Below are 115,343 nucleotides of genomic sequence, written 5' to 3' on the forward strand. Positions count from 1 at the left end.
GCGACAGCTCAACTACATATACAGCCAAAGAGAGAAACATTCTCCGGAGGAGAACCGGTTTCTGGTGCTTGGGTCGAGATTAAAGTCCCATCTTTCGGTCTGGCTAGCAGAGATGTACAAAAAGGCTTTTTTGCTGAAGCAACCGAAATAATCCATAGACATTCTGATGGGAAGCTTCCAAAAAAGAATATATGGACCAATGCCATTCATACCGTGGATGGTACGTGGAACATGGACGGTGTAGCAATGACCAATGAAGAATTGGGAACTGAAATAGCAAAAGGATAATTAATTTAACTTTTATTAAACGCAATGTTGATTGGTATGTCAATATTGCGTTTAAAATTTAGAACAGATGAAACACGTATTATTTATAATAACAAGTACAAATATTACCGGTAAAGGGAAACATGCTGCGGGTTATGAGTTTTCAGAAATTGCAGACCCATACTATGAATTTATCAATAAAGGATTTACTGTAGACTTTGCAAGTATCCTTGGAGGAAAACCACCATATGTTGGTTATGATTCAACACAAACAACAAGTAAAAGTTTCATAGAGAGCAACGGATTTAAGAGGCTTAACTTCAGTCATAAATTAAGTGACATTGATATTGCTGCATATGATGCTATTTTCTTTCCAGGTGGTTTAGGTTTAATGACGGATATGGTAGATGAACCACTGGTAAAAGAAATCATTAAAAACACATACGAAAATAATAAGATTATCGGGGCAGTATGTCATGGACCAGCTGCCTTACTTAATGTTACGCTCTCTGATGGTAGCAACTTATTGGAAGGAAAGAAAATCAATTCATTTACAGAAGCTGAAGAAAAATTGGATGGTCATGTATTGGGTTATGTCATTCCATTCATGCTTGATGAAGAATTGATTAAACAAGGAGCTATGTTTTATCATAACAAACCCTTTGAGCCTTATGTAATAAACGATGGCAATTTGGTAACAGGTCAAAATCCAGCCTCTGCCTCTGGTGTAGCAATAAAGATGATAGAATTGTTAAATTAAAAACTATAAAGATTTTAATAATTTAATCCGCTACTACTCTTATACTTGACCGATGAGAGCACATTCGTCAAAGGCGAACTTTAATCTGCGCTGCTTCACAGAACATGCCTCTTAAAGTAAATGTGTTCTCATCTAAGAGTTAAAACAAATTACTTCAAATTCCTTATCCAATCTATGTCTCCTTTGACGGGCTTCGAGCCTAAACGCATGCCACCGACGGTTAATCGTAATTTGGATCTGGTTCTCGAATTCCCAATCTAATAAATTCTTTAGTTAACGGTTTCTGTCGCATCCTAATTGACAACCAATAATTTGAGATTCTTAACTCAATTCTTGTCTATATTCCCAAATTATTGTTTACGAATTTATTATCTTTTCATTCTCTAACCAGAACTACGTTTAACCCTAAGTTGGCAACTGAAGCACCTGAACCAAATTGACAAAATATTGAACAAATCATAAAAGAAATAATGTATTATAAATTATATTTTTTGAAAAAAAAATGCAATGATAATTGACTATAAGACATTAGAGTTATTTGGCAAAATGCTTTTTGAAACTGTGATTCTCAAACCACCCTTTAAAAAGCCAAATCCAATGTGGAATGAAGCTTGTTTTCTTTACATAATAGAAGGTGAATACGATTCTATTTCCGAAAATGAACAATTAAGAATCCAAACTGAAGAAGCTGTATTAATGAAGTGTGGAAATTATCTATCCTCAATGCTCAAATCAAAAACTTCTGAAAAATATAAAGCAGTTGCAGTCCATTTTTATCCAGAGGTTTTATTGAAAATTTATGAAAATAAGCTGCCTTCTTTTCTTAAAGAAAAACACAATTTAGAAATTGGAATGTCCAAACTCAATAGTGACATTTTAATAAAGAAGTATATTGAGAGCATTTTATTCTATTTTGAAAACCCCAACTTGGTAAATGAAGAAATTTTGATTTTGAAATTGAAAGAAATCATACTCCTATTAAATCAGACCAAGAATGCACCAGCTATTCGTGTCATACTTTCCAACTTATTCAATCCAACATCTTATTCTTTTAGAGAAATCATAGAAGCACATTATTTCTCTAATATTACATTAGACCAATTGGCTCAATTGACTAACCAAAGCCTTTCTACTTTTAAAAGAGAATTCAAAAAAATATACCAGACTTCTCCAGCAACTTATTTAAGAGATAAAAAATTAGAAAAATCCATCGAGTTATTGGGTTCGACAGATTTAAGAACCACTGACATTGCCTATGACTGTGGCTTTGCAGATGTTTCTCACTATTCAAAAACCTTCAAACTTCGGTATGGAGTTTCCCCCACCACCTATAAAATGACCCATTTCGGCAAATTATTGGACTAACCATAAAACTCATTCCTTTCTCTTCTTTTCACTTTTGTATTATCATTTAATATAAAATTTTAAAAAGATGAAAAAAGCAATTATTACAGGTTCAAGTAGTGGGTTTGGTTATTTAACGGTACTTACTTTAGCCCGAAACGGATACAAAGTTTGGGCAACAATGAGAGACTCAAATGGAAAAAATAGCTCTAAAAAAGATGAGTTAGAAGCATTCGCAGCAAAGGAAAATCTTTCCATTACGGTTGCAGAACTAGACATCACAAGTGATGCTTCTGTAAAGATATTGACCGAACAGATAATCAAGGAAGATGGAAGTTTGGATATCCTTGTCAATAATGCAGGTGTAATGTATGTTGGAATTACGGAAGCGTACAGTTTAGAGCAAGTACAAGAACAATTCGATACCAATTTCTTTGGTGCGATTAGAACTTCTAAAGCATTTCTACCATTACTTAAAAAATCAGGCGATGGTGTTATTATTAATATCTCTTCATTGGCAGGAAGATTGATTTTTCCTTATTTCGGTATTTACTGTTCCAGTAAATTTGCCTTAGAAGCCTATTCAGAAGCACTTAAATACGAATTAAAACCTTTAGGAGTAGATGTGAGTGTGATTGAACCAGGACCTTTTCCAACAGGTTTATTATACAGTGGATCGAAAGAAGAGGATATTAAAGTATTAGAAACTTATGGCGAGATGAGTAAAATTCCTTCTACAATGCTTCAAAATTTTGGAGAATTTTTCAAAAGCGATAATGCTCCCAATCCGCAGGAAATAGCGGATTCTGTTTTGAGCATTATTAAAATGGATAAAGGGTCAAGACCAATTAGAAAAGTGACAGGTATAGACTATGGAACAAATGAGTTGAATGAGAAGACAAGCCCAATTCAAGAAAATCATATCAAAAACAATCTCCAAATGGGACATTTAATATAAAAAACAAAGAAATGAAATATCTAAAAACAGTAACAAGTATCGCCTTAACATTTTTCTTATTAAGTTCTAGCAATTCAAAGGCGCAAGAAAAAAATCAATTAAATAATAATTCAAAAAAAACAGAAAAAATGGAAACAAAAAATAAAGAAATAGTAAATGTAGCTTTGATGTATATAAAAAAAGGTGAAGAAGAACGCTTTGAAGAATACAAAAGAAAAGGTGGCGCCATACTTGAGCAATATGGTGGTAAAATAGAGAGAATTATTAAACCAAAAATGTTAGCAGAAGGCGAAATGGATTTGCCAAGTGAAATTCATTTTGCAACTTACCCAAGTTTAGAAGTTTTTAATAAATTCAATGAGGATGAAGAATTTATTAAGATTAGAAACGAATACGCAATTCCTGCATTAAAAGACATTTCTGTATTCACAAGTAAGAATACCAACTTTGAATTTAAAATTGAAAAAGGCGATAAATCAAAAACTTTTGGTGTTGCATTGGTTTATTTTAAAGATGGAGAACAATACGAAAAACAGTTTGCAGATTACCACGATGATGTATGCGAAATTATGCCAGAATTCGGGACTCATTTTGAACGTTTTATAGCTCCTTTTCAATCTAAAGGAAGTGTTGAGATGCCAAGTGAGATACACCGTTTTTATTTTGATTCTATGGATGGGCTACAACAAATGGGAGCAGATGAAAGAATGAAAGCATTATTTCCGAAAAGAGACGCTTCACTCAAAAAATTATACTTTTTTATAGGAGAAGCCACATTATAAATAAAGCTTAAATCAAAAGTGCCAGCTCTACGAGTTGGCACGTATTTTATTTTATTTTAGAACTATGAAATATTTCTATCAAGACACAATAAAATTCCTAAAGGAACTTTCTAAGAACAACAATAAAGATTGGTTTGCTGAAAATAAAAATCGATTTAAAAATGACGTAAAAAGCCCTTTTAAAAACTTTATTGCAGATTTAATAATCAAACTTCAACCTTATATTCCGAACTTAAATATTGAAGCTAAAGACTGTATTTTTAGAATCAATAAAGATGTAAGATTTAGCAAAGACAAAACGCCTTACAAAAACCACGTTTCTGCAATGATAAGTACTGGTGGACGGTATGATAAAACAACCCCAGGTCTCTACTTTGAATTATCGGGAGAAGAATTTAGAATTTACAGCGGTTGCTTTAATTTAACTACTAATCAAATTGAAAAAATAAGGTCACACATCCACAACAATTTAAGCAAGTTTGATGCTCTAATAAATGACACTGATTTCAAAAATACCTTTGGTGAAATCAAAGGAGAAAAATATAAACGTATTCCAGTCAAATATCAAGATTCAATAGAAATACAACCATTACTATTAAATAAAACGTTTTCTTTTTATAAAAAATATGAAACTGATTTAGCATTAAAGTCTGAACTTTTGGAAACCATATTAAACGATTATAATAAATGCTTAGACATAAATAAGTTTTTGTTGGAAGCATTGGAGAACTAATGCCAGTGTACAACTAAGATATTGTATTAGTTTAAAGCCGTAAATGATATGGTTCAAATTATCCGCTTTTAATGGTTCTCTTCATCCGTCCTATCCACACACAGGGTTCTGTCGCGATCTAAAACCGTGCCTGTTAGAAAACAAAACGATCCTTAAAACCGACCATTTTTGCTAATATATCATAGTAATAAAAAATGCTTCATCTGGTAGCAACAAGCTTGAAATTCCTGTAAACGAGGTCTTTCACTAATCCCCAGTACTTATATTTATCGTTTTCGTAATAGCCTGGTGCAGATCCCAACCAAATTCTGGGTTCCATAGGCAAATAGTCGTAAGGGCCTGAAACCTGCCATATTAATTCTCCGTCAAAATATACCGAGTACACTTTATCTTTCCATTCAACCCTAATCTTATACCACCTGTTGCTGTCCCACTCCCAGCCTTCTTCCATAGAATAGCCCATAGGTTCTAAGCTCCAATCCCGGTCCTTGTCTTTTCCGAAAGAAGCTTTTAAAGCATTTCTTCTCATTTCTGAAGAATCAGCACAAGTGATAACCGCTTTAAACGCATATTTTTTCTGTCTCCAATGAATGTTCCAACGGTAATAATTCTGTTTAAAATCGTCGGAATATTGAATGGGTTCCTCAATACCTCTACCATCATAAATACCGATAAATCCTTGATCAGAATTATAGGGTAATTCGCTATGTGACATACCTTTAAATTCAAATTCAATATAGCCTTTTTTAATTGGCTTTTCGAGTGTATACAGAATATGGTTTTGGCCAATTCCCGGTTTAAACCCTTCTTTAGTGAACTTGCCACCTACCTTTATTCCAACCGTAGCACCCGCTTCAAGTTTATCTTCAATAATTACTGTTTCCTGAGCACGGCTCACAGCAATTACTAATGTTAGAGCAATCACAATTATGAGCTGCTTAATTATTTGATGGCACAAAATTGTCCCGTTTTTTTTATTCATTTTTTTGGGTTTGATTGAATTAATAAATTTAAAGTATTCAAATATAATATAAAATGTATACATTTGTAATCATATATGTATACAAAATACATTTTTTTACGAAATGAAAAGTAAAATAATAATAGTAGATGATGATCCAACTGGATGCCAATGTGTTAAAAACATATCCATTTTAACTCAATGGGATGAAACATTGTTATCAGAAACTTTGTGCCATGAAGATGTGTTTTTTATCCTTTCCAACTCAAGAGCATTGTCTCCTTCAAACGCATATAAAACCACCAAGGAGATTGCAAGGGCGTTAAAATCCTTACAAAAAGAAACATATGATTTTAAGATTATAAGTAGAAGTGACTCTACGCTTCGTGGACATATAAAAGAAGAACTTACAGCTTTTAATGAAGTCTTTGGACCTTTTGACGGCACCATCGTTGCTCCATTTTTTGAGGAGGGACATAGAGTTACATTAGAAGACACCCATTACATAAAAAAAGGCAAACATTTCATACCTGTTTCCGAAACAGAATTCTCAAAAGATCCTGTTTTGGGTTATGAAACATCTCACTTACCCTCTTATCTAGAAGAGAAAACTAGTTGGTGGCGCAAAGAGCATTGCGTCTCAATAACTATTGATGACATTAGAAATCTAGGAAAGGAAGCCATTGCTGACAAACTTTTAGATGTTAAAAATAACAAGGCCATCATCGTCAATTCTGAAAATAAAAACGATTTCAAAATAGCTATTGAGGGTATTAAAATAGCTGAATCCAAAGGGAAAAAGTTCATGTACCGAACTGCTTCTTCCTTCGTTCAACTATATGCAGATATTACAAATGAATTGAGTGCAAACATCAAAGATACAATCTCAAGTTGTTTAATTGTTGCTGGTTCTTTCGTAGATCTTACAACGCAACAATTGAATCATCTGAAAGAACATGAACAATTTTCGGAAATCATGATAGAAAGTTTACAAGTGTTTTCAAACTATGATGCTTATTTAAATACTATCGTAGAGAAAATAGACGCTTTTCTTAAAAACCAGACAAAAGTATTGGTTTATACCGAAAGGGATTATAAGGGAAATGGAAGCAAACAAGATAAAATAGAATTAGCTGAGAAATTGTCAATGTTCGTTCATCAAATGGTATCCAAGATAACTTTTCAACCCGATTTAATCATCGCCAAAGGTGGTATTACTTCACACGAAGTTCTAAAACACGGGCTTCAAGTAAAAAAAGCCAATGTCATGGGACAAATTCATCCAGGCATTCCAATTCTAAGATTAGATGCTTCAAGTAAATTTCCAGGTTCACTTTATGTTATTTTTCCAGGAAATGTAGGCACCGATTCGACACTTACAGAAATTGTTCAAAAACTTTTTAAAAACTAATTCAAATGAAAATGAAAACTATAAGTTCATCACTGACTGCATATCAAATTATACTTGATAAAATTATTAATAATGAACTAAAACCAGGAGAAGTGATTACCGAGGTTTCGCTTTCTGAAAAGTTGGGACTTAGTAGGACACCTGTGCGAGATGCCGTTCAACGTTTAGAAATGGAGGGGCTCGTCGTTACAGAAAATCGAACAAAAAAAATCTATTACCTAACACCTCTTGACATTGAGAATATTTTCGATTTAAAGATTTCCATAGAATCAACGATTGCGAGATTAGCTGCGGAAAAAGGCACAGATAAACAAATGAACGAATTGGGCGACATCGTATTAACTATTCATGATTTGCTTATAGAACGGAAAAATAATCCAGAAAGAATGGATCATTTTTTCGAAAGATGGATTGAAGCCGATAAAAAATTTCATGCCAAACTATTTGAAATATCTGATAATCAAAGAGCTGAACAAATCATAACTACTTTAAATACACAATGGCACCGAATTAAAATGGGCTTATCGGCCATTGAAGGACGTATAGAAAAATCTGCCTTCGAACACAAAGCTATAGGCAACGCCATTATATCCCGAAAACCCGAAGAAGCAGAACAGGCTGTTATAAAACACCTTACGAATCTTAAAGACGTACTGCTAAAAATCATGCAGGCTTTTAATATTTAAACCAATCCGTTATACATGAATAGCACAAAAAAACAAAACTTTTATCACCAAAACTGGCGCTGGTTTGTCTTGGGCACTTTGTTTTTAGCTACTTTTCTAAATTATTTCGATAGACAAACCTTGGGCACAGCTATCGATCCTATTGCCAAAGAATTTGGTTTAGATAATATGCAAATTGGCAATTTATTATCGGCATTCTTAGTCACTTATGCTTGGATGCATCTGTTTATTGGAATGATGACAGATAGAATAAAAAATCTTAGATGGTTCTTTCCTTTTATGGTTATTGGTTGGTCTATAAGCACCATGTTAGTGGGACTTGTAGATAATTATGAGCACCTTATTTGGTTACGATACCTTCTTGGTATTTGGGAAGCGGTAAACTTCCCTATCTGTATCATGATTATTTCTAGAATATTCCCGCTTGAGGAACGTAATTTAGCTCTTGGCATTTTTGCAAGTGGTGCATTTCTTGCAACTTTGGCAGCACCTCCTGTGGTTATTTACTTTTCAAATGAATATAATTGGCGGTTAGCCTTTATCGTGGCCGGTTCTATTGGATTTTTATGGCTAATTCCTTGGCTATTGATTTTTAGAAAACCCGAAGACAAAGTAGCTAATTGGCATGATTATAATAAAGTTGTACAAGGCAAAAGTTTTAAGTTTCAGGTAAACAATATCCTAAACGGATATTTGAGTATCCTAAAAGCACCTGCTTTTTGGGGTGTTGCACTCATTGGTGTTGGTATTGTACCTTCACTCTACTTCGCAACACAATGGTTTCCTAGATTTTTTACTCATGTATTAAAAGTACCTTACGACCAAACGTTATCCTTAAGACTATCGGCCATTTATTTTATGCAAGACGTAGGTCTTTGGCTTGCCGGTGTTGTTGTGCTGTTTCTTGCTTATAAAAAGGTAGCTATTCTTAAATCTAGAAAAACCGTCATTGTTTTTGCATGGCTATTAATGATAAGCGTCATTATTGTTCCTCAACTAAAAACGGTTGAATGGAGTGTGTTTTTTCTGTGCCTATATGTTTTTGGTATCGGGGCTTTTCTCGGAAATCAACATGCGTTTAAACAGGATATCATTAAAGACAAAGTGGCAACCGTGGCTGCACTTGTTGGTTTTATTGAAATGAATTTCACTTCACAAGTTATAAAACAAATAGGTGTTATGACAAACGATTCTGGAGACTTTTCACAAGTATTTTTCATGATGGCTGGCTTGGCAACTTTTGCATTGGTAGTGGTTTTTGTTTTTATGCGAAAAAAATGGTTAATAATTGAATAGTAATAAGAATATATATGAAGAAAATAAGTGAAGATAAAATAGAGGAATTAGAAGATTGGGCCTACAATATTAGGCGATTAGCTATAGAAATGATTATTCATAGCAGTTGGGGTCATATTGGTGGTGCATTTAGTATGGCAGATATTTTGGCTGCCCTCTATTTTTATGAAATGAAGTTGGATCCCCAAAACCCATTGATGGAAAATCGCGACCGTTTTATACTATCTAAAGCTCATGCATCACCTGCTATGTATGCCGCTTTAGCGCTTCGAGGATTTTATCCCGAAAAACGAATTTACGATTATTGCGAACCTGGAGGATTAGAAGGTCATACTCATATTTTAAGTGCTCCTGGTATTGAAGCTTCAGGAGGACCTTTGGGTATGGGGCTTTCTGTAGCTGTTGGTATGGCTTTGGGATTACGTCAGAAAGAAAATCCACGCTCTCGAATTTACTGCATGTTGGGTGATGGAGAATGTAATGAAGGGAATATTTGGGAAGCCGCCATGTCGGCTGCACATTACCATCTTGATAACTTAATAGCCATTGTAGACTACAATAAAATTATGGCGAAAGGCATGCTTTGGGAAATGATGAGTATAGAACCTTTTAGAGATAAATGGGAAGCCTTTGGATGGAATGTACATGAAGTAGACGGACATGATATGGAAGCTGTATTAAATGTTCTTCATAAAGCCCGTTGGATAACAGTAAATGGCAAACCAAATGTTATTATAGCACATACAGTAAAAGGAAAAGGTATTGAATGTGCAGAATTTAATTACCAATGGCACACCCATGCACCTTCACCAGAATTAGGTGATGAAATGATGCGGGAAATGGCACGAAATTATGGAAAACCAGAAAAGGGATATTCGTTATTAAAACAAGGATTGGATAAAGAATCATTTTACGGAGGAGAATAATATGGAAAGTAAAACAAATAAAAGAACAGAAATGCGTGATGCATTTGCAGAAACCTTAGTGGAGTTAGGTTTAAAATACGAGAACATGCTTTTTCTCGATGCCGATTTACATACCTCTACCAAGGCATCCGAATTTAAAAAGAAATTCCCAACAAGGTTTATCCAAATGGGTATTGCAGAGCAGAATATGTTTGGAGTTTCTGCAGGATTGGCCTTTGAAGGATTCATTCCTATTCCATCAACGTTTGCGGTGTTCGCTTCACGTCGTGCACTCGACCAAATAGCCATATCCATTTGCTATCCAAAATTGAATGTAAAAATTCCCGGATCTTATGTTGGTATACCTACCAGTCGTGCTGGTGCATCCCATAATTCAATAGAAGACATTGCCATCATGAGAGCTATGCCTAATATGTTGGTGGCAGATCCATGTAGTAATAACGATCTAAAAGCTATAATGCGAACAGCAATGGAAACAAATGGTCCCGTTTATTGGCGAATTTCCAGATATGAATTGCCCGAAATTTTTCCAGACAACCACACATTTGAATGGGGTAAAGGAGTTGTTATTTCAGAAGGAACCAATGTTTCTTTATTTGGCACTGGCATTATGACCGATTTTAACATTCGCGCTGCTAAATTATTAGAAAAGGAAGGCATTAGTGCAGAAGTTATACATCTTGCCTCTATAAAACCAATAGATAGCGCATTGATTTTGCAATCGGCAAAGAAAACAGGTTGTGTAGTTACGGCTGAAAATGCCTCTATTAAAGGTGGTTTTGGTGATGAAGTTTTAAGTGTTCTGGCTGAAGAATTTCCAGTACCTACTTATAAAATTGGGGTACGGGATGAATTTGTGGAAAGCGGTGGTATTGAAGCACTTTTCTCTATTCATAAAATGCAACCTGAAGACATTGCGCTTGCAGCTAAAAGAATGATTGAAAAGAAAAGGTGAATTTTCAATTGATTACAAACATAATTAACGTTAAAACTAGATGAAAATGACAGATAAAAACGATGATGCTATACGTCTTTTTGGTGATTACATGCGTATTACCGGAACACCTACTTTACAAAATGAACCTGGAGATATTTTGGAGTTAAAAGGAAAAAAATTGGGTGTTGTAAATGGATCTAATTGGGTGAGTTTGTGGAGTACATGGTTTGGCAAAAAAATATTGCCCGGTGTTAAAATTATCAATACAGGTAATGAAGCTGTTCAACTAAATTTTATGACTGCTTATCATAATGGAGAACCTTGTCCGCCACAAATCAACATCGATTTGTTCTGCAACTATGCCAAAGATCTATACGATTTATACAAGGTCGATGCTATTTTAATTTCATGTTCAACAATGAATAGAGCCTACTCACAGGTCCAGGATTTTATGAGACCTTATGGAATTCCTGTGATTCAGATAGATGAGGAAATGATGGAAGAAGCTGTGGAAACTGAGGGAAAAATATTAGTAGTGGCAACACATGGCCCAACAGTAAATAGTACACAAGAGCTGCTTCAGGAAACTGCAGAAAAACTTGGAAAAAAAGTGGATTTTGCAGGAGTTACTGTAGAAGAAGCTTTTGACTTATTGGGTGAAGGAAACATTGAAAAACATAACGAGGTAATTGCAGAAGCCATTAGAAATGCCCAGAAAAAAGAAAAGATAGATATCGTGGTACTGGCACAACTTTCAATGTCTGTTTTCAGCTTTTCATATCCTAATCCAGAAAAAGAATTTGGAGTAAAAGTATTGAACAGTGGTGAAACCGGTTTCAGAAAGGCAGGTAAGATTCTAAGTGGAGAATCTGTATAAAGAATTAGTTTAAATTAAGAGTATAAAAATAAATTATGAACCTTTTCAACCTATTAAATAAATATACTGTAGCAATTTTATTTATGCTGACTATTTTTGCCTGTAATCAGGATTCACACAAAAACTTTCAACAAAAACCCGAATTAATATCATTTGCATCACCTTGGACTTCAGCATTTATTGTCGATTCTTTATATCCACATCACTTTGTAAATAATGAAGGTGAGCATTTACTGATACTTAATAAAACAGCATGGGCTTATTTTAAAAGTGAAGATCCTGAAGGAGTCTTAAAAAGAGCGAAGGATCAAGGTGTAAACGTTATTAGGGTTTGTTTGGAAGGCGCTCTTTATTTTGAAACACTTGGCATGGATTCTTGGCCATGGGGAGGAACACGAGAAAATCCTGACTTTTCAAAGTTTAATGAGCCATATTGGGATGAAGTGGAAAGACGTATACAGTTAGCTGGGAAATATGGCATTGGTATTGATTTAAATTTATACAATAGCCTTAGCAGGAAAGCACATGAGCTACCCTATCAAAAAGAATATTGGGATGAAACTATTAATAGACTGGGTAAATACTCTAATATTTTCACTTGGGAAATAATGAATGAATATTTAGGGGATGAACGTTTTCAAGATTCTGTAGGCAACTATTTCTACAAAAACGATCCCTTTAAAAGACCTGTCATTACCTCCGCAGGGACTACAGATGATGCATGTTGGCCTCAAAAAGAGTGGATGGGCATTTCAATTGTTCATACCTGTACAGGTTCTACAGCTGAATACGATTTAAAAGACTGGTATTTTTCTGTAGCACAAAACAGTAGATCACATGGAAAACCAGCGTTTAACAATGAATCAGGAAGAGAGATTAGACATAAAAATGATGATCCAATACATCGCCGTAAACAAGCCTGGATCTGGTATACGGCAGGTTGTCATTGGACCTGGCATTCCTGGGAAGGTTGCGAAGGTATCGACGATGCTTCCTATCGTGGTCCTGGTCAAGAATTTATGAAACCTGTTACCGATTTTTTCAGATCCCTTCCGTTCTGGGAAATGGATCCAAATTTCACTATATATAACGCTACATCTTCTGAATATTTTTCAGTGACTCTTGCTGAACCTTCCCGAAAGATCAATATCGTTTATCTCTGTTCTTTAGAAACAGGAAAACACATTACAGATGAGGTAGCAAATGTTCGTTTACCCAATGGTGGGTTCAAAATTTCTTTTATAAACCCATCTACATTAGACACACTAAAGGTTGCAGAACTTCAATCTAAAGGATTAGGGAAGCCGAGTCCTTTACAAATTCCTGATTTTATGGATGATTTGGCAATAGTAATCGAACGCACTCAAGCTAAAAAGCAAACTGTTATAGAGGGTACGGAATAAGAAAAAATAGAATTTTTATTTTGTAAGTTGTATTTTATTAAATTAAGTTTTTAGGTAATATCTCACTAAGTGTGTAAGTTATAAATCGAGGGTTTGACTCTTTATTAGAGTTGGACCATTTTTCAAGTATAGTCAAAAACTGGTTTAAAATAATGCCCCAGTTTCTAATAGGCATCGAGTTTTTAATAGCAAGAAAGAGAGACAATGTAAATGCAAGATTGTCTCTCTTTTGCATTTAGGATATACGTTCATTGATACAATTTGTGAAGCTAGTTTCTAGATAATTCATTATCTTTTCATTCTCTAATCAGAAAAGTGTCTGCTTTGATTTGTTTATAATACTGATTAATAATAGCATGAATGAAAACTGTTCTATTTGATGCCATAAAGGAAGTAATAATTATTTCTGATAAAGAAGTTGAAGTTTTAACTTCTGCTTTTAAAATCATTACTAAAAAGAAAAATGAATACTTGGTTGAAGAAGGTGCTTTGTCCCCAAACCTATATTTTATAATCAACGGATATGTAAGATGTTTTTACTTAGATAATGGCAATGAAATAACAACTCAAATTTTATCTACTAAAGATTTTGTGACTTCCTTTGAAAGTTTTTTAAATAATGATTTCTCAAAAGAAAGTATTCAGTGCATCTCTGATTGTACATTATTGTGTATATCAAAGACTGACTATGAAAATTTGTACAAAGAGGTTTCAAATTGGTCATTTTTTTGTAAAAGCGTATATGAAAAATATATTACAAAAATTTCAGATAGAGCAAACTCACTTCAGAATCTATCGGCATCAGATAGATATTTAAGGCTATTAAATACTCAGCCCAATATTGCTTTAAATACAGCTGTAAAACATTTGGCTTCTTACCTTGGCATAAAACCTCAGTCACTTAGTCGCATTCGAAAAGAGGTAATTAAGTAACATATGTGATTTTTTTAGAAGTAGGTTGCCCGTAATTTTGAAAAAAATAAAATTATGAATAGAGTAATCCCTATTTCAATTTGGTCAAGAGGCATGATAAATTGTTTCTTGATTAAGGGAGATAAAAAACACATACTGGTTGATACAGGCGTTCCAAATAGTGAAAAGAAAATTATAAAACAACTGAATAAATATGGTATCGATAAAAATGATATCGGATTAATAATAATCACTCATTCTCACATAGACCATTTTGGAAGTGCCTTCAAACTCAAACAAATTTTAAAAATGCCTATTTTGGCTCATGAACTGGACGTTGAATCATATATAACAGGCAAAGCTGATATTTCAACTATGAAACTTAACAAACCTCAATGGTGGCTTTTCAAACAAATAATTAAAAATCAAAAAACAGAACCTTTCGAACCTGAAATATTAATTGAAGGAGATACTGAATATGATTTAAAGGATTGGGGAGTTAATGGTAAAATCATCCACACCCCTGGGCATACTCCTGGTTCTCTCTCAATAGTTTTAGAAAATGAAGAAGTTATTATTATGGATATGATGGCTTCTGGAATCCTACTAGGCGGAATAATGTTTCATAAGCGAGTAAAGCATCCTCCTTTTCATGATAATTTAACTGTACTTAAAAAGAGTTTTGGCAAAATTTTACTGGAAAAGGGAAAACGATATTATCTAGGACACGGTGGCCCATTAGATAGAACCCAAGTGATAGAATATTATGACAAATACTTAAAAAGTAGGTCAGCTGTATAAAAGTAATAGCTGGTTCCATAGTAAATTCAAAGGTTGCAACTCGCTTCAACTTTTGTAACCAGACAGGAATGAAGCCCGTAATCGGCTACCATTATACTAACCGTTAAGCATCATCTCGAAAAAATTAATATTTCAAGAAAATAATTGCAGAATTAAAAAACTTATGTATATTTGTATACTGAATATAAGGAATATCAAGTATGGGTTACTCTTTATCCTTTACAAAATCAATATTAGTAGTCATCTTTATATCTGATAAGATACGACAAAAACAATTTGAATTTTTGTCAACAGCTGATATTTCTAAATATTTAAGCATTCCCAAACCAACTTTGGTTAAAATACTTCAAAACTTAAATGCCGCTAACATAATTGAGACTAAAGAAGGAAAACTTGGTGGAATAAGATTGATAAAAAAACCTTCCGACATTACTGTTTTGGAAATTTTGGAAGCAACAGAAAAAGGAAAGCCTTTATTTCAAACTTCATTTAATATACTAGCTGAGGGAAAAAGACCCAACAACGCACAAAAATCAATTAAAAATATTTTGAGTAATGCTGAAAACCAATTAAAAAGTGAATTATCAAAAAAAACAATTGAAGAAATATTAATTGAAATGAATAATTAATATTTTTTTATTTTAACTATATATACATAATATACTGTAACTACATATGAAATTTTCAAAATTCTTTTCTAATGTTCAAGAAACACCTTGGTATCGTGATTTTTTAAATCCTGTAGTCAATGAAATTACTGATAATGGTAAATTATTAGATATTGGAACGGGTACAGGGAAACTCATTCAAATATTATCTAGTGAAAAAGATATTGATTGTGTTGGAGTAGATACCAGCTCTAGAATGCTTTTAGAAGCCCAAAAAAAACTAAAAAAAACTAATACAAAGCTAATTGAAATCAAAGCAGATAAAAATCTACCATTTGAAGGCAACACTTTTAATTATATAACCATTTGTAGCGTTCTTTTCCATTTAGAGAAGGACAGTATTGATATTATACTCAAAGAGTCTCGAAGACTTTTAAAAAATCAGGGGAAAATAATAGTTCTTACACCAACAGGAAGCGGTAATATTCTTAACCTATTAAAAAACTACTTCCCTCTTAAAAACTTGAGTATTTACATTTGGTTTTATGTTACTAGAAATCGTGCAGGGCCTTGGACAAAGAACCTATATCTTGAGCAATACGCACTAACACACCATTTAAAATATAAAAGAGAAATTGTGATGAAGGGCTATGCCCAAGTTGAAGTACTAGAAAAATAATTTTTTTACACTTTCTAAATATAATGAATATAAAGTATAACAATTTAAAAAAAATACAATGAAAAATATAAAATTAGGAATCATAACATTGACGTTGATAATTGGCGTCAATCCTAAATCATTTGCTCAACAAGAAATAACACCTTCAAATGACAAAACAACGATAAGTCTTGAAATTGACCCAGCCACTTTTGCCTTTAATGGTTATTCAGCACATTTGCGAATTCAACCAAAAAATTGCTATCATTTACTATTTGGGGTTGGTATCTATGCTATGGATATGCCAAGTGTTCTAGTTGATTTTAATAAGAAAAATAAAGATAAAGGATGGGACGTTCGACTAAATAATGGCGTCGGACTTTTTGGCGAGCACCATTTTACAGAAGTAAATCGCAAATGGTTTGTAGGAGCTCAAATGAGTATACAAGAATACAAAATTGAAAATGAAACCTTTGCAGGAAGTGAAAAGTTTACAAATATTCTTGCTATGGGCTATTTTGGTTATACCATAAAACCATTTAAAAATAATTTATACATCAAACCTTGGGCAGGAATTGGATACACATCAAAAATATCCGGGAATAACACTTTAGGTAGTTTGGAATACGATATTGCCCCAATTACAATGTTTGCTACACTTCATATTGGATATACTTTTAATTAATAACAATGAATAATCAAAAAACAAAAAACATCATTGGTAACGGTATAAACTATTTTATATCTACAGCACTAATCATTAGCGGATTATTAAAATTAATTGGATTTAAGCCATATACAGAAATGATTATGGAATTAAACCCTAATTATTTTGAATTTATCTATTTTCTTGGAGTGATTGCAATTGTTTCAGGAGTATTATTTATAATCCCAAAAACATTTACGTTTGGGTTAATAGCAACATTGGTTTTCCTAGGCGGAACTATATCTGCTCATATGCAACACGGAGATGGTTTCATCCCTCAAATAGTATTTGTTTTATTAACTGTTTTATCCGCTTATCTAAAAAGAAGTGAATGGTTTAGAATAAAAAAATGAACGAATGCATAGCAATGGAAAAAAATACAGTCGGTTCAGTAGTAAATTCAAGGGTGGCAACCCACTTCAACTTTTGTATAACTTGACAAGAATGAAGCCCGCAATCGGCTACTATTCTCATACTAACCGTTACGTGTAATGCTGATTAAACCTTAAACTATTTTTGAAGTCTAAAATTAAACCACTAATTAACTAAATATGAGTAAATACAACTTAACTTTTCTTATCATACTATTTTTATTCTCTTGCAATTCAGATGATAATAATTCTATTCTTGAAAATTCAAATAATACTACAGACATCACAAAGCCTAAAGGACTTTACACCAGTTCTTTTGGAAATGAAACTGCTTTAGATAATAATCAAGTTAATGGTTCGTTAATTCGAGTAAAATGGAGCGAAATAGAACCAAACAAAGGAATTTATAACTTTTCAAGCATAGAGCAATTTCGTAAAATTATTAAAGCAAGAAATTTAAAGTGGAGTCTTAGTATTCTAGCTGGTGGAGATAGTCCTTTATGGTTGACAGAATCTATTGGCGCTGATTATTTTGAAATAACAGGAGTTGATAATACTGTAAAGAGAATCCCTAAAATTTGGGATACTAGGGTTAATGAAAGACTCGCTTTACTTGCGGAAGCACTTTCGAACGAATATAATGAAGATGAAGATTTGGTTTTAGTATATGTTCCACAAATGACTGCAAATGGTATAGAAGGTCATTTTAATGGTGTAACAACAGATGAGCTTTTAGATGCTGGACTAACTTCAGACAATTGGGTTAATAGTGTAAAAGAAACAGCTAGGATATTTGCAAATGCTTTTACAAAAAAGGCAATAGCAGTTGAAGTCCACGATATAATGGAAGATACCTCAATTCCTAATAGAATAATGACAGACTTATGGAATGACAGCACTTTAAATCATCGTGTTGGAGCTGCAATGTGGTGGATTTCAGGGAAGACAACTTATCAACCTAACCTTATAGATGCCCTTACTGTATTTCAAGGAGATATATATGCGCAAGCTATTGGAAGGTCAGATCAAACAGAAAGATTTAAAGATAATGATTATACTACTATATTCAGTCAAGCACAAACAATAGGAATTAGATATATTGAACTTTGGGAATACGAATTTGTTAATAACACTTTCCCTATAGAATTTGAAAATTTTAATAATTATACAAATGTCACTTTTGAATAATTTTTTACCGCTAGAAGAAAGTGCTAAACACAATATTTTAGTCTAAATTTCGTGCCTCTAGGTTTAGATCAAATTTTCCAGATATTCCTTTCATGGCTTTTTGTAAAATATTTTGAAAAATGACCATCTTTTCATTCTTTAGATTCAGCATGTTTAACCTTTATTTTAATACCATGCAAACAACACTAAAACTATTTTCTAACTTTGTATAATGCACGAAAAATTAATAAAATTGATTTCTCAAAGCGTAACACTCGCTGACACGGATATACATTTATGCCAACAGTATTTTCAACCTGTGCTTTTTCCTAAAAATCGTATCATAGAAGAAGAAGGAAGAATCCCAAAACATCTATATTTTGTGGTGTCAGGTTTTGTGAGACTATTTCATTACAACGACAAAGGTGATGAAGTCACTACACACATTAATTGTCCTCCAGGCTTTATCACATCATATTTTACCTTTATTAATCAGGAAGAGTCTAATGAAAATCTCGAGTGCATAACAGAATGCGAATTGCTTAAAATTACTAAAAATAATTTGGATTTATTGACACAGCAAAGCATGGCGTTCAAGGACTTCAGTATATTGGTTTTTCAGGAATCACTAGCCTATAATGAAAATCGTTCAAAAGAACTGGCAACACTCACTGCAGAACAACGTTATCAAAAACTCATTGACAATTATCCCCAAATATTATATAATGTTCCTCTGCAATACATCGCTTCGTTTTTGGGAATGAACCCGAAAAGTTTGAGCCGTATACGAAAACAGGCTATTAAGTAAAGATTTCATATTTCTAATTCCAAACGAACCCTTTTTGGTAATTTAGCGACTACTAAATTATACGATTCATCAATCCATTTGTAAAGTAGTGAGTCAGGAATGGAATTATCCATAACAATACGATTCCAGTGGTTTTTGTTCATATATCCAGGTAAGGTTACGGCAGGGTATTTTGCCCGAAGATCATCTATTGTGTTTGGGTTGCATTTTAGGCTAATACTAGCATAAGTTGAAACATCGGTTGCTGTAAACATTTTGCCCCCAACCTTAAAAACCAAAACATTGGGTAAGTTTTTTGGAAAAGGAAAAGATTCCGTAACACCACTTTTTTTAATGCAATAATTTCTGTATTCCTCTATATTCATACTCATTTAATATTAAGAGCGTCGGTAAGTAGGTTAATTTCGTAATGATAATTGGTAGTTCTTTTGTTTACCCATAATAAATTACAGTTCGTTTTTTTGCTGTTGATGAACATCGGCTTAATAACTCCATTTTTTACAGCATTTATTCCGATATAATCAGGCAAGACTGCTAATCCGTGACCAATATCCATCATAGTAACTATATCTCTAAAAGAAGGGAAAACATATTTTGCCTTCACTTGTGGCCTACTGTTGAAATTAGCTTTCCAAAAAGCTGTTATGTTGGGTAAGTCATTGTCATATGCATACCACAATTGTTCGGATAGCCATTGCTGGATTTCTTTTGAGTTTTTTTTGTCTATTTTTTCAAAAGGAGCATCCTTATACAACTTTTTAGAAGCGTAGAGTGATAGTTTGCTTTCTTTTATTAATGAAAAATTATGGTCGTATCCACTATATTCCCTGTCTGAAACCATTAAATGAATTTTATCTTTCTCTAAATACGTAATCAATTCTTCCATGTCACCAAACTTAAACGTGAGAAACATATTAATTTCCGGGATTTTTTTCAGAATAAATTGATGGAAAAAATCATAGGAGCAACCCACTACAATAGAAGGGCAATTTTTGCTACTTCCTCTCCTGAATTTCTGTTCTGCTTTTTCTAATCCTTCAATAAATACTGCAATTTGTGAATACAAAAATTTCCCATATTCCGTTGGTAGCATTTTTCGGGTTGTGCGTTCAAAAAGCTGCTTCCCTACTTCGCTTTCCAATGCTGCTATTTGTTTGCCTACTCCTGGTTGCGACATATACAATTTCTGTGATGCTGTTGTCAAACTTCCGTACTCGTAAACATAGGTAAAAGTACGATACCATTCTAAATTAACCATATTACTTAAGTTATAGAAAACGCTAATATAAGTAATTTTTATTATACATATAGCTCCTCTACATTTGTCAGACATTATTTAACTTTAAAAATCATAATTATGCCTAAAAAAACACTCCTAGTAAGTTATACTCCGCGTATAGGTTCCAATACAAAAAAGCTTGTCGATAGTTTTAAAACATTATCGAACGGTAATACTGAAGTGACAATTTTGGATTTGGCAATTACACCACCAGATCTGTTATTGTTTGAAACTCTAAACGTTTTTTTAAAAGCCAATTATTCCGATGAAACATTAACAAATGAAGAAGAAATGTTGCTAAAAAAAAATAACACAATGACCGAACAACTCATACTATCAGATTTTATAGTACTAGCTTTCCCGATGTATAATTTTTCGGTTCCAGCCACAGTAAAGGCTTGGTTGGATGCAGTGATACAAATAGGTAAAACTTTTACAATCAACAGTGAAGGGTTTCAGGGATTATGTTCAGATAAAAAAGCAATGATTCTTATAACAACCGGGTATGAAGTTGGTGAAGCGGATTTTGCTACACCACTTATCAAAACCGCTTTTGGTTTTATGGGTATTGAGTCTGAAGACGTAGTAATACAGGGTCTCAACCAGTTTCCTGAAAAAGCAGATAGACTTATTGAAGACGCTATCTTTAGAATAGAAGGCATCTGTAATAGATGGTACCAAAATAGTAATTAAGTAACATTTGCGAAGTGTGTTTGCATAAGCTATGTTGAATTCAAATCAATTTAAATGATGGTCTAAAAACCAAGAAACCGTACAAATCATAGGTTTTGCACGGTTTTGAAACTTTTTACAAGTTTTCTTAGTGACCTCGACTGGATTCAAAAGCAGTCTCACAATTCTCAATGTTTATAAGGGTTTTGAGATATCAATTAATTTGACTAAATCATGAAAATAAACTTTAAATAAATATTAACCTAATTGTGATTTAATCACTAAATCGGAACACAAAATCCTTTTTAAAGCTTTTATTTTCTCAATACCTTCTCCAGTTGCAAAAAATGGTTAAAGGGAACCATTGAAAACGGAATTTTTGAGCCACTTAAAAACTCATTTCAGCCTAAGATATAAAAGGATTTCCAATAATTATTACTATGCTTATTTATATCCGCTGTAGGTGGCACATCTTGACCGCCTTATCCACCAAGGGACTTCCCTCAAAGGAGTGTGATTATTCCCAAACAAAATGAAAGTTCATTTCATCTTTCAACATTAAAGATATTTTTAATTTCCCATTGAGTATTTATTTTTCATCCATATTAATTACATAGTTATTTTTCGAAACGTTATATGTGAATCTTAATCTCTCGAAAGTGGGCATACCCGAAAAGAGGGATAATTTCCAATTATTGGTGTAACCAAGTGGTTCACTGGGTATACCAAAGCTGTGATCAATACGGTTATTAGCGTTCTGATCGTGGATAAATATGCAAGCATAATCACCTAAAGGAAGATCATCAATTTTGACAAAAGCTTTTTTATTATCAATTTTGATTTCCAGTATTTTGAACGGATCTGAAGGTATTTTGTCTTCTTTCCTGTATAAATATACAAGTAACTGACCCGAATTATCGGCAAATCCGGTTACGTTAAAGGTTAGCGGGATATGTGTTTCTTTCGTTTGTGCATAAATGCCTAATGACAATAACTGAAATGTAATAACAGTTATAATAATTGAAATTCTGTTCATGATTTTATAATTTTTATTCGTACGATAATGCTTTATGTGCAGGTATTTTAATGGCTGATTTTGCTGGAATTCTGCTTGCCAGCCAACCAAAAACAATTGTAACTATCAAGGTTATCCAAAAGCCAGAATAGCTGAAAGCATATTGTAAAACGGCTTCTTTTCCTAGCATTAATTCCCCAAAAAAAATGGCCGCGAGCTTACTAAGCGGATAAGCGAGAATTAATCCCAGGACCATGCTAAAAACACTAACAATGAACCCTTCATATACAAATAACCTGTAAATTTTTCTGGGTATTGCACCAATGGCTCTCATTACTCCAATTTCACGGGTGCGTTCCCATATATTTATACCTGTCGCTGATGCCATTCCTACAGCACTGACCAGTAAAACCATAAAAGAAAGGATAAGAATCGTGGATAATATAATATTTAAATGATCGTAAATAATCTTTACTCTTTCTGCCTGCGACATCACGTAGAGTATATTTAAATTTGATGTTTTAATGGCTTTTTCAATATTCTTTTTTAAAGCAATTACCTGGTCATAGTCGCCATACTTTGCCACGAACATCAAACTATTTGCATAGTGATTGGGATTAAATTGGGAATCATATTGGTTGATATCCATATAAATTTTAGCCTTTTCAAACTGCCGGGCAACACCTACCAGTTTAGCATTTAATATTTCACCATCGATGGTTATTGTTACAATACTGCCAACTTCCGGATTTTCATAGAGAGACATGGCTTGTTGGTTCATTACAATTTGTAATTCATTAGGGGAATTAATCCAATGACCTGTTTCTATAGCTAACCTGAGCATTTTACTTTGGTAAGGAAGCGCTACAATTCCAGCTCCTTTCTCGGTTGAAGCCACTTTCGATTCAATTTCTCCTCGGCCACCTACCCACATTTCAACTGTGTCAACATTTTTCAGGGATAGAAAAGGACGTATGGCATCTTCTCTAGGAATGGGCTTGTTTATAACAACTTGAATATCATATCTTAATTCACTTTTTAACCCTTGTAATAGGTTCCATAGGGATTGTCTCACATTAAAACCAGTACTGAAGATGGCTACTCCAAGCGACATAGCTAAAATAGTCACAATCAATCTCCTGCTGTTTCTTCCAGTGTTTCGGACTGCCAAAAGGAATATGCCAGACAGACGTTTATTTTGCAAAGAATTCCATTTGCTACTTCGTATATTTTGTTTGATGCCATAATCTGAAAGAGCTTCTTTCACTGTTATTCCAGTTCCTTTTAACAGGATAAAGAACGATAACAAAACTGGTAACAAAACACTGGCTAGCATTAGTAAAATAACAACATATAAAGGCACTGAAGTAGTGAGGATATCAAAATTCAGTTTTCCAGCAACAAAATAGGAAAATGCTTTGCCGGTTGTGATTGCCAAGGGAACTCCTATAATGCCAGCAATTAATCCCATAAGTACAAGCATGATCAAATAAATCTGAAATATTTTGTACTGTGAGGATCCTATAGATTTTAAAATACCTATTTGCTTGATTTGACTTGCCATAATGGCCCGAATTAACTGTGAAACTAACACTGCTTCCCATGATAAATGCCAGTAACCCGATAGTTCCTATTAGAAACAATAGCGTATTTAATTGCCATTGATGTGGATGTTCATTAAATTTTGGAATATCCATTGAATTTACTGTTATCCCTTCTTTCTTCAGTTTTTTAATCAATATTTCGGCTACCTTTTTTACATCACTGGCAGAATTTACATTGTTTAGACGGGCAATTAATCGGTGATTGTTGGGTAACCCGGTAAGTTGCGAATATGTTTTTTTATCCGTATAACCATAAATAAAGGCATCCTGCGTTGCTGGAGCCTGTGCTGGGTCGTAGCAAATTCCACTAATGGGGATATGCAAATTTCTGTTTTCTATACGGACATTTGGTTTTGAGTTTATACGTATATCCGAAACAAGCTTTCCATCCCGTTCAATGAGTATGGTTCCAGGTAAAGGGACTTTCTCTCCTTCATATGGGAATACTTTAGCTAATTCAAATTTGTTGAAATCTTCTATGCCGTAAAGCCAAAGGGGAACCCATACATCAGGATAAATTTCAATTCTTTGCATGGAATAATCACGTAGTTCTGCAGTTTCGACTTCTGGTAGAGATATAAACCCAGTTAGGCTTAAACGATCGAAATCTTTGGAATGAAATATAACTTGCGCTGGATGCGTACTCTGATAATTGGTATTTAAGTCTTTGGTTAGTATGGAGTATGAAACCAATACCGTTCCAACTCCCCAAATACCAAGAAAAAGAGCAAAAACAACCAATAATGTACGTTTCGGATTGATGGTCAGTTCCCGAAATGCTTTTTTAAACTTCATGTTCATACGTATTTATTTTTATGGTTTTCAGCTATTATTGAACCATCGGAAATTGTAATGGTGCGATGGTATTTCTGTACACTTTCTTTTTCGTGTGTAACCACAATTACCGTTTTACCCGATGAGGCCAATGAACTAAAAAGTGTATTGATAGAGTTTGTTGTTTTGCTGTCTAGGTTACCTGTAGGTTCGTCAGCAACTATTATGGAAGGATTATTGGCCAGGGCTCTTGCAATAGCTGCCCGTTGCTGTTCGCCTCCTGATAATGTTGCTGGCATTTTGTCTATTTGTTCAAGAATTCCAACTTGTTCAAGTAATTGAGCAGTTCTATTTAACCTTTCTTTTTTGGGAATGGTATTGACAAACTCCATGGCCAACATCAGGTTTTCACCTATTGTAAGTGTTGGAATCAACTGAAAAAATTGAAATACAATGCCAATGTTAATGCCACGCCATTGAGCTAGTTTGCTTTCATTTAAGTGGTTGATATTTATACCGTTTACCTGAATCGTCCCCTGAGTCGGTCGGTCAATTCCTGTGAGCATGTTGAGCAACGTGGATTTTCCGCTACCCGATTTGCCAGTAATCGCCAGAAATTCACCTTCAACAATGTTTAGATCAATGTGTTTTAATGCAGTAAAATATCTTTCTTTTAAGTTGAACTCTTTCGATACATTTTGTAAAGTAATAATAGGTTTTCCCATCTGTGTGATTTTTTTGTCTAGCTTCAAGATAAGTAAATTTCAAATTGAAATGGTTTCTTAAAATTTCAGCCAAAGTCTATTGTAGTAAAAATTAGTACAAAGAAAATGGGTATGCTTTTCCTATATTATACTTTTATTGCGAATCACTTAACAATTCTTGCTATTTTGAAATGTCTGATAAAAGCGGAGCTTCTCACAGACATTATGCAGGAACGATTGGCATCAGGATTTCATAGGTGTTTTTGTTGAAAGGAATTTTAGAGGGATTATTGATAGGGATCATCATTGCCATTTCATTTATAACCTTGTACCCTGCTTCAGGAAGCCATTGGTGGGCAACGTAAATCATGACTCTTATAATATTATCGATATCACCGTTGCAAATAAATTTAGAATATTTTCGGGGAGGTATTTCAAGATAGTGCATAGGTTTTGTTACCAAATCTTTATACTTAACAGGAATACAAACAAGAAAGCGGCACTTATCTAGGGGAGTGAAAAGAGGAAAATCATTTAACATGCCAAAAGGGTACTGCCCCTCTTCTATTTGGTCATGTGCTGTTGCCCAGCGTGTCATATTTTTAAAACCATCGGTAAGCTTTTCCAAAGAAACCATATAGGTTTGAAATGTTATGAGTTTTTGTTCCGGAAGCTTTAAAATTTCAACATCGGGATAATCATTTTCATTGGAATGATTTGGTGTTTGACCATTATCACTTGCCTGAATAATTTTATGGATAAAAGAATTCAAATTTCTTTTTTGTATGATGGTTAATTTCTCAGATTGCTCACTGGTTTTGAATTTCTGTGGACTTATGGAATAAAACGCTTTAAATGCCCTGGAAAAAGATTCCAACGATTGATAGCCCACTTCCATGGCAATATTTAAAATGGGTCTTTCAGGATTTAAAATAATGGTATGTGCAGCAGATTCCATCCGCAAACGAGTAATATATTTGTTGGGAGTTTCACCAGTAACCGATTTAAATACTCGGAGAAAATGATAAGGTGAATAGTGTCCAGTGGCTGCCAGTTTTTCCAACTTAAGCTCCTGATCCAAATGTTGCCAAATGTACATGACTACCTTATCGATTCTTTCCAATTCCACTTTTCGGTTGTTCACTTTTTCTTTACAATTAATGGTTAAAAAATAAAACTATGAAGTTGTGTTAAAATTTTAATTTCATTAAATACTAAAATTTTCTTCATCTATAAAGTTTTTCAATTATTGCTTATTTGTTACAAATATTTGTTTGGTTTATTTAGTAAAGCTTTTTTATACTTGCAGGTAACAATTCCTTTTAGCTATTAATGTGACTACATTTTCATTATGGCAACTAAAGTAATAAATCTTTCTCCTTCACAAATGTTTTTGTAGCTACATGTGCATATATCAATAGTCTTAGTTGAATTATGTTCCAATAGCATTCAAATTTACCGCATGAGAATGGCTTAGTCTGTGGTATGCAATCATCAACAAAACATCTACATCTTGGATTTGATATAAAGAATTTAGATTATAAAATTAATGGTGCTACTATTAAAGACGAAGGAAAAAAAAATGAAGGAAATTTATTTGATGAATTAGACAATATCTGATGAAAGCTATGGATAATATAAGAAAAACTGAGTTAAAAAAATAAGCCTTTTAAACTAATCTTGAATTTGAGCTACTAGCCTTTTATTCTCTTCGAATAAAAAACAGGACTGCTAACAATTTTATTACCATACATAGCATCTAGTCCCATCTGCACACAAATAGCAGTATTGGCTCCCGTTGTAACATTGGAAATTGGTTTTTTATTAAAATTAATGTTATCCCTAAAATCAATTAAGGCTTGTTCACTAGGTTCTTTATGTACTATTTCAATAGGAATCCCCAAACCTTGTTTCCATTTTATGGTCGCTCCAGAAACGCCATCCAAAGTGCCCATTTCTTTTTTATTACCCCTTTCTGGGTAAAACCATGCCTTAGCATAATCTAATATGATAGTACCCTTATCACCAATTACTTTTATTTTATAGCCATCTTTAGCATTGCTTGTCAGACAAGTAAATGTTGCTTTTACGCCACTTGGATAATTGTAAATCAAGTGAATGTTGTCATAGGTTTCTCGGCCATCTTTCCAATAATCAATGCCACCGGTTCCCATAACTTGATTTGGCATTTCTCCTAATACCCAGTTTACAAAATCTATTTGGTGCGAACAAAGTTCGGCTACCAAACCACCTGAAAATTCACGATACATTCGCCAATTAATAGCTCTTTCCAGCTCTGGTTTCGGAACCGGACGTCTCCAATTTCCATTGCGGTTCCATTGGCATTCAAAAGCGGTTATTTTTCCTATTTTTCCATTTTTAATAAGTTCAACCACATGGGAATATAATCTGGAACTATGGTATTGATGACCTGTTTGAAATATTGTGTTGGATTGGTTGGCTTTTTCTACCAGATTTTGAATACCATCATAGCCCTTTGCCATTGCTTTTTCACAATAAACATGTTTACCGGCATCTAGCGCGTCTATGGCTATTTGTAAATGTGTGCTAAATGGTGTAGATACCAATATGGCATCAACATCTTTATCATCTAATAATTTACGATAATCATTGTATCCTTTTGCTTTACCGTTTATTGCTTTTAAACCATTTTCCAATCTAAAAGGTAAAACATCGGAACAAGCAATTACATTAAAGTTTTTAATTTTATTGATATTCAATATCATTCCTGTACCCCTGTCTCCAGAACCTATAACACCTAAGTTTAAAGTTTCGTTGGCATTTTTGAAATCAAGCATATTGCCCATTGCCAATGCAGATGTTCCTATAGCTGCCGATGCTATGGAGCCTTTTATTATAAATTCTCTTCTTTTCATGTATTTTTTTTATGATTGAAGCTTTTCAAAATTCGATGGATAATTATTGATTTTAAACAGGTTTAATCTCCCAACCTGGTTCATAAGTTCTTGACCATAATTTCATGGCTTCCCTGTCAAAAATACGTCCTGTTTTTTCATCGACTTCAAAGGAATTATCAATTCTTGATGCGATGTTGGCATAGTGGGTCAACATTTGGCTAATGGCCCCTTCTTCTATAGGGGATTTTAGTTCAGTCTTCCCTCGGATAGCATCAAAAAAGTTGACTGCATGACGTGTTGACAAATCACCGCCGCCACCTAAAGCAACGCCTCCTTCGGCTACTTCTGAAATGTTCTCTTTTATCAGTTTCCCTTTTAAATCATATAATTTATATCCTAAACGGTCTATATAAACAGAGCCTTTAGACCCATAAATAATGGTTCCTCTACCTAATCCAAACTTATCATAACCGTTTCGGCTTTGTCCGTCCCATTGTATGGTTTTATTATTAGAAAACCTAAACGTTGCTTCCATGGTATCGTACATGTCCCATCCATCATCCTTATATTGGAATTTGCCTGAATAAACATCAACATGTAATGGATATTTCACATCCAAAGCCCAACGGGCAATATCCAATTCATGGGTAGCATTATTACCCATTTCAGCTGTTCCATAATCCCATCCATACCAATGCCAGTTATAATCCCAAGTATTATCGGTATATTCTCTTCTAGGGGCTGGACCTTGAAACAATTCCCAATCCAAGCCTTCAGGTGGAGCTGCCTTTTTCTGAAGAGGAACATCGCCCCTGGAATTTTGGTAAAAAGCTACCGCCCTATAAGCATCACCTATGATACCATTATGAATCTCATTTATGATTTCAATGGATTCTAAAGAGGATCGTTGTTGGTTTCCCATTTGGACTATTTTATTATATTTCTTTTGATAGGCAACCAACAATTCGCCTTCTTCTGGATTATGGCTGCATGATTTTTCTAGATACACATGTTTATCTGCCTGCATAGCCATACAAGCACCTGGTGCATGCCAATGATCTGGTGTTGCCATAAAAATGGCATCCACCTTTTTATCATTCATTATGTTCCTGATATCATTTTCCAGTATAGGTTTATTTTGAATAACTTTTGAAAATGCCATAGCAGCTTTTTCACGTTGGCTTTTCATGACATCACACAAATATATGAGCTCAACGTTGTTTTTCTTGTCTGCTATAGCCTCTATATAAGCCCCATAGCGTCTTCCCAATCCTTGAATGGCTATGTGTATTCTGTCGTTTGACCCTATGATTTTTGAATAACTTTTGGCTGACATGGCATTTATACTATTGCTTAAGGCCATTCCTACAGTCCCCACTGCTGCTTTTTTTATAAAATCTCTTCGGTTTGAACTCATTATACCTAGTTTTTAAGGTTATTGGTTTGGATCTAATTTGCGAATTTTAATACTCTTGAAGTGGACCTCATTGCCATGGTCCTGCAAAAGGATGTGTCCGGATTGCCAACTGCCGAATCCGTCCCAATGGGCATATTTGCTTCGGGCTACCAGGGCATAGAAAGCTTGTGTTCCACGTTCGTACTGCAATACTTTTCGGTGGTTCAGCCAATGCTCCACATGAGCGCCCACAAAATCGATTGTCTCTAGGTTGTTGCCTTTCAGCCATTCTTCATGGCGGGTGCCACTGACAACGATACGGGCATGGTTCCATTCACCGGGCTTATTGACGATCTTATTTTTATTGGCCGGGATCAGGTCATACAGCGAAGAAACTGTCCGATTACCGTCTGTCCCCAGCTTGGCATCGGGGTGCCGCTCATCATCCAGTACCTGATATTCCAGTCCGATGGCTGATTCTTTGGATCCATATTTTTCGGTAATAAAGTATTTAATCCCGCTATTGGCACCTTCTGTGATTTTGAAATCCAATTGAACTTCAAAGGTGGAATATTCGTCCTCAGTCACGATATCTCCACCATTCTGGGATTGACCACCGTTCCCTTCTTCCACAATCAGTTCACCGTTTTCCACTTTCCAACCTCTTGTAGGAAAACCGGCTTTACCGGAACCACGCCAACCATTGGTTGTTTTTCCATCAAATAACAATTGCCAACCTTGGGCGCGTTCTTCCGGAGAAAGATTATTCGGTATCAGATTTACCACGGGAACCATTGTCCATGGGCTTTGTATCAGATCACCAGTTTGTATACGAATATTTTTCCATCGAATTTGCTTGCCAATATGTGATGGATCGTTCACGGCATGTACTTGCAGTGCTATAAACCCTTCGTGGGTCATGTCATCAACCAAATCGGCACAGGGGATTCCATTGACCCAGGTGCGAATCGAATTACCGATGGCCTCAATACGGTAATGATTCCATTGTCCGTTACGGAAGGCAGCCCTTCCTTTAGGATTCATATCCAATGGATACAGCCAGCCCCGGCGTGCCTCGTCATAAATACCACCGCTCCAAGCACGAGCAGAAGGATCAACTTCGCATTGATACCCATGAACACGGCCATTCATATAATCAGGTGTGCTTTCACTTCGGATTTGGATTCCTGAGTTCATATCGCTGTCGACCAACAGATCCAGCTCCAAGATGAAATCACCGTAGCTTTTATCAGTCACTAAAAATGAATTGGGGGTGTCAGCCACCGTCGTCCCCACGATCTCGCCATTTTCTACTGTATACTTTGCTTTGCCGTTGAGCTGTTTCCAGCCGCTCAGGTCTTTGCCATTGAAAAGGTCTGTCCAGTTTTTTTCCTGGGCTCGCACAGTAAAAAGGCAAAGCCCAAACATTACTACCATTGTTAGTTTTTTCATATTCATGAATAACAAAAATTTTGATTTAGCCATTTTTTTCAATTTTTATAAATTTGTTTTACCCTCATTAATCTCTTTTTCTAATTTCCCACCTGACCATTTTACAATTAACTTAAGCGGCACATTTGTAATTATCATAATTAAAGGTTTTTCCTTTACGCTTTTTCTTTTCCTGCAAAGTATATCTACACTGCCATTTATGCCATAAGGATAGTGTTTAATCCCATATTCATCAGTCAGATTAACATCAATTAATAGTTCATTATTTTGAATATTAGGACGAATACCAAATACGTATTCAAATAAAACATTGATTGGGGCTAAACCAGTCCAACCAACAAAATTTGAATGGTCATTCCCTTGTACTTTATCTGGTGAATAGTTTTCCCAAAGAGTATTTGTTTTGTTAAATACTTCCACTACATTATTCACATGATTAAATGCTATTTGGTAAGCTAAAGAATCAAACTCATATTTTGTTAGTCCTCTCAATACCATATAGTTTGTTGGTGCCCAAACAGCTCCATTCCAGTAACCTCCATTTGAATTAAAATTTGGATCATCGGCAGCTAAAGTTGGCACTCTGTGTTTTCGTTCAAACATTGATGTGTCTTGTAAATGTTTCACTAAAACATCTATTCTGTTTTTTGGAACTGAACCAGCCAATAGCCCCCAGTATGAAGCGATACTTTTTGTATTGCTCAATTCTCCATTTCTGAAACGATCAAAATAATACTTTTTCGAATCGTCCCACATAAAATTATTTATTTGGTCTGAGAGCTTGTCTCTTTGATTTTTCACAAAATCAACATCAAGCTCACGGCCCAATACTTTGGCCATCTCAATAAGAATATTTGCTGCAAATACTTCTTGAAACGAAATATCAATCCAAGACATAAAGCCATGGCTAAATTCGGCATTATAGTTCTCTGGAACGCGTTGTTGATTGTCCATCCCACAGCCCCAGCCACTTGAATAATAAGTACCATCAGGCCATGTGCGATACGTTGAATACCAATCGAAATACGCTAAAAGAACTGGAAAAACATTTTTTAGCCGTTCTATATCATTAAAATTTTTAAAATATTCCCACTCGGCCCATGGCATAATATCTGGCCCTGTACTTGATGGGTCAAAACGTTCAAAAACATCTGTTCCATCTGATTCTCTAATCTCCCTACAAATAAATCCATCTGGATGTTGTTTTGCATAGAAATTATTCAATGTATTCTGAAAATTGAAAGCTGCTTTGGCGTATTTTCCAAACATAGTCATATAGGAACAATCCCACATAAAAATATCGCCGTTAAATGCCGGGTCAATATATGGTGATATAAAGCCATTTTCATTATTAACCTGCTTAAGATTTGAAAAGGCTATTTCCCATGTTTTCCAATAGCATTTTATCACATCTGGTCGTTTACTCCATATAGGTTCTGGTAGTTTCTCCCTGCTACTTTGAAATGATGGGGGCAATGTAGTATCCGGCGCAATAGTTTTAAAAATATTCTGTTTGACCAGTTCATTTTTTACATAAGTTGGATAATAAGGTTGGGAATAACTTTTAAAAGAATAAAAGAAAGTCAGAACTCCAATTAAAGAAATTCTCCATAATGAATAAATCAATTTGTTTGTCATATTTTTCATTTTACATTGACCATAACGTTTATGTATGATTAGTTGTGATGCGAGAGAAGCTAGCAAACGAGCAACTAACTTTGGGGAACAAGGCTAGTGCTTTTCATAGGATACATTGTGGTGTGCATGATGGTTAATAGTTTACTCAATTACCCGAAGTTGGTTATCTTCCTTTGGAATCATTTTGAACTCGGCAAAATCTTTTAAAATTATTTGTTGGGTATTCAGATTATTAGGTAATTTGAGTTTATATAGGTCAATACTTTTAACATCATAAAATACTAAAGCTGGCCTAAAGTCACTCTCTTCTAATTTTAAGAGTACATTTTTCATTTTAATACCTGTTGCATGGCGTACATAAATCCCCCATGCTGGAAGCTCACCAAACATTGAAAATTCAGGATAATCTTTAATTTTCTCAGGAAATTGATTTAGTCTGCTCAAAGGGAAATATGCCTGCCCCTTAGATGCTCGCCCAGGATAGGTGATTTCAATATTCTCAAGAAGAACATTCTGCACATAATGTTCTGGAATTCCAGTAATGGAAGATGGTATGGTATTGTGATGTCCATATTCCATAGCACGAATATCGTAGTCCATGTCCGGACGACCAAATGGAACCTTAACCTTCATATTGGTTATGTGAATGTTTCTAATAATTCCAGGTTTTTCCCCTCCGCGATATCCTAGGCGAATAAAAATAGCATTTCCTGTGTTTTCTGCAATGACATTTGAAACCTTGATATCTTCAATGATTCCACCATCAACAGATTCAAGTGCTACCGCTGAACGGAATGTATCAAATACCTTAATATTGTTTATGGTAATGTTTTTAAAACCTCCGTACGAAGCGGTTCCAAATTTTATAGCACTGGCTCCTGAGCGGATTGTGCAATTCGCTATATAAATAGAATCATTATAAAAGCCTGGATAATATGATTTTAAACAGATGCCATCATCTGCTGAATTAACATCACAATTAGTGACCCTAACATTTCTGGAGTCTGTAATGTCCATTCCGTCATTATTCCAATACGCTCGGTTATAAATAGTTAAACTATCCAATGTTAGGTTGTTACATAACTCAAATGACAAACCCCAGCAAGCTGAATTCTTGCAGCTTATTTTTGAAATATTAACAGTATTACAAGTTGAAAAACGAATGAGTTTTGGCCTCATTTTCTCATTGGGTCTGTTTAACAAGGTAGAGTAATCAGGGTCAATGACAATACCTGCATGATGAAGACTGTCAATGTTTATAGCAAGTGCTCTGCCCTGTCCATCTATGGTTCCTTTTCCTGAAATTGAGATATTATCAGCTTTATATGCGACTATAAGAGCCAATTGAGAGTTATCATCTTTTTTTGGACTTTCTGGCCGCCCCTTCATTTCCAAACTGGCATAATGTCTGGGGTTTGTACTTCCTAATAAGATTGCATTTTCATTTAAATGTAGTTCCACATTGCTTTTCATTTCAAAAGTTCCCGTAAGGTATTTGCCTTTAGGTACAATTACCTTCCCCCCATTATTTTCGGAAGCAAAATCTATTGCTTTTTGAATGGCTTCTGTATTGAGTGTTTTTCCGTCACCTATTGCACCAAAATTTACGATTAGGTATTCCTTTTTTTCTTGTCCAAAGGAATAAATGCAGTTCAATCCAATAAATGAAACTGACAAAAAGAGTGCTTGTAGTTGTTTTTTGTACATGTCAATAATTTAAAATGTTTGAGTTTTAATGGGCATGCAGGCTTCACTTTTTTAGAACAATGTTAAATTCAACAATTTTTGATCAATTTCATCGGTTTGGGGGAAGAATTCTTTTCCCAAACTGCTTTTATACACTTTAGGAGGTAGGTTTCCCAAAGATGAATAAGGCTATTTATAATTATAATCTTCCATCCATTTACTAGTCAATTTTCTTACTTGATGCAGCTCGTTGAACCAATAGGCGTCAAGGACATCTTCTCTGTAAAATCTGTTTAAACCATCCAAAAATGCATTTTGTACCAATTTGCCCGGCTTGTATATATTGTATTTTCTATTTTATTATTTGTCATTTGAAGATATTATTTCTTTCCAATTATTTCTTTCCAATTATTTGGAATTTTTAGAATCTGTTTATTATAAATAAGCATTTCTCCTAAAGTACTATACGGCACATCTTGAAGAGAAATATTGTCATCTATAGCAATAGCCGCAGCAACTCCTGTACTTTGCCCCAACATCATAAAAGTTGGAACAATTCTGATGCTACCATATCCTACATAACTGGATGAAAGACAGGTAGGAGTAATTATATTGGTGCATTCTCGTTTCTTTGGTATCGTAGCCCTATAGGAAATTTTAAAAGGTTTCCAGTTTTTATTGTCTCCTACTTGGGTGAATCCCTCATTGTAGGCATAACCATTTTTTACAATTCTTCGCGCATGATGCATATCAGGAGGCCACCAAGCAATTGCGACAGGGTCAGAAACTGTATCAAGCGTATTAATATTTGTATTGTGTTCAGTAATAATATAATCAGATACCATGCGTCTTGCACTTCTAATATATAAGCGTCGGGGCCAATGTCCATTATCCGTGAATTCATCTTTGGGTAATCCCCACCCTTCCCAATTGGCTCTTGTAAGGCTATCTATACTAGCATCATTTTGCAAAAACCAAAGTAGTCCCATAGTAAAATCACGGTGATACTGAACGATGCTATCTTGTGTTTTATAGTTACCTGTTGGATACTGCCAATTTTCACCATAAAGATTGGCTGAAAGATCATGCCAACTGCCAACATCTGTTTTTCCATTGTGACGATAGGGGTCTGGCTTAAATAGTACGCCTCCTTTTTTTAAATACCTCCTATAAATTTCATACCAGTCAGAATTATAGGTTTTTGGTTTTGTAATTGGAATACAATTGTTCTTTTCTTTTGTTAAGCACATCCTATAACAGAAACCTTGTATGAACTTACTAGGGTCGCCATGCTTTCCTAACTTTCCATTTTGAATTGTTTTAATAAGCCCACTTGTTGAATCACCCTCAATGATATACGGATCTACTTTCACTAAAAATTGCTTAAACTTATTTTCTCCTTGCACCCCATTTATAGTTTCTCCATATTTTGTATTTCCTTCACGAATTGTTTCAGTTGTAATTCCTGAAAAATGAAGCAAATACCCTTCAATGGAAGCATCAATAAAAACTTTTGCTTCTATTTCTACCCCATTTTCTAGAATCACCTTTGTTATCTTATTCCCTACTTTTACAACTCCATTTTGTTCTTTTATCCGACTTTTTCTTATGATTGTAATGTTCCTTTCCTTATCGAGCATTTGTTCAATTATTCTTTCAGCGACAGAAGGTTCATATTTTGAGTACCAATCAGGGTTGTCAAATTCAGGTTCTAGTCCATAATATTTTTCAACAGCAATATAAAACTCACGCGCTATTCCCCCAATAACACAAGCACTACCAAAACCAATATCCCTTGCGATGCCTTCGACCAACATTCCACCTACATGACCGGTTGGTTCAATAAGGACCACTTTTTTTCCTAATCTAGATGCTTGAATTGCTGCGGTAAATCCTGCTTCACTTCCTCCAAGAATGCATATATCAGTATCAAATTTACTACCTGTTGTCTGAAAGCTGTGCCCAACCTCCACGAGGCATGCAAGCATTATAAAATAAATTATTAAAATTTTAGTATTTATCATTTGTCAATAATTGTTTAAATATGTTAGCAGCCCATTCCTTAATCTACTAGTAGCTTCATACTCTCAGCATTGTATTCAAATGCAAGTCACTTGCTTCAAAAGCTACAAAACTTATATAAAAACTACCTTTTAAAATGAATTGCCATATAAAGTAATTGAAACTTTATCGAATTAGACCAGTATGCCCAATCATGTCCACCAGGACGTACGATAAAATCGTGTGGTATATTTCTATATAGAAGTTGTTGATGTAGATTTTTATTTACCTCGAAAAAGAAATCCTCAGTTCCACAATCTAAAATAATTTCAAGTGCATTTGGCTTTAGTAAATATAACATATTAATTACAGTGTTCCTCTCCCAGTTTTCAGTAAATTTGGAATAGGATCCAAGTCGTTTTTCAATATCCCAACTATTGGGAAATGGCCTAATATCTACACCTCCACTCATACTCCCTACTGCACTATAGATGTCTTGATGCCTAAACGCTAAATATAAAGCTCCATGACCTCCCATACTCAATCCAACTATTGCCCTGCCATTTCTGTCCCTGATAGTATTGTATTTCGAATCGATAGCATTAACCAATTCTGCTGAAATAAAAGTTTCATATTTTGAAGAAGTATCTATTGGACTATCAAAATACCAACTGGTACTACCTCCATCTGGACATACTATAATAATATTGAAGCTATCTGCATATTCCTTAATTCCTTCAACTTTCTTAATCCAATCACTATAGTTTCCATTTGCTCCATGTAACAGATAAACCACTGGTAACATACCAGTTGAAGAATCTTTTTCAGGTGTTATGACTACGGTTTTTATATTTTTTTGCATTGATATGCTATAAACCTGTAGAGTATCAACATTAGCTCCTTGACAAACAGAAAAAACAACTACGACAAAAAAAACACTTATATAGTTTTTCACTTTTTCATTTATATTAATTTAACAAAATTTTTTATTGACATAATATCTTTTTAAGTTTCTAAAATTTTGATAAACGCCATTTTTTGAAACTAAATGAAATTCCTAAAAAACTAACAACATAGTTAATAACCCTTTACTTTTACCAAATTTTAGATTGGTCAGAAAGTCACTTATTTACTAGTTTTCCTTTATTTCGACTGTTACTTCAGTAGAAAGCTGACTCGCAAGTTTCGTCACATAATTAGTGAAATAGGTCGAATCCTTAAAATTTGGATCTTGACTCAGTTCCCAACCAGCTACACCATAATAACTGATGGGTTCACCATTTTCTACCTTTAATTTTGCAAGATAGGAATCTGTGAGTTGTCCCTCTTTAGGAGCTGCCATGTACCCATTATACCCCTTCTTGGGAACAATGATTGCTGTCCCTAAAATCCATTGGCGATTATAGGTTAGAGAATCATGTTGAATAAGACAAATGAAATTCCCAACCTTTATTTCCTTCAATGGTTTTCTGTTGTTAATATTAGACAGCCCTACTAGTAATAAATCTTCTTTTTTCAAACCTTCCATCTTAACCGTGTTTTTATACCCATAAATACCTGGCCAAATGGAAGTTACTTCTTGTGCCCTATAAACTTTCCCAGAAGAAGATCTCCAATTCTGATAATCATAACTTAAAACGGAATTAATAGGTCCATTCTCAACAATTTTAAAAATTGTTTTTTCAATATTACTAAGAGTGTCTTTTGATAAGATGCCTAATCTTTCAATTTTATTTCCTGAAAGTAGTGCGAATCCTCCAAGGCCTATAGAATTACCTACCGGAAAAATGTCTCTCCCCCAATAGTGCATAACGTGGTAATTATCTTTTAATACCCCAACACTGTCCACTCCAACATTACTTGGCGTAATTTCAGCGTTTTTCTTTCCAAAAATATCGATGGCATTCCTGCCATCTAGGTAATGCCTAAATGCTACTTTATCATTTTCCCACATAGGGCCATCGGTTTGGTATTTTTGAAATCCCAATGCCGCAGGAACTTGGTTTGCAAGTAATATCTCTTCATTGGCCGGCTTTGCAAGTTTGTCCCTGCTTTCTCTTTTTCTAAACCTAACATTCGTTTTTACAGGAAATTCTGGAATAGTACTAACCCAAAAAAGTTGAACCATTTTGTTTTCTTTAGCCGCTAAGTTTATAACAAAGAAAAGTTGGTCCCAAACCTCGTCGCCGTTAAGATCATTAACTTGTGATGGAATGGTATCCTTTCCACTGATCAAAAGTGGAAAATGATTTAAACTGTAGTCTTTCTTAAACTCGTCTCTATCAATACATATGGCCTTATCTGTCAAATCTATTATGGAACTGTTTGTTAAATATAGGGTTTGAACCACATCACTTTCTCCATTACACCCAAAAAAGAGGAGGAATACTCCTAAAAACACTAATGATAGTAAATCTTTGTATTGGTATCTGCTTATAAAATATAAACCAGCCATATCTTTAGTTATTAAACCTTTTATTACAAATATTGTTTCTTTGACAGCACTTAAAATTATCTTCGTTCTAAACATTATCAAATTTGTTATTGTTTATATATGTATTGTGTTACTTTTTGCCATTAGTTAATAACAATAGCGTCCTAATTTCCACTTCGTGTAGCATCAATCCATTTATCAGTTCTGAAAGATGAAGCGGGTAAAAGATTAGTGTCATAAAGGGTTCCAATTGTCCAGTTACACCATGCATATCTAACCGCTACAGGATTAGGTACCATACTGCTTTTAACAAATACATTCTTTCGATCCACTATTTTGGCATTGGCAGGGTAAAACACTTTATCATCTCCTGCAATTTCAAATCCTGATAGCTCATCATAACAATACAAACCTGTCTCAGCATTTTTAAATTTAAGAATTATACCCTCATCCTTTAATTCTAGTGAATCATATACAGGAGAGGCATAATCTATTGATTTATACCCATAAGTTTGGTTAAGGGCATTAAACAATAATCTGTCCGCAATTTCCTTTTTCTTAGGCGGGTGAATGCAATTTTCTTCTCCGATGTCCATGGCAATAGCAATGCCTGAATTTGGAATTTTATCTAGACATTGCAACTGTGTTTCTCTGATAAATGCACTATTGTCATTTTCTTGAAATACCTCATTATTTCCATATAAATATGGGGCGATTTGTACATAATAAAATGGAAAATCACCTATATCCCAACGTAATCGCCAATCTTTTACCATGGCTGGAAAAAGTTTTTCATAATTCTCAGGTTCATTACGGTTAGACTCACCTTGGTACCACAATACACCTTTTATAGTATATGGTATCAATGGATTAATCATTGAGTTAAATAATGCCGTAGGAATATGATTTGTTCCTTTTGTAATATCTACATGGTCTAAATTAATATTTTGATAAGAACTCATTGCCTCTTTACTTATCCACGCTTGGACCGAACTACCTCCCCAAGAAGTATGTATCAGACCCACAGGACAATCCAAAATTTCCTGAAGTTGCTGACCAAAGAAATAAGCCACAGCACTAAAGCTCGAAACACTACTTGGAGATGCCTGTTCCCAGCCAGTAAATTTTTCGACGTCTCGCAATGGCACCAATGAACCTATTCTGTCAACAGTAAAAAGCCGTAAATTGGCATTATTGGATTTCGCTATAGCCATTGTAGAACCGAATGTTGGTTGCCCTTCATAGCCCATTATAGGCTGTTGCATATTAGATTGACCAGAACATAGCCAAACTTCTCCAAATAATATATTTTCTAATCTAATTTCTGAAGTTTCACTTTTAATAGTAATAGTTTGAGGGTCTTTGCTACTAGTTGTTTTTACATCAATACGCCAACTACCATCTTTATTCGCTTGAATGTTAAGTGGCTCATCTAACCAAGTAGTATTTATCTTGAATTTCTCATTAGGCTCAGCCCAGCCCCAAAGCGCAATTGTAGTATTGCGCTGTAAAACCATATTCGATGACACAATAGCAGGAAGTTTAACCTCTGCTTTAATTGATTCTACAAATAGTAAAAAAAATACTGCTAATAAGTAAATTAGTTTAACTCTTCTCATAATTATTATTGTTATGTTTTTAATTACGGTATCATGCCTAATATTATAAGCTTCTTCTTTGTTATTTTTTGAAACACAATAAGACAACTATCTATTTCAATATGGGTTCTTCATGATCTTTGCCAAATTATTTAGTTGTTTAACAACCTATACTCCTGAAATAAACCATTTTTGTTCCAATAAGCTATACCTATTTTAATCTTCCTCTTTTTCTAAAATTCTTATTGCTTCAAAAAAAACAGTGCTTAATCCTGAATTGTCGTTGGTCAATATTTTTAATTTTAAATCATTTGCTTCTTTTTCCAATCCCTTATACTTAGCCAATACCCATTGCACTTCAGAAGCAGAAGATCCTTTACCTAGATTCCACTTTCGAATGGAGTCCTGTTCGGTTAACCAATCAGCAATTAAGGTGTCAGCCTCCATTTTTCGCCCACTTTTCTTTAACATGGTCAAACTGATATAATTGTTTAACTGGTTGCCTTGATTCCAATTCTCTGGAATAAGTGAGTATTCGATAATATCTTGAACCAATTGCTCCACATGGCTCTTGTTACCAAGCTTAGATTCTGCATAGACTGAAATATAATCCTGAAGTCTATAATCAGGGTCATAAGGCTCCCCCGTACCTAAGTTTTCGGGCCATAACCGGGCCGAAACGAGATCATTCAATGCTGCGGAATACTTTTTTTTCTTTACTTTCTTTATGGCATTTAACAAATGGGCCAATACAAAAATATCATGCCCCTCACTAGCTCCTTCCTGAGGAAGAAAATGGATTTTGTCCAGTACTTTTAAACTTTGATCATACGATTCTATTTGCAACAATGATTTTGCATAATCCATAGCTATAATTGGATTTTCAGGAAATATATGATAGGCCTTTTTGGCGTCTTCAACAGCCTTTTCAAAGAGATCGTTCCCTCTATAATATGCATTAAGCATATGCCAAGTTCTCCATTCGTTGGGGCTTATACTATTAGCTTTTTTAAGATCTGACAGTGCTCTATCAGGAGTAGAATTCTTTTGCATCAATAAACTTCGTGCAATATAAAATGGGGCATAATCCGGTTTCTCCCCACAAGCATTAAAGAGTTGCTTTGCCTTCTCAATGTCAAGAATTCCCCAATATAGAAGACCTAGATAATAGTCATTTTTCCATGAGGCCTGTTGCAACTGTGCCCACTGTAATACTGGAATGGTCTCTATTCTAAACGGAAACACTAAAAAAGGAGATAATTTGATGGCCTCATTAAGATATTCTTTACTTTTCGTCGCTGATACATCTCTGTTAAGGTATGCCAACCAATAATAAACCGTAGGGTATTTTGGTGCTTGTTCCAAAACCTTAATAGCGTCCTGTTCAAGACCTGATCTAACATATTGCAATGCCAGTTCCAAATAGGTTTCAGCGGGAAATTCATTTCTAATAGCCGCGTTGAATTTTTGAAGATTGTCAACTGTAGGGTCTAAAGAATAATTTTCAAAATTTGCATAATGGCTCAACGGATCTATCTGCACAAGTTCATCAAGTATTTTTTTAGCAGCTTCATTATTCTTCAACTTACGATAACAGCTTGCCAAGAGCTCGTATGCCATTAAATTGTAATGGTTATACTCAATTGATTTTTTTGCACAACTTGCTGCGCCTTGGTAATCCCCTAGTTGCATCTTAATAGAAGCCATTTGGGCATAGGCTCCTGATCGGTATTCCATGGTTCTAGTAGATACGCTGAACGCTTCTAAAGCCCTTTCCTTGTTACCAAGGCTATTTTCCAATACACCATACATATAATTTGCCCCACCGTCATACGTGTTATTTTCCAAAACTCTTTTAACATATTTCACCCCCTCAGCGTAATCTCCTTTGCGGTAGTACAGTTCTGCAATTCTTGACAAAGCGTCACTATGGGTGGACTCCTTCGAGATACATTCCATATAAAAATGCATGGCACTTTCAAAATCGCGCATGGCATTTTCTTCCTCTCCTAATCGAAACAAACGTTCTGCAGAGCCAAGCGCTTTTTCATCGGTTGATTTTAAGGGCCTATCTATTATCGACTTATTAGTATTCGAATAGCTCAATCGGTTATTGCCAATAGTTACGGACAAATCGTCTGAATACTTTAACTTAAGAGGCAAGGAAATGGTCTTACTATAATTCTGCATTGGGAGCAATGTAAGCAACTCCCTATATATTTCTTTTTTGTTAACAAACACTTTTAGACTGTCACTAATTTCGGAAATAGGACTAACGGAAATTGTAAGGTCATTATTTTTATGTATAACGTTGAGAGTCCCATATGGTGTAGCATCGACCATTCCACCTGTTGCCTTGACCGGGAACCAGTAATCAGTTTTAGTTTCTGTATAAAAAGGAGCTAGGGAGAGTTGGTTAAAAGGACTATGATAACCTCCTAATTCCCCAGCCTGATTAAATTTTACTCCAGACTGTGCTTCTATGTACTGACCATCATTATCGGTTAGGAGATCTTCCCAAATACCTCCAGATCTGGACAGGGGCCATATCCATAATTTCTTTCCCGGGGCATCTTCATACGGAGCCCAATGACCAAATCCAAACGATTTGTCATGCCAATAACCACCATACCAGTTCGTGAAAGTACCCATTACATGGTAGGATTTGGCAGTACCAAAATTATTGTTTTTATAGAAAGATAAATCACGGCCCTCATTATCTATGGGCCATGGAGCTACCCCACCGTTATGATTTATATGATGTGTCCCTGGAAAAAAGAACTGTAAATCATTAGTAGCCTTATATGCTGCATTTTCCCATGATAAATAAGCATGATGTAAAGGCGTAGGATTATACCATAGGCTTCGTGTTTCAAAATAGGCCTTATCTTTAGGCAAGCGTATTTCTACACGCCATTGACTACGTGATGCGAGATCAATTCCACCAACGAAACAGCTTACGCTTCCATCCTCATTATTCTTCATTAGATAATCTACTGGAGCTGCGGTCCATGGCGCATGCCCCAAATCTAAACCAAAATTATGTTCAATACCTCCGCTAGTCCATGGGCCTCTTACTCCTATGGCCCTAAATTTCATAACATGGTTTAAATACACAAACTCTTCACCAGTTGATTTTTCTATAGCTCCCATAACTTTACCTCCAACTTCTGGAAGTACTTTCACCTTTATATAAGGGTTTTCCAGTTCTACAATTTTCCAATCCCTATATTCTCCATGTGAAGCATACCCATCGAAAATATAATAAGGATAATATCGAGCTGCGTTATGGTTAATCCCCATTGCAGCAATCATATTAGGATCACTATATGGGTATGTCTTTATGGATTCTTTTGTTTCTAAAATTGTTGATTGGGCAATTAAATAATCTATTGAGAATAGAAATATAATAAGCACAAACCACAATGATTTTTCTTTTTTCAATACCATTTGAGTCACTTTATTAAGGGTATTTATTCTGATCTTCAAGTCAATAACGTTATTTTATAGAGAGTTCTTCCTCTGTCTTAGTTTCATCAACATGTGTCTCCTCAACCCCCATTAAAAAGGCAGCAACAATAGACAGTACCATACCACCAATAATAATGTTATGGGGAATTACAGAATATATAGCCAATGAGAGCGCTACAGTCAATACAGGGGAAAGTGCTGTAGTCATGGGCGCAACAATTATAGCTTTTCCATATCGGAAAGCATAGACCAGAAAAAGAGCTCCAAAGGCGTTTAATATTTGTATGGATCCAGCCAACCAAGGACCATCTATACCATAATTAATGGGTTCATCAAAATTAGTCATCCATAAAGCAACCGGAATAAGCAATAGAGATGAGATCATCATATAAAAAAACAAACTTTCTGCAGACATTTTTTTATTCGCAAAACGCATTACATAACCTTGACTTCCCCATGCCAGTAAGGGTACAGCAGTCAATACCATCCATAAATAACCATCAACAGTAGCATCACTTTCAGGCTGATAAGAAAGCATTACTATTGCAAGTAATGCAACGACAATACCTATCCAACCAATAGGGCCTGTTTTTTCCTTTAATAAAACGACGGCCATAAGAATGGTCACAACTGGGGTTAATGAGAGTAAAGGAAAGACCAAATATGCTGGCGCAATTTTTAGAGTGATAAATAATACCAATTGACCCAGTGCTCCTAGAAAACCTGTTAAACACCCCCAAAATATTGAGCTTGAATTTGTTTGCAGTTTCCAGTTATTGATTTTTAGAGCAATGATAGCAGCGGGAACCATAGTTAATGCCCATACCACATAACCCAAAGTTGCAGGAAAGCCATTTTTTTCAGGAATTTCAATCAATGCTCCCCAAACCCCCATAAACAGAACATGGAAAATTATAAATAGTAACCAATTGTTTTTAAGCCTCATACCAATAGTTTCAAATTAATAATATAGATTCATTTTCATTCATTTGTTAAGTAATAGCCCTTGGGTTCTCTATTTTATACTTCAGATCAAAAAGTAAAAATCTGATTTCCATTAGCTTAAAGCACAATAAATCGATCGAACCAATCTATTATTCTTCGATTTAAATCCCGTTGGTTCTCACAAGTTAATTCTGGTCTCCAACCGTGTCCTTCCCCTAAATATTGGACATACTCTGTCTCAACCTTACACTTTTTAAGTGCCACAAACATTTCATCTCCTTGAGATAAGGGCACTTCATTATCTATTTCCCCATGAAGAATTAAAGTAGGAGTACTTGCATTGGTTATGTTTCTTATTGGCGAACAATGCCAAAGCAATTCATAGTTATCATAGGCCTTACCTCGAAATTCTGATTCAATTAAGGAATGATAAAGAGAAGTTCCGGCAAAACTTATTAGATTGCAAATACCACCGTCGGTTACAGCAGCTTTAAAACGGTTGGTCTGAGTAATAATCCAATTGACCATATACCCTCCATAGCTTTGTCCCGTTACACCTAACAAATCTGCATTAATCCATTTATTTACCCGCAAGGTCTCATCAAGCCCCAACATTAAATCTTGGTAATCGCCCCCTCCCCAATCTCTTATATTTCCATAACTAAACTTTTGACCATAACCATGACTACCTCGTGGATTGATATACAGTACCCCATAACCAGCATTTGTTAACAATTGCATTCTAATATCAAATTCGTGACCGAACATATTGTGAGGCCCACCATGAATGACCAAAATCAAGGGGTAGGTTTTTTCAGGATTGAAATCAATCGGCTTTAGGAGCCACCCTTGAACCCGAGTGCCATCAAAACTGTTGAACCATAAAGTCTCGGCCTCGACCATTGTGGTTTGTTCCAGCCATTCGTTATTTTCTTGGCTTATGGTTATACGTGTTTTTCTAAAGTCCTTACTTAGATATAGCTTAGCTGGGTGAGTAACATTTGAACAAGTGTAAGCAAAATCCACACCATTAGGATGTAGACTATAGTTATGAATGCAGCCATTATCATCTATTATTACATTGATTTCCAGGGATATTATGGAAACGGCGTATATAGATGTAATGCCTTGGTTGCCGGCCGTAAAATAAATATCTTTACTATTTGGATGCCAGCAAATGTTTTCAATCCTTCTATCCAGAGATTTAGTCAAATATTCTGATTTTCCTCCATCGGCAGGGACCAATTGAATATGTGTATCGGCCCCCAAACTATCATTGGTACTTATCAAGTCAGAAACAGCAAGATAAGCAATATAAGCCCCATCTGGAGACCAAATAGGCTGAAAGGCAGTGCCGAACTCCTTAGTTAGTCTTGTAGTTTTCTTTCCAGCGATATCTACTTTCCATAGATCATTAAATTGATTGTCGTCTTCATCAGCAGAACGATTACTAATAAACGCAATATGGGTACTGTCTGGAGACCAAGCAATTGAATGGTTGTTAAAATCTCCTTGAGTTAACTTTTGCGGAATTCCTCCATCTGACCGTATAATATAAACATGTGTTAAGAGATTATCATTGTAGAATGAACGACTTCTTCCCCCCTTGGTTTTATATAAAAGTCTATTGATTACCCGAACCCCTTGATTATTTGATGAAATATCGGTAGACTCTGCATGTGTGTAGGCAATGTATCTTCCATCTGGTGACCAGACAACATTCTTTTTTTCTAAATGGTCAATAAAATGTGCTGAATGGTTACGTTTGGTTAAAAACCGCGTAACCTTGGTTTTCATGTTGTAAATCTGCAAATCACCATCCTCTGATTCATAAAGAAATTCCAGACCATCAGGAGACCAACAATGTGGAGTTCCATCATCTATAGAGTGAGCTTTACCATCTTTTAGCGAAACTAGTTTAACAATGTTCTTTTTGGGAGTATTGGCACTTTGTGCCTTGCTTACCCCATAAACAATATGTTCGCCATTGCTAGGTGAAATCAGGGGGGATCCAATATCTTCAATTTTATATAGATCCTCTACCGTAAATCTTAATTCTGTTTTTAAAACGCTCAAAACTACTATAACATTTTCTTTTGTATAATGTATACTTTGTCTAGACTACTTCATTCAATGCGTGATTGGGCAAACCCAAAACATCCCTACTTCTTATTTTTGACTAACTGATGAATCATATCACCAAGATGCAATCTCTGTTCGTCCCACAACTGTGGATCAAAGCTCCAAACCTTTAAATTACCAATAGCATGATCGCCAAAAGGTTCATTAACAAGTTTGTTTACAAGGGCATCTGCCCTATCCGAATTGCCATCCAATTTTGTAAGCAATCGTAAATATTCATACTCTTGAACTCCATTTCGCATCGTTTTAAGCCTTATTGATGGACAAGCCTCACTAATATTAGGAACTATGCCCGGCTTATAGATTAATGATCCGTTACCATTAAACTTTCGATATGAAAATTCTGCATCAGCTTCTGAAGCTTCTTTATAAAAGTCTTTCCAAGATTCCGGATCGTACCACCCATTTTCCCAACCGGCACCAATCCCCCAACTAAGCCAAGAATAAGTGTTATACTTCCAACAGCTCCAACTTATGGCTCTATCGTTCACCAATGGCAAATCAATAAAAGTAGTACTACCAACCCAACTATTCACCTTACTCTCATAGAGCAATGGACCATAGAGCCAATCTTTAATGCCTAAATCTCGATATTTTTTAACCTCACCATGATTGTAATTAATGGTATGGACTGCCCAAGCGCTAATAGAATTTCTGATTACTGCCATGGCTTCTTCATTATAAGCACCATCAACTCTAAACTGTGCCTCAGGATACATGTCCTTAAATATCTTTCCAAAGTACACCATTCTATCCCATGCTTCTGGAAAATAGGATTCGTCAAGACCGTTAAGATATACAATTAAATCTGTTTTATTTAGATCAACAATGGGTACAAGATGATCGTGTACTTCTTTTATAACTTTCTTATACAAGGCAATATTCTTTGGATTTCTTTCAACATCCGGTTTTCCAATGTTAGGCCATCCTTTAGTACCATGTTTTCCATAAACATCAAAGGGAAGTACAAACGTTTCTGTTGGCTCGCCATATCCTGGGCCAAACTTGTAACCCATGGCTTCCGTGAAGGCTTCTCCTGTTAAGTATTTTTTAAGTCTAGCATCAAAATCATCCCAAACAACATGTGTCGTTCCATTTTTGTCAACTTTAAGAGCAGGAGAATAAGTAGGATCCATCAATGAAATACGATTTCGTTTAAAAAGCTGATATATTGCCAATTCCTGTTCTTCATCCAATCCACTCAAAAATCCTTCTTGCTGCAAACTTGCCTTGAAATGGTTCGCTTTGGGTATGGCAAAATCCCAAACATCAATTTTGACGGGTATTTGTTGGCCTACCCCATCTATTGTTACAGTAACCTCTGTAGTATATGTGCCTGGCTCTGCCTTCTCTTTCTCAAAAGGAATATACTGATCAACCCACACTATCTGGGATTTTTGACCTTCAATACGATTGTTAAAATCAGGTAAAGTAAATGGATATACCCATCGTCCTCTAACTTCAGTAGAATCTTGTTGAATATATTTTAAAGGAATCAAGGCATCTGGATACCACCCCGTCCCGAGAGTAGCTTTTGGATATCCCGTACTAGTTGTCTTGATAGCTAGCGACCACTCAAGGAATAGTTCGGGCGGAACATTCAAGGGTATATTATTTCTTATAAATGGACTCATTTCAACCTTGAGTCCAGTCAGTTCTGTATCCTGACGATTAGAAATAACCAACTGAAAGGAAATATATTCACCCCTTGCACCTTTCAGTCTCACAGTATCGCCATCAAATATCCAATTTCTTTCCAAAAGGTTTTTCCTTGGCTCTTGATTACTTTTATCTGCTTGATATTGATACTCTATAATTTCGTTGGTTACCGGGTTTAATCTTACCGAATTGGGCAACGCACTTATTTGCCATGGGGTTTGTTCACCTTCAATTATGGGTTTACGACAAGCAATGACCAATGCGAGAAGAGCCACTATTTTTAAAATCCTATACATTTAAAGCATTTTTAAAATCCAATTCTACCAGGTTCTACTTCCCCAACTGCGAATATCAGCAATTGACTGAGGTCTTCATCTTCTCCCATGATAATGTACTTTCCATCCTCTGAAGCAGTAATTGTTTCCAACCTAAACCCGCGCCAAAGAATTCCTTGTTCAATACCAGGGGCAACCATTTCAAATTCTGGATTACCCATGTCATGAAAACCTTCATTAAGTTCATCATAAGAGAACAAATGGGAATACCCTGGAGGTCCTCCGGCAATACCATATAATTTTCCGTCTTTGGCAAAAGTGAGCCCTTTAAGTCGGTTCATCATAATTGGCTTACCTAAGTTTTTTATTTTTAACGTTTGGGGATTTAATATGAAGAGCTGACCATCACCAGTATTTCCTCCATATAGGGTACCATCCTTAGCTTTTGCCCAAGATTCTATTTGACCTAGAGCGCGTCTTCCCCAAACTTCAGGAATTTCAGAATCCAAAATTTCAAAGGACTCCTTTTGTGGATCAAACCTAAAAATTTTGTTAATGGGTAAACTCCCGTAAATAAAGCCCTTGTCGTCCTCTATCAATGCCTTTCCTAAGTAATTTTCAGGGAGGATAGCATGCGATTTCAAGGTTTCCAAATCTTTATCACTCGGTATCAAATCCTTATATTCCTTTATCTCATTGGTTTTAACATTGTACTTATAGAATATTCCCGATGGATAGGTTATACCATATAGCAAGGTTCCGTCTGCATTGCATAACATTGAAAATATACTTTCTCCCGGGATGGGGCTACCCAAATCTTGGACGTTCAGAGTTCCATCTTCATTTACCTCAACTTGAATTAAATGACCGCTACCAGGACTACCATCATTTTCCTTAAGCGCCATAGTACCCGCATAAAAAATATTGGTACCACCTTTATTAAAACCAGTAATAATTCCTCGTTGTCCTTTTACCTTTTCATTTAAGTCATACAAATGAACCATACTTTTCATTTGTAATGATGCAGTAAAAATAAAAGGTGTAAGGCCATCATGTGCATTAGTACCACCCAAAATATAATCCCCTTTGACCGCTAATGAAGTAATTGCATTACGGTACATGGGCATTCTAATTAATTTTGTATTTGGCAATGAGGTTTCAATAGCAAAACTTTCCTTTGGATTAAAAAACTTAAATTGTGCAAATAGGGTTCCGTAACACATACAAACACCTGCTACTATGAAATAATTAAGAGCTGTTTTTTTCATTATTGAACTTCTTTTTCAGGATTAAACTTGATCATAAAGGGGCGGGAAGCCTCTAGTCCTTCGCTCTTTTTCCTTCCTGCAAAATAAAGATTCCCTTCCTTGTCTTTTATATTTGATCCAGTGACTTCCGACACTATTTCCACGGGGAATTCATATATGATTTTTCTTGTATTCGACAAGGGATCCAATTCTACCAAAACACAAGAATCTTTTTTAATATAATTTCCATGACCACCTATAAAATAATACAACTTTCCATTGTTTCCAATATTTAAGTTGGGCACATAAGGATCCCATTTATTTGTTACTCCTTTCTCAAAGACTCCACCTAGGTCCTGAACCTCTCCAATACCTTCTTGCTGGGGTTTGAAAGAAATTACTTTTGCACCATAAGTAATCAAATAGATAACTTCTTTGTTTTGATCTTTTGCAAAAGCCGTAATCCCCGTAATAATCTTGTAGCCCGGTGTACCTTCAAAAGCGGGCAAACTATGTTCTGCAAATACTAGTTCCTTCGTTTTCTTTTCATATTTGACAAGGCGCTGCCTCCAGTCCACATAATAGCAATTTCCCCATTGGTCGGTAAAGAGGACTCTTGGCACATGTGAACTTGCCAAACGCCCCATATCTTTCATGATGTTGTTCTTTATATCAAAAACCAAAAAGTGTGCCTGTGGATATGAAACCCCATAGAGTATGTTCTCGTAAGGATTTATAGCTACATCCTTTATACTTTCATAAGGCAACCCATAACCTAAGTTGGTTAGCGCATTTGTTTTAGGATCCCATTTCATGAAATAGCCGCCATTATAACCATGCGGGTGGTTCATCAAATATTCCTCCCTTGCTTCACCTCCGTCTGTTGAAAAATAGACAGATCCATCAATACCAGAAACAATTTTAGAATGAATCTTACCCTGCCATTGAAAAGGTCTTAAATGAGCTAAATCCTTAACAAACCCTTTCAAGTTCATTAAGTTTTTAGAAACATCATATTCATAAAGCCCAATATTGTCTTTATGATTAGTAACCCCTATATACACTGTATTGAAGACGTCATTATAACCAATAGATCCCCAAGTAGAATGTGCCTCGGGAAAATCGGGGTAGTCTATAAATGTAATGTTCTTGTCACTAATTTTTTTATTCTGCGCAATCAACGTCGTAAATGCAGTTACTAGGCAAACAAATAATAACATTGAATATTCAACCTGCTTGATACCACATAAAAATAGACTACGGTTACTTTTGGATTTAGTAATCATTCTTTAGCATTGTTTTCTTAACAAATTTTGATTTAAATTAACTCACTCTTAAATTACAATAATGTAACTCTTAAAGGTTGCACCTTTGAAGTTTTTATCCTGCAAAACAATCTCCCCTACTCCTTTTGTTTACAATAAATATAAAATTAAAATAAATAACCAGTTATTAAAAAACAACCGGTTATCTATTTTATTGATTTTAATTTTTATCCCACCACAACGGTGTCGTAATTTTATCCGGTCCATTCAAAAACTGTATGGCTTGATCCATTTCCCCTGCATTTGTTTCATATTCAGAGATCAAGAATGGAACCCTTCTGATATATTGCGTACCGGGATCCGTAATATCTGGGTTATCTGAATTGGCAACTGGATAGAGTTTCAAATACCTATTTTTTCTGTTGCTAGACCATGCTTCCCATCCGTCGGGGAAGAGGGCAATCCATTTTTGGATGTCTATCTGTTCTTTTTGAACAGCTTCATCCACTTCGTCAAATTTTACAGGGACCATGGACAAGGCGGGCGAATCAAGATAATCCTCCGGAGCAATGGGCGTATTTGCACTGTTAATGTATGCATCCACAACCCCACTATCAGTAACACCCCATTGATTCATGGACTGTGTAATTCCTTCATTGTAAAGGTCTTTGGCCGTACCTCCCATATTCCATCCCAAGAGGGCACCTTCGGCCCTGAGAAAATAACTTTCGGCAGCACTCATTACAATGTCCGGTGTGGACAAATACTCCGGAATCCCCCCAAAAGCTGGGGCAGCCCATCTTGGTCCTGTGCGTGAATTGGCGTTAATTTTATTTTCAGGCTCGGTTACCTGGGCTGTAGACAATCCGTTACGGAGTCCTTCATAAGTGCCCGTTTCCAAGGCAGGGGTAAAATATTCCGAAATCCGAGGGTCATCAAATCCTTTTAAGGCAGATTCCATACTGGCCGACATACGGAACTCATTCCATCCAGACATTCGAGAGAGGGCATTAAAATCGAGGTTATTTCGTTCTGTACGGGCATCATCATCAGGACTTGTTTCCATCACACCAGCATTATAAGCTGCTTCGGCCTCCGATTTGGCCCGGGCAGGATCTACATTGGAGATCCTTACCGCAAGTCGCAATCTAAGGGAGTTGGCAAATTTGATCCATTTGTTTGCATCTCCGTGGAACATAACATCAAAACTTCCGAAAGGCACTTCGCCTGTCTTGCTTGAAAGAGAATTGACCGCTGCATCCAATCGCTTAAAGAAATCATCATAGACCACTTCCTGCGAATCGTATGGTACGGAATTCCCTGGAATGCCCGCGGAGGAATATGGGATAGGCCCCCAATAGTCCGTTACCCGGTGAAACGTATAGACCCACCAGATGTTGGCCAGGGCATATTCTGCCGAATCCGGATCTGTTGCCTCAAAAATTGTTTGCAACTGGGGTACTATTGTGGTATATTGAAGATTCCATAGTCCCTGAAGCCAACTAAAATCTATCACATACCTGTCCGTAGGGAAATATGTCGTGGTGTTTGCAAAATACTGCGCATATTGATCCGAATAGAGGTTTTGGGTTACTTGGTTATTTTGGACAATAGCTGCTAAGGCCCTCGTAAAAAGGAAAGGTAATTCAGCTGGTCCAATTGTGGCTACCGAGTTTTTGTCAGTATTGATTTCTTCAAAATCCGATGTGCAAGAATAACTCAGCATGATGAGTCCGATGGCCCATAGTATGGCCGGAAACGAGATGGTAACTTTATAATAGTTTCTCATGATTTTGCAATTTTTATATTAAAAGGTGATATTTAAGTTGAGGCCAAGGCTTCTTGTGGATGGGAAAGCACCGTATTCAATTCCCTGGAAGCCATTTCCGTTAAAGAGGCTGACATCTGGGTCGAACCAAAGCTTGCGATCGGGAACACCTGGGATGTCCAACAAAGCTTTTCCTCTGTATATCCAGAAAAGGTTTCTTCCCACCAATGATACTTTCATTGACTTTATTAGCTTGGACTCCAAGGGAAACTGATATCCCAAGGTAACTTCGCGCATTCTGATGTTTGTGGCATCATAGGCAAAGAATTCGCCAACCCCAAACCGCTTAAAGGAAGCTGTTCTCCAAAATTGTTGGGCAGTTATGGTCTCATTGACCGGTTGGCCATTAATATCGACCCCTCCGAGGTTCCAACCGCCATCCCGGAAATAAGATGTGGCTTCCGTTATACCGCTAAAGGAAAGGTTCTGTTCTGTTCCTGAAATGATCTCACCCCCGATACGGCCATTAATCAATGCCCTTAATGAGAAGTTTTTGTACTTGAACGTATTGGTAAGCCCCAGCATGGCATCTGGATTGAAATTACCGATTACCTTAGGTTGCTCGCCATTCACAAGAGTGGTCAAAGGAGTTCCATCGGCTCTTACCACCAAATTTCCAGAATCATCCCTTTTCCAGCCCCAAGCTACAAGATCACCATAACTCCCTCCTGTTTTGATCTGTGGTCGTCCGCCAAAATCTATAAATCCAGCTTGGTACACAACATCAAGATCATCGCTGATCTCCACTACCTTATTTTTATTGAACGATATGTTGAAATCCATATCCCATTTAAAATTATCCGTAAGTATCGGTGTGCCGTTGAGTACAAATTCAACACCGCTGTTTTGAATATTTCCAGCATTAATGTATTGGTTTTGATAACCTGTTCCACTTGGAAGGTTTATCAGAAGCAACTGATTGAAGGAGTTGCTGCGGTAATATGTCAGATTGAAGCCGAGGCGGTTATTGAAAAATCGGCTTTCCAGTCCAATTTCCCTACTTCGTACAATTTCCGGTTTTAAATTGGGAAGTGGTAAGGTTATACTTCTGCTTAAATATCCATTTCCGACTCCGGGTCGATAAGAATAGGAGCTTTTGAGCAATCCAAATTGCCCCCCGTTACCCACTTCGGCGTAACTAATGTACAGCTTAAGAAAGTCTATTTCCTCTGGCAAGGATAAAATGTCTGAAAGGACCGCTGACCCTCCCAATGAATAATATTGGAAGGAGTGTGGGGCGGATAATCGTGAATCCCAATCGTTTCTCAGACTTCCTTCAAGGAAAAGTTCGTTCTTGTACGCTAAATTGAACTGTCCGAACAAAGAGTTTGTCCGTATCCTGTTCCCTTGTGAACTGCTCTGCGCATCAGTGGCAAAATTTATGGAAAATTTATTTGCGATGTTCAGACCATTGGCAACACTTGAAATCTCGGAGAATTCGCGATCTTGATAAATAGCTCCCGCTTGGTAGTTGATGACAAGGTCATCCACGATCTTGTTCTCTCCTTCCAAAAGCAAGTCCAACCAAGTCTGGGTATTAGTTGACTTTGATTGGGAGTAATACCCCCCCGGTTGACGTGCCCAAGAAAATGTTCCTTGGTTCACCCTTGTCTCAACAGTTTGGAAAGATTTATCGAGATTGGCCCTTCCGGTTATGCTCAACCAATCGACTGGCTTGTATTTTAAGGCAAGATACCCAACAATCTGATCATGTTTCTGATCTCTTACATCATATTTAATTGCCCAATAGGGATTTCCATAGACATTGGAAACCGTTGACGGCCATGCTGCAGGGGTTACAATGCCCAACGCATCAAAAGCTTCATATTGTTTGGCAACCTCGCTGCTCAAACTCCTTGGAATCTGGTATATGTCCAACACCGGAGTGTTTCCTTCCCCTGTCCTGGGCATATTGTCTATCTTTCTGGTGAAATAGGTTACCTTGGCATCTACCGATAGTTTGTCACTAATTGTGTTTGATATTCTCAGATTTGTGGTATGGCTCAATAAGTCATTTTCAGGGATGATTCCCTCAACCCGACTGTTTGTGTAGGACAAATAGGTCTGCACTTTTTCAGACCCACCTGAAACACTGATCGAATTGTTCAGACTGACGCCTGTCGCGAAAAAGTCACGAATATTATTGGTTTGCGGGCTATAGATGGCACTTTCCCCAAGATGGTTTGTATATGCTTGGCCTTGCATCAATGCTCCCCAACTATCACCTACATTGGTATCTATTATTCCATTGTTTCCCTGACCATATTTATTTTGCACGTCCGGTAGTGCAAAAGGGGTTTCTAAAACGAGACCGGAATTTACTTCAACCCTAAATCCTCCTTTAGTCCCTTTCTTCGTAGTGATTATAATGGCGCCATTACCTGCTTGGCTTCCATAAAGGGCGGCGGCTGAAGCACCACGAAGTACGTTAATGGACTCAATATCATCTGGATTGATGTTGGTCGCCATAGTATTGGGCACTCCATCCACAACGATCAGTGCACTGTTGTCCCCATCTATGGAGCTATTCCCTCTCAAAATAACCCGGGCCCCACTGCCCACGCCACCAGAGCTTTGTGTAATTACAACGTTGGCCACTTTACCTTGAAAACTATTGACAATATTGTTAGGGTCTCGGACTTCCGTAAGCTCTTTAGCCTCAACCTTTTGAGTTGCATAGGTTAAAGACTTTGATTTCCTACTGATACCTAATGCAGTAACTACAACCTCATCAAGTAAGGCTGAATCAGGCAATAACTTTATTTCCAAAAATTCCGAATCAACACTGAAGTTTTGGGTTTTGTAACCTAAATAACTTACGACTAATATCGCAGTGGTATTCTTTACAGTAATTTCAAAATTACCTTCAAAGTCAGTAGATACACCGTTAGTTGTACCTGCTTCAATTACGGTTGCTCCAGCCAAAGGGACCCCTTTCTCATCTGAGATATTCCCTTTTACTAAAAAACCTTGAACTGTATCAATGGCCAGACATTCCCGCATGGAAATATCACTCATACCCAATAAATCTGAGTTGACAACGAAACAAATCAATGCTGCTAAATAAATTTTTTTCATGTATTGGTTGTTTATAGTTAATAAAATTCATTTAAATATTTCGCTAATATAATAAAAAAAACATATAAACATATTATACGTAACTTTTTTTCTTTCGTTTTCTAACTTTTTTATATTTTTAAAATATGATTTGTTCTATTTTTCATCGTATACTTTGCGATTACAATAGAGCAAGTACTCACAAATTTACACAAATAAATGATTTCTTTTTTTCAATACAACAATACCTATAATATACATAACTCTTTAATACAGTGCTTTACATATAATTAGATCGCATTTTAATTAAACCATCAAATTAGACTATCTAAGAATCCAATCTTAGATATAGATTTACATTGTTAAAATATTTAACACAAAAATATGTTTTCGTAAATTTTTTTATTTCGTTTAATTGTTTTTAATTTGTGAAATGTAATTTTTTACAACTATTAGTTTATGAAAACTTGATTTAAACCTTTAAAATAATCAAACCTCTAATTTATTTAACAATCAAAGCACCATCAATTTGGACAATACAAAAGAATCTTATACGGTTAACGAAATTTTTGGACAACCAATACTTTGGAAAAAGGTATTCGACATGCTCATACTTCAAAAGGACGAGATTCATCAATTTCTTGACCCTATACTTAAAATAAATGATTTAAGAATTATTTTAACAGGCGCAGGGTCATCAGCCTTTATTGGTGAAGCCGCCCAAAGCATAATTGAGCTCAAAACAGGCAAAATCACCCAAGCTATTGCTACTACCGACCTAACAACAGAATACAAAGTCTTTGCAATAACAAAAAAGCCCATACTCCTAGTTTCCATTGCAAGATCAGGCAATAGCCCCGAAAGCTCAGAAGTCTTTTCTTTAGCGGAACGATTTTGCACTGAAGTTTACCATTTAATAATAACTTGTGATAAATCCGGCCATTTAGCGAACTGCTCAACATCCAATCCTAATTCGTTTTATAAAATCATCCTTCCTGTAGAGGCCAATGACAAAAGCTTGGCCATGACCGGAAGCTTCACCTCTATGCTAATTTGCCTATTACTTTTATGGGAAACAAATGGCATAGAAAACAAAGAGAAAGAGATTGATGACATGATATGGCTAGGTAAAGAAATCTTAAAAAAAGCACCGTTAATTAAAGAAATCTGCTCGGAGAAATTCCACAGGGCAGTTTTTCTAGGATCAGGCCCCTTACTGGGAATTGCTAGAGAATGCCACTTAAAGCTTCAAGAATTAACCAACGGTCAAATTATTTGCAAATTCGATTCCTTTTTAGGATTTAGACATGGCCCAATGGCAGTCATGAATGAAAACACCTTAATGGTTTATCTGTTTTCAAACGATAATCACACATACAAATATGAAAGAGACTTGGTCAAAAAAATATCTAAAGACCACAGAAACATCAAATCCATTAGCGTCAACAACAGGGAAGGATTCGACGCAATAAATTCTTTCGCCATTTGCGAAAGAACAAAGAACTATTCAGAACTCGCAATAGTACCATTTGCAATAGTCGGCCAACTATTAGGCCTATACTCATCCTTACGCTTAGACCTGAATCCAGACAACCCCTCCACAAACGGAACCATCAACAGAATAGTACAGGGGGTAACAATATACAACACATAAGCAAAAACACTAGTCATGACACACATACTATTTTCATTTGTTAAAATAAATATTAAGACCTATATTTCAATAACCGACCTTATGTAAAAGAGATATATTAAGGCATCTGTGACAGTCCAAACCAGCATAAATCAATTTAAGATGTTTAAAAAGAAAATAATCGTAGTAGGAGAGTTAAATGTGGATTTAATTTTAAATACCATACACGGATTTCCATCTGTAGGAAAGGAAATTGTAGCAGAGAATTTTGATTTTGTTCTCGGAAGCTCTTCTGCCATCATGGCTTCTAATTTAGCAGCATTAGGTGTACAAACGGATTTTTGCGGAATTATAGGTGATGACCTCTACGGAAATTTTATACTGCAACAGCTCAACAAAAAAAATGTCAATACCAGATTTATTAAAATAAACAAAAATCAAAAAACCGGGGTTACCGTAATATTAAACTACGGAGAGGATAGAGCCAACATCACCTTTTGCGGCACCATGGAACTACTAACCATGCACGATATACCTTGGTCTGCCTTGAACCACCACAAACACATGCATATTTCAAGTGTTTTTCTTCAGGCAAAATTAAAAGAAAATATTTTAGATATATTCCAAAAAGCCAAGAAAATTGGGCTGACAACCTCACTAGACATCCAATGGGACCCAAGTGAACAATGGGATTTTAATTACAAAACCTGCCTGCCATATGTCGATGTATTTATGCCCAACAAACAGGAGTTATTGTCCCTAACCAAGTCCACTTGCCTAGAAGACAGCATTAACGAAATCAAACCCTACTCTAACTGCATCGTAATTAAACTCGGCAAAGAAGGCTGCATTGGCATCCATGGCAAGAAAAAAATAACAATGCCAGCCTTTAAAAACCCTGAACACGTAGACTCTATCGGAGCAGGCGACTCCTTTAATTCGGGATTTATAAAAAAGTATCTTGAAGATGCCCCTTTAGAAGAATGCTTGCGATTTGGCAATTTAATCGGTGCTGTAAGTACAACCTCCGCTGGAGGCACGGCCGCATTTGAAAACAAAACCTCTTTAAACAACAAAATCAAAAACTTCCAAAAATCAAACTTAAATTCTCAAGAATGAACCTTAAAGACAAATTGAAGCTGTTTACTCAAAAAAAAAGAGGTCTATTGGCCACCAATTGCTATAATATGGAAACTTTGCATGGGGTTTTAAAGGCAGCTTCAGACCTAAACGAACCTTTAATTTTGCAGCTCACCCAAAGCTCTATTGAGTATATGGGACTAGAAACCGCAGTCAGCCTATGCAGATCAGGCTTGAAACAGTACGGCGTAGAAGGATGGCTCCATTTAGACCATGGAGGATCAATTCAATTAATCCAGTCCTGCCTGGATGCCGGATTTGATTCCGTCATGATTGATGCCAGCGAACTCCCTTTTAAGGAAAACATAAGAATAACTTCAGAAGCGGTCAAAATAGCTGAACATTATGGCGCTCATGTTGAAGCTGAACTTGGATTTGTGGCCAAGTTAGGACAAACCCACATAAACAAAGGTTTTACCCAACCCGAAGAAGCGAAAATATTTACCGAAGCCACAGGAATAGACTCATTAGCTATCGCCATTGGCACCGCTCATGGTTTTTACAAGGAAGAACCGCATTTAGACCTAGAACTCCTATCAAACATTGCGGCTTTAACTCCAGCCACATTAGTCCTACATGGAGGGTCTGGCGTACCTTCCCGACAATTGCAAGCTGCCATTTCCAGAGGGATCTGCAAAGTTAACCTGGCAACAGAAATTAAAAATATATTCATGAGCTCCTTAAAGAAAACATTGTCCTTAAATGAAGAAATTGACCTCCGAAAAGAATTTCCCGTAGCTACAGAACAAGTAACAAGTTTGGTTAAAGAAAAATTAATAGCAGTAAAAAATCAGCCTGACTAACTGCCATTTACAGACAACAGTACAACCAATACACAAGCGAATTGAAAAAAAACACAATGTCACACCCTATTAAATACCAATTAAAACCACAATTTATATTACATTTGAAAAAACTAATGATCGAACATTAAAAATTTCAAAAGAATTTTAAGCAACGATTATCAATACACCAGGGACATTATTTTACATTGAAGACACCTAGTCATTGAAAAAAAAAACAATCCTACATTAATAAACCTAAACAACAATGAACAAAACAGCCAAGCGAAGAGCTTTAATACTAGAAGAGCTTGACAAAATAGGTCAGGTTAACGTTGCCGAACTAAGCGAAATATTAAGTGTTAGCGAAGTGACCATAAGAAATGACTTGGCCAATCTGGAAAAAAACAACCTACTAATAAGAGCTCATGGAGGCGCTTTTAAAACAAACAATTTGGTCCTTACCGTTAATGAAAAGAAAAAAATAAACCTTGACGCAAAAAGACTAATAGGAAAAACCGCTGCCTCACTCATTCATGAAGACGAGAGTATTATACTAGATTCAGGTTCAACTACCATTGAGATTTCCAATAACATTAGCCATTTCAAACGACTAAGCGTAATAACTAACGCCCTGGATATAGTGAACAACCTGGCTAATAATAAAAATATAGAGCTACTTATGCTAGGAGGCTACCTAAAGGATTTTTCAATGTCTTTGGTAGGGCCAATTGCAGAACAAAATTTAAGACAAATGCACTGCAATAAATTTTTTCTAGGAATAGACGGTATCAACCAAAAAACAGGAGTATTCACCCATTATATGGAGGAAGCCCATTTGAACCAAATAATGATCGAAATTTCCGAAGAAGTAATTGTTGTTGCCGATTCAACAAAACTAAAAAAACGTGGTCATGCATTAATTTGCGGATTTGACAAAATTCACAAATTCATTACTGACGATAAGATTGAAAAATCAGACCGAGAAATGCTCGAAAATTACAACATTGAAGTCATTATAGCAAAGTAATCATAAATTCAATTCACAAACGCCCTACTACCAACAAATAACATAAGAATTTAACAAATACTGCAATTCCACACCAATGCTCCTAGCTATATAGAGCAGTATTTTTTACACTTGTTTTTTTATATTCACCTGACGCGTCTATTGCAATCTAACCAAGCACCACCTCATTTAAAAACAATGATTAACAGACCAAGGAACATCTGCCATTCACCGCACTAAATTGCCTCCCTTATTTATTCACGACACTCAATACCAATCATTTACCCTTATTTTTAAATCAAAAACATAATTATCCATTACAAAACAAAAAAAATCCTTACTAAATGGATACATGAAGTCAACAGAACATCTCATCACAGTTCGAATTATACCCTCTAAGACCTGTGCACCAATCTTTCCACCACCACAAAATCTTTTTATTCCCAGACCCTACAGAAAACCCTAACAAACAATTAAAAAATAAGTAAACGTAATAAATACACTTTTATTTAATATTTTTTCAAATGAATACTTTAACTTCAGGCATTAAACACAAATCATTATAAAAATAAATATTATCACAAAACATAAATAACTAATACTCTCAGACACTTATAAATAGTCATTTATTTAATATTTTCAAACATGGCTTGTTTGAAATAATATAGCTATACGTAATTTATTTTCAAAATATAGATCACATTATTCATTTTAATAACTTTTCGAAAGTATTTTATTTTCATTTATTTTGTTTTTAATTGTTTATTTTATATATTAGCATCAAATCTTAATGTAATTGCGTCCACTAGATTTTCAAAATGTATTTGAGAGAATCTTTTGCCCTTAGAAAATCTACCTGCATTTCAACAACTGTTTGTTGAAAGATTGAAGTTTAAGTTGTTAAAAAATATGAAGATGATTACTCAGTCAATCGAATTAATATAAAACATTTCATCTTAATAAAACTTTATAACAAAACAAGGTGGAACTGCACCGTATATAATATGAAAAAGATCGCCATATTTATAGTGTTATTTCCTGTTTTAGCCCTTTCCTATAACGACGAAAGCCATTACAGCGAATGCTTTGGAATGACAAGATATTTTAGGGTGTTTACTCCATTGAATTATGACCCTAAAAATGTAGATAAAAAATATTCTGTTATTTACTTTTTTCATGGCTGCGGAGGCAGTTACAGGAAAAATGGCCCTTACACTTATCAAGATTTTGGCTTAACCCCTCCTAAAGCGGAGAATAGACCTCAAGATCCTGATTATGATTTCCCAAATAATGCAGATTTTGAAAATGAGGCAACAAGCAAAGATGTTATTATTATTGCAGTAGATGGAAAAATTCCAGGAATGACAGATTGCGGCGTATATTTTCCACACATGATGGATAACTGGAAAGGCAATAGTTTTAACTTTTCAATATATATACGGGAATTAATTGATGTTGTTGATACTAGATATAACACTCTGGTTGGTCCACAACATAGGGCAATATCTGGACACTCAATGGGTGGACAAATGGCTACTTGGGTAGCAGCTACAAATCCTCACTTGTTTAGCAGTGCATCAGAATTTGGTTATTCACCTGATTATTATAAAGTAGGCGAGCCCGATTACCTTACGACAATTGATATTCGTCAACTTTGGAGAAATTTAAGAGGAATACCATTTCGCCATTCTACCAACACTAAAGATTGGCTCAAATACTACACAACTCAATTGTATCAAACTTATTTAGGCGGTGGTTTTAAAAATGAGTTCTATATGGCCGACTTTTGCATGCACCATGCCGCAAGAGCAGATCTACAATTCGATTTCCACAAGAAACATTTCTCACAACCGAAACAGACAGTTGAATGCTTCTCTTTCATAAATCTTTATCCCAATTTCGAAATATGGGGCTATAAGGTGTCAAGTGATAAGAAAGAGAAAGGATGGATATATCTACATGATGTAACCAAAAATGGACTGGGAATCTATACTCGCGAGAGACTTCCTTGGGCTAAAAGCCTCACCAATTTTGACATTTCCGTGACCTCCCCACCTATTTACAAGCCTAACCAGGCGTATATGTTATCCCGATATTCATATAAAGACGGCTCTATTACAACTGCACCTATTGAAACAAATAACGAAGGAAGAATAACGATCCAATCAACAGGTGGATTAGGCGAAGAGTTAGGTATTTCAGGAGAAGGCCTTCAGCCTCCTGTTATTGTACTTACCGATACCATTAACGAAAACCTTTATCTATATAAAAATTCAACCAAGGAATTTTCCTTTGAAGTGGCCAATCTATCAGCAACACCGCAGACCGTAGACTTTATTGTCTCTACAGAAAACAAAAATTTACTAAAGATAATCAAACAGCCCAAGAAAGTAACCATTCCTGCCTTAAGCAAAATAACGATCGATTCCTTTTTTGCTTGCAAGGGTACTTTTCTACCGAATTATCAAAATACAGGCTTTATAAAAATCAATCTAGCTATAAATGGCGTTATACAAAACCGAGAACATTACAGAAAATTTGTAGTCAAGGACTTTTCCAAAGTGGTTGATTCTTTTAAAATCAAAATTTTTGATGGAAAAACGGAAGAACTAAAACTATACCAATATAAATGGAACGAGTGGAACAATCCTTTTTCAAGTGATTTCATCTCAGAAGGGAGTGGAAATGGAAACGGAAAGGCCGAATTGGGAGAAGTATTCTCTATTTGGATACAAACCCCTTCAACAATAGAAGATAAAGACATCGCAAGTTGGCACCCAGTGATTCCTCTCAACGACAGAAACAATCCTGATGTCCTTATTGATAAAATACATGAGAGGCAGATGAATACGGGAAGAAATTGTTTATCTGCCCAAATCAGACTTAACAGAGCACCAACAAAGTCACGTCCCGTAAGAATCCCAATACAGGTGGAATTTTTACAAGCAGAGCCTATGGATAAGGATTGCCATAGAAATACAGCAGATAAATTCGAATATGCTTATTACGACATAATCTTACTTCCAAATGGCACTTGTAAGTTGATCAAACCCTAAGCAAAACCCAAATAGAAATAACAACAAATGAAACATTAACAAATCTTTAAACTAATTTATTATGAAAAAAAATTCACTTTCAATGTCAATGCTCCCAAATTATAAAAACGTACAGTGGCTCTTGCCGCTTATTGCCCTCCTATTTTGTATACAAGCTGGGGCGCTTTCCCTTAATCATGATGATGAATTACCCCCACCCTCTGGTACAATTATCAATGTCTCAGATATGCAAGGCCTCTTAGATGCAATCATTTATGCAAATTCAATCGGAAACGTGGATATAATTCTAGATTCAGGAACCTATGAATATGATACTTCATATGTAAGTTGGATTACGTTCGGTTTAGGTTTATTTAAAGATAACATTACGATAAGGAGTAAGACCGGCAATAGAGATGATGTAATAATTAAAGGAAAAGGAATGAATGGCAATATTAGTTCAGTTTTCCAAATCTTTGCAGACAACATAACAATCGCCAATGTTACTTTGGGATGGGTAACAACGCATGCCATTCAGGTAAAAGGTGATGCGGATGCAGATAACTTTTTGGCTCATAACGTTCGTTTTGTAGACACTTATCAACAAATGGTAAAAGTATCGTACAGCAGTTCGAACCCTAATATTACAGGAGATAATGGAATCATTCGCTATTGTTCTTTTGAATATTCTGCAGGTATTGGCCCACAATGGTATATTGGAGGAATAGATTGTCACGCAGGAAAAAATTGGATAGTCAAGGATAATGTATTTAGAGATATAGTAAGTCCTGAAAACAATTTAGCTGAACATGCTATTCATTTTTGGAGTAATGCCGAAAATACATTGGTAGAAGGGAATCTAATCACTAATTGTGACAGAGGAATAGGTTTTGGCCTAGGCGATCGAGGTCATGGCATTGGGGTTATCAAGAATAATATGGTGCATACCACCAGAGATGTAGGTATTGGCTTGGAGAATGCCAATGGGGTCAAAGTATATAATAATACTGTAGTAAGCGAAAACTACCCTTTTTCAATAGAATATCGTTTTGTGGGCACAAATGCAATCATAAAAAACAACCTCTGTAATGCAGCCATTGAGTTAAGAAATGATGCTTCGGGAGAATTGTCTTCTAATATTCAAGATTTTCCAACAAATGGTTTTGTAGACTATGAAGCAGGAGACTTGCATTTGAAAAACAATGAAGAGAATATGAAGCTGCTTGTAGATAAAGGCGAGGACTTAGCTGAGGTTTTAGTTGATATTGACCAACAAAAAAGGCCATTTGGCAAGGGTTATGATATAGGTGCCGATGAGTTAGTTAAAAACGTTAAAAGGATACAAGTAACACCAACAGTTCTAAATCTAAGACCCAACGAGAGCCGACAATTGAGAGTTAAAATATTGCCCTTTGATGTTTATTACAAAAGTGCAACCTGGAAGTCAAGTGATACGCTGGTGGCAATTGTTGACGAAAATGGAAAGGTCAAAGCTATCTCTCCTGGAAGCGCTATTATTACCGTAACTACCAGTGATGGGGCCTTTACAGATCAGAGTTATGTAAATGTTCAAGACCAAAATAAATTGGAAAATGAGAATATCAAGGTTTACCCTGTTCCTTTTAAGAATGGAGACCTTTCCATTGACCTGGATTCCTCAAGTCCTTCAAAAATAATTATCCGTTCTTTATTTAGACAAGAATTAATATACAACGTCGACGTCAATACAGAAAGTATTAAAATCCCTAGAAATCTATTTAAGGAAGGCCTATATATAATTAACATATATCAAGGAGACAAAGTAACCAGAAAGACAATAACAGTAGAATAGACCTAGGGTTATTTAAGTTTATTTATAAAATAATGTTAAGGCATTAACTAATTCCAATTTATGAAAGTAGCAAAAATAACATATGTGATTGTATTTTTCGTATCATCTTTACTACCTGTTTCAGGTCAATCTATACATCCTGACCCTGTGTATAACATAGAGAAAGTACTGAGAAACATAGCCAGTAAAGTAGTGGACAATACCTCTTTTGAAATTATTAACAAGGAAACCCATGAATCCTTCCAAAGTTCCGACCAACTTCCCATAAGCGGTGATTATATTGTAAGAAGCCCTTATAATGAATGGAAATATTATAATGGTGTCTTGAATATTGCATTCCTAAAAATGGCAGAAACTTTCAAAGATCAGCAGTATACCGAGTATGTGAAAAAAAATGTGAGCTTCGGTTTTGATCATGATAACTATTTCAGGAAACAATATAATGCAGGGGTTTGTGGAAAAGGCATGAGCCAAAAGTTTAGATTAAATATGTTGGATGACTGCGGTGCTATGGGTGCCGGAATTATTTCCAACTATCGTAATGCTCCACAGAAACGATATCGTGAATATATAGATATTGCTGCAGATTACATTATGAACAAGGAATACCGCCTAGAGGACGGCACACTAAGCCGCACACCTGAGGAAATGAAAGTTTGGGCAGACGACATGTATATGAGCATCCCCTTTTTAGCAAGAATGGGAGTTTTGACCAGCGAGAATAAGTATTTTGATGAAGCTGCCAATCAAGTTATTTTATTCAATAAAAATCTTTGGGATGAACATACTAAACTTTTTTATCATATCTGGTATGATGACACAAAACAACATGGTGCAGCCCATTGGGGACGTGCTAATGGTTGGACTTTGGTGGCACAGGTAGATTTGCTTGAAAGATTACCAAAAGACCATCCCAAAAGGGATACATTGATCTCACTACTTACAAGACAAATTGTTGGACTAAGCAGATATCAAGACGCTTCTGGACTTTGGCATCAATTGTTGGATAAGGAAAATAGTTTTTTAGAAACATCTTGCACAGCTATGTTTACATATGCTATAGCAAAGGCTGTCAATGAAGGATGGATTCACAAAAGATATGCTTATATTGCTGCCCAAGGATGGAGAGGTTTGGAAACAAAAATTACTCCAGATGGACAAATTGAAGATGTAAGTCAGGGTACTGCCGAAAACACTGCCACATATTATTACTACCAAAGAAAGAGACCGCTAAACGATATTCATGGAATTGGAGCTGTTTTATTGGCAGGTTGTGAAATAATAAAACTTCATAAAAACGGTATCCCATACCAATGGTAATACAATCTTTTTTAATGGTATTAAGAAAGTACTCCACATAAGTTAATTTTTGTTAGTTTGGGTTAATACCCTTAAGGGTTCGACTTTATGAAAGTCGAACCTTTTTTCAATTTTTCTTAAAATTGATTTAAAGTTTTTCCTTTTTCTAAGAAGGATAGACCATTTTAGGACGTCTGCCAAACATGCTTAGAAACAAAATTAGCAACGTATACTTAGAATGAATTTTTAATTTAATTTTAAAGAATAATAGTATAAATAATTTTCCTGGTTTTCAAAGCGGTCACATAAAAAGATGCAGAAGTGAACCAAAATAAATTCTCATAATTTTATTCCCTTTTTGGGAAACCTAAATTTGGGAGAAGGCCAGCAGTTTTAAGTTTTATAGTTATTAAAACATTAAATAAGATAAAAAACAATTTACTCAAGTTTTAAGATACCAAATGAGGATGCTATATGAAAATTTGGTGTTTCTGTACTTGGATTAACCCATGTTAACCAAATTGGCTCATAAACCGATTTTTCCGATTTATGGTATTTGGCCCTATAAATGCCTGTTTCTATCATATTATCATGTAATAAATTTAATTTCTTTAAAGAAGCCATGCTTATTTTCCCTTCAATACAAAACCCTTTGGAATTAAAACTGGATCTCACAATCAAATTTTCCTTAGGCCAATTCCAATTAAAATCAAAATTCTTATTTGGGTAAGCCTTGAAATCCATTATTCTAGGTGTTGGATCAATTTCTAGACAATAATACGGATCAAGAGATGCATTTGATCGAAAAAACAACTCAACCCTATCAGACCTATTTATACTATTAAAACTGTTATCTGCTTTATCTACATATATGTTATCATCCAAAACCTCAAAGCAAAAAAATAAAAAATTACAATCCCATAAGGCTTTAAATTTGGTTTCTGTATTCTTAATCTCTTCCCAAGGAGAATGAAAATCATTTAAAACATAAGCTTTTTTCCATAAATGACTATCGGCTTTTCCTGTAATAATTAATTGATTTAAAGGAATCTTAATTACATTATATGCTTTCACTTCTATTCTAGAATTAGAATTATACTTAAGAACAATTTTAGGTTATTGAAATATTTTATCAGATGCAACAGAACTCCGTTTTAATTGTTTCTACTTTGATTCTTGAATAGTTTTAACACGTTCATAAATATATAATAATATGTTTATCAATATTTTACAGGTTGATTTGATTTTCCTTTAATTTTAATTTCAAAATTGACACCTCTGTCTTACGTTTTAAAACCGCTAATAGTAAACCATCCGTTAGGGAAATACACTTTCAATATTTCGGATTCATTCATAAGGTACAAATTAAATTCATCTACCACCCAGTTAATAAACATATAGTACGCTTCTACGTTTTTAACTTCCACTTCTTTTACCAGTTTAAAACTATTTGATTTAGCCATGGAAATTTCTTTGCCATTTATATTACCTAATACTTCCACCTTACAAAAGCTTCCATGGCTGCATAACGGGACAAACCCAATTGATCGTACAAATCTGCCGTTTCTTTATTCCTGTCCTCAGCACGTTGCCAGAACTCCCGACTGTCCGCTCCTTGAAATACCACACCATCTTTTTGAGATTGGTGCTTGAATATCCCCTTGCGCTTTTCCAGTACCTGGTCAGGACCCATAGGCACTGCCATCTCGATCTCGTCAATGCCCCATTCCTGCCATGCGCCCCTATAAAGCCAAAGCCAGCAGTCGTTCATGAACTTTTTGGGTTTTAACCGCTTTACCGCTTCAAAGATAGCGTCCAAACAAACCTTGTGGGTACCATGTGGGTCTTGTAAATCACCTGCTGCATATATCTGATGGGGCTTGATTTTCTCAATAAGGTCCATGGTTATCCGGATATCTTCTTCTCCCAATGGTCTCTTTTCTATGGTGCCAGTTTCATAAAACGGCAACTCCATAAAATGAATTTGATCGTCTGGAACACCTATATAATGACAGGTTGATTCTGCCTCTCCCTTTCTGATCAATCCTTTGATGTACCTAACTTCCGGAATATCGATTTCGCTGGACTTTTTATTCCTTAGGAATTCCATGGCCTTTTTATAGATGCCCATTGCCTCCTTGTTCTCTATATCGAACTTTTCATTGTAATCGCACACAAAGCTTGCGAACCGCAGTGCCTCATCATCTGCCACTGCTATGTTCCCCGAGGTCTGGTAGCCAACATGCACCTCATGACCTTGCTCTTGAAGTCTTTTAAAAGTGCCCCCCATACTGATGATATCATCATCTGGATGCGGACTGAAAATAAGCACGCGCTTACTGGCCGGCTCTGCCCGTTCTGGCCGTTTGCTGTCATCGGCATTGGGCTTGCCTCCCGGCCATCCTGTTATGGTGTTTTGTAGCTTGTTGAATATCTTTATGTTGATATCATAGGCAGGCCCTGAATCCGCCAACAGATCGCTCATCCCGTTTTCTATATAGTCGGCATCGGTCAGCATCAAGATAGGCTTGTTTAAGTGCAAAGCTAGACCCAACACGGCTTTTCTGATAAGCTTGTCGGTCCACTCTATCTTTTCGACCAACCAAGGACTATTGACCCTGGTCAATTTTGCTGCCGCTGCTTGATCCAGAACGAATGTGGCATTATTGTGCTCTTGCAGATAAGAGGCCGGGACCTGACTGGTTACCGTTCCTTCAACAGAAGCTTTTATAATGTTTGATTTGCCTTCTCCCCAGGCCAACAGTATGACCCGCTTGGCCTCCATGATTTTTTTGATCCCTAGCGTAATGGCCGTCCTGGGCGTGTTGTGCAATCCTGAAAAGTCATGGCTCGCTGCCACTCTTGTGATATGGTCCAAGGCCACCAACCTGGTCTTTGAGTTTTGCAAAGATCCCGATTCGTTAAAACCAATATGGCCATTTCCCCCAATCCCAAGTATTTGCAAATCAATCCCCCCTAATGCCTCTATTTTTGCTTCATACATATTACAATAATCTGCAATAGCTTCTTTGGTTAAAGTACCATCTGGGATATGATAGTTCTCTGGCAAGATATCTACATGATTAAACAGTTGCTCCTTCATAAACCGTACATAGCTGTTTATGGAATCTGGCTCCATTGGATAATACTCATCCAAATTGAACGACACCACATTTTTAAAGCTCAGGCCTTCTTCTTTATGCAGCCTTACTAATTCAGCATATAATCCTTTTGGAGATGACCCCGTTGCCAATCCCAATATACAGGGTTGTTTTTGGGCTTGTTTTACCCATATTAAATCTGCTATTTCCTTGGCTACTGATTTTGATGCTAAAGCTGAGTTCTCAAAAACGACTGTTCCAATGTTTTCAAACCGTTTTTCAAATCCTGTGGCCTTATCTATAGTGCTCTTTAACATTGTTCTTGATTTATTTTTTACCGATTAAATTTTAATTCTCTTTATTTAGTTTTGGTCCAACTTTTGTACTTATGTCCCTTTAATGCAAAAAACAGGATGATTACATAACAGGGAATCAAAATCCAATAACTGTGTGTTGCAGCACTTGATAAAGCTTCTGCCTTATCAATACCGTTTGCTATAAGCTCATGTTTGCCCGCATCTACCATTCTTCCATACAGTGGTGGAATGATGGCCCCTCCCGATATGGCCATTATCAATAATGCAGAGGCCGTTTTTGTAAACTTGCCCAAGCCTTTCAATGTCAATGGCCAAACTGCTGGCCAGACCAAGGCATTTGCTATTCCTAAGGTTGCTACAAACAACACAGAAGCAATTCCTGTAGTTGATAGAACGCAAATACTGAAAATAATGCCTAACGTTGCGCTGATCTTTAATGCCGTTCCTTGTTTCAGGTACTTAGGGATCAAGATAACCCCAGAGGCATATGTTATGACCATGGCCAAAAGCGTTAAGGTGGTAAAGAACTTGGCATCCGCCGCTGAAAACCCAAGGGAAATCCCATAAGCTATAATAGTATCACCAGCTATCACTTCTGCCCCTACATAAACAAACAACGTCAATACTCCCAACCATAAATGTGGGAACTGGAAAATGCTGGTTTTATTTGTTCCTCCTCCTATTGTTTCTTTTGTTTCTGTAGCTTCCACATGTGGTAATGGTGCTTTTCTGATCAGCATTCCAAGTATGAACAGCACCAATGCCATGATCAAATAGGGCATAAAAACACTGTCCGCCATCTTGTCCAACAGGATACCTTTTTCTTCAACAGAGGCACTTCCGAGTTTCTCTTTTACTTCATCGATTCCCGATAACAACAAGACTCCAAAGATCAACGACCCAAGGGCGCCAGCTGTTTTATTGGCGATTCCCATAATGGCAATACGCTTTGCACCACTTTCTATGGGGCCTAATATGGTTATATAGGGGTTTGCGGCTGTTTGCAACAAGGTCATCCCTATACCTTGGATAAAAATACCGGTTAAAAACACCCAGTATGTTCTTGCTTCTGCTGCCGGTATAAAAACAAGTGCGCCCAATCCCATGATGATCAACCCTAAGGACATCCCTTTCCTGTAACCTATTTTATTTAAAATATAAGAGGCCGGTAACGCCATGACCACAAAGGAAATGTAAGATGCCGAAGCTACAAAATAAGACTGTGCATCGGTCAGTTCATTGATTGTCTTCATAAAGGGTATGAGCGCTCCATTGATCCATGTCACAAATCCAAATATGAAAAACAAACCGGCAATGATAATTATGGGGACTAAATTATTTTTTGTTTTGGCCATGGTCTCTGATTTTAAACTGTATCTAACTGATTAATAACTGTTATATATTCTGTAATTCTTGATACTTTTTGGAAAAACATTCAATCAACTTGAACTGATTCTTAGCTCGGTCCAAATTATGCTCAGGGTATTTAGTTTTGTAATAGACATCATTATTTAAATAGTCCGTTAAAAAACGTAAGGCCATTATGAATATCATGGTTTTAGCACCCAGTGACAAATACTTTAATTCTAAGGGAGACAATGATGATTCCATTTTTTCAAGAAATCCTTTTGTATATGCCTTATAGTATTCAACATTGAACTCTACTAAGTCCAAATTTGTTTCATCTTCTGCAGCTGTGCTGCAAATGGTTCTAATTGCGTCACCAAAATCATAGTGTACAATTCCTGGCATAACCGTATCTGTATCAATGACACACAGACCTTTATTCTCTTTAGTAAATAATGCATTCGATATTTTTGTGTCGTTATGGGTTACACGCAACTTAATGTCTCCAGCCTCTTTTAGATTTTGAATAATATGCATCTCTTCCTTCAAATCCATCACTCGGTCTATACAGGATTTCGCTTTATAAAGGCGCTCTTTGGAAACTGATTGTATGGCAGATTGAAATTGTGAATACCTAAAAGACATGTCATGAAATCTTGGTATGACTTCTATTAATTTTGATGTATCAAAATCACTTGTCATGTTTAGGAAATCTCCAAATAACTTTCCAGCTTCGTAAGCGATCTCTATATCATTAACTGTTTCAAAAGTTAAACTATCATCAATGAAATACATTAAGTTCCAATAATTCCCTGAATTATCTTGGTAATATGGCGCGCGCTCTTTTGTTTTTACAAAAACCAATACGCGACGATATAGTTTCTTTTTTGGAAGATCTTTTAATTTTTCCTGAATATGATCGCTTACTGCTACTTTATTTTCGATTAGACCCGTAACATCTTTAAAAACACCCTGGTTTATACGCTGCAAAACAAAATAGGGTTTCTTCTTGGTCTTTATTAAATAGGTATCGTTAATATGTCCTGAGACCAATTCTTGATAAGATTCAAACTCACCTTTATGGGTAAATTGATTGAAAATTAAATTTATCTGTTCCGCTTTCATACTACCAAAGTTTTTTTGGATACACTCCTTTATCTTTCAATTGTTCTATCGCTTTCTGAACAATGTCTTTATCTTCTTTATAAGTGACCCCAAACCATTTCGCATCAGATCTTAAGACTTTTACACTGGCCTTTCCGGATTTTAATATTTCGTTGACTATTGATGGCAAATAAAATTCCGCTTTCAAGTTTTCCTTATTTGATTCTAAAAATTCTTCGAATAATTTGCCTCCAAACTCAAAGCTCTTCGGGGTAAATCCCCAAAAATTCATTGAAACTATGGTGTTTCCATCTATAGGGATAAACTCACCTTCATCATCTTTTCGCATCAATATACCATTGATTCTTTCAATATGTGTTCTCTCTGTAACGTCTATTAAATAGCCATTTTTATCAACGCTACATTCCCCTCTCGAAACAAAACCATGATCTGAAACTGTGTTTTTTAATGAGTAAGCCATTGTGCTAAAATTATACGACCCTTTATCGGTTCTCATTAAATTCTTAGCCATGGTTACAAAAGCTTCCTGCCCATAAAAATCATCTGCATTTATAATGGCGAAATTCTCTTTTACAACATCTTTTGCCATTAAGAGCGCATGCCCTGTGCCCCAAGGTTTTGTTCGTTCAGGGTTTATATACTTATCAGGAACATTTTCCAACTCTTGAAACACATATGCAACCTCTGCCTTGCCTTTCAGTTTTTTGTTAAAAATGGCTTTAAACTCTTTTTCAAAACTTTTCCTTATGATAAACACAAACTTCCCAAACCCTGAACGAAGCGCATCATACAATGAAAAATCTATTATTGTATCGCCTTCTGGAGTAAAAGAATCGATCTGTTTTAATCCGCCATATCGGCTACCCATTCCTGCTGCTAAAATTACTAATGTGGGTTTATTCATTTTAAATGTTATAATAGTTAAAAATCAATTTAAAAAAAAGCTATCGCAAAAAAGCTTTTTTAAAATCAAAAATCACCATAATTTACTGTAGTACAATTATTTAAAATAAATTAAATTTTTTATTTATGTGGCGAATGTATGTAATATTTATTAAAAAAAAAAGAAAATACATAAATAATGTGTTCGAACACACTATTAATTTGTGTTCGAACACATTTTATTTCAGATGAGTCGCGCTTTTTTATATATTTGTTTATGCTAAAAAAATATACTATTCGAGACATAGCGGAATTGGCTGGGGTCTCCAAAGGCACTGTGGATCGTGTTCTGCATAACAGAGGCAAAGTTTCAGAAATTGCCTTAATGAAAGTGAATGCAGTTCTTGATGAGATTGACTTTAAGCCAAACCCTATTGCCAAAAACTTAAAAAGCAATAAAGTTTACCATATTTGTGTTTTGTTACCTGACCAAGAGCAAGATCCATATTGGAATCCTTGTATTACAGGCATTAATGATGTTGAAAATGAATTGGATGCCTTTGGAGTAAGTATTGAAACCTTCTTTTTCAACCCTGTAAATACGAAGTCTTTTTTAGATGCAAATGCTTTAATACAGAGCAAATCTCCAGATGCAGTTCTTTTAGTTCCATTGTTTTTGAAAGAAGCTTTGATTGTACTGGAAGGTTACAACAAATTAGGCATTACAGTTTCAACATTTAACAACAAAATCGATTCTCAGTTCATCAAAAGTTTTATTGGACAAGACTTATTCCAAAGTGGGCGGGTTGCAGCCAAGCTAATGCATAGCATTATGCAAAAAGGCAATATAGCGGTGGTACACATTGATGAGAAATACAAAAACGCTATACACATGCAACAGAAGGAAAATGGGTTTAGACGTTTTTTTAAAGAAACACAAGGCTTCACAGGTGACATAATCTCATGTAAAATAAAGCATCCAAATTTTGAAAGCTCGCTAATTAAATTTTTAGAAGAGAACAAGAACATAGCCGGAATTTTTGTTACAACTTCTAAGATTCATCAGGTTGCCAAAGTAATCCAAGAGTTAAATCTTCCCCATTTAACCCTTATTGGGTATGATCTATTAAATGAAAATGTAGATTATTTAAAAAGTGGGGTTATAGATTTTTTAATTCATCAAAATCCTAAGCAACAGGCTTATATTGGTCTAAAACATTTAGTGGAACATTTTCTTTTTGAAAAAAACATACCAGATCAAATACTTTTACCAATAGATATTATAAATTCAGAAAACGTGAAACTATTCATGAGGAATTAACGGTTCTTTAATTTTAATATCCCAAATGAAGATGCTATATGGAAATTTGGGTCTTAAGTATTTTGGTTTACCCAGGTTATCCAGAATAACTAGTAACTTCCATTGTACTGTTTATTATATTTAGCACGGTAAATTCCTTTTGTGTTTTTTGAAGTATTCTAATAAGTTTGTACTATCTCCTCTTTTATGGACGTATTGTGTTATTTTACCATTCTTAATATTTAATTGCAAAAAACGGCAAGATAATACCACCCTCGGCGGAAAAAAGTGAGCATGGTTAAATTATCAATAACTCATTGTATTGTATTAGTTTAAAGCCGTAAATGATATGGTTCAAATTATCCGCTTTTAATGGTCCCCATGCAAATAAAATATTTGGCATTAGGTGTTTTATTGGTTGGCAATCAGTATTTGAATCTTCATCTGGAGTTTGAAGATAATTTTTTTCTGGAAAGTCTCCATTCAAATAATCAATGTATTCGTCATAACTGCTAATTTTGTTAACGAAAGGAATGTAATAAGAACTTGGTTTATTTCTGTCTTTTAATTCTTTTGATGAAAGTTTAGCCCCCTTAGGATGTCCAGCAAAATAATGACCTGCGTCAGCATGACAATCAAAACATAAAGCAATTGCATTTTCAAAAGTGTCTTTTCCTCCCTGCATTTTAGGAGTAATATGATGAACTTCAATGTTTAGACCTTTTGGTTTATGGCAGACACAACAATGTCTTGCAGATTTAACAAAAATCTCATCTTTAATTTTTTGCGGGAAAACTCATTTATTTGCAGTGTAAAAGTTGTCTGAGGGGTAAAATGGCATATAACGTGTTTTAAATGCCGTTTTTTTTATCAAATCAGGGTGTTGTATTAATATTCCATTATTTTCACCGAAACTATAGCAGTTCGTTGCTTTTAACATCCTTTATTAAATTCCTCCCAATCAAAATTTATATCTTTTGGATATTTTTTATTGATATAATCTTTTAAAGTATTTTCTAAAGTCTTTGAGTCAATTCCGTAGATTTCATTTAGCTTTTCATACCCGCTTTTCCAAAGTTCTTTAAATTTGGTTATTCCATAGTTATCAATTAGAAATTTGCAAATAAAGGCACTTTGAGTATAAGCTATCATATCTGGATTTTCATAAAAATCTTCTGATAACTTGTCCATAGAAATTAATTTATTACTCTGAATAAAATATTTATAAATCTCTTCCAATGAGTATTTAGAACAAGTTCCACCAGAATAAGTTGCTAAACCCTCATTCATCCATGTAGAAGAATATGGAGGTGTACCCCATTTATACATTGTTATCATATGCATCATTTCGTGTTTTATTGGTGAACCTTTGTCTTTAAGCAAAGTGAAGAAAACATCTCTGTCGGGATAAGCCAAACCTTGAGCAGCCATTCCACCATATTTTAGCATTTCTTTTCTTGATTTTAAAAATTCAATATCCATTTTATTATTGAACTCTGTTTCCCCAATTAGTTTTAAATTTTCCTCAATTGCTTTTTGACATTCTTCAATTGCAAGATTTCTACGCGGAATTTCAGCTTCAGATGGGAATATGTATGTTATATTGTTTATAGTTTTAGTTTCTGTAACAATTTTGTTCCAAGTTTCATCATTTGTTGTTTTTTTTTGTGCACTACAACTGTAGAATGATAAAATCAGAAGTAAATAAGTAAGTTTTTTAGTATTCATTTTTTAATTAATTATGTATTTGTGGGTTTCGTAATGCAATGACCGCTAACTAGTGTATAGGTCTCATAAAAGCAGACCTATCACTCCAATTTCAGGTGAATAGGTCTGACAGCGATCAGACTTTATTGCTTATCAAATATATTTATTTTTTCTTACAAATCATTAAACAAGCCTTCTATTAATTACAACTTTTTATACTAAAACAACGACCTATACATCTGCTCTACAACAAATTCCTAACAGCAACCCACAAAAAAAGATGCCCTCGCATCTCTATTTCTTCCTATTCTTCCAACTATCATTTCGCCATTTATATTTATTCTTATAAACATAATCTCGGATAAACAATCCTATTATACTAGCTACGACTTAACCTATTATTTCATACCATTCCATTCAACAAAAATAGGATAGTAAATTACTACATTTCTTTAATCAACTAATTTTGTTCTAATTAATTAACATTTAGGATTTTATTTAAACTATCTTTACCAATGAGGTGATAAAACATAGTCCTCTGAATATTTGGAAACATACAAATGTATCCATCACACCTTACCCAAAGCAACTACTACTCCCTCTGATATTAATAATACCTAATTGAATTGTAAAGATGAAAGATAAATCAAGTCATTCTAAAAGTACGCTTTCGACGGAGGGGAAGCTGCAAAACGCAATTAATGAATTGTCCCTTCAGAATTAAGTCATGAATAATCGGGCGCAAGAGCTAACCCGTGCAAACAAGCTGCGCCTGTTTGAAAGCAATGAAAAAGCAGCACGATACTCTTATGTGAAGAGGTTTTTAATGAAGCCTTTGGATGTAAATATTCTTAAGGAACATATTTATAAAATTGTTTAAATCCGAACCTGTTAGACAAAATGTAGATCATGGAAGATATTAACGAAATAGTCATCATTGATGACAACAAAATTGATTGTTTTATTAGTCAAAAAATTTGTTCACTTGCTTTTGAAAGAGCAAGTATAAAAACATTTAGTAGCAGTGTTTTGGCACTAGATTATTTTAAGGAAACTTCTAAAGTGAAGGGAGTAATTCCTACTAATAATATTGATTTAATCTTGTTGGATATTAATATGCCTGTTATGAACGGTTTTGAGTTTTTAAAAAATTTGGACAAAACAGACTTTAAAAAAAAAACCAATTGATATTTATTTTCTTTCCTCATCCAATAATGAAAAAGACATTTATGAAGCATTAAGTATTGAGTTTTGTTCTGGATATTTAATAAAATCTTTAACGAAAGAGAAATTAATTGAGGCTATGACGTTAAAAAATATAAAAGGATCAACTTCACATATTTTAGCAGCCTATCTTGGAGCTATTCTATTTATAACTTATCTGGAGGTGTAGGACCATCTATAAATTTATCAATCTCTGGTTTAGGATCAGCTGCAGGAATCATACCAAAGCAATATATGGCAGTAGGCAGGGTTTTATGGTGGAAGCCATATCTAATGGAATAATTACTTTCAATAATTCTCAACGTTCTTTTCAAACTGAAGATGGAGTAGTTTCAAATTTCTATAAATAATCAAATACTAAAAAAAGTAATTCACAAGTAGACACAGTAGATAGTTTTATAAGAATTGGTTATGAAGATCCTGAACTGTTTCATAGGCAACTTTTGTTAGGATTTTTGCATAATAGTGATGCGGATTTAAATTTTAATATGGGTTTTGACGCTACCATGATAGATCCAAGAGAAGATGAAATGTTTTATATTATTGAAAATGATTTAACAAAAAAATACGTGATTCAAGGTGTTGGAACTTATGACAATATATATGAGTTCCCTATTGGAATAATAATAATAATAATAATAATTACTCAACAAGGGAAGCATGTCATTATGTTAGATGCCGTTGAAAATTTTACTGATCCTGTTTATATTAAAGATTCATTATTAAACACGTATTACAATTTATCTGAATCTAATTTTAGTCCAAATTTACCTCCAGGAGAGTATTTAGATAGGTTTAGCATTGTTTTTCAAGCTACCGAAACGCTTAACAATACTAAAGAGTTTCTTACTAACAACAACATTAGTGCTTACTTCAAAAATGATGCGATACTAATCAAAAATAAAAATCTTATAGGAATTAATCAAGTAACAGTATTAATGTATTAGGACAAAAAATAGAGTCTTTAAATAGACTGTCTCATGATGATAACATCATAATCCCTTTTGTACATCAAAAAGGTATGTACATTGTTTTAATTGAATCTGGACAAAATAAAAAATCTTTTAAAATTATAAATTAACCCTATTTAATAATATACTTAACATGAAAAATTTAAAACTTATTTTAGTAATATGTTTCTTAATAAATAGCATTGTTTTTGGACAAGTAGGTATTGGAACTACAACCCCAGACAACTCATCTATGTTAGATATTTATTCCGACAGTAGAGGGTTATTAATACCAAGATTAACCACAGTACAAAGAGATGCTATCATACTTCCAGCGACAGGTTTAATGATTTACAACCTTACCTTGAGTGATAGTCAATTAAATACTGGAATTCCTTCAGTACCAAATTGGATAGGTGTCAAAGGACAAGAGGGATCTATGATTGATACTGTCACCGAAGGCGGAATTATTAGTACCACATCTACTAGTGATTTGTTGGTGACGGGGATGACAATATCGCCTCCTTCAGGCACTTACTTGGTTTTATTTAATGCCCAGTTGTCTAGCAGTCAAACATTTAGTTCAGACCAAGGTGTTATTGATGCTGCAAGTTTATATAACCAATTAATGGCATACCCAGGCGGTGTACCACACGTTCTAACTTTTGGTAGTGGAGAGATTTTGTCTGCAGGTGTCTATGATGTGTCTGGAGCACCATCGATTGCCGGAACACTTACAATGGACGGGGGTGGAGACCCAAATTCGGTGTTTATTATAAGAGGCTCTGGAGCATTTACTACCGGAGTAGGTACAACTGTTGTACTGACAGGAAATGCAAATCCCAAAAATATATTCTGGGTTTCTAATGTAGCCATGTCAACGGCAGCTAACACAATAATGAAAGGTACCATGCTTGGTGGTGGAACAGCTGCTGGAGCAGTGTCATTAGGTGCCGATTCGGATCTTGAAGGAAGGCTGTTTACAAAGTTGGGAGCAGTAACCCTTGGGGCGGGCGTCGTTATTACTGCTTCAACAGGTAGTTCTCCCGTTAATTTAGGAATACTTTCCACATTTGCTATGTGGAGCTCTTCAGGTGCAGTTTCAGATGTAGCAACTGCCACAACCACTGGAGATGTGGGTACGGCATTAGGAACTTTGACAATGACTGGTACACATGTTGGGGAAGAATATCCCGCAGGTACAACAAGTAGCCCAAGTACTTCTACTTACAGTATTTATCAAAATGGTTTGGAGGTATCGAATTCAAGCAGAATAATTAATTTGTCTCACTCAATAGTGTCTCTTCAAGCTATGGTTACAGTAATTGCAGGGGAACCTATTGAAATACGGTGGAAAGTTGATACTGGTGAAGCGACGCTTGACCATAGAACCTTATCGTTGATTCGTTCAGGATATTAATTGCTTTGATTTTTAAACTAATAGGGGCAGTGATTCACAACAATCTCAACAAGCTTTGACATAAAAGTCGGCGAATAAATATACAGAGTGTCTATGGTTTCCAAGGTGGTGAAGCTATCACATTTTTTAACTTTAAAATTAAGATTATGAAAACAATAAATACATATGTTTTAAGTGCCCCCAAGTACCCCAAAAGTTGAAAGTCTATTGAAAGTTTTTGCAGGAGAGCATAATAGACAGGAATTACTGGAAAATATAGGAAAACAACAATTTATCTTCCCTTTTCACCTCGATTCTTTGTGAAAAAGGAAAAGTTATATAATAAGTTATCCTGCAATAATGGGTTAAAAAAAACACTAAAAACTAAACTTAAAGTTTAGATATTTCATGGCTCAAGATAAAAAGGTGTGGAACTTAGGATTTTATAAAAAAAGCCACATGGCACTGTTTGATACCATGTGGCTTTATGTGAGCCCTGAAGGATTCGAACCTTCGACCGCCTCCTTAGAAGGGAGGTGCTCTATCCAACTGAGCTAAGAGCCCTCACACGACAAACAAAATATTTTTGTTTTCCGGTGTGCAAATATAAAATTAACTATATATCTAACAAAGATAAAATTGATATTTTTATCTGTCAATTGATTTTGTTTAATTGGAAGGTTATTATTTGCTTAAATACCTGGAACTCATCTTGACTTTTTTGATTGAAGCGAAAAAGTCAAGACGAGTTCATATTAAAGATACTAAATTTTTCTTTATTTCAATTTTAAGTCAATACCTTTATACTTCTTAAATCATATTAAAAATGATTAATGAATTAAAAGAAAACTATGGTTACCTATTTGAAGACGACCTTTTAATGGAAATCAACAGTGTTGGAACTTTTAAAGAAGTACCTGAAGGGTTCCAACTTATAAATATTGGTGAATATATAAAGTCAATGCCCTTATTGGTTAGTGGTGCTATAAAAATTTTACGTGAAGATGATAAAGGCGACGAACTATTAATTTACTTTATAGAACGTGGCGATACCTGTGCCATGACCTTATCTTGTTGCATGGGACAGAAAAAAAGCGAAATTAGAGCCGTCGCAGAAACACCTACAAAACTTGTTATGATTCCTGTTGAAAAAATAAGCGAATGGATGGGAAAATATAAAAGTTGGCAAAATTTTATTCTTCAAAGTTACCACGATAGAATGACCGAACTTTTAGAAGCTATTGATACTATTGCATTTTTAAAAATGGAACAACGTCTTTTAAAACACTTAAAAGACAAAGCCATGGTAAACCATAATGACGTTGTTCAAGTAACGCATCAACAAATTGCGTTCGATTTGCATACCTCTAGAGTCGTTATTTCTAGGTTATTAAAAACCTTGGAAAATGAAGGCAAAATTGAACTTCACAGAAACAGCATCAAAATTTTGGATCTTTAGGGCTTTGTAACTTATGTTACTTAATGAACCTTTTTAGTAGTCTAATTTTGTAACGTAAAACATAACTATGGCTATTTTAGATTTATTAGGTTATTTTGGTGCTTTTATAATTGGTATGGTTCTAGGGCTTATTGGAGGAGGCGGTTCTATACTAACGGTTCCTTTGTTGGTATATCTTTTAGGTTATAACCCAGTGGTAGCAACTGCATATTCGTTATTTATAGTTGGTACATCATCGGTTGTTGGTGTTATTCATAAGCATCAAAAAAAACTGGTCGATTTTAAAACAGGTCTAACTTTTTCATTTCCATCATTTTTAGCAGTTTTTATATCAAGACGTTATTTGATTCCAAACATCCCAGACGAAATTTTTAATTTAAATGGATTTGTTTTAACCAATGACATCGCCATCATGGTATTTTTTGCTATTGTTATGCTTGTAGTAGCATTTTCGATGATAAAAACAAAAAAGAAAGCAACTGCCGTTTTTGTAAAACAACCTTATTATAAAACTTTTATACAAGGTTTAGTCATAGGTGTCATTACAGGATTAATTGGTGCCGGGGGTGGCTTTTTATATGTGCCTGCTTTGGTGCTTTGGGCGGGTCTATCAATGAAAAATGCAGTGGGTACATCATTGGTTATCATATCTATAAATTCGATTATTGGCTTTTTAGGCGATTTATATACACTAAATATAGACTGGTCTTTTCTAATAACATTTTCATGCCTAACCATCGCAGGTATTCTATTGGGCGGTTACTTGTCAAAGTTTATATCGAACAAAAAATTAAAAAAAAGTTTTGGCCTTTTCATAATGTTAATGGCTATTTATATCATTATTAAGGAATTTACCCAAAACTAAAATTGAACTCATCTTAACTTTTTGTTTTTAACCGAAAATGAGATAAAATTTGTATTAATTATTATTCAATATAGTCCGATTTTAGTTGACGTATTGACATAACTATTTAAATTTACATCAAAAAACTGGACTTTAGGTTGAACAGCTAAGTTATGTTGCAATTCCATTTAGTGACTGATATTATTTACAATCCTAAAGAAAATAGCTTATTACTTTGCTTTTCCTGATAGATAATATGTAAAATAATCTCGTTTTCGTCTTTCGAAGTAATCATCATAAACCCCAGTAAAATGATGACCCTGACCCGGAATTACCAATAAATCAAAATCCTTATCTGCTTTAATTAATGCATCCACCAACTTATAGGTATGTGATGGATTTACATTCTGATCACTCTCTCCTGTCACTAAGAGTAGTTTTCCCTTCAAATTCGACACTAATTCCATAGGAGTTTTTACCTTAAATTCTAAATCTTCTCCTATACCTTGATAATATTCGCCCCAGTTTTTGTGATATATTGCATTATCATAATTACCAGAAGAAGCTACGGCAACTTTATAAAAATCAGGATAAGTACTAATTGCTGTAACTGCCATAAAAGCACCTCCAGAATGTCCTAAAATTCCAACTTCCGAAAGATCTATAAAAGAATATTTATGAGCTAACTGCTCCAATCCATATTTATCATCGGCCAAAGGATAATCTCTTAAATTTCCAAAACCATGAGAAAAATAAGCTTTATTTCTTATTGGTGAGCTACCTCTATGACCAAAACAAACAACAATAAAACCTCTTTTAGCTAAAGCTGTATTTTGATATTTATCCAATACTGTGAAGTCTGTCCAAACAGTTTCTGTAAATGGACCAGGATAGACCTGAGAAATAATAGGATACTTTTTATTTGGATCAAAATTGTCTGGTTTCCACATAATGCCATATAAATCTGTTTCATTATCAGCTGCTTTTATTTTGAATTGTTCTGGAAAATCCCATCCATAATCCAGTAAGGGCTGAATATTAGGTTTCATAACCGTATCAATTAATTTACCATTACACTCTCGAGCCACAATGAGTGGATTACTATCTATTCGAGAATAATTATCGATTATTAAATTCCCTTTAGTATTAACAAACACACTATGGTCTGCATTTTCTGGAGTTAACAATTTTAGGTTAGAACCATCTAGCTTAACCTTATACAAAAAGGAATAATTGGGATTGACATTTTTATCCTTCCCATATCCTTGAAAATAAATTTCTTGTTTTTCTGAATCTACAGTTAAAATTTCGCCCGCTGTCCATTCTCCTTTTGTTAAAGCATTTAGTAGCTTTCCTTTTTTATTGTAATGATAATAATGTCCCCACCCCGTTCTATCCGACCAAAAAAGGATGTCTTCTCCTTTGTTTAAAATTTTACAATTGAATAAAACACCATTAATATTCGGAGTGAATTTCTCAGCAATTATAACTTTAACCTCTCCTTTATGATCTAGAGAACATAACTCCAATTCATCATGAGTTCTCTTTAAACGAGTAAAATAAAACAAATCCGGATTATCACTTTTTATTTCTAAAAATTCCTGTCCTTTCCATTTTTCAATATCGATTTTTTTTATTGACTTGTTTTTAACATCCCCTAAAAACAATTCTTGCTTTGGTAGAATTGTATCTCCTGGAATTGCTTCTTTATATGTGCTTACAAAAGGCACTTTAGTTGTTGAATTGATTACGGTAAAAACACGAACATCGTTATCATTTTTACGAGATACTATAAACTGACTACCATTACCTAACCATTTAATATTGGGCAACAAATACAAACTATTATTATCTCCATCAAATGTTAATTGTACCTGAGTAGAATCTTTTAAGTTTTTAAGATAAATATTGTAGTTTTTATAAATAACCTGATCTTTTTTATCTGGCGATATACCAAACTCTACAGGCTTATTATTAGTTTGCTCAACTTTAATAATCTCTTTACTTTCAGGTATGTATGTATATTTATTTCCGTTATTGTTAAAATTTACTCCAATACCTTTACTTGTAAAAGTGGGAATAAAAGTAACTCTGGCTGTATCTAATTTCATAGTTAGCATAACAGAATCAAGTTTCTGCTTGTTGTACAAGGGATGCGTACCAACTTTATTATCAAATGCATAATATTGCGCCTTCTGATTTGCTTTTTTATACTTAAAATAAAACATTGGTAAATCAGGATGAAAACAAGGAACTATTTCAGACTGATCAAATCTATTAATAAGATTCTTGGCATCAAACTTCTCATAATGTGGGTCGTTCCCCTCTAAAAAAGGACGGAAAAAGTTTATCAAGTTATTGTTTTTGTTGCTTAGAACTACTTTTCTCATAACTTCATAAACTGCTGAAGTACGTAATTCATTAGCATTGAAATTCCCAGCAAACAAATCAAACAAAACATGTTGGGTCTCCTTAGAAAAATCGCTTACATTGTCAGATAAAATTTGAAGTACTAATGGCTTGTCTTGTTTGCAAAAAGCTTTACAAACATCCATCAATATCAATAATTGATTTTTTGAAGGTAAGTTAGTTATAGCATTTATCTTTTTTTGAAAGCCATCAAAAACCTGTATATCAACACTACCCTTTTTGAAAAAACTCTTTCTAAAAACAGCAGAGGCAATACCTTGGTAATTTTGTTCTATCCTTTTATAAACAATGGAGTCTGGAATATGCTTTACAAATTCTGACCAATGATCTATAAGATAATTACTATTTGGGCTATCGTATAGAGAGAGATAAACACTATTTTTGTTTTCACCAAATAAATACCAATTTTCAGGTAATGTTTTTTGTTCTGGAGTTAAAGAGCTTAAATACTCATTTGCGATTTCAATTGCTTGAGAATTTTCCTTACGTGTAAATTTAAGTTTAATGTATTCTTCCATGAAAGCGGCAGATCTATTTCCGCTCTCAAACTTCAAATTCATTGAATAATAAATATTATCTGAATTAAGACCTTTTTTAGCTTCTTCGATAAAATCAGAAGCCTTTTCTTTAGCCCCTACAAATTTATAGATCAAATTACCAGAACTATCAAGAAACAAATACGTTGGATAGGCTTCCACTTCATACTTTATGCCTAACTCAATCCCCTGTTTAGTCTCCATATCTATTTCAGCAGAAACATATGACTTATTGATAAAATCAGCAACTGCATCTTTAGTAAAAATATTCTTACTCATAAACTTACATGGACCACACCATGTGGTATAACAGTCTATAAAGATATTTTTTTTAGTTTCTTGAGCTTTTGCTTTTAATTCTTCAAAAGATAAATGCTCAAACTCAATTTTTCTGTTTTGTGAAAATGCTGCACAACTAAATAGTAGGCAACATAAAAAATATTTATATATTGTTTTTGACATAAAAAGACTATTTGGAAGTTTTATTAAAGTATTCTTTATTGAAACGTAATAAAATTAATTTACAATTATTTTTAACTTTATCGCTCACCTTATCATTATTCATTAGTTTCTCTACGGAATCACGTACTTGCAATAAATAGAGTTGTATCATTGCCTTTAGATCGTTAACCCCACTTTCAATGTTATTAGCATTGGCTAATTCTACAAGAATATTAGCCACGTTAATCTGGGTGCTCATTTGTATGTCTGTTGGCTCACTTGAAACATCAAAATTTAGAAAGACTACCCTGTTTGTGAAAGAGAACAAATCATCACATGTAAAAGCTTGTTTACCATTCTTTTCTTCCGCATCAATTAGAGACGACAAAACTTCTTTTTTAAACAGTCGTTGTAAAATATTTTTGGACATGTCAATATAAAACTTATCCATATTAATAGGATTCTGCTTCAACAATTCTGGATTGGTAAGCCACTCTATCCTTGCTGAAAAGACATGTTTTTCAAGACTTTTTAATACTTCTAATTGCTGTTTTTTACTAACATAAACAACCGGAACTTCATTTTCTCCCTTGATTACAGTACGTTGCATTTGTCCACCAATCAATATCGCTTCCTGATTTACAAAATATTGATACAAGGAAAAACTTTGAGAAATAAATTCCATTAAATCTTTAGTTAAATCCGTATGATGCTTAAAATCGTTAAGTATGCTTGGGATTTTTGGATAAATATTTTTTAATTTTTGAATTCCAATTTCACTTGCTCTTAATAAATCATTAGATATAAACGTAGCTTGAGCGGTTGGATCTAAAATATTATCCTTAGCATAAAAAGTAGTTTTCAATGAAGGAGGGCTTACACGATTGCCATACAAATAAGCTATCGCATCACGATCATATATAGACACCTTAGGCAGAAGGTATTTTGGTGAAATATTATTCTCTTTTACAGCAACATAATTAGGCATACTTGTACCAACAACTGTTGCTGATGGCCCCCATTTTTTTAACCATTCATTATCTTGTAATTGTTCAATAGAAAAGGCGGTTACTGCAGGATAATTTTCTTTTAAGCCTAATATTTGACCAATAACACCAGCTAATTGTTGGGTTAATATGTCCTTTCTTTTTTCCAAACTAATAGGATTCTCTATAATTTCCGGATCATTCTCGCCACAAAGAAGCAAATATTTAGTTAAGCTTAGTTTGGCAGGTGTATCCATAAAATTAACACGAGCAGCTACTATTTCACCAGTAACTTGATTTTCTACAATACGATATTCCATTTCACGCTCTGAACTTCCATTTCCCCAATAGAAATTAATTTTTTTATAGGCCTGAGTCTCATCATCGACTATTTTAAAAACATTTTCCCAACCAGCTTCTTCAAGTACTATTTCCCATTGCGCTAAAGCTTGTTTTACACTTTCAACAAAAGGAGCTGGCGTAAGTGGGTCTATCCATACCTTAATAGGAATTTCAGGAGATACCTTCATTCCTTTTTTATACAGATGTGCTTCTTTAGGTTTTGGACTTAAATTCCACCTTTTAACATATTTCGTAATATTAGCTTTGTAGTTTTTAGTATCATACTCTATATGATCTACCGTATTAAAACCATACGCTAAATTATCCTCCTTTTGTTCATGGATATGATTAGGAACCGTTTGAATGATCATTTCAAACTCATATGCAGAAATATAATTTACATCTTTTCCTCCAATAGAGGGCCTAAATGAACTTTCTGTAGCATATCCTTTAAAAACAACGGCATCATCTGTAGCTCTATATGATTCTAAACCAGAGCGTAATGGGTCGGGAGCATTAATAGGCCCTGGCTTACTAAGATTAAAAATACCTCGTGTTGCCGCTAATTCTTGAGTCAATTCAATAATAAACGACTTTTCATTTTTGCCCATAGCAATTATTGGATAGCTTTTATAAGCTGGAACAAGCCCTGATTTTTCAATGGACTGGATCATGCCATAATCTACAGTGTCTTTAGAAAAAGTTCTTGATCTATTTTGATACAGATCAAGCTGATTCTTTCTCCCTTTTTGAAAATGATAAATACCACTTTCAGAAGAAATATAAGCTATATTTCCGTTTGTTATTTGTGCAGAAATAAACAAATCTTCCCCTAAGGTTTGCTCTGGAATTTCAATAAAATAATGATCGTTGCTAGAGTATATATTAAAGTAACCCTTTTCAATTTTCATCTCTTTAGCTTTGTAAAAATCATCAAAAGATTTTGGTTTATTAGTATCCTGAGCCCTTACCAAAACTCCATTGAAAAAAATTAAAAGTATCTGTATTAGAAATATTTTTTTACGCATTTGATTTGTTTTTTCTTTAAAAGAATTTATAATTTTTGATTGCCTTGTTCCCAAATCTTTATAAAATTGAGCATTCCTAAATAATGTGCTTTAGTCAAAGAATCAGTGTTTGAAATTTTCTTTTCGGCAAAAGCTTTAATCTTGTAAATTTGAGATTGTATAGTGAGAATATTATTAAATGACACGTTATTTTGATTCCCTATATTGATGTTTAATTGAGACAAATAACTATTCTGCATCCTTTTTTCGAATTCTGAAAGTTGTTTGTTTTTCTCTTTATTTAAAAATAATTTCTCAAATAAGAAGTTTAGAAGCTCCTCATTAGTCATAGGATTATCATTCTTGATTTCAGAATTGTTAAATACTAATCCTCTAAGTTCTAATTGATAAATATAATTTTCAAAAGGATTATACTTATCTTCCTCTAAATTAATTTTGTTTAGAAATGAAGGTTTTGTTAACCATAAAGGTTCCTCTAACATATACTCGTTTAAAAATTGCAATGCACGAACATGGTCTTCATACGAAACAGTTTTATATTCTACTGCATAATTTTGATTCTCACTAAAAATATTGTCTTTATAATAAGCGCCTATAAAACTCATCACATGATTTACATATCTGTGATATTGTCTTGCTAGATATAAATACCTCCGTTTTAACAATGTATAATCATCTTGGTTTTCTGTCCATTGCTCTATATTAGCCATTATATACTTAAGGTTTTTAATCCCAAGCCTACTGGCATAAATAATATCATCTCCACTATCTTCTGATTGGACTCTAGGGTCAGTTGATTTTTCTTCTAAGTAACCAATACCGCCTTTGCTCATTTCCTCTTTAACAAAGTCATTTAGCTTTTCCGTAAGAATTGGGGTTTTTAAAGCGTCAGGATAATAGCGATACCCCCATTCAATGGCAAACACATCATAAGTTCCAAGTTTTGGAATTAAATTTTTTTGCGCTATATGATCTTCTGGCTGCGCTATAAAATTAAATCGTTGATAATCCATAACAGAAGTACCAAGACCATTTTTCTCAATAAAATCATTATTCCTTAAACTATCTACTGGATAAAATGAACTTCCCATGAAATTGTGACGTAAGCCTAAAGTATGTCCTACTTCATGAGTAATTACGGTACTAAACAGCTTTCCCATTAAATCTTGATTTAAAGGATACTCTCTAGCCATAGGGTCAGAAGGGCTGGACATAACAAAATAGCTCATTTGAATCAAATCGGTTACAGCATGAAAAATAGCAACCTGAGCGCTAATAATTTCTCCTGAACGTGGGTCTATAATTTCAGAACCATAGGCATTTGCAATTGGCGAAGCTTTATATGAAATAACTGAATATCGCGCATCATCTGATGAATAATCTGGATCTTCCTCTTTTGTAGGTTCAGGCAATGCATATATTGCATTTTTAAAACCCGCTTTTTCAAAAGCCTTTTGCCAAAGAGCAACTCCCTTAATTACATGGGGAACCAGATATGTAGGCATATCTTTATCAATATAAAAAACAATTGGTTTTTGGGGAACAACAAGCTCTCCTTTCAAATAGCGTTCTACATCCTCTGGTTTCGGTTCGAGACGCCATCGCTTTGCTACTTGAAATACTTCATTTTCATTTCCTAATTGCCCCCTAATATGGCTAGCAAAATAACCAACCCTTTCATCAAAAAGCCTTATTTTTAATGGCTTTTCTGGAAGCAAAATCCATAATGCCCCTACTTCCCAAATGTTATTAGAATAAGTACTTTCATTTGGTTTAGAAGCTGTGTAGGTTCTTACTGAACGAAAACTAATATTAGTGGGATAACTAACTATTTCTGTAGAATATGAACTTTCTTTGATATAATTTCCTAAATCTAGTTCGGTTTTTGAACCTTGTAAAGCAAACAACTCGCTATCTCCTAAATAATAATCTGTTATATCTATCAAGTATTTATTGTCTGATGTAGCAACTATAGAAAAATTCTTAATAGTTGGATTAATCAAACTTTTATAAAATGGGTTATACATAAAACTATCGTCTTCTATATAATAAACAACAGGACTTACTAAACTTATTACATCGTCTTTCTTCTCGAAACGAACCATATTTTCGGGCATAGAATCATCACCATATCCAAATCTTTTATTGGCTTTTCGGTCATTCTTTTGTACTCCTTTTAGAATAGTTATGGTTACAAGTATATCTCTACCTACAATGGAGTCCGGAATCTCAAGTAAAATTTGATTGTTTTTTTCATAGACACTTACAAAACCGGAACTTGATTTTATTACATTATCCCCTAAATATTTAGAAATGGAAGGAATGGTATCTTTGCTAGCTACTCTACAGTCTTTTGCATACAATTGTAAGCCCATAAATAAGCTGCTAAGTAATAGTACGATTTTCATGTTTTTTATTAATTAAAATTAGGGATAGTACTTTAATAAAAACCTAGGTGTATTGTACACCTAGGTGTTTAAAGTTTAAAATATTTAAATTAGAATTTATTTTTCCTATTGATATATTTCATTACCAACTAACTGTAAATCAATATTGTAATTATCAATATAAAATTGACGAACCATATCATAACGTTTTTTCAACAGTCCATTTTTATCTTTTATAGGTGAAAATATACCTTCCCATGAAGTTTCTTTTGTGTCATACTCATTAACCGTAGTCACATCCTTATTTAAATATGCTTCAGAATAACAAATCATCATAGTAACAAATTGTTTCCAATCATTATTAGGAGATGCCGAATAATAAGGCTGCAAAATGCCTATTTTCCATAATGCGGTATTCGTTTTTTGGGCAGATGCAATTGAATAATTAGCTGACGCATTAAATACTTCAGTAGTATTTAACTTGCCTTGTCCATACATACAATCTACAAAAACACGATTAATTCCTTTCTCAAATACTGTTTCTTGCTCTGTTGTTAAATTTAAAACATCTTCTTTAGCATACGAAACACAAATGTTATCAAAGTTATAATAAGCCGGAACATCAGCTCCTTTTATTTTAAAAGGATAAGAAGAAAAATCAAAATTACAGTATTGAACTTGTGAACATAATAAAATTTTAACTGGTAAAAATTTATCCAAAAACTCAGGAGAATAGTGATTAAACCATGTTCTGTTCAATAAATCCAATTGTGGCTTAATATAATTTTCATCTGGTTCAAAATATATAAATCCTAGCTTCCCTTGACTATCATCTGTAGATGGTTCACCGTTTGTCCATTTAGAAGGAGTCCAATACGCATCCTTATCGGTAAAACGATAAAGTAAATAAGTGCCGTAATCATCGTAAAATTTTACAATGTCGTTGTCAAAATCATTGTTCCCCTGTGGTACCGTATAACCTGTTTTAATTCCTGAAGGCTCAATTTCATTTTCTTCTGTATTAGAACAAGAGGATAAAGCACAAATGCTTAACAAAATATATAAATATGTAATTCTCATTGTATTAATTTTAATTTATTAATAATATAATTTTACCAATCTTTCAATACTAAGCTTATCTTGGATTTTGTGATAATTCAGGATTTCTTTCCATTACATTATAAGGAATTGGCAATGCATAAAGTAAATCACCTGGTGCAAGAGAGTAAGTCATTGAATTACCATCTGCATCAATAAAAGTATGATCAACACCTAGATTTAAACGCTTTATATCTCCCCATCTCAAACCTTCTTCTAAACATAATTCACGTTTTCTCTCTTCCAAACAAAAATCTAAAAGTGTTTGTCCATCTGTAATATCTATAGCAACATAAGAATTTGTATCATAACGAGTTTCACGCAGAGTATTTAAATCCGCTAGTGCTTTTAATCTATAATCGTCCATTCCTGTTTCAAGAAACAAACGGCAGTATGCCTCTGCTCTATTAAGATAAACTTCTGCATTTCTAATACCCCTATCACCATAATTAAGGGTGTTACGACCTATTTTATTACTCACAAAATTATACGGAGCACCATTATCTGTACCTTTTACGAAATAAGCCTCAGATCTTAAATCTTCTGTATCATATAAAGACGTTAAAAAAGGTGACACGGTATATGGTGGTTTACTGTTTGCTATTGGAAAGATTGGCCAATAACTTGCAAACCTAATTGATGAGGTTCCGTAAACCCATAAAGGTTCATTACTAATATCAATATCATAAACTCCTTTACTATGGAATGTTGTTTTGAATGAATTTAAATAAGTTAAGGAAGGTTTATTTGAAATCACATCATTACTATAGTCGATGATACTCTGTAAGTCTTCTTTACTGTTTTTATAAATATAAAAACGAGTTAACATAGCCTCGGCTGCCAAGTATCCAACTCGAAATGGACTAGGTGCAGTATAATTGTCTTTTAATAAAGTTACCGATGCTTTTAAATCTGCTTCAATTTGATCAAAGGTTTCTTTTAAAGTAGAACGCTTAGGATAAATATCTTGAACATTCATTGTTAATACTAAAGGCACACCTAAAGCTTCATTAGGATTTATTTGATTAACGGAGTAAGGCTGACAATAGACTGAGGCAAGCTTAAGATAATAATAGCCACGTAAAAACAATACCTGTCCTTTCAATGCATTAATTTCTTCCTCTGTAGCAATAATGTTTTCTAAATAATCTAATACTACATTACAACCTTTAATTTTTTGATAATAGAATAACCATGAATTAGCATCACTTGGGATTGTGTAGCCCCCATCAAACATTGCCGAAGTATAAGTAAACATTGGCATTCCATTTTCAAAATTGGTTTTGTAATTTTCTGATGTTAGTCCATTAGATACCATTTCGTCAGTCAATAAATTCAGATAAATATCACTGGAAGACAAATATGGATAAGCTTCATTATACATGACTGCTGATATATCTTCAAGTGTTTTAGGAATAATTTCATCTTGACTGTTCTCCTCTAGAAAATCAGAACATGCTGTTAAAAGCAAAGCTGAAATACTAAATAATACAACTATATTTAATTTTAAGAATCTCATTTTTTTTCAAATTTAGAATGCAACATTTATATTAAAAGTGTAAGAGCGTGTACGTGGCTGATTACCTCTAGCCACCTCTGGATCTCTTCCACGAAAATCTTTACTTACAATTGAAAATACATTTGAAGCACTTAACCCCACATTTAAAGATTTGCATTTTAACTTTTCACAAAAACTACTAGAAAAATTATAACTTGCATTCAATGCATTTAATCTTAAACTTGATGCATCAACAACTCTATCAGTACTATAATTATACATTTGGTATAAAGGCACGTATGTTTGAGTTTCACCAGGCAAAAGAATTGGATTAGTTGCTGCATCCTGATCAGGTAACCCTGGTAATAAAGCAGTGGTATTATCAGGAGTCCATCTACCATTTAATTCTGATGATAAGTTTTCATATTCACTAGGTAAAATAGCCGTTGGATATGCTGACTTTAAGAATTTCTTACCTCCCAACTGAAGGTAAAAGTTAGCTGATACGCTAAATTGTTTGTATCTAATTGTATTACCTAACCCTGCTGTGAAATCAGGATCAGCTTTTCCAACATGTACTAAGTAAGCTGTTGGATCTTCATCTGGAGATGCCCCATCCTCTACTGATAAGTCAATTATTGGTCGTCCAGTTGCAGGGTCAACACCATCAAATTTAAATGCCCAAAAAGAAGATAGCGAATAGCCTTCTTTTAATAAAGTTCCTTGTATAGCTGATTGCCAACCATTATTTTGAGTTCCAACTTTGGTTACTTCATTAAAATTTTTGGCCGTATTCATTGTAACAGACCAGTTGAAATTTTGAGTACGTACAGGAGTAAATCCTACAGCCAACTCATACCCTTTATTTCTCAAACTACCTCCATTTACCGGCATAATATCGATACCATATTCTGCAGGTAAACTAAGAGGTGTGATTATATCTTTACCATTTTTCACATAGTAATCACCCGTAATGAAGATTTTGTTTTGAAACAAGCTCATATCAAAACCTAAGTTATATGTCGTTGTTTGTTCCCAACGCAAATCTTCATAAGGTAAATTTTTAATTTGAAGAAGATATTCTCCTGTATTTACATCATAAATCCTAGCTGAAGCAGTTGTGTTTGGAATTTGAACAATCAAACTAGGACTAAAGTTTACAGCCATATTACGTTGATATCCAAAAGTACTTCTTACACTTAAATTATTTATCCAATCAATATCTTTAATAAAATCCTCATTACCAGCATTCCATCTTAAACCACCTGCCCAAACAGGATTAAACTTCTCATTTGGAAATTGACCAAAGCGATTTGAAGCATCACCCCTTACACTAAAATTAAATACATAACGATTGTCATAAGTATAATTTAGAGTCAAATAGTATCCTACAGTATTGGTTTTTCTATCTGTAATTGAATTTCCAAATTTATTACTGTCTGTAGTACCTGAATATAAAGAATTTGCAAGAACAGTAGTCCCAGAAGTAATTGTTGGAGGTACTAATGCAAATGATCTTCCTCTATTGTGTAAATAACCATATGCAGTTGATCTATATCCATCAAATTTTAAACTCTGAGATTCAACTCCAAGCATTGCAGAAAAATAATGAACCTTATTAAAAATCTTACTATAACTTAAATTAGTTCGTAAATTCCAATTAGTAGATTGGTTATTATCTGAATTAAAAACACCTCCTATAGGTAACTTAGACTGTTTGTATAAAGGATTACTAGAACTTATACTAGCATATTCATACCCTCTAATTTTGGTAATTAAATTTGTTGTTTCAGTTGCATAAGAATTACCCATTGTTGAAGAAATGTTATAACTACCTAGAACATTCAATTTCAATTCAGGTAAAATACTATAAACAATATTTAAATTAGAATTAAGTGTTTGAACTGTATTGGAATTACCAGATTCATTTCTTTCATTTATATAATTGTATAGATATCCATTGGATACATCTTTGTAATAAAATAAACTTCCATCCTCATTATATGCAGGAATTACACGATTTATTTTTGTTGCATATTCATAAGGTCTAACCAAATAAAAACCATCTGTTTTCGATTTACTACCACTCAAACGAAAATTAACAGAGAATTTATCATTCAATTGGGTATTTATACCTAAAGAGGCATTTAATGAATTACTATTATTGCCAATAGCAGTACCTTGATTCTCACTATATCCTATTGATGAATAAAACCTTGTTTTCTTTGTGCCTCCACTAAAACCAATATGATGTGATTGACTAAAAGGATGACGATATAGAATATTAAACCAATCCGTATTAACACTTTCCATTTGTGCAACCCTACTATTAAATTCATCATAGGATATCTCACCAAATAAATATTTATTTAAAGCCCCTGCATACCCAATATCATTATTGGTTTGATTTGCTATTAAACCTCTCTCAAAAACTTCTCTAGAAACCCCTACTCGTTCCCTTGAGTTCATTAATTCTAACTTATCATAAGTTACTTTTTCTCCAAAATTAAAGTTTGTAGAGTAGCTAACCGATAAAGGCCCTTCCTTCCCCTGCTTTGTCCTAATAACAATAACACCATTTGCAGCTCTAACTCCATAGATAGCTGTTGCTGAAGCATCCTTTAACACAGTAATATCTTCAATATCATTTGGATTCAACCATGAAATAGAATTTCCTACGTAGTTTCTAATAAAATCAAAATTGTTCTCGGTAACTCCTCCATTACTATCAAATGTTTGTGTATTAAAAGGAAGAGGGTCTTCCTGAATAATTCCGTCAACAACCCAAATAGGCTCCTGATTCCCTAAAAAAGTAGAAGTTCCTCGAACCCTTGATTTTTGACGAACACCTACCTCCCCTGTAACGTTTGTAACATTTAAACCTGCTACTTTTCCTTGCAGCATTTGCTCAATAGTACTAACCCCGTTTATATTTAAATCTTTGTGGGATACACGAGTTACAGCCCCTGCAACTCTCTGCTTTTGAATATTTTGATACCCTGTTACTACAATATCATTTAGTTCTTCTAACTTTTCTTTTAAAGTAATCGAATACTCGAATTTATTTTCAGAGATTAATTCATAATAATTTTCATAGCCAATTCCGTGAGCCACCAAATAATAGCCAACTTCTGTCTTTAACGAGAAGCTTCCATCAAAATCAGTAGATGTTCCTCTTACTAAAAATCCTTTATTAATTGTTTCATCTTGAGGCTTAAGCTTTGACACATATACTGTTATTCCTGGCAATGGTAAACCATTGACATCGGTAATTTTTCCCTTTATAATAATTTCTTGTAAGGGCTTTTCTATTTTGTTTACAACAATAGTGTTGTTAGCCTCCAGTAAATAACTAAAATTACCTGAATTTAAAGTTAATGATAATAAATCATTAGCGTTGATTACTCCTTTTTTTAAATGAACTTTAGGGTAAGTTTTAAATAATTCAGACTGGTAAATGAACGTGTAATCCGTTTGGCTCATTATGAGTTCAAAAACTTCGTCTATTGTTACTTCTTTATCCATATCCACCTTAATTTTTGTGTTTTGTGCAAACACAACTTCAGGATTCAAACTAAAAACCGAAGTACATAATAAGAAAATGAGTATCTTCATAGCATTTTGAAGCTGCCTTTTTCTAAAACAGAAAAAAGCATTAGTTAAAATAATTTCCATAAATTTGTTAATTGTTAGTTGTTAGTTAAACATTTTTAATTAATTGATTAATGATTTTCAAGGGGTAAAGCCTTAATACTTTGGCGAGTCTTGGCTTTATTCCCTTTTTATTTTTTTAAAATAATTTTGTTGTTTTTTATTTCATAGGCATTTATAAAATTTGTGTTTTTTATTAGTGATAGTATTTTTTCAATATTCTGACTTTTACTAATTTGTCCATTAAATAGAATGCCTTTCATGTTGTCATCCTCAAAAATAACGTCTACATCATACCATCTTGACAACACCTTCATTATCTCTTCTAAAGATTTGTTCTTAAAATTAAATAAGCCATCTCTCCAAGCTATTTCATAGCTTGTTTCTACTTTTGATACAATTATATTATTTGATCCTTTATTCAAAACGGCCTGTTGACCGGGAACCAGTGTCTCTACATATTCGTTAGAAGAATGAAGTGCTATTGAACCTTTTAATAGTGTAGTGTATATGCTACCTTCATCTTGATATGCTTTAACATTAAATTCTGTACCCAAGACTTCTATTTCCTGTCCAGCAGAAATAACTCTAAATTCAGCTCCTTCATGTTCTTCACTATGAGCAACATCAAAATAAGCTTCTCCATAAAGAAGTTCTACATTTCTAGATTTACCTTCTTCAAAATTCACAGGATACTTCAATTTGGACTCTGAGTTTAACCATACTTTTGTTCCATCAGAAAGCTTGACAAAAAATTGTCCTCCCCTAGGAACTGTTAAATAATTATATACTACTGTATTACTTTTAGTTGAAGTAGAATTTTGGTAAACTAATTCTTTCTCACTTCCTCTAGCAAAGTCTGATTCATAGCCACTACCTTCCTCCAAAGAAATTTGAATCCCATCTTCTAATGTTAAAATGGCTTTGTTTGATCCGGGAACTATCGCATGTTCTACAATAATATGATCCTCTCTATTATTTGAATTTAAAGTTTTAATAAAAATTCCATAACATATAAATAGTAACACACATGATGCTACAGCTAACTTATAAACCTTAAGAGGAATAAGCTTAAAAATGTTTTTCTTGTTTGCTCTATATTCTTCAATAACATTATCAAATTCCATCCCTTTAAAGGATTCATTAGCCTTAAGCATATAATTTATTCTTAAGTATTCTTTAAATTTTAGTTTGTTATCATCTTCTTTCAACCATTCTTCCAATTTATAACACTCTTCATCAGTGGCCTCGTTATTGATAAATTTTGTAATTATTCTTTTCATTTTATTCTAAAAATTATTCCTTTTTCTTCTTTATAACAATTCAATATATAATTAGAACGGATTAAATTCAAAAAACCACTATTATTTAAATAAATTTATTTCTTTTGTATTATTATCATCTAAAATCTATTTTCTTTGAATAATTCTCTCACAAAAAAAAATATTACTAAAAATTTCGAAAAAGAAAATAGCTTAAGCTTTGATAAGATATATACAACTTATTACCAAACATTGTGCATTTTTGCTTGTAGTTATACCAATGACATCCAAAAAGCTGAAGATTTAGTACAAGATGTCCTATTAAAATTCTGGGAATCTAAATCGTACCTCAATTTTCAAGGAAACCTGAAAAATTATCTTCTGAAATCTGTCTATAATTCTTTTCTTGATTCGATTCGAAAGGAGCAAACCTTAAACAAAAAATTAGAAGAATTCAGGTATAAACTATTAATGGAAATAGTTGAAGAAGAGAATGATATTTTAAATAAGAAAATAGGACTATTAAAGAAAGAGATTGATGATCTTCCAGGTAGATGTAAAGAAATTTTTATACTTTGTAAATTTGAAGGGTTAAAGTACAAGCAAATTGCAGAAAAATTGAATATTTCAAAAAATACAGTTGAAAATCAAATTGGCAAAGCTTATAAAATCCTTAGAAGAAATTTAAATAAAAATGATTTTTTAAACTTATTTTTTAGTCTAATAAATAGATGTAGCCTTCCCTAAAAGTAAGTTTTGCACTATAATTAAGTGTTTGAGCAAAGCCTCTAAATGAAAGAGAAATACCTAATATAAATGTAAAGATTAAAATACGTTTCATAAAATTTTATATTAATTAATTGATTGTTTATCTTCTTAAGAATAAATTCTTAACTGTTTGTTGTGTAATTATTTTAGATAGTTTTAATAAAAGAGGACTGCTTTTAAACAATCCTCTTTTCTCAGTTTTTGCTCAAAATTGAGTGACTAATTCAAATAAACTTTTAAAAGCAAAAAAAATATTGAAATGTTTATAGATTAATATTTTTATTGCTGATGATTTTTGAAACGATTATTAAAACAAACGTCAATAACCATTCATACCCTAAAATATTAACTAAAAAGAACAAACTAGTTTTTAAATATTTCGGATAATTTTGTTTGTAAATTTTCTCTCCTAAGGTCTTTAGCCACTATTTTACCATCTGGATCGATTAAAAAATTTGCAGGAACTGTTACCACACCATAAGCATTAGCAACTGTACTTTCAGAATTAGTTTCATCTAACAAATTTAACCACGGTAAACCATCCTCTGTAACTGCTTTCATCCAAGAATTTTTGTTTTTATCTAGTGAAATAGAAATTATTTCAAAATTTTTACTCTTAAATTCCTTATAAGCTTTAATTGAATTAGGGTTCTCTGCTCTACATGGTTTACACCATGATGCCCAAAAATCTACTAAAACATATTTTCCACTAAATTCATTGAGACTGTGCTCTTTATCTTTCGCTTCCTTAAGTGTAAAGGCACTTGCTTGTTTTGTATTAGCTTCTTCTTGAATTAAAGCAATACTATCATTTGTTGAAAATTTTAAAGCAACCATGGAAGCTACTAAAGAATCAGCATTAAAGTCTATCGAAAACGCTTCTATTTTTGGAGGTAAACACATAGCATTTGTGCATGCCATATATTGTATAGTAAAATTTAAAGTTGTTTTTTCTTTTGATTTCAACCTTAAGCTTTGGGTAAAGATGACTCCTTTAGAATAATAAGAACTTTGCTCATGTCCCTTCTCTATGCCTTTTTCTTTGGTTGCATCAATTAATTCAATATTGCTATTTTCTTTAAAACTTATTTGAGTTGGCATTGCCAATCCAGCATTAGAGTCTTGTTGCGTATAAATATGCCATGGCGCCTTTACCATTGCCTCCATTTTAAGATCGTAAGTAAGCGCACCTATTTTTACAGTATCAATTTTCCATGATACAATTTGATTATTCTGGGCAATTCCTAAAAAAGCCTTCATAACTATTAATACTAAAAGAAGTATTCGTTTCATATATTATAATATTATAAAATTCATTATATATTGTTACCTGACCTAAATTAAAAAATAGTAGAGAGTCTATAATATTTACTATTTAATTATGCGCCTTTTCGGGCTAACTCTATCATTTGCGATAATTCTTCGGCCACAACTTCATCTTTACCTTCAAAACCTTCCAGTTTAAATCGTATTTTCCCTTCTCCATCAATAATAAATTTAGCAGGAATTCCGTTTACGCCAAAGGCCGTAACAGCGGGAGGTACTTTAGTAACTGGATCTTTAGTATCCATATATAAATCAAAAGTATAATTGCGTTTGCTTAAAAAATTCTTAGCATCTGTTAAGGGATCTGCTACATTTTCCCATGTATGGATAAAAAGAAACTTAACATTAGCGTCATTAGCATATCTATCTACGGCCATTTGCATGGCAGGGAAAGATGCCACACACGGACCACACCAGGTCGCCCAAAAATCCAAAACAATGGTTTTACCTTTAAAATCTGCCAAAGTTGCCTTTTTCCCATTCACATCTGTTACATAAAAGTTTGGGGCGGGTTCATTAATCAATAATGGTTTAACTTGGTCTCGTATTTTGGATATAAACCCATTTTGTAATGAGCCTATATAAGTATTTACATCTTTATTAGGGTATAATGTTTTATACGCCATTCTTACCTGATCAACATATCTTTTCTCGATCTTACCATCTTTTATCATTTCGGACAAAATTGGCAAGGTTTCCTCATAATTCTTATCAAAAATTGATGATAAGAAGGCATAATTTTCTACGAGGGTTCTATCTTTATCTTCGATATTATCATAAGCCTCCTTAGTATACATATAAGCCTTCTCATTTTTTCCTGCTTTAAAGAGAAGTTTACCATACATATTGATGTAATCGTTGTATACAGATTTAGGATCTACTTTAAGCAAATTACTAAGGGCTGTGTTTTCCTTCAATTTTTTCGCGCCTTCTATTTCTTTAGTGGCAATATCTAAAGCCTGATCAAAATCTATTGGCTCCATTAAATCAATATTCATAGTTATAGCCGCTACTCTATAAACCTGATCTTCCATTGAATTAATGTATTCCATTACTTTTGTGCCATTAGGTACTTCAGCATAAGCCATGGCTACTAAATTTTTTTCCGAATCTGTATTCACATCGGGATACTCATTATGTAAAGATTTGAAATGAGCCTCTATTTCTTCTGGACCACCTTTCACGTCAAGGAATGACATCATTCGTGCCATACTTGCCTGTGTGCTTTGCGGATATTTCTTATTAAGACGTTTTATTATCGCATTTTTTTTATCATCATCTTTATTGTAATATTCAATCAAAATAAATAAATCTTCAGCCGTTCCATTTTCCAATCTTCTAATATTTTGATTGAGCTCCTTTTGATTTTTTTCATTTCTTAATGCCTCCAATGTAGCATCTAAGTCAAGTTCTTGTGACATTACACTTAACGATGTAAACATTAAGATGAACAAAATTTTATAATTCATGTTTTTACTTTTAAATTTTACTTTCAGTCTTAGTAATTTCTACCATAGCCTTTAACTTATAATATTCTCTATCGGTAGAACCTGCATAACCGGAAGAATAAAACCTGATATTGCCCATAGTATCAAAAACTATTTTAGTTGGAGTTCCGTTAATACCATATGCTCCATTAGGCTCGTCACGCAATACATCTAAGGAAATTCCTTTTTTTGTTATAAAGCTTTTAACTGTTCTTTGCGTTTCAAATAGATCAATAATAAAAAGTTGAAAAGGCTCCTTTTTATATTCTGAAACAACCCGTTCAAATCCTGCAAAGGCAGCAATACAAGGCGTACATATGGTGGTCCAAAAATCGATAACAAGAACCTTTCCTTTATGATCATTAAAGTTTATGGTATTACCATTCAGGTCTGGTAAAGAAATCTCATGTATTGGCTTAGTAGCATTAAAAAGAGGAAATGTTTCACCATTACCGCTAGGGTCTGAAATTACCCCTTGAAATGGTATCGTACTTTCTGCTATGTACAATTTTTCAACCTCTTCGTATTCCTTTTCATAAGCCTCTTTCTGTAAGTCTGAAATTAATTTATCAGCTCCTTTATCATTTCCATGTACTTTTTTATAAACCTCTCTTAAGGTCTTAACTAACTTAGGATTTGAGTCTGCATGTCTAACCGCATAAACTAGAGTATCTAAAGCCATTTTATCCTTACCAGCTGCTGATAGAACAATAGCATATCGGTTATAATAATTCGATTTTGAATCTTTGAAATATTTCATTTCTCTAGCTCCATCCTTAATCTCTGATGACTTTTGAATATTTTTTAAAGCTACATCAATGTCTCCTAATTTTGCATTAGCCATAGCATTCACCTCTAATAACACTTGTAATCGAAGATTGGCTATTTCATCACTCTTAGCATTCTTCTCAATATCATCTATAATATCTTTAGAAATCTTTGCAACGATACTTTGATATTTTGGTTCTTCTACCAAATCTTCCAACACATAAGATAAGTAAATCAAGTTTTTGCCTGAAATTTCAGGATTCGTTTGCATATAGTAATTGTATTTTTCAATATTCCCCTTAGCTAACCAACCTGTTGCAAGAACTACACGGTACAAGTTATACTCTTTCGTTTTAGATTTATCCTCAGGATTTTCCTGAAGCATTTTATTAAAATAATTCTCCTGATCTTCCACTTTAACAATCAGTTCAAAATCCTCGAAGTTATACTTTTCAACTTCTTCCTGTTGTGCCCAACTTGAACCGCTTATCATTATCAATAGACATATTAATAATTTATTCATAGTATTTTTTATTAGTTTATTTAATTAATTCTTTAAGCTTTTGTTGTAACGCCTGCCCTTTTAACCCTCTCCCTATAATTTTTCCATTTTTGTCTATAAGAAAATTATCTGGAATAACACTTACACCATAAAGTTTTGCTGCTTCATTACCAGCTCCTTTTAAATCACTGACTTGTTTCCATGGCAAACTATCTTCCTTTATCGCTTTTAACCAAGCTTCTTCATTAGAATCTAGGGACACGGCTAGAATTGTAAAATTCTTATCTTTAAATTTCTTATATGCATTAAGAACGTTTGGGTTTTCTGCCCTGCAAGGGGCACACCAACTTGCCCAAAAATCCAAAAGCAAATACTTACCCCTGTAGGATGCAATTGACACCAGGTTGCCTTCTGGGTCTTGCATAGTAAAGTCTGCTGCCATTATTTCTCCAGACTCATATTTCTTAGCCTTATCCAATCGAGGTTTTAAAGCAACTATTTTTGGTGTATTTTTCATTCTATGGCTTAACGTCTCATACATTGGTCCAACTATATTTAAGTCTATTGCAGCACCTTCTTGTGTAAATAAATCCATAAGATCAATGCTAACATAGCTGTCTGGATAGCCTTTAATAAAGTCTGTAACCAAATCTTCATAAAAAGTCATTGCAAATGGTTCATCTTTTAGGGCTTTGGATTTCGTTTCACTCATCTTAGCATATGCTTGCCAAGCTTTCTCCTCAGTACCTCCACCTGAATATGAAGCCATACCTGAAGAATCAAAAGAGATATCAATAGTTCCATCTAAATAAATTAGCGCTACATTTTTCATTGTTGAACCACCCTGTTCAATTTGGGAACTATCTATAACCTTCTTTGTAGAATCTATTAAATTAAGTTCTGCCAATTGCGGCCTTCCAATTGTTCCTTTAAATTCAAATTTCCCATTTTGAATGGCAGTAGTATCAGATTTATAGGGTCCGCCTTCATCATTTTCAGGATATGACATTACAGCTATGCCTGCCTTTATATCTGATGGAATTTCACCTTTTATAGTATATTCCACGCCTATAAAATCATTATGTTTACAAGCCGAAATTAGACTTGTAAACAATAGTAATAACAAATATTTTTTCATAATTATAAAATAATTTTTATTGATTTTCAATTAAATCAGGGTTTTGTGAAGTTACTACTCCTCCAAACCTTAGTACCAATCTTTCTGGTGTTAGTGTATAACTTTCCAATAAGTCACCTTCAGAACTATATTTGTTATGCGTATAATTTACTAAGTTATTATAATCTGAATCTACAGATAGCCTTCTCATATCAAACCATCTATACCCGCTTACTGAAAACTCTCTAATACGCTCTTCAAATATAAATTTCACTAAATTATATTGATTTGATGCAATTTCTGTTGGAACAGGCGCGTCATTCACAGGCATTCTTTTAGATCTAAAATTTTCTAGTGCGGTAGTTGCTTCTTCCAAAAATCCTAAACGTGCATTAGCCTCAATTATTAATAAATAAATGTCTGGTAAATACACTCCCGATTGTTGCTGTAATGGACCAACTTTTCTTAACATACCATTAGGGTAATAGGGAGAAAAACCAAAAAATTCTGCATTTGAGAAAAAATTCAACCTTAAATCGGAACTACCATACATATTTGCTGTTTCTGTACTTACTACAAATTCATTATTAATAAATGCCCAGGCATTAAAAACAGACTTGTCATATAATACTTCTGTATTATCCTTTGATAAAATGGCTGCAGGACCAAAAAAGGGATTTATTGGTGTAAATACACCTCCATCTAAAAGTTCAAAATTATAATTATAAAGATTCACATTAATTTGAGATCTTTGCGCATAAGTTAATGCTTGCTTTAGGTGTACTAATGCACTATCATATTTATGTTGAAACATTAATACTTTACCCAGAAGACCTTCTGCAGCTGCTTTAGATGCTCTATGTCTGCTGCTAACTGATTCTGAAAGATAGGGTAATGCACTTTCTATATCTTCTATAATAAAATCATAAACTTCTGCCACTGTATTTCTAGTAAAGTTGGTTGAAGTAATGTCCGAATATGTAATGATAGGAAATCCTAAGTCTGAACTAGCTGTTGACGCATTATATGGTTTTCCATAATAGTTTATAAGCATAAAATAATTAAAAGCTCTTCCTATACGCGCCTCTGCTTCAAGCTCTTGCTTTTCTACATCAGTTCCACCATTGGCGTCATTTACTTCGTTAATTATTTTATTATAAACATACAAGGATGCCATTAATGGTTGAAGCTCTTGTGAATTTTGATCTGAATTATAAATATCGGCCTCCCATTTAAAAAGTCTGCGGGGTCTTTGTTCAATAGTTGAATAAAATGGTTCTATGGCTGCCACTTCATCTCCCATTGGAACAGTAATATTAGACAATTCTCTTAATGAAGGATCTTCTAATAACAAATTATAATCTTTAGTAGATTGTGCTATTAAACTTCCCTTAGGAGTGACTTCTAAAAATTCTTCACTACATGAAAACGTTGATGCAGTAAGTAATGAAAAAACAAATAACCTTATATAAAATATTTTAATATTCATGAGTAATAGTATTAGAATTATTAAATGGATAAATGAACACCTAAAGCAATGCTTCCTTGATTTCTTTTAATCTCTCTTTGACCAGTACCATAAAAGGTGTATTGAAATTCTGGATCGATATCAGATTTGTTAGCTTTCCAAAGCATTAAATTTGAGACGGATACTCTAAAAGTTAAATTATCTACCTTAAGTTTATCCAACACATTTTTTGGAATTCCGTAAGACAATGTGATATCTCTTAATTTTATATAAGAAGCATCTAATACATTTGTATTTCCTTTCATATAATAATTGACATCTCTAGTATTTCCAGTAAAAGTTCCTGTAGAATCATAAGAAGGAATATCTGTAACCAATTCGTCACCTGGATTCTTCCACCTGTTTGTAAAATCGCTGTGAGGAACAGTTTCCAAGAGTGATGAGTAATCTGAATTTACATCCTTTCTCATCACATGACCTAAATTGTACACTGTATTTATACTTAAATTAAAGTCCTTATATCTAAACGAATTAGAAAAACCACCACTCCAAACTGGTTGCATTGTTCCCATAAATAAAACATCATCCTCCAAAGTAACATTTGGCTCTTTAGTTATTGTACCATCACTCAAACGAATTAAAGGGTCTCCTTCATCATCCAAACCTTGATAATCATAAGCAAAGACTGCAAATGCTGGATAGCCCTTTAAATAGGCTAAATTAACTTTTTGTTGACCCGTAGTAACTTCGCCTGGTAATACTAATTCTGTAATTTTGTTTTTATTATGAGCCAATGTGAACAAAGTAGTCCAACCAAAGTTTTCATTTTGGATGTTAGTTGTATTTAATGTTAATTCAATACCCTTATTTTCCATATTACCAAAATTCCCTATAGCTGATGAAAATCCTGAAAACACATTAAGAGGTAATTGACCTAACAGATTATCTGTGCTTTTCTTATATATATCTAAAGAAGCTGTTATTACATTAAGCAATCCAAAATCAACACCAAAATTTAAAGTTTTAGTACTTTCCCATGTTAAATTTGGGTTGCCTGGTGTTTTAATTGTTAATGGGATAATATTCTCTGCTAAAGTATAATTTGTTTGCGGTCTTAAAATATCATACGATGAAGATGTTCCCGGTGTAGGTGCATTACCTGTAATACCATAGGTGGTCCTCAATTCTAAAAAGTTTAATGATGACACATTTGTTAAAAAAGATTCTTTCCCCAAACTCCATTTACCACCGACACTCCATGTTGGTTTATTTTGAGCTGATTTATCTAGACCAAACAAATTACTTTGATCTCGTCTCCAACTCCCGTTAATGGTATATTTCCTATTTAAGGTATAGCCTGCGTTCAAATAGTACGACGTAAATCGACTTAAAACTTCAGATTGAGTAAACAAGTCGTCTGTTAAAAAACTTTGATCCCCAAAGTTTGGCATTACAGGGTTATCTATACCATTATTTTTTAATGTAGCATAATCCACAGATAAATAAGTTTGCAATAATGGGTTATAACCACGCACCGTTGTACTTGTAACTTCCGTTAATTGTTCTTGTGCTTCTTGTCCCAAAATTATATTAATTTGATGCTTACTATCATTCCAACTTTTATCGAATGACAATTGATTTCTTATGGTGTAATTTCTATTAGAAATATTGCTTTCAGTGTACCTGCCTCCTGTTTCGGGTAGATAATAAATAGGAGTGTCGTTTGGAGAATCCGCAGCGGTAAACTGAACTAATTCACTTCGTACATCATAACTTTCATCACTAATGTAATTAGAAGTCTTATTAGAACCTTGAATGTAGCTATAAGTACCATTAAACTTTATATTATCAAAGATATCAATATCAACTCCTCCAATTAAGCGCGTGTTAAAAGCTTCTGAAATTTCATCTGAAAAATTTCTTTCATCTAAAGGGTTATAATTTAAATCAATTCTAGACCTTGCTTCAAAATCTGCTCTAACATCTTCTGTTAGCATACCCATAAAAGGAATTGAAAAATTGTTACCCATATCGTCCTTGAATAATTGATACGGATAAAAGCTATTAGTAATACTTAAATTATTTTTAGTAAGTGCTTTTGTTTTTGTGAAATCGGTAATTAAAAAAGACTTAATTTTTTCATTAAATTTAAAATCCTGTCTGACATTTATTTTATAAAGTTTATCCGTATCCCCGGGTCTATCTGATTTTGTATCAGTATATGTCATAGATGCATAAACAGAATGTTTTTCTCCACCCGTTGAGAGGGTTAAAGTATGGTTTGTTTGCATGGCTTCCCGATACCATAATTTTTTAATTTGATCTCTATTATTGATATTCGATAAACTATCCAGCTTAGCATTTGCAACACTACTAGATAAAACACCACGATATTCATCATAAAGGATTTGTAAATGTGGAGCGATACCTCCAATACCAAAAACATAAGCGTTTCTTTGATCATAAGGGTAAGATTCAGGATCAAAAACTTCTCTTGCTGCACTAATAAATTCTGAGCTATTCATATAAGGTTGATAATCTAAATCTGGACGACCTTGAATATTAGTAAAAGCATCATACTCAACCTTCAATTTTTTATTGTTTTCTCCTTTTTTTGTAGTGACAACAATAACTCCATTTGCAGCCCTGGCACCCCATATAGATGCAGCTGTTGCGTCCTTTAAAACAGTAATATCCTCTACATCTTGTGGGTTTATAAAAGAAATATTATTGGTTGGAATCCCATCTACAACGAATAAGGGATTTCTATTTGTACCTGTACCTGTAGCAATATTATCGTTTTCATCAAATGTACCAATACTTGTTAAACCTCTAATTAAATAAGGATTAGAAGCAGCATCTGGAGAATTATTAATAGTCAATCCAGCAACCAATCCATCTATTCTTTGAAGTATATTCATTGAAAAGGCTCTGTCTTTTGCTATTGTTAGATCTGGTTTAGAATAAGATCCAGCACTACGCTCTTTTGAGAGCTTTTGATAACCAGTTGAAACTAGCTCAACAGCTTCTAGTTCGGTTATATCTTCTTCCAATGCAACATTTATAGTTGTTTTATCACCTACTAAAACTTCCTTAAACTTAAACCCTAAAAACTTGAAAACAAGTATATTTTCGCGCGATGGAACTGTTATTTCATAATTCCCATCATAATCTGATATAACCCCTATCGTAGTTCCCTTTACAAATATAATAGCACCACTAATAGGTAGCCCATTTGCATCTTTTACCTTTCCAGAAACTTGAATTTGTTGTTGAGTGTTTCTACCTTTAATTATAATTTTATTATCTGTTGATAACACTATATAAAAATCATTTGCAGAAAGACTGTTTTGTAAAAGCTCATCTACGCTAATTGTACCTTTTTTTAATTGTATTTTAGGTGTATCCTTAAATAAATCTTGAGGGTAAATGAAGCGAAAATCGGTTTGGGTTTTGATTATATCGAACACTTCATCGATAGACACTTCTTTATCTGCATCAATTATTACTTTTTTTTGAGCCAACCCAATTTCTGAATTTAAAGAAAAAACAGTTGTACATAATAAAAAGATTAATGTTCTCATAATCATTAATAGGATCCGTTTTCGAACGATATAACGGACATTAGTTAATTTAATTTCCATAAATTTGCTTTGTGTTAGTTAGACAATGGTTTAATTAATGCTTTCTAGAGGGACGAAGTTGAGTCATCGCCAAATGTTTGACTTCGCTCCCTTTTTTTTATTTTATAATTTTCATTTAAGAGTTATTGTTTTATTATTGATTTCGTAGTTTTTGATGACACCTAAATTTTTGATGGTTTGTAATATTTCTTGAATGCTTTGTTCTTTACCAACTACACCATTAAAACCTGTGGATTCAAGGTCTTTATTTTCAAAAACCACTTTCATATCATACCATCTAGATAAAACTTGCATAATTTCTTTAAGTGTCTTTCTTTTAAAACTAAACACTCCTTCTTTCCATGAGGTTTGATCGTAAACATCAACATTAACCACATTCAGAACCCCAGTAATGGTATTTAAATTTGACTGTTCTTCTGGTCTTAAAATTTTTCTTTGGTTTTCAAAACTTACTTCTACTTTACCTTTTACCAAAGTGGTGTAAATATTTGTTTCTTCTTTGTAAGCCTTGATGTTAAACTCTGTTCCCAACACCTCAACTTCGTGTTGGTTATGCATTACTTTAAAATGAGACCCCTTGTGTTCCGTACTATGCGACACTTCAAAATAAGCCTCTCCATACACAAGCTCCACTTGTCTTAATTGGCCGTCGTTAAAAGCTACAGGGTATTTAAGTTGAGATTCAGAATTCAACCAAACCTTAGTGCCGTCGGATAACATGATATAAAACTTACCTCCTCTAGGAATGGTCAATGTATTATAAGCGATTTCAGACTTACTTTTTTCTCCTGCATGGTAAATAATCTCTTTACCATTACTGGTAGCATTTTGAGTTTCGTAGGTATTACCTTTTTCCAATGCTACTGTTTCTCCAGTCTCCAAAGTCAGGGTTGCTTTTTCATTACCTGGTTCGATCTGGTTGTTGACGATGATGGGTGCAGGCACTTCTTGAAACGATGAAAAGATGTCTCCCTTTAAGATATAAGTACCTGCCGAGATACCAACTATAATTGCAGCAGCTGCATATCTCCAAACAATATGTCTTGATGCTTTTTTATGTTTTTCAATAGCCATCTTCACCTTGTTTAAAGCCTTATGGTCATCAATTTCTTCATGGGTAACATTTAGGTCATAATTTTCTTTAACCAATTTTGTAAACTTCTTTTTATTTTCAGGTTTTCTAAGCCAAAACAGTAACTCTTGGTATTCAAGATCTGAAAGCGTATCGTTTAAATATTTTATTATTGTTTTTTTCATTAAATTCAGTAAAAAGTCTTATTCATTAAAAAGTCGTCATGAATTTTAAAAAACCCTTAGTGAAAAAACATCTTTTTTGAATTTTCTCTTAAATCTTTTGTAATCTTGTATTGTAAATTGAAAATTTTTAATGAACGACCTAGAGCTTATTCTCAAAATAAAGGCAGATGACAGTGACGCTTTTGATGTGTTATTCAAGACATACTACAAAGATTTGGTTCGCTATGTCAGGTCTTTAAACAATGATTTAGCATTATCAGAAGATATTGTTCAGCAAGTTTTTGTTAATCTTTGGATAAACAGAAACACTATAAACATTAAAAATTCTGTTAGAGGTTATTTGTTTTCTGTTAGTTATACCACCTATATAGATTATTACAGAAAAACAAGAAGACAATTAGATTTACTGGAAAATTTTAAATCTGAAATTATCAGAGAACATATTTCTGAAAACAACGACTTACTGGAGCATAAAATCAAACGTCTAAGAATGGTTATTGACACCTTACCTACTATTTGTAAGAAAGTTTTAGAACTGAATAAATTTGAAGGTTTAAAATATGATGAGATTGCTGATGTATTAAATATCTCGAAAAAAACGGTAGAATCTCATATGAGACTAGCTTTTAAAAAAATAAGGCAAGGTTTTAAAGATGATAGTTTGTTTTTATTTTTTGCACATAAAGTTTTTAAAACATCTTTACATTAATAAAACTTCATTAAATGTGACATGTGCCATGACTTCGTCACCATATCCTTTATAGGCTGGAGTTGCTACCTTTACTTGGACAGAAAATTTAAGACTGTTTGTTAGAAAACAAATATTATTTTTTAGATATTGTATCTAGATCATTATTTTGATTTATAGAAAACATCATCAAAGTAATACCACTAAATTATATCTTCATTTAAATCACGATTAATGCTTTTCAAATCATTTTTTAAATCATTTCAGGTGGTACCCATTATTTTTAAAATTTGATATCAAACAAAATGGATAAAAACAAAAAAAAACACTGATAATCATACAATTAACAGTGTTTTGATGTTTCCTATTTCTAGGTTCGTCGGGGTGGCAGGATTTTTAACAAATCCATAAACCACTTATTATCAGTACTTTAAACACTTTCGATTTAGTATGGTTCACCGAATTGCACACTAAAGTCAAAAAGAACTATTTAAAAACAAATTGTATCTGTCTTTTGAGGCTACAAATATACAATTTATGGTAAAAAAACATAATTTATATTAATGCTTTTTAAAGAACATAAATAATTTAATATATAATCATGAAACTCACTTCTTTGTTGTAGACTTATTTCAGGACGGGGTCACATTTTTCTGTTGTTCAATATATAGTTTTTTTATTCCCAATGTCATGTTTATTGTATGGATTGTTTCTATAATAATAAAAAATGTGCATGATGAATCAAATGTAAAAAGCCTTGAGTTATATTCAAGGCTTTTGGAGACTAATCCAAATTATTCATAAAAATAAAGTTTTATAGATAATTACTCAAAATTAAAGAGGGTATCCCTTTATTATCAAAAAGATGATTTGAATCACTTTATTTATGATTTAAATAGACATTAGTTTTTATTTAACCATTCTACAATAAGACATTCGGATCAAAAACAATGGCTTACAATTCAAAATACCTACTAAGTGCAATAAGAATATCTATCTTGCTATGAACTCTTGACTAGTTTTTAATATGAGTTACACACATAAATTCCACACAAGTTAGTAATGCTATTTTTATGAATACTCGAATTTTAAGATTCATTTTTGTACTGCATGTTTCTTTGGTATACTCACAGAAGGAATCTGCCAATTGGTATTTTGGACAATTCGCTGGTCTTGATTTTAATTCAGGAAATCCTTTACCACTTATAAATGGTAAGTTGAATACAAGTGAAGGCTGTGCAACCATTTCTGATGTCAACGGGAATCTGTTGTTTTATACAGATGGCATAACGGTTTGGGATAGACGTCACGAAGTAATGCCGAATGGACAAGGGTTATTAGGTCACGGTTCTAGTACAGAATCGGCATTAATAGTGCCAAAACCAGGTAGCAATTCAAGATATTATATTTTTACTGTTGATAAACCAAGTTATTATTTAACTGAAGGAGAGTCCATAGACGGCGTTAACTATTCAGAAATTGACCTGTCTTTAAACAATAATTTTGGAGATGTAATAACTAGTGTTAAAAACAAACATTTAATTACATATGACAGTAGTATTGCTCTACAAAAAGAGTACAAATCATCTGAAAAAATCACAGCTGTTAGCCATAAGGATGGAAGCTCATATTGGGTTATTACTCAATTTTGGGATAAGTTCTATTCATTTAAGATTGACGCTAATGGCGTAAATGAAACCCCTGTTATATCAAAAGTTCCATTTACTGTTGCCCCGCTTTTTAATGATAGTGGCGTAAATATTAGCGCAATTGGGTATTTAAAAGTGTCTCCCAATGGAAAAAAAATAGCCATCGCCCATAGTTCTACTGTTTTAGGGAAAGGCGGACCGAAACAACCAAGAAAACAATCAGGTAAGGTTCTATTGTATGATTTTGATAATACTTCTGGAAAAGTATCAAATCAAGCAACTATTCTTTCAGATGCTTATCCTTACGGATTGGAATTTTCTCCAAATTCTAAGTTGCTATACGTAACTGATAATTTTTATAACGAAAACAATGTTTTTATCAATAGTCATTTATTCCAGTATGATTTAGAAGCGAATGATATAGCTAACTCTAAGATTGAGATATCAACATCTACCAATGTTGCAGGAGCATTACAATTAGCTATGAATGGAAAAATTTATAGAGCAGGATTTAGGATTTCTAATGTAGGCTCTAACATATCAGTTATTAACGATCCAAATAATTTGGGCAAATCATGCAATTATTATGAAAACACAGTGAGTTTGGGGGGCAAAGCTTCTTTACTAGGATTGCCACCATTTGTCCAATCCATTTTTATATACACATTTGATTATAAATTTACATGTTTAGGCGATCAAACTTCTTTTTTCATAACTTCTGAGGAGCCTTATGATAGTGTTGTTTGGGATTTTGGAGATGGTCAATCCTCTACAGAAGAAAATCCTTATCATATTTATATATCCCCAGGCATTTATTCTGTTAGTTTAACCATGACACTTAATGGCATAGAAAGCGATCCACTAATAAAACAGATTATTATTTCGGAACCACCTAATGTCATTAGTGATGTTTATGAATTGGTCCAGTGCGATTCTTATGATGATAATCCAAATGATGGAATTACAACCTATAATCTGCAATCAGCTAATGCCCCTATTAGTTTAAATACTTCTGAAGCTATTCAAGTGTATTATTATCACTCCATTTCTGATGCTATAAAGGACAGCTTGAATGTTAACGCTCTTAATAATATTTACAGAAACCAAACCCAGAATGAACTATTATATGCCAAGGTATACAAGACTAATACCGAATGTTACAATATAGCAACTATAAGGTTGAAAACTACCCAACCAATAGATATTGGCTTGCATGAGTTATCAGCCTGTGATTTTGAGAATGTGAACATGGCCAATTTTGATTTAGAGGCAGAAGGAAACAAAATTGCAACTCAATTGAATTTACCATCAAATGTCTCTATAACTTTTTATGACAATAAAAACGATGCAGCTATTGGAGTTAATGCGCTTCCAAGTATATATTTTTCTAGCTCTAAAACTATATTCATAAGAGCCGAAAGCGATAATGCATGTTATGGCGATGGCGTTTTACATTTAAATGCGAAGCCTTTTCCTCAATTAAATGATCAAGTTATAAGTGTTTGCCAAAATGATTTTCCAATCACAATTAATTCTGGCATAAATACTACCCAAGTTAATGATTACAAATATTCTTGGAATACTGGTGAAACAAGCAATGAAATATTAGTAGATCAACCAAGTATTTATAGTGTCACAGTACATGATGGGACATCAAATTGCGAAGATGTTATTACAATCAACGTAAAACAGAATGAAATTCCATACATTCAAGACATTATAATTGATGGACATAGTATTCAGGTTGTTATAAATTCAGATGAAACTTTTCTTTTCGCTTTGGATGATATAAATGGGCCATACCAAGAAAGCAATGTGTTTTTAAATATCAATGAAGGTTTACACCAAGTATACATCAAAGACATCAATAGTTGTGAAACTGTTCTTAGGGACTTTTATATATTCGGTTTTCCAAAATATTTTACTCCCAATAATGATGGGAATAATGATACTTGGAACGTATATGGGTTGGATCCAAATCAATTTATATCAAAAACCATACGCATTTATATTTATGACCGATATGGTAAGCTCATAAAATCTTTTAACCCATTGATTTCTAATGGCTGGAATGGAACCTTTAATGGTGTTCTCTTAACGCCAGACGACTATTGGTATTTTATGAAGCTTCCAAATGGAGAGGTTTACAGAGGACATTTCGCTTTGAAAATATAAGAGGCCAATTAATTCCAAACAGTGGTTTTTAACCATTGGGCAGCATCTCTTAAATAGG

Annotated in this window: 89 protein-coding genes and 1 tRNA gene (2 of these 90 running past the window's edge); 40 read left to right on the forward strand and 50 right to left on the reverse strand. The window is 34.1% G+C overall.

Going from position 1 to position 115,343, the window contains the following annotated elements; genetic code table 11:
• The 6 genes from ACGLWY_RS07490 to ACGLWY_RS07515 all read left to right on the forward strand — a co-directional run.
• A protein-coding gene (locus ACGLWY_RS07490) for a hypothetical protein (protein WP_396619057.1) crosses the window boundary here: on the forward strand, positions 1–288 show its 3' portion. Its footprint begins 99 nt before the window's first position; the window shows 288 of its 387 coding nt (coding positions 100–387); its start codon lies beyond the left edge, outside the window; it ends in the stop codon at positions 286–288.
• A gap of 67 nt (positions 289–355) precedes the next feature.
• Positions 356–1,027: a type 1 glutamine amidotransferase domain-containing protein gene (locus ACGLWY_RS07495; RefSeq protein WP_396619058.1), complete on the forward strand. Its 672-nt coding sequence runs from the start codon at positions 356–358 to the stop codon at positions 1,025–1,027.
• Positions 1,028–1,534: 507 nt separating this feature from the next.
• Positions 1,535–2,392 (forward strand): helix-turn-helix domain-containing protein, encoded by an 858-nt coding sequence (locus tag ACGLWY_RS07500; RefSeq protein ID WP_396619059.1) that lies wholly within the window; start codon positions 1,535–1,537, stop codon positions 2,390–2,392.
• Positions 2,393–2,459: 67 nt separating this feature from the next.
• A complete protein-coding gene (locus ACGLWY_RS07505) occupies positions 2,460–3,329 on the forward strand; it encodes an SDR family oxidoreductase (protein WP_396619060.1) in 870 nt (289 codons plus the stop codon).
• Positions 3,330–3,340: 11 nt separating this feature from the next.
• Positions 3,341–4,111, forward strand: a complete 771-nt coding sequence (locus tag ACGLWY_RS07510; RefSeq protein ID WP_396619061.1) for a hypothetical protein — start codon at positions 3,341–3,343, stop codon at positions 4,109–4,111.
• Positions 4,112–4,175: 64 nt separating this feature from the next.
• A complete protein-coding gene (locus tag ACGLWY_RS07515) occupies positions 4,176–4,844 on the forward strand; it encodes a DUF2461 domain-containing protein (RefSeq protein WP_396619062.1) in 669 nt (222 codons plus the stop codon).
• Positions 4,845–5,043: 199 nt separating this feature from the next.
• Here ACGLWY_RS07515 and ACGLWY_RS07520 read toward each other — a convergent pair whose 3' ends face one another.
• Positions 5,044–5,826 (reverse strand): hypothetical protein, encoded by a 783-nt coding sequence (locus tag ACGLWY_RS07520; protein ID WP_396619063.1) that lies wholly within the window; start codon positions 5,824–5,826, stop codon positions 5,044–5,046.
• Positions 5,827–5,929: 103 nt separating this feature from the next.
• On the opposite strand from ACGLWY_RS07520, the gene ACGLWY_RS07525 reads away from it, so the two are divergent.
• From ACGLWY_RS07525 to ACGLWY_RS07595, 15 genes are all read left to right on the forward strand, one after another.
• Positions 5,930–7,216 carry a four-carbon acid sugar kinase family protein gene (locus ACGLWY_RS07525; protein WP_396619064.1) on the forward strand — a complete coding sequence of 429 codons (1,287 nt, stop codon included), beginning with the start codon at positions 5,930–5,932 and terminating at the stop codon, positions 7,214–7,216.
• An 11-nt stretch (positions 7,217–7,227) separates the two neighbouring features.
• Complete coding sequence (locus ACGLWY_RS07530; protein WP_396619065.1) at positions 7,228–7,902, forward strand: GntR family transcriptional regulator; 675 nt, start codon at positions 7,228–7,230, stop codon at positions 7,900–7,902.
• A gap of 15 nt (positions 7,903–7,917) precedes the next feature.
• Complete coding sequence (locus tag ACGLWY_RS07535; protein WP_396619066.1) at positions 7,918–9,198, forward strand: MFS transporter; 1,281 nt, start codon at positions 7,918–7,920, stop codon at positions 9,196–9,198.
• Positions 9,199–9,212: 14 nt separating this feature from the next.
• Positions 9,213–10,124, forward strand: coding sequence for a transketolase (locus ACGLWY_RS07540; protein ID WP_396619067.1), 912 nt, complete (start codon positions 9,213–9,215; stop codon positions 10,122–10,124).
• A gap of 1 nt (position 10,125) precedes the next feature.
• Positions 10,126–11,079, forward strand: coding sequence for a transketolase family protein (locus ACGLWY_RS07545; RefSeq protein WP_396619068.1), 954 nt, complete (start codon positions 10,126–10,128; stop codon positions 11,077–11,079).
• Between the two features lie 46 nt (positions 11,080–11,125).
• A complete protein-coding gene (locus ACGLWY_RS07550) occupies positions 11,126–11,938 on the forward strand; it encodes an aspartate/glutamate racemase family protein (protein WP_396619069.1) in 813 nt (270 codons plus the stop codon).
• 35 nt (positions 11,939–11,973) lie between these two features.
• A complete protein-coding gene (locus ACGLWY_RS07555; protein ID WP_396619070.1) occupies positions 11,974–13,341 on the forward strand; it encodes a DUF4038 domain-containing protein in 1,368 nt (455 codons plus the stop codon).
• Positions 13,342–13,701: 360 nt separating this feature from the next.
• Positions 13,702–14,274 carry a Crp/Fnr family transcriptional regulator gene (locus ACGLWY_RS07560; RefSeq protein WP_396619071.1) on the forward strand — a complete coding sequence of 191 codons (573 nt, stop codon included), beginning with the start codon at positions 13,702–13,704 and terminating at the stop codon, positions 14,272–14,274.
• Positions 14,275–14,328: 54 nt separating this feature from the next.
• The gene (locus ACGLWY_RS07565) at positions 14,329–15,054 is read left to right on the forward strand and encodes an MBL fold metallo-hydrolase (RefSeq protein WP_396619072.1); all 726 of its coding nucleotides are present in this window, start codon (positions 14,329–14,331) and stop codon (positions 15,052–15,054) included.
• A gap of 200 nt (positions 15,055–15,254) precedes the next feature.
• Positions 15,255–15,683: an RrF2 family transcriptional regulator gene (locus ACGLWY_RS07570; RefSeq protein WP_396619073.1), complete on the forward strand. Its 429-nt coding sequence runs from the start codon at positions 15,255–15,257 to the stop codon at positions 15,681–15,683.
• Positions 15,684–15,729: 46 nt separating this feature from the next.
• The gene (locus ACGLWY_RS07575; RefSeq protein ID WP_396619074.1) at positions 15,730–16,341 is read left to right on the forward strand and encodes a class I SAM-dependent methyltransferase; all 612 of its coding nucleotides are present in this window, start codon (positions 15,730–15,732) and stop codon (positions 16,339–16,341) included.
• 58 nt (positions 16,342–16,399) lie between these two features.
• Entirely contained in the window at positions 16,400–17,005 is a 606-nt protein-coding gene (locus ACGLWY_RS07580; protein WP_396619075.1) for a hypothetical protein, read from the forward strand.
• A gap of 5 nt (positions 17,006–17,010) precedes the next feature.
• On the forward strand, positions 17,011–17,379 hold the full coding sequence (locus ACGLWY_RS07585; RefSeq protein ID WP_396619076.1) for a hypothetical protein: 369 nt from the start codon (positions 17,011–17,013) through the stop codon (positions 17,377–17,379).
• Between the two features lie 198 nt (positions 17,380–17,577).
• Positions 17,578–18,585, forward strand: coding sequence for a hypothetical protein (locus ACGLWY_RS07590; protein WP_396619077.1), 1,008 nt, complete (start codon positions 17,578–17,580; stop codon positions 18,583–18,585).
• A gap of 211 nt (positions 18,586–18,796) precedes the next feature.
• Positions 18,797–19,372: a Crp/Fnr family transcriptional regulator gene (locus ACGLWY_RS07595; protein ID WP_396619078.1), complete on the forward strand. Its 576-nt coding sequence runs from the start codon at positions 18,797–18,799 to the stop codon at positions 19,370–19,372.
• A 5-nt stretch (positions 19,373–19,377) separates the two neighbouring features.
• On the opposite strand, the gene ACGLWY_RS07600 is transcribed toward ACGLWY_RS07595, so the two are convergent.
• Both ACGLWY_RS07600 and ACGLWY_RS07605 read right to left on the reverse strand, forming a co-directional pair.
• Complete coding sequence (locus ACGLWY_RS07600; RefSeq protein WP_396619079.1) at positions 19,378–19,737, reverse strand: MmcQ/YjbR family DNA-binding protein; 360 nt, start codon at positions 19,735–19,737, stop codon at positions 19,378–19,380.
• Positions 19,738–19,739: 2 nt separating this feature from the next.
• Positions 19,740–20,630, reverse strand: coding sequence for a LysR family transcriptional regulator (locus ACGLWY_RS07605; RefSeq protein WP_396619080.1), 891 nt, complete (start codon positions 20,628–20,630; stop codon positions 19,740–19,742).
• Between the two features lie 99 nt (positions 20,631–20,729).
• On the opposite strand from ACGLWY_RS07605, the gene ACGLWY_RS07610 reads away from it, so the two are divergent.
• Entirely contained in the window at positions 20,730–21,344 is a 615-nt protein-coding gene (locus tag ACGLWY_RS07610; protein ID WP_396619081.1) for an FMN-dependent NADH-azoreductase, read from the forward strand.
• Positions 21,345–21,912: 568 nt separating this feature from the next.
• On the opposite strand, the gene ACGLWY_RS07615 is transcribed toward ACGLWY_RS07610, so the two are convergent.
• The 4 genes from ACGLWY_RS07615 to ACGLWY_RS07630 form a co-directional block, all read right to left on the reverse strand.
• A complete protein-coding gene (locus ACGLWY_RS07615) occupies positions 21,913–22,359 on the reverse strand; it encodes a DUF2141 domain-containing protein (protein ID WP_396619082.1) in 447 nt (148 codons plus the stop codon).
• Positions 22,360–22,372: 13 nt separating this feature from the next.
• Positions 22,373–23,902, reverse strand: coding sequence for an FtsX-like permease family protein (locus ACGLWY_RS07620; protein WP_396619083.1), 1,530 nt, complete (start codon positions 23,900–23,902; stop codon positions 22,373–22,375).
• An 837-nt stretch (positions 23,903–24,739) separates the two neighbouring features.
• Entirely contained in the window at positions 24,740–25,441 is a 702-nt protein-coding gene (locus tag ACGLWY_RS07625) for an ABC transporter ATP-binding protein (protein WP_396619084.1), read from the reverse strand.
• 202 nt (positions 25,442–25,643) lie between these two features.
• Positions 25,644–26,549: a helix-turn-helix domain-containing protein gene (locus ACGLWY_RS07630; RefSeq protein WP_396619085.1), complete on the reverse strand. Its 906-nt coding sequence runs from the start codon at positions 26,547–26,549 to the stop codon at positions 25,644–25,646.
• A gap of 356 nt (positions 26,550–26,905) precedes the next feature.
• Between ACGLWY_RS07630 and ACGLWY_RS07635 the strand changes: the two genes are divergently transcribed.
• Complete coding sequence (locus ACGLWY_RS07635; RefSeq protein WP_396619086.1) at positions 26,906–27,040, forward strand: hypothetical protein; 135 nt, start codon at positions 26,906–26,908, stop codon at positions 27,038–27,040.
• Between the two features lie 74 nt (positions 27,041–27,114).
• Here the strand turns inward: ACGLWY_RS07635 and ACGLWY_RS07640 are convergent, their stop codons facing one another.
• From ACGLWY_RS07640 to ACGLWY_RS07725, 18 genes are all read right to left on the reverse strand, one after another.
• The gene (locus ACGLWY_RS07640) at positions 27,115–28,317 is read right to left on the reverse strand and encodes a Gfo/Idh/MocA family protein (protein ID WP_396619087.1); all 1,203 of its coding nucleotides are present in this window, start codon (positions 28,315–28,317) and stop codon (positions 27,115–27,117) included.
• A gap of 52 nt (positions 28,318–28,369) precedes the next feature.
• Positions 28,370–29,716 (reverse strand): Gfo/Idh/MocA family protein, encoded by a 1,347-nt coding sequence (locus ACGLWY_RS07645; protein WP_396619088.1) that lies wholly within the window; start codon positions 29,714–29,716, stop codon positions 28,370–28,372.
• A gap of 18 nt (positions 29,717–29,734) precedes the next feature.
• On the reverse strand, positions 29,735–31,180 hold the full coding sequence (locus ACGLWY_RS07650; RefSeq protein ID WP_396619089.1) for a DUF1080 domain-containing protein: 1,446 nt from the start codon (positions 31,178–31,180) through the stop codon (positions 29,735–29,737).
• Positions 31,181–31,192: 12 nt separating this feature from the next.
• Positions 31,193–32,785 (reverse strand): MGH1-like glycoside hydrolase domain-containing protein, encoded by a 1,593-nt coding sequence (locus ACGLWY_RS07655; RefSeq protein WP_396619090.1) that lies wholly within the window; start codon positions 32,783–32,785, stop codon positions 31,193–31,195.
• Between the two features lie 141 nt (positions 32,786–32,926).
• Positions 32,927–34,492, reverse strand: a complete 1,566-nt coding sequence (locus tag ACGLWY_RS07660; RefSeq protein WP_396619091.1) for a glycoside hydrolase family 28 protein — start codon at positions 34,490–34,492, stop codon at positions 32,927–32,929.
• Between the two features lie 168 nt (positions 34,493–34,660).
• Positions 34,661–34,813 carry an integrase core domain-containing protein gene (locus ACGLWY_RS07665; protein ID WP_396619267.1) on the reverse strand — a complete coding sequence of 51 codons (153 nt, stop codon included), beginning with the start codon at positions 34,811–34,813 and terminating at the stop codon, positions 34,661–34,663.
• Positions 34,814–34,851: 38 nt separating this feature from the next.
• Entirely contained in the window at positions 34,852–36,459 is a 1,608-nt protein-coding gene (locus tag ACGLWY_RS07670) for an FAD-dependent oxidoreductase (protein WP_396619092.1), read from the reverse strand.
• Between the two features lie 158 nt (positions 36,460–36,617).
• Complete coding sequence (locus tag ACGLWY_RS07675; RefSeq protein WP_396619093.1) at positions 36,618–37,334, reverse strand: alpha/beta hydrolase; 717 nt, start codon at positions 37,332–37,334, stop codon at positions 36,618–36,620.
• A gap of 270 nt (positions 37,335–37,604) precedes the next feature.
• Positions 37,605–39,002, reverse strand: coding sequence for a DUF4861 family protein (locus ACGLWY_RS07680; RefSeq protein ID WP_396619094.1), 1,398 nt, complete (start codon positions 39,000–39,002; stop codon positions 37,605–37,607).
• Between the two features lie 68 nt (positions 39,003–39,070).
• Positions 39,071–40,525, reverse strand: coding sequence for a sialate O-acetylesterase (locus ACGLWY_RS07685; RefSeq protein WP_396619095.1), 1,455 nt, complete (start codon positions 40,523–40,525; stop codon positions 39,071–39,073).
• Between the two features lie 195 nt (positions 40,526–40,720).
• A complete protein-coding gene (locus ACGLWY_RS07690) occupies positions 40,721–43,993 on the reverse strand; it encodes a DUF5107 domain-containing protein (RefSeq protein WP_396619096.1) in 3,273 nt (1,090 codons plus the stop codon).
• A gap of 10 nt (positions 43,994–44,003) precedes the next feature.
• Positions 44,004–44,921, reverse strand: a complete 918-nt coding sequence (locus tag ACGLWY_RS07695) for a DMT family transporter (protein ID WP_396619097.1) — start codon at positions 44,919–44,921, stop codon at positions 44,004–44,006.
• Between the two features lie 116 nt (positions 44,922–45,037).
• Positions 45,038–46,717 (reverse strand): prolyl oligopeptidase family serine peptidase, encoded by a 1,680-nt coding sequence (locus ACGLWY_RS07700; RefSeq protein WP_396619098.1) that lies wholly within the window; start codon positions 46,715–46,717, stop codon positions 45,038–45,040.
• A gap of 365 nt (positions 46,718–47,082) precedes the next feature.
• Positions 47,083–49,017: a hypothetical protein gene (locus tag ACGLWY_RS07705; RefSeq protein WP_396619099.1), complete on the reverse strand. Its 1,935-nt coding sequence runs from the start codon at positions 49,015–49,017 to the stop codon at positions 47,083–47,085.
• 11 nt (positions 49,018–49,028) lie between these two features.
• On the reverse strand, positions 49,029–50,264 hold the full coding sequence (locus ACGLWY_RS07710) for a hypothetical protein (RefSeq protein ID WP_396619100.1): 1,236 nt from the start codon (positions 50,262–50,264) through the stop codon (positions 49,029–49,031).
• A complete protein-coding gene (locus tag ACGLWY_RS07715) occupies positions 50,264–51,529 on the reverse strand; it encodes a hypothetical protein (protein ID WP_396619101.1) in 1,266 nt (421 codons plus the stop codon). Before ACGLWY_RS07715 ends, ACGLWY_RS07710 begins: the two co-directional genes overlap by 1 nt.
• Before the next feature lie 199 nt (positions 51,530–51,728).
• Positions 51,729–53,297, reverse strand: a complete 1,569-nt coding sequence (locus ACGLWY_RS07720) for a SusD/RagB family nutrient-binding outer membrane lipoprotein (RefSeq protein ID WP_396619102.1) — start codon at positions 53,295–53,297, stop codon at positions 51,729–51,731.
• A gap of 18 nt (positions 53,298–53,315) precedes the next feature.
• Positions 53,316–56,414, reverse strand: coding sequence for a SusC/RagA family TonB-linked outer membrane protein (locus ACGLWY_RS07725; RefSeq protein ID WP_396619103.1), 3,099 nt, complete (start codon positions 56,412–56,414; stop codon positions 53,316–53,318).
• A 508-nt stretch (positions 56,415–56,922) separates the two neighbouring features.
• Between ACGLWY_RS07725 and ACGLWY_RS07730 the strand changes: the two genes are divergently transcribed.
• The 7 genes from ACGLWY_RS07730 to ACGLWY_RS07760 all read left to right on the forward strand — a co-directional run bounded on the left by ACGLWY_RS07730 (position 56,923) and on the right by ACGLWY_RS07760 (position 67,143).
• Entirely contained in the window at positions 56,923–58,047 is a 1,125-nt protein-coding gene (locus tag ACGLWY_RS07730) for an SIS domain-containing protein (protein ID WP_396619104.1), read from the forward strand.
• Between the two features lie 141 nt (positions 58,048–58,188).
• Entirely contained in the window at positions 58,189–59,145 is a 957-nt protein-coding gene (locus ACGLWY_RS07735) for a carbohydrate kinase family protein (protein ID WP_396619105.1), read from the forward strand.
• A complete protein-coding gene (locus ACGLWY_RS07740) occupies positions 59,142–59,969 on the forward strand; it encodes a ketose-bisphosphate aldolase (protein WP_396619106.1) in 828 nt (275 codons plus the stop codon). Before ACGLWY_RS07735 ends, ACGLWY_RS07740 begins: the two co-directional genes overlap by 4 nt.
• Positions 59,970–60,216: 247 nt before the next feature.
• Positions 60,217–60,978: a transcriptional repressor AgaR gene (agaR, locus tag ACGLWY_RS07745; RefSeq protein ID WP_396619107.1), complete on the forward strand. Its 762-nt coding sequence runs from the start codon at positions 60,217–60,219 to the stop codon at positions 60,976–60,978.
• Between the two features lie 983 nt (positions 60,979–61,961).
• Positions 61,962–64,013, forward strand: a complete 2,052-nt coding sequence (locus tag ACGLWY_RS07750) for an alpha/beta hydrolase (RefSeq protein WP_396619108.1) — start codon at positions 61,962–61,964, stop codon at positions 64,011–64,013.
• A gap of 226 nt (positions 64,014–64,239) precedes the next feature.
• Positions 64,240–65,823 carry an Ig-like domain-containing protein gene (locus ACGLWY_RS07755; RefSeq protein ID WP_396619109.1) on the forward strand — a complete coding sequence of 528 codons (1,584 nt, stop codon included), beginning with the start codon at positions 64,240–64,242 and terminating at the stop codon, positions 65,821–65,823.
• Between the two features lie 60 nt (positions 65,824–65,883).
• A complete protein-coding gene (locus tag ACGLWY_RS07760) occupies positions 65,884–67,143 on the forward strand; it encodes a glycoside hydrolase family 105 protein (RefSeq protein ID WP_396619110.1) in 1,260 nt (419 codons plus the stop codon).
• 417 nt (positions 67,144–67,560) lie between these two features.
• Here ACGLWY_RS07760 and ACGLWY_RS07765 read toward each other — a convergent pair whose 3' ends face one another.
• From ACGLWY_RS07765 to ACGLWY_RS07790, 6 genes are all read right to left on the reverse strand, one after another.
• Positions 67,561–68,196, reverse strand: coding sequence for a sugar-binding protein (locus tag ACGLWY_RS07765; protein ID WP_396619111.1), 636 nt, complete (start codon positions 68,194–68,196; stop codon positions 67,561–67,563).
• Positions 68,197–68,405: 209 nt separating this feature from the next.
• A complete protein-coding gene (locus ACGLWY_RS07770) occupies positions 68,406–68,585 on the reverse strand; it encodes a hypothetical protein (protein ID WP_396619112.1) in 180 nt (59 codons plus the stop codon).
• Between the two features lie 26 nt (positions 68,586–68,611).
• The gene (nagB, locus tag ACGLWY_RS07775; RefSeq protein ID WP_396619113.1) at positions 68,612–70,540 is read right to left on the reverse strand and encodes a glucosamine-6-phosphate deaminase; all 1,929 of its coding nucleotides are present in this window, start codon (positions 70,538–70,540) and stop codon (positions 68,612–68,614) included.
• Between the two features lie 41 nt (positions 70,541–70,581).
• Positions 70,582–71,895, reverse strand: a complete 1,314-nt coding sequence (locus tag ACGLWY_RS07780) for a sugar MFS transporter (protein ID WP_396619114.1) — start codon at positions 71,893–71,895, stop codon at positions 70,582–70,584.
• A 40-nt stretch (positions 71,896–71,935) separates the two neighbouring features.
• Positions 71,936–73,012, reverse strand: a complete 1,077-nt coding sequence (locus tag ACGLWY_RS07785; protein WP_396619115.1) for a phosphotransferase enzyme family protein — start codon at positions 73,010–73,012, stop codon at positions 71,936–71,938.
• Between the two features lies 1 nt (position 73,013).
• Complete coding sequence (locus ACGLWY_RS07790) at positions 73,014–73,916, reverse strand: NDP-sugar synthase (protein WP_396619116.1); 903 nt, start codon at positions 73,914–73,916, stop codon at positions 73,014–73,016.
• 255 nt (positions 73,917–74,171) lie between these two features.
• Between ACGLWY_RS07790 and ACGLWY_RS07795 the strand changes: the two genes are divergently transcribed.
• The gene (locus ACGLWY_RS07795; protein ID WP_396619117.1) at positions 74,172–75,215 is read left to right on the forward strand and encodes a LacI family DNA-binding transcriptional regulator; all 1,044 of its coding nucleotides are present in this window, start codon (positions 74,172–74,174) and stop codon (positions 75,213–75,215) included.
• Positions 75,216–75,492: 277 nt separating this feature from the next.
• Here the strand turns inward: ACGLWY_RS07795 and ACGLWY_RS07800 are convergent, their stop codons facing one another.
• Positions 75,493–75,975 (reverse strand): HNH endonuclease, encoded by a 483-nt coding sequence (locus ACGLWY_RS07800; protein ID WP_396619268.1) that lies wholly within the window; start codon positions 75,973–75,975, stop codon positions 75,493–75,495.
• Positions 75,976–76,127: 152 nt separating this feature from the next.
• Complete coding sequence (locus tag ACGLWY_RS07805; protein ID WP_396619118.1) at positions 76,128–76,922, reverse strand: peptidase MA family metallohydrolase; 795 nt, start codon at positions 76,920–76,922, stop codon at positions 76,128–76,130.
• 888 nt (positions 76,923–77,810) lie between these two features.
• Between ACGLWY_RS07805 and ACGLWY_RS07810 the strand changes: the two genes are divergently transcribed.
• The gene (locus ACGLWY_RS07810) at positions 77,811–78,089 is read left to right on the forward strand and encodes a response regulator (RefSeq protein WP_396619119.1); all 279 of its coding nucleotides are present in this window, start codon (positions 77,811–77,813) and stop codon (positions 78,087–78,089) included.
• Positions 78,090–78,271: 182 nt separating this feature from the next.
• Here ACGLWY_RS07810 and ACGLWY_RS07815 read toward each other — a convergent pair whose 3' ends face one another.
• The gene (locus ACGLWY_RS07815; protein ID WP_396619120.1) at positions 78,272–78,439 is read right to left on the reverse strand and encodes a hypothetical protein; all 168 of its coding nucleotides are present in this window, start codon (positions 78,437–78,439) and stop codon (positions 78,272–78,274) included.
• 129 nt (positions 78,440–78,568) lie between these two features.
• Here ACGLWY_RS07815 and ACGLWY_RS07820 point away from each other — a divergent pair, with 129 nt between their 5' ends.
• Genes ACGLWY_RS07820 through ACGLWY_RS07830 form a run of 3 tightly spaced genes read left to right on the forward strand, consistent with a single transcriptional unit; the run spans position 78,569 to position 80,495 of the window.
• A complete protein-coding gene (locus tag ACGLWY_RS07820) occupies positions 78,569–79,072 on the forward strand; it encodes a hypothetical protein (RefSeq protein WP_396619121.1) in 504 nt (167 codons plus the stop codon).
• A 47-nt stretch (positions 79,073–79,119) separates the two neighbouring features.
• The gene (locus ACGLWY_RS07825) at positions 79,120–79,206 is read left to right on the forward strand and encodes a hypothetical protein (protein WP_396619269.1); all 87 of its coding nucleotides are present in this window, start codon (positions 79,120–79,122) and stop codon (positions 79,204–79,206) included.
• 23 nt (positions 79,207–79,229) lie between these two features.
• On the forward strand, positions 79,230–80,495 hold the full coding sequence (locus ACGLWY_RS07830; RefSeq protein ID WP_396619122.1) for an ice-binding family protein: 1,266 nt from the start codon (positions 79,230–79,232) through the stop codon (positions 80,493–80,495).
• A gap of 469 nt (positions 80,496–80,964) precedes the next feature.
• Here ACGLWY_RS07830 and ACGLWY_RS07835 read toward each other — a convergent pair.
• Positions 80,965–81,038: transfer RNA gene (locus ACGLWY_RS07835), tRNA-Arg, on the reverse strand.
• Positions 81,039–81,300: 262 nt separating this feature from the next.
• On the opposite strand from ACGLWY_RS07835, the gene ACGLWY_RS07840 reads away from it, so the two are divergent.
• Positions 81,301–81,933: a Crp/Fnr family transcriptional regulator gene (locus ACGLWY_RS07840; protein WP_396619123.1), complete on the forward strand. Its 633-nt coding sequence runs from the start codon at positions 81,301–81,303 to the stop codon at positions 81,931–81,933.
• A gap of 67 nt (positions 81,934–82,000) precedes the next feature.
• Positions 82,001–82,798, forward strand: a complete 798-nt coding sequence (locus ACGLWY_RS07845; protein ID WP_396619124.1) for a sulfite exporter TauE/SafE family protein — start codon at positions 82,001–82,003, stop codon at positions 82,796–82,798.
• Between the two features lie 209 nt (positions 82,799–83,007).
• Here ACGLWY_RS07845 and ACGLWY_RS07850 read toward each other — a convergent pair whose 3' ends face one another.
• The 7 genes from ACGLWY_RS07850 to ACGLWY_RS07880 form a co-directional block, all read right to left on the reverse strand.
• Complete coding sequence (locus ACGLWY_RS07850; protein ID WP_396619125.1) at positions 83,008–86,205, reverse strand: DPP IV N-terminal domain-containing protein; 3,198 nt, start codon at positions 86,203–86,205, stop codon at positions 83,008–83,010.
• A 7-nt stretch (positions 86,206–86,212) separates the two neighbouring features.
• On the reverse strand, positions 86,213–88,540 hold the full coding sequence (locus tag ACGLWY_RS07855; protein WP_396619126.1) for a zinc-dependent metalloprotease: 2,328 nt from the start codon (positions 88,538–88,540) through the stop codon (positions 86,213–86,215).
• Positions 88,541–88,566: 26 nt separating this feature from the next.
• Positions 88,567–90,948 carry a zinc-dependent metalloprotease gene (locus ACGLWY_RS07860; RefSeq protein ID WP_396619127.1) on the reverse strand — a complete coding sequence of 794 codons (2,382 nt, stop codon included), beginning with the start codon at positions 90,946–90,948 and terminating at the stop codon, positions 88,567–88,569.
• Positions 90,949–91,053: 105 nt separating this feature from the next.
• A complete protein-coding gene (locus ACGLWY_RS07865) occupies positions 91,054–92,007 on the reverse strand; it encodes a putative zinc-binding metallopeptidase (RefSeq protein WP_396619128.1) in 954 nt (317 codons plus the stop codon).
• A gap of 55 nt (positions 92,008–92,062) precedes the next feature.
• The gene (locus ACGLWY_RS07870) at positions 92,063–93,544 is read right to left on the reverse strand and encodes a RagB/SusD family nutrient uptake outer membrane protein (protein WP_396619129.1); all 1,482 of its coding nucleotides are present in this window, start codon (positions 93,542–93,544) and stop codon (positions 92,063–92,065) included.
• A gap of 12 nt (positions 93,545–93,556) precedes the next feature.
• Entirely contained in the window at positions 93,557–97,198 is a 3,642-nt protein-coding gene (locus ACGLWY_RS07875; protein WP_396619130.1) for a SusC/RagA family TonB-linked outer membrane protein, read from the reverse strand.
• A 107-nt stretch (positions 97,199–97,305) separates the two neighbouring features.
• Complete coding sequence (locus ACGLWY_RS07880) at positions 97,306–98,457, reverse strand: FecR family protein (protein WP_396619131.1); 1,152 nt, start codon at positions 98,455–98,457, stop codon at positions 97,306–97,308.
• Positions 98,458–98,592: 135 nt separating this feature from the next.
• Between ACGLWY_RS07880 and ACGLWY_RS07885 the strand changes: the two genes are divergently transcribed.
• On the forward strand, positions 98,593–99,183 hold the full coding sequence (locus tag ACGLWY_RS07885; protein WP_396619132.1) for an RNA polymerase sigma-70 factor: 591 nt from the start codon (positions 98,593–98,595) through the stop codon (positions 99,181–99,183).
• Between the two features lie 384 nt (positions 99,184–99,567).
• Here the strand turns inward: ACGLWY_RS07885 and ACGLWY_RS07890 are convergent, their stop codons facing one another.
• The 7 genes from ACGLWY_RS07890 to ACGLWY_RS07920 all read right to left on the reverse strand — a co-directional run bounded on the left by ACGLWY_RS07890 (position 99,568) and on the right by ACGLWY_RS07920 (position 110,773).
• A complete protein-coding gene (locus tag ACGLWY_RS07890) occupies positions 99,568–100,497 on the reverse strand; it encodes a peroxiredoxin family protein (RefSeq protein WP_396619133.1) in 930 nt (309 codons plus the stop codon).
• 86 nt (positions 100,498–100,583) lie between these two features.
• Positions 100,584–101,999 (reverse strand): TlpA family protein disulfide reductase, encoded by a 1,416-nt coding sequence (locus tag ACGLWY_RS07895; protein ID WP_396619134.1) that lies wholly within the window; start codon positions 101,997–101,999, stop codon positions 100,584–100,586.
• 10 nt (positions 102,000–102,009) lie between these two features.
• On the reverse strand, positions 102,010–103,308 hold the full coding sequence (locus ACGLWY_RS07900; protein ID WP_396619135.1) for a TlpA family protein disulfide reductase: 1,299 nt from the start codon (positions 103,306–103,308) through the stop codon (positions 102,010–102,012).
• Between the two features lie 16 nt (positions 103,309–103,324).
• Entirely contained in the window at positions 103,325–104,425 is a 1,101-nt protein-coding gene (locus tag ACGLWY_RS07905; RefSeq protein WP_396619136.1) for a redoxin domain-containing protein, read from the reverse strand.
• Positions 104,426–104,441: 16 nt separating this feature from the next.
• A complete protein-coding gene (locus ACGLWY_RS07910; RefSeq protein WP_396619137.1) occupies positions 104,442–105,893 on the reverse strand; it encodes a RagB/SusD family nutrient uptake outer membrane protein in 1,452 nt (483 codons plus the stop codon).
• Between the two features lie 20 nt (positions 105,894–105,913).
• A complete protein-coding gene (locus tag ACGLWY_RS07915; protein ID WP_396619138.1) occupies positions 105,914–109,456 on the reverse strand; it encodes a SusC/RagA family TonB-linked outer membrane protein in 3,543 nt (1,180 codons plus the stop codon).
• A 171-nt stretch (positions 109,457–109,627) separates the two neighbouring features.
• Positions 109,628–110,773 carry a FecR family protein gene (locus ACGLWY_RS07920; protein WP_396619139.1) on the reverse strand — a complete coding sequence of 382 codons (1,146 nt, stop codon included), beginning with the start codon at positions 110,771–110,773 and terminating at the stop codon, positions 109,628–109,630.
• Positions 110,774–110,903: 130 nt separating this feature from the next.
• Between ACGLWY_RS07920 and ACGLWY_RS07925 the strand changes: the two genes are divergently transcribed.
• Positions 110,904–111,482 (forward strand): RNA polymerase sigma factor, encoded by a 579-nt coding sequence (locus tag ACGLWY_RS07925; protein WP_396619140.1) that lies wholly within the window; start codon positions 110,904–110,906, stop codon positions 111,480–111,482.
• A gap of 1,052 nt (positions 111,483–112,534) precedes the next feature.
• Positions 112,535–115,285: a T9SS type B sorting domain-containing protein gene (locus tag ACGLWY_RS07930; protein ID WP_396619141.1), complete on the forward strand. Its 2,751-nt coding sequence runs from the start codon at positions 112,535–112,537 to the stop codon at positions 115,283–115,285.
• A gap of 8 nt (positions 115,286–115,293) precedes the next feature.
• Here the strand turns inward: ACGLWY_RS07930 and ACGLWY_RS07935 are convergent, their stop codons facing one another.
• Positions 115,294–115,343, reverse strand: partial view of a dienelactone hydrolase family protein gene (locus tag ACGLWY_RS07935; RefSeq protein WP_396619142.1) — the 3' end only. Its footprint extends 748 nt past the window's final position; the window shows 50 of its 798 coding nt (coding positions 749–798); its start codon lies off the right edge, out of view; the stop codon is at positions 115,294–115,296.

The organism is Mariniflexile sp. HMF6888, from assembly GCF_044335535.1.
Taxonomy (GTDB): Bacteria; Bacteroidota; Bacteroidia; order Flavobacteriales; family Flavobacteriaceae; genus Mariniflexile.

Coding starts and splice junctions, on each gene's coding strand:
- ACGLWY_RS07790 (WP_396619116.1), bottom strand. CDS start 73,916: ATGAATAAACCCACATTAGTAATTTTAGCAGCAGGAATGGGTAGCCGA.
- ACGLWY_RS07525 (WP_396619064.1), top strand. CDS start 5,930: ATGAAAAGTAAAATAATAATAGTAGATGATGATCCAACTGGATGCCAA.
- ACGLWY_RS07810 (WP_396619119.1), top strand. CDS start 77,811: ATGGAAGATATTAACGAAATAGTCATCATTGATGACAACAAAATTGAT.
- ACGLWY_RS07720 (WP_396619102.1), bottom strand. CDS start 53,297: ATGAGAAACTATTATAAAGTTACCATCTCGTTTCCGGCCATACTATGG.
- ACGLWY_RS07930 (WP_396619141.1), top strand. CDS start 112,535: ATGAATACTCGAATTTTAAGATTCATTTTTGTACTGCATGTTTCTTTG.
- ACGLWY_RS07715 (WP_396619101.1), bottom strand. CDS start 51,529: ATGATTACTAAATCCAAAAGTAACCGTAGTCTATTTTTATGTGGTATC.
- ACGLWY_RS07880 (WP_396619131.1), bottom strand. CDS start 98,457: ATGAAAAGAATAATTACAAAATTTATCAATAACGAGGCCACTGATGAA.
- ACGLWY_RS07510 (WP_396619061.1), top strand. CDS start 3,341: ATGAAATATCTAAAAACAGTAACAAGTATCGCCTTAACATTTTTCTTA.
- ACGLWY_RS07575 (WP_396619074.1), top strand. CDS start 15,730: ATGAAATTTTCAAAATTCTTTTCTAATGTTCAAGAAACACCTTGGTAT.
- ACGLWY_RS07625 (WP_396619084.1), bottom strand. CDS start 25,441: ATGGGAAAACCTATTATTACTTTACAAAATGTATCGAAAGAGTTCAAC.
- ACGLWY_RS07580 (WP_396619075.1), top strand. CDS start 16,400: ATGAAAAATATAAAATTAGGAATCATAACATTGACGTTGATAATTGGC.
- ACGLWY_RS07870 (WP_396619129.1), bottom strand. CDS start 93,544: ATGAGATTCTTAAAATTAAATATAGTTGTATTATTTAGTATTTCAGCT.
- ACGLWY_RS07725 (WP_396619103.1), bottom strand. CDS start 56,414: ATGAAAAAAATTTATTTAGCAGCATTGATTTGTTTCGTTGTCAACTCA.
- ACGLWY_RS07840 (WP_396619123.1), top strand. CDS start 81,301: ATGATTAATGAATTAAAAGAAAACTATGGTTACCTATTTGAAGACGAC.
- ACGLWY_RS07905 (WP_396619136.1), bottom strand. CDS start 104,425: ATGAAAAAATATTTGTTATTACTATTGTTTACAAGTCTAATTTCGGCT.
- ACGLWY_RS07535 (WP_396619066.1), top strand. CDS start 7,918: ATGAATAGCACAAAAAAACAAAACTTTTATCACCAAAACTGGCGCTGG.
- ACGLWY_RS07795 (WP_396619117.1), top strand. CDS start 74,172: ATGCTAAAAAAATATACTATTCGAGACATAGCGGAATTGGCTGGGGTC.
- ACGLWY_RS07845 (WP_396619124.1), top strand. CDS start 82,001: ATGGCTATTTTAGATTTATTAGGTTATTTTGGTGCTTTTATAATTGGT.
- ACGLWY_RS07685 (WP_396619095.1), bottom strand. CDS start 40,525: ATGAGAAGAGTTAAACTAATTTACTTATTAGCAGTATTTTTTTTACTA.
- ACGLWY_RS07750 (WP_396619108.1), top strand. CDS start 61,962: ATGAAAAAGATCGCCATATTTATAGTGTTATTTCCTGTTTTAGCCCTT.
- ACGLWY_RS07655 (WP_396619090.1), bottom strand. CDS start 32,785: ATGACAAACAAATTGATTTATTCATTATGGAGAATTTCTTTAATTGGA.
- ACGLWY_RS07505 (WP_396619060.1), top strand. CDS start 2,460: ATGAAAAAAGCAATTATTACAGGTTCAAGTAGTGGGTTTGGTTATTTA.
- ACGLWY_RS07530 (WP_396619065.1), top strand. CDS start 7,228: ATGAAAACTATAAGTTCATCACTGACTGCATATCAAATTATACTTGAT.
- ACGLWY_RS07520 (WP_396619063.1), bottom strand. CDS start 5,826: ATGAATAAAAAAAACGGGACAATTTTGTGCCATCAAATAATTAAGCAG.
- ACGLWY_RS07805 (WP_396619118.1), bottom strand. CDS start 76,922: ATGAATACTAAAAAACTTACTTATTTACTTCTGATTTTATCATTCTAC.
- ACGLWY_RS07700 (WP_396619098.1), bottom strand. CDS start 46,717: ATGAAAACCAAGGTTACGCGGTTTTTAACCAAACGTAACCATTCAGCA.
- ACGLWY_RS07645 (WP_396619088.1), bottom strand. CDS start 29,716: ATGAGTTCAAACCGAAGAGATTTTATAAAAAAAGCAGCAGTGGGGACT.
- ACGLWY_RS07705 (WP_396619099.1), bottom strand. CDS start 49,017: ATGTATAGGATTTTAAAAATAGTGGCTCTTCTCGCATTGGTCATTGCT.
- ACGLWY_RS07785 (WP_396619115.1), bottom strand. CDS start 73,012: ATGAAAGCGGAACAGATAAATTTAATTTTCAATCAATTTACCCATAAA.
- ACGLWY_RS07620 (WP_396619083.1), bottom strand. CDS start 23,902: ATGGCAAGTCAAATCAAGCAAATAGGTATTTTAAAATCTATAGGATCC.
- ACGLWY_RS07560 (WP_396619071.1), top strand. CDS start 13,702: ATGAAAACTGTTCTATTTGATGCCATAAAGGAAGTAATAATTATTTCT.
- ACGLWY_RS07605 (WP_396619080.1), bottom strand. CDS start 20,630: ATGGTTAATTTAGAATGGTATCGTACTTTTACCTATGTTTACGAGTAC.
- ACGLWY_RS07860 (WP_396619127.1), bottom strand. CDS start 90,948: ATGAAAATCGTACTATTACTTAGCAGCTTATTTATGGGCTTACAATTG.
- ACGLWY_RS07600 (WP_396619079.1), bottom strand. CDS start 19,737: ATGAATATAGAGGAATACAGAAATTATTGCATTAAAAAAAGTGGTGTT.
- ACGLWY_RS07920 (WP_396619139.1), bottom strand. CDS start 110,773: ATGAAAAAAACAATAATAAAATATTTAAACGATACGCTTTCAGATCTT.
- agaR (WP_396619107.1), top strand. CDS start 60,217: ATGAACAAAACAGCCAAGCGAAGAGCTTTAATACTAGAAGAGCTTGAC.
- ACGLWY_RS07925 (WP_396619140.1), top strand. CDS start 110,904: ATGAACGACCTAGAGCTTATTCTCAAAATAAAGGCAGATGACAGTGAC.
- ACGLWY_RS07660 (WP_396619091.1), bottom strand. CDS start 34,492: ATGTACAAAAAACAACTACAAGCACTCTTTTTGTCAGTTTCATTTATT.
- ACGLWY_RS07650 (WP_396619089.1), bottom strand. CDS start 31,180: ATGGCTAAATCAAAATTTTTGTTATTCATGAATATGAAAAAACTAACA.
- ACGLWY_RS07675 (WP_396619093.1), bottom strand. CDS start 37,334: ATGCAAAAAAATATAAAAACCGTAGTCATAACACCTGAAAAAGATTCT.
- nagB (WP_396619113.1), bottom strand. CDS start 70,540: ATGTTAAAGAGCACTATAGATAAGGCCACAGGATTTGAAAAACGGTTT.
- ACGLWY_RS07695 (WP_396619097.1), bottom strand. CDS start 44,921: ATGAGGCTTAAAAACAATTGGTTACTATTTATAATTTTCCATGTTCTG.
- ACGLWY_RS07755 (WP_396619109.1), top strand. CDS start 64,240: ATGCAAGGCCTCTTAGATGCAATCATTTATGCAAATTCAATCGGAAAC.
- ACGLWY_RS07890 (WP_396619133.1), bottom strand. CDS start 100,497: ATGAAACGAATACTTCTTTTAGTATTAATAGTTATGAAGGCTTTTTTA.
- ACGLWY_RS07850 (WP_396619125.1), bottom strand. CDS start 86,205: ATGTCAAAAACAATATATAAATATTTTTTATGTTGCCTACTATTTAGT.
- ACGLWY_RS07545 (WP_396619068.1), top strand. CDS start 10,126: ATGGAAAGTAAAACAAATAAAAGAACAGAAATGCGTGATGCATTTGCA.
- ACGLWY_RS07910 (WP_396619137.1), bottom strand. CDS start 105,893: ATGAATATTAAAATATTTTATATAAGGTTATTTGTTTTTTCATTACTT.
- ACGLWY_RS07865 (WP_396619128.1), bottom strand. CDS start 92,007: ATGAGAATTACATATTTATATATTTTGTTAAGCATTTGTGCTTTATCC.
- ACGLWY_RS07735 (WP_396619105.1), top strand. CDS start 58,189: ATGTTTAAAAAGAAAATAATCGTAGTAGGAGAGTTAAATGTGGATTTA.
- ACGLWY_RS07595 (WP_396619078.1), top strand. CDS start 18,797: ATGCACGAAAAATTAATAAAATTGATTTCTCAAAGCGTAACACTCGCT.
- ACGLWY_RS07895 (WP_396619134.1), bottom strand. CDS start 101,999: ATGAATTATAAAATTTTGTTCATCTTAATGTTTACATCGTTAAGTGTA.
- ACGLWY_RS07555 (WP_396619070.1), top strand. CDS start 11,974: ATGAACCTTTTCAACCTATTAAATAAATATACTGTAGCAATTTTATTT.
- ACGLWY_RS07590 (WP_396619077.1), top strand. CDS start 17,578: ATGAGTAAATACAACTTAACTTTTCTTATCATACTATTTTTATTCTCT.
- ACGLWY_RS07830 (WP_396619122.1), top strand. CDS start 79,230: ATGAAAAATTTAAAACTTATTTTAGTAATATGTTTCTTAATAAATAGC.
- ACGLWY_RS07915 (WP_396619138.1), bottom strand. CDS start 109,456: ATGAGAACATTAATCTTTTTATTATGTACAACTGTTTTTTCTTTAAAT.
- ACGLWY_RS07550 (WP_396619069.1), top strand. CDS start 11,126: ATGACAGATAAAAACGATGATGCTATACGTCTTTTTGGTGATTACATG.
- ACGLWY_RS07760 (WP_396619110.1), top strand. CDS start 65,884: ATGAAAGTAGCAAAAATAACATATGTGATTGTATTTTTCGTATCATCT.
- ACGLWY_RS07585 (WP_396619076.1), top strand. CDS start 17,011: ATGAATAATCAAAAAACAAAAAACATCATTGGTAACGGTATAAACTAT.
- ACGLWY_RS07570 (WP_396619073.1), top strand. CDS start 15,255: ATGGGTTACTCTTTATCCTTTACAAAATCAATATTAGTAGTCATCTTT.
- ACGLWY_RS07670 (WP_396619092.1), bottom strand. CDS start 36,459: ATGCTTGCATGCCTCGTGGAGGTTGGGCACAGCTTTCAGACAACAGGT.
- ACGLWY_RS07610 (WP_396619081.1), top strand. CDS start 20,730: ATGCCTAAAAAAACACTCCTAGTAAGTTATACTCCGCGTATAGGTTCC.
- ACGLWY_RS07615 (WP_396619082.1), bottom strand. CDS start 22,359: ATGAACAGAATTTCAATTATTATAACTGTTATTACATTTCAGTTATTG.
- ACGLWY_RS07770 (WP_396619112.1), bottom strand. CDS start 68,585: ATGGCTAAATCAAATAGTTTTAAACTGGTAAAAGAAGTGGAAGTTAAA.
- ACGLWY_RS07710 (WP_396619100.1), bottom strand. CDS start 50,264: ATGAAAAAAACAGCTCTTAATTATTTCATAGTAGCAGGTGTTTGTATG.
- ACGLWY_RS07855 (WP_396619126.1), bottom strand. CDS start 88,540: ATGCGTAAAAAAATATTTCTAATACAGATACTTTTAATTTTTTTCAAT.
- ACGLWY_RS07500 (WP_396619059.1), top strand. CDS start 1,535: ATGATAATTGACTATAAGACATTAGAGTTATTTGGCAAAATGCTTTTT.
- ACGLWY_RS07495 (WP_396619058.1), top strand. CDS start 356: ATGAAACACGTATTATTTATAATAACAAGTACAAATATTACCGGTAAA.
- ACGLWY_RS07515 (WP_396619062.1), top strand. CDS start 4,176: ATGAAATATTTCTATCAAGACACAATAAAATTCCTAAAGGAACTTTCT.
- ACGLWY_RS07635 (WP_396619086.1), top strand. CDS start 26,906: ATGCAATCATCAACAAAACATCTACATCTTGGATTTGATATAAAGAAT.
- ACGLWY_RS07740 (WP_396619106.1), top strand. CDS start 59,142: ATGAACCTTAAAGACAAATTGAAGCTGTTTACTCAAAAAAAAAGAGGT.
- ACGLWY_RS07780 (WP_396619114.1), bottom strand. CDS start 71,895: ATGGCCAAAACAAAAAATAATTTAGTCCCCATAATTATCATTGCCGGT.
- ACGLWY_RS07680 (WP_396619094.1), bottom strand. CDS start 39,002: ATGTTTAGAACGAAGATAATTTTAAGTGCTGTCAAAGAAACAATATTT.
- ACGLWY_RS07565 (WP_396619072.1), top strand. CDS start 14,329: ATGAATAGAGTAATCCCTATTTCAATTTGGTCAAGAGGCATGATAAAT.
- ACGLWY_RS07640 (WP_396619087.1), bottom strand. CDS start 28,317: ATGAAAAGAAGAGAATTTATAATAAAAGGCTCCATAGCATCGGCAGCT.
- ACGLWY_RS07875 (WP_396619130.1), bottom strand. CDS start 97,198: ATGGAAATTATTTTAACTAATGCTTTTTTCTGTTTTAGAAAAAGGCAG.
- ACGLWY_RS07900 (WP_396619135.1), bottom strand. CDS start 103,308: ATGAATAAATTATTAATATGTCTATTGATAATGATAAGCGGTTCAAGT.
- ACGLWY_RS07540 (WP_396619067.1), top strand. CDS start 9,213: ATGAAGAAAATAAGTGAAGATAAAATAGAGGAATTAGAAGATTGGGCC.